This window comes from Acidovorax sp. Leaf191 (assembly GCF_001424425.1).
Classification (GTDB): Bacteria; Pseudomonadota; Gammaproteobacteria; order Burkholderiales; family Burkholderiaceae_C; genus Acidovorax.
Genome location: NZ_LMPT01000024.1, coordinates 1 through 114004, shown reverse-complemented (window position 1 = coordinate 114004; position 114004 = coordinate 1). Strand labels below are relative to the sequence as shown.

Here is a 114004-nt window from a genome sequence, read left to right as displayed (position 1 = left end):
ACCCCTTCGGCCACCACCGCCATGCCCAGGCTGTGGGCAATGCTCAGCACCGACACCGTGAGCGCGCGCGCCGTGGGGCTGGTGGTGAGGTCCCGCACGAAGGCCATGTCCAGCTTCAGCTCCGAAATCGGCAGGCGGTGCAGGTAGCTCAACGACGAGTAGCCGGTGCCGAAGTCGTCCAGCGACAGCCTGAACCCCCGGCTGTGCAGGGTGTCGATGTTGGTCCGCGTCATGGGGCGCGCGTCCATCATCACGCTTTCGGTGATCTCCAGCAGCACGTCGCCGGTGCGCAGGCCGTGGCGCGCGAGCGCCTCGCAGACCTGCTGCGCGAACTCGGGCTGGTGAAAGCTGCGCCCCGACAGGTTGACCGCGACGCAGGGCACGTCATGCCCCGCGGCACGCCAGGCGGCCAGCTGTGCGCAGGCCTGGTCGAGCAGCCACAGCGTCAGCTCGTGGATCAGCCCCGCCTCTTCGGCCACCGCGATGAACCGGCCGGGCGGCACCATGCCCCAGTCGGCATGGTGCCAGCGCGCCAGCGCTTCCACCCCATGCAGGGTGCCGGGTGAGCTGCTGAGCACCTGCGGCTGGTAGTGCAGCGTGATGCCGCTGCGCTCGGCCATCGCCTGGCGCAGCGCGCGCTCCACGGCCACGCGCTCCTGGGCGTGCCGGTTCATCTCGGCACTGAACAGCTGCAGGCTGTGCCGGTGGTCGCTCTTGGCCTGGTACATCGCCTGGTCGGCGTGGCGCAGCAAGGTGTCGATGCTTTCGCCGTCGCCGGGGAACATGGCGATGCCGATGCTGGCGTGGCAGACGTGCGCCTGGCCCTCGATGTCCATGGGCGCTGCCACGGCCTCCAGCAAGGTGCGGGCCGTCTGCACGGCGCGGTCGGTGTCGCATTCGGGCAGCAGCAGCACGAACTCGTCGGCCGCCAACCGGCCGATCAGGTCGTGCTCTCGCAGCGCACGGGACAGCCGCCGGGCGACCTCGCACAGCACGGCGTCTCCGGCAGCGTGCCCTTGGGTGTCGTTGACCTGCTTGAACCGGTCCAGGTCCACGAACAGCACGGCGCCGCCGTGCCGGGCAGCCTGCAGCTGGGCGAGCCGGTGCTCTGCGCTGTCGTGGAACAGTGCGCGGTTGGGCAGGCCGGTGAGGGCGTCGAAGAACGCCAGCTGGTGCAGGCGCTGGCGGGTGGCGTTGCGCTCGATGGCCAGTGCGCACAGGTGCAGGCACATGTCCACCAGCCGCTCGTGCAGGGCATCGGGCTGGCGGGGCTCGCGAAAGTAGAACGCGAGCGTGCCGGCGACCTTGCCCTGGTGGTCGCAGATGGGGCTGGACCAGCACGCCTTGAAGCCGCTGGCGAGGTAGAGCGCGCGGTCCTGGTCCGTCCACAGCGGGTCGGTCGCGATGTCGGTGGTGAGCACCGGCTCGCGCCGGTAGGCGGCGGTACCGCACGAGCCGGCACTGGGGCCGATGGGCAGGCCGTCGATGGCCCGGCTGATGGCGGCGGGCAGGCCCGGTGCGGCCAGCGGGCGCAGACGGCCCTGGTCATCCACCGCCAGCACCGAGGCCGTGACCTCGGGGGCGATGCGTTCCACCTCGTCGCACAGCAAGGCCATGAGCCCGGACAGGGGCAGCTCGTTGACCAGGCCTTCCAGCACGCGCTTTTGCAGCATCTCGTGCATCTTGGTGAGCGTGATGTCGGTGAGGATGGTGATGCTGCCGCCGGGCCCGCCCGAGGCCTCGTCGGAGGCATTGATCATCATCGACACCCAGCGCGGCTGGCCCGACTTGCTATACAGCAGCGTCTCCACATGGAACGAGCCGCTCGTGCCCAGGCTGCCGCGGATCTGCCCGAGCAGGTCGGGGTCGGAGCGCGGGCCGATGAGCACGTGGCTGAGGTTGCGCCCCAGCACCTCGTGGGCTTCAAAGCCGAACAGGCGGGCGAAGCCCTCGTTCACATACACCACCAGCCGCTCGCTGTTGCTCATCACGATGGCGTTGTCGCTGTCGTCGAGCGCCTTGCGCAAAGGCGCATCGGCCAGCCAGGCGGTGGGGGAGGGGCTTGGGATGCCGGGGCTCGGCGGGGCGGAGGTGGGCATGGAGGTCCCGGTGATCGTGCTGCGATGCTAGCAAGCGCGCAGGACAATGCCAAGGCCGCCTGCGTGGCGGCGCGTTGGCGCGGCGCGCCCAGGCCACACCCGGACTTTGGCGGCCTCTGCTCTGGGATAATCCTGCGCCATGAGCGGCAATACCTTCGGATCCCTATTCGCAGTCACCAACTTTGGTGAATCCCACGGCCCGGCCATTGGCTGCGTGATCGACGGCTGTCCGCCCGGCATGCTGCTGACCGAGGCCGACATCCAGGCCGACCTGGACCGGCGCCGCCCCGGCACCAGCCGCCACGTCACCCAGCGCAACGAGCCCGACGCGGTGGAGATCCTCTCGGGCGTGTACGAGGGCAAGACCACCGGCACGCCGATCGCGCTGTTGATCCGCAACACCGACCAGCGCAGCAAGGACTACAGCAACATCGCCGAGAGCTTTCGCCCCGGCCATGCCGACTACACCTACTGGCACAAGTACGGCATCCGCGACCCGCGCGGCGGCGGCCGGTCGTCGGCGCGCCTGACAGCGCCCACCGTGGCCGCCGGCGCCGTGGCCAAGAAGTGGCTGGCGCAGCGCTACGGCGTGCAGTTCCGGGCGTGCATGACGCAGCTGGGCGAGCTGGCCATTCCGTTCGAGAGCTGGGACCACGTGCGCAGCAACCCCTTCTTTGCCCCCGTGGCCGACGTGGCGCAGTACGAGGACTACATGGACGCGCTGCGCAAGGCGGGCGATTCGTGCGGGGCCCGCATCCGCGTGCAGGCCACCGGCGTGCCCGTGGGCCTGGGCGAGCCGCTGTACGACAAGCTCGACGCCGACATCGCCTACGCCATGATGGGCCTCAATGCCGTCAAGGGCGTGGAGATCGGCGCCGGCTTTGCCAGCGTGGCGCAGCGCGGCACCACCCACGGCGACTCGATGACGCCCGGCGGCTTTCGCACCAACAACTCCGGCGGCGTGCTGGGCGGCATCAGCACCGGGCAGGACCTGGAGGTGAGCATTGCCATCAAGCCCACCAGCTCCATCATCAGCCCGCGCGAGTCCATCGACGTGCACGGCCAGAGCACCGAGGTCATCACCAAGGGCCGCCACGACCCCTGCGTGGGCATCCGCGCAGCACCCATCGCCGAGGCCCTGCTGGCGCTGGTGGTGATGGACCACGCACTGCGCCACCGCGCACAGTGCGCCGACGTGGCGCCGCCCGTGCCGCCGATCCAGGCGTCGTTCCTGTAGCCGCGGCGCAGCGTCGCCGCACCTTGGCGTCGGGCGGACGATGGCGGCTGGGCGTGCAGGAATGCGCGCCTTTTTTTATTCGGTTGAGCAACAAAGGCACACCCATGCGCAGATTGAAGGCACAGGCATCCGTGGGGGCGGGATGGGCGCGCAGCGCTGCGGCGTGGGCGGCGGCAGGCGCTGCGGGCGCCTTGCTGGCGGGCTGCGGCACGGTGGCGCCCCCGCCGGGGCAGGCGGTGCCCGACCACATCGACATCACGCTCATCGGCTTTAACGACCTGCACGGCAACATGGAGCCGCCCCGCATGGCGCACACGGTGCAGACGGCGTCCGGGCCGGTGGCGGTGCCTGCGGGCGGCATGGCGTATTTCGCGAGCGCCATGGCCTCGCTGAAGTCCCGCAACCCGCACCACGCGGTGGTGTCGGCGGGCGACATGGTGGGCGCATCGCCCCTGGTGTCGTCGCTGTTCCTGGACGAGCCGACCATCGAGGCCGTCAACGCGATGCACATCGACTTCAACGCCGTGGGCAACCATGAGTTCGACCGCGGCTGGCGCGAGCTGCTCCGCTTGCAGCAAGGCGGCTGCGAGAAGTTCACCGCGCGCGAGCCCTGCCAGATCAGCCAGCCCTTTGCCGGCGCGCGCTTCGGCTTTCTGGCGGCCAATACCGTGCGGGTGGAAGACGGCCGCACGCTGCTGCCCGCCACCGGCATCAAGCGCTTCACGCAAGGCGGTGCCACGGTCACGCTGGGCGTGATCGGCCTGACCCTGCGCGCCACGCCCACCATGGTGAGCCCGTCGGGCGTGGCGGGCTTGCGTTTTGAAGATGAAGCGGACACGGCCAATGCGCTGATCCCGCAGCTCAGGGCCCAGGGCGCCGATGTGATCGCGGTGGTCATCCACGAAGGCGGCAACACCACCGCGGGCGTGCAGGCCACGAGCTGCGCAGGCCTGTCGGGCGACATCGTGCCCATCCTGGAACGCCTGGACCCTGCGGTGGACGTGGTGGTCTCGGGCCACACGCACCAGGCCTACGTGTGCGACTACGGCACGGTGAACCCGGCCAAGCCCTTTATGTTGACCAGCGCGGGCCAGTACGGCACGCTGCTCACCGACATCGCGCTGCGGGTGGACACGCGCACACGCCGCGTGGTGAGCAAATCAGCGCGCAACGTCATCGTGCAGGGCGAGGCCTTCACCGGCAGCCAGGGGCGCGTGGAGATGACGGCCGCGGTGCCCTCGTTCACGGCCGACCCGGTGGTGCAGAAGATCGTCGACACCTACCGCGCAGCCGCCGTGCCGCTGGCGCAGCGCCCGGTGGGGCAGGCGGCGGCGCCCATGCGGCGTGTGCCGACCCCATCGCTGGAGAGCACGCTGGGCAACCTGGTGGCCGATGCACAGTTGGCGGCCACGCAGGCCCCGGAGCAGGGCGGGGCGCAGCTGTCGTTCATGAACCCGGGCGGCCTGCGGGCCGACCTGGTGCCGGATGAACAGGGCCTCGTGCGCTACGGGCAGTTGTATGCGGTGCAGCCGTTCGGCAACCAGCTGGTGGTGAAAACCTTCACCGGCGCGCAGATCAAGGCGGTGCTGGAGCAGCAGTTTGCGAGCGGCACCAACACCGTCCAGCGGCCCCGCGTGCTGTCGGTGTCCGCAGGGTTCGCCTACCAGTTCGACCGGACCCAGCCGCCCGGCGCGCGCATCAGCCAGGTGGTGCTGCACGGCGTGCCGCTGCAGGACGACACCCCCGTGCGGGTGGTGATGAGCAGCTACCTGGACAGCGGCGGCGACAACTTCACCGTGCTGACCGAAGGCCGCGACCGCCTGGTGGGCGGGCTGGACCTGGATGCGCTGGAAGCCTACTTTCGCACGCGAAGCCCGGTGGCGGTGCCCGCCACGGACCGCATCCGGTCCGCTGCAGCCACCGCACCGACGGCACCTGCCGCACCACCGGCGCGCTGAGGCGGGCGTCGGTTACCCCTTGCCAGGGCGCAGTGCGGCGAGCCAGCGTAGCGGGTTGAAGCCCGTCACCAGGCCGGTGGCCACCAGCACCAGCGCGCCGCCCCAGAGCATGCCCGGGCCCAGCGCCTCGCCCAGGAACACATGGCCCCAGGCCACGCCGAACAGCGGGATCATGAACGCCGAGCTCATGGCCGCCACCGGCGAGACCTGCGACAGCACGCGCAGGTTGAGCCAGTAGGCCAGGCCCGAGGTGAAGACGCCCATCACCACCACCGCCGCGACGGCGCCGGTGGTAAAGCGTGCCTCGGGCAGGCTCCAGGCCGCGCCCGGCAGCAGCAACACCAGCGCGGCGGCGTGGATGCCCGCCGCGATCGCCAGGGGCGACATGCGCGTGGTGGCGCGCTTCATCCAGGTGGTGGAGATGCCATAGCAGGCCGATGCGACGATGCAGCCGAGTGCGGCGATCAGCAGCGTGGGCGTGGGCTCCACGGGGCCCAGCTGCACGATCAGCGCCACGCCCGCAAAGCCGCACAGGCACCCCAGCCATTTGCGCAGGCTCAGCGTGTCTTCCTTCATCCACGCAGCGGCCAGCACGCTGAACGGGACGGCCATGGTGTTGAGCAGCGAGCTGTAACCTGCAGGCAGGTACAGGGCCGCCCAGGAATACAGCAGAAAGGGCGCAGCCACCGTGAGCGTGCCCAGCCCCAGCAGCTCGCGCCAATGGCGCCACGGCCAGCGCTCGCCGGCCACGCGCATGATGCCGATCAGCGTGAGCGTGGCCAGGCCGATGCGCAGCGCCGCCATCACGTTGGGCCCGAGCACCGGGCTGGCAATGCGGATGAAGAGGAACGAGGCGCCCCACAGGGCAGACAGCAGCACGAGCTGCAGGAAGTGGCGTGATTTCACCGGGCGCATTGTCGGGCACCGCGCCGGGCGTTGCCTGCACGGCTGCAGCGGTCGATGGGAGCGAAAAATGCCTCTACCGCTCGACCAGTAAGCGCTGGCAGCTATTGAAAATATAGCAAACGAATTGCGGTGCGCAGAGTAGGGCGTGCACCGAGCACCGTGCAATGTGCAACAGGTGGCGCTCAGCGGATGACGGTCGGTTCACCCTTGGTGCGCGCCGCTGTCATGGGGTGCAAGGTCCGCAGGCGCAGCTTGTCAGCGCTGTGCCCATCACTTCCAGGGCGGGTCTGCCAGGGGTGCCAAGAGCGGCATGCGCAGGAGCGCATTGCCGAGCGGGTGCTATGAAAATAGTAGCTTCTGGCGCACACCAAGCAAGCGGTAGAGGCTATTTATACCCAAAAGTGGCAATGCCGAAACAGCCTGGGGCGGGCCAGTGGCAGCTCACTTGCGGACTTCGTCCACCATCGCGCGGAAGTCGTCGATGTCCTCGAAGCTGCGGTACACGCTGGCAAAGCGGATGTAGGCCACCTTGTCGAGCTTTTTCAGCTCGCGCATCACGAGTTCGCCGATGCGCGCGGACATGATTTCACGCTGGCCCAGGTTGAGCAGCTTTTCCTCGATGCGCTCGATGGCGCTGTCGATCTGCGTGGTGCTCACCGGGCGCTTGCGCAGCGCCAGGTTGAACGAGCCCTGCAGCTTGCCGCGCTCGTACTCGATGCGACGGCCGTCCTTTTTCACGATGGCCGGGAAGCTCACTTCCGGCCTCTCGTAGGTGGTAAAGCGCTTGTCGCAGGCGCCGCACTGGCGGCGGCGCCGGATGAAGTCCCCTTCTTCAGACACCCGCGTTTCGACGACTTGCGTTTCGAGGTGGCTGCAGAAGGGACACTTCATGGGAGCTGATCGGCCGGAGTCGGTGGATTAGCGGTAGACAGGGAAGCGGGCGGTCAGCGCGTTGACCTTCTCGCGCACGGCGGCGATGTTGGCTTCGTCGCGGGGGTTGTCCAGCACGTCGGCGATCAGGTTGGCCGTGGTGCGCGCTTCTTCTTCCTTGAAGCCGCGCGTGGTCATGGCCGGGGTGCCGATGCGCACGCCGCTCGTCACCATCGGCTTTTCAGGGTCGTTGGGGATCGCGTTCTTGTTGATGGTCATGTGGGCGGCGCCCAGCACGGCCTCGGCTTCCTTGCCGGTGATGCCCTTGGCGCGCAGGTCGACCAGCATCACGTGGCTTTGCGTGCCGCCGGAGACGATGCGCAGGCCGCGTGCGGTCAGCGTCTCGGCCACCACCTTGGCGTTCTTCACCACCTGTTCCTGGTAGGCCTTGAAGTCGGGCTGCAGCGCTTCCTTGAAGGCCACGGCCTTGGCCGCGATCACGTGCATCAGCGGGCCGCCTTGCAGGCCGGGGAAAATGGCGCTGTTGATGGCCTTCTCGTGCTCGGCCTTCATCAGGATGATGCCGCCGCGCGGGCCGCGCAGGCTCTTGTGCGTGGTGCTGGTCACCACGTCGGCGTGGGGCACGGGGTTGGGGTACACACCCGCGGCGATCAGGCCGGCGTAGTGGGCCATGTCCACCATGAAGATCGCGCCCACGTCCTTGGCCACCTTGGCAAAGCGTGCGAAGTCGATGTGCAGGCTGTAGGCCGATGCACCGGCGATGATGAGCTTGGGTTTGGTTTCGTGGGCCTTCTTTTCCATCGCTTCGTAGTCGATGGCTTCGTTGGCATCCAGGCCGTAGGACACCACGTTGAACCACTTGCCAGACATGTTCAGCGGCATGCCGTGCGTGAGGTGGCCGCCTTCGGCCAGGCTCATGCCCATGATGGTGTCGCCGGGCTTGAGGAAGGCCAGGAACACGGCCTCGTTGGCCGACGCGCCGCAATGGGGCTGCACGTTGGCGGCTTCGGCGCCGAAGATCTTCTTGACGCGGTCGATGGCCAGTTGCTCGGCCACGTCCACATGCTCGCAGCCACCGTAGTAGCGCTTGCCGGGGTAGCCTTCGGCGTACTTGTTGGTCAGCTGGGTGCCTTGCGCCCACATCACGGCGGGTGAGGCGTAGTTCTCGCTGGCGATCAGCTCGATGTGGTGCTCTTGGCGGGCGTTCTCGGCCTGGATGGCGGCAAAGAGTTCGGGGTCGGTTTGTTCGACAAGAATATTGCGGTCGTACATTTTTTGGCAGTCCTATGAACTTGTGTCCCTTGAAACAAGGGCTGCCCAGGCGAACGGCTGAACGCGGCGGGCATGACACCCGTGCGGCACGCTCCCCAGTGGTTCACAAGAGGCCAGCCCTTGTCGGTTTCCACGTCAGCGGCAGTCCTGTGCAGGAGCTGCGCCTATCGCCAGTTGCGTACCCCGCTAGTGTAGCTGAGCCGGCGCGCGCAGGATGTGTCCGATGCGGGTGGGGTTGCCTGGCACGGCATGGGCCGCCAGCAGGGGCGGCCGCACCAGGGGTCAGAGGTCGGAGAGCAGTGCCACCTTGTCGGCACTGGGGGCGGGAGCGGGCGTGGCAGGCGAGTTGGCTGCGGGCACCATCTGCACGGGGGCCTGGGTCGAGAGCATCGGCGGCGTGGTGGGCACCGCGCGGCCACCGGCGACCTGGCGCAGGCGAAAGTGCTCGGCCATCACCTTGGCGGCATAGCCGCCGTCATCGGCCAGGTTGGCGGCGCCTACGTAAAAACGCAGTCCGCCTTCCACCGAGCCGGCGCGGGCGATGCATTCCTGCAGCACCTTCACGCCCACCCGCAGATTGCTCACCGGGTCGAACGCGGCAAAGTGGCCGCCGAAGTTCTGGTACTTGTCGGTGTGGATGTTGGTCATCACCTGCATCAGGCCCTGGGCACCCACTGCGCTTTGCGCAAACGGATTGAAGCTCGACTCGATGGCCATGATGGCCAGGATCAGCGTGGGGTCGATCTTGGCGCGGTGGCCGATGTCGTAGGCCTCGGCCACCAGCACGGCCAGCGGTTCGGGCGCCACGCGGTACTTCTTGCTCAGCCAGAAGGCGACGGCGGCCTGCTCCTTGGGCAGGTCCTTGGGGTTGCTTGCGGTGGCGCGCTCGCTCGCCTCGGGCTCGATGGGCATGCCGACCACTTCGACCTGGCGCGCCTGCAGCCAGTTCATGAGCTGCTCTTCGCCCGCCTGGCGCAGGTCGGGCCGGGCCGTGAGGGTGATGACCACGAAGGCCACAGCCAGGCCGATGAGGGCGAAGCTGTTGTGGGTGATTTCAACGAAGCCTTCGGTCACGTCGGACACGAAGGTCCTTACGCCGGAGACTAACTTTCCTGACGCTGTCATAGCTCTTCCTTTCTGAAGCGCAGCAGGACAGGCGGGACAGTCAGTCAGTCAGTGACTGAGCCCTGCGCCTTTCCCGGCAGTCGCCTGGATTGGTACGCCATCGATTCGGGCAGCACGGTGGGGAACGTGCCCTGTGCCCTGGTTCGACTTAGCCGGGTTCGGCAGCGGGTTGGGGTTTTTACTAGCCCTGTTTTTGGGGCTGGCGGATTCTAGAAGTTCACTAAATGCATAGTCAATACTAAGAAAAAGCTTTGTTAGATTGATAAGTCATGAAAAAACTGTAAGAAATCACAGTTTTTGGCGCTTTTTGGCAGGACGGTGGTCGGTCGGGAGCAATGCCTTGTTACAAGCCGATGTCAAATTCAATCGGCCCCGATTGCATCATTGAGAATGGTGTTTGAGTTCGCGGTGCAACTTTGGTAAGGTGCAGTTGCCTGTAGTTTTCAGGCATCGCCAGACGAAGCGAAGTCTCCCGCCGAGGGCATTCAGTGCCACGGTGCAGCAGACCCAGCTTCCACGGCACCCCTTGGAGGCAATACCTTGCCTCCGCGCCTTGCGGACCTTCATCTCCGCATTGCGACCGATGGCAAAGACCGTTGTGTCAGCCGTCAAGCCCGGCAGGCAGGCCTTCAGGCACTGTCTGCCGGGCTTTCTTGTTGGTGCTGTGCCCTTTGCAATTGGGCATTGGCGTCTATATATAGATAATGGGGCTTGTCTCTCTGTGGCGCACAGGCTTCCCACAAGGCGCGCGGCGAGTCCGGCACGCCCAGGCCTTGTGCCAGATCACATCCCCGGGCTTGGCGCGGTGCCCGCAACGGCCCCAACCCAGAACCCGGTGAAAATAGCCCCTTTGTTGCCTTGGCTCGCCTTGCAGTGCGGCGGCCGTGGCAGGTCCTTTTGGCAGTGCGCCAGAAGACGCCTTTGTTATCCATTGGATCCATGTTTCCATTTTTTTCTCGCAGCAAAATGTCCGACGCACCTGACGTGAATCCGGCTCCGGCCAAAACCCATGAGCCCCATCCGCTGGATGCGCTGACCGGCGGCGCTTTTTCGGCCGCCACGTCTGGCGAGCGCGCTTCCCGCATCCGTGACTGGCTGGCCACGCAGCCCGCACCCGAGCAGCTGCAGGAGGTCTTCAAGGAGCTGAGCGGGCGCGACAAGGGTGCGGCACGTGCCGTGCGCGAGCGCCTGGACGAGATCCGCCGCGCCAAGGGCCAGGAGGTCATCGCGGCCGAGTGGGCCGAGAAGGCCCAGGCCCTGCTGTCCGCACCCAAGCTCAACATCGCCGATGCGCTGGCATGGCAGCGCGATGCCGCCAAGGCGGGCGCGCCGCTGTCGCGCGAGCCGCTGTCGCTGCTCAAGGTGCAGGTGGCCGACCGCGTGAAGGTGATCGAAGACCTGCAGCACCGCGTGCAGGTGCAGCGCGAGGCCGCCGTGCTGCTGGCCCAGCGCATCGAAGTGCTGTCCACCAAGCCCTGGCGCGACGCGCAGGCGGCGCTGGAACTGCTGCGTGCCGATGTGGCCCGCTGGCAGGAGCAGGCGCAGGAGCTGACCGGCGACGCGAGCTGGGCCAGCGTGGAGGCGCGCTTCCCGCCGCTGCTCGATGCATCGCGCACGCAGCTGCTGGTGGTGTGGGAGGCGTTCCAGCCGGCCCTGGCCCAGGCCGTTGCCGCATCGGATGACACCAACGCCCCGCTGCCGCCCGTGCCGGTGTGGGCTGATGAGCTGCGCGCTGCGCGTGGCCTGCCCACGGAGGCGGCTGCGGCCGCCGCTGCTGCAGCAGCCGCTGCCAAGCCCGCCCGTGCCGCCAAGCCCAAGGTCGCGCCCGAGGTCGTCGAGAAGGCCGCCGACACCGTGCGTACCGCGCTGGCCACCCTCGAGAAAGAAACCGCCGAAGGCCATGGCAAGGCCAGTGCCGGTGCTGCCGCCGCACTGCGTGCTGTGCTCAAGGTGCATGGCAAGCACATCGACAACGCGCTGGAACAACAGGTCCACACGGCCCTGGTGGCTGCGGGCGAGCTGGAAGGCTGGCAGCGATGGAGCGCCGACCAGGTCCGTGAAGACCTGGTGGCCAAGGCCGAAGCGCTGCTCAACCGCCCCGAGGGCCAGGCCCTGGGCGGCCGCAAGATGCAGGAAACCCTGCGCACCCTGCGCGAGCAGTGGAAGCAGGCCGACCAGGGTGGTGCGCCCAACCACGCGCTGTGGAAGAAGTTCGACGAAGCCTGCAACGCCGCGCACAAGGTGGTCGAGGCCTGGCTGGACAAGATCCGCTCGGAAGCCGCAGAGCACAAGGCCCAGCGCCTGGCATTGATCGAAGAGGTCAAGGCCTGGGCGGCGGAGCACGCCACCTCCGGCGACTGGAAGGCGATCAACCGCGCCCTCCATCAGTTCGGCGACCGCTGGCGCGAAGGCGGCCATGTGGGCGAGAAGCTGTTTGCCGAACTGCAGCCCCTGTGGAAGCAGGCGATCTCTGCCGCTGCAGCTCCGCTCGAGGCTGCGCAAAAGGACAGCCTGGCCCGCCGCCACGCCATGATCGACGAAGCCACGGCCCTGGGTGCTGCCCCCGCGCTGCGCATCGACGCCGTCAAGGCGCTGCAGCAACGCTGGCAGGCCGAGGCGCAGACCGTGCCGCTGGACCGCAAGCACGAACAAAAACTGTGGGATGCGTTCCGCAAGCCCATCGATGAAGCCTTCAACCGCAAGACGGCGGACCGTGAACGCTCGGTGACTGAGCTGAGCGCCCGTGACCGCGTGGTGCTGGAAGCCTCCAAGGCCCTGGAAGCCGCGAACGCGACAGGTGATGCGCAGCAGATCCGCTCTGCGTTGCAAGCCCTCGAAGCCGCCCTGCGCGGCCAGGCCCAGGCTGCCGAGGCGGCCACTGCGGCTGCGAAGGCCGAAGGCAATGCCGCTGCCGCGCCGGCGGAATCTGCAGAGCCGGCGGCGGCTGCTGCTGCTGAATCTGGATCGGATGGCGAAGCGTCGGCAGAAGGCGAAGCCGCAGAAGCTGCTGCGCCGGCCCCTGCCCCTGCAGCGCCGCCCAAGCCCGCACGCCCCGTGGTGGCGGTGCGCGGCGACGACCGCCCCGGCATGAAGAAGGACGCGCCCGCAGCCCCCGGCCGCGGCGCACGTCCTGGCGACCGCCGCGACGGCCGCCCGGGTGACCGCGATGCAGGCCGTGGCGCCCCGCGCGGCGATGGCCGCTTCGGCGGTGCAGAGCGTGGCGACCGTGGTGGCCGCTTTGGCGACCGCCCGGCGTACGAAGACCGTGGCCCCCGCCTGGGTGATACGGCCTTCCGCGCCCAGCGTGATGCCGTGGAGCATGCGCAGCAGGCCCTGAAGAAGCTGGCGGCACAAGCCCATGGCGAGGCGCTGACCCAGTTGATGACGGCTTGGGAAAAGCGTGACGCAGCCCTGGTGCCCAGCACCCAGGAGCTGGGCTCCGGCGTGACCGCATCCGTGCGCAGCGCCTGGACGCAGGCCGTATCGTCGGCACCCCAAGGCGATGCGGGCGAGGCGCTGCTGCGCCTGGAGATGGCGGCCGAAGCACCCACGCCCGCCGAGCACATCGCGGCGCGGCGCATGCTGCAGCTGCAATTGCTCACCCGCCGCAACGACCCAGCACCCGCACAAACCTGGGGGCAGGACGCCGCCCGCGTGCTGGCCAGCCCCAGCGACGCTGGCAGTGCGCGCCGCCTGCAGACGGTGCTCAAGACGCTGCTGCGCAAGTAACGCAGGGCCGGCGTTGCACCCGCTTCGGCCTTCGCCACGCACGGCATGAGCAGGGCCGGCGCTGCGGTGCTGCCGCAGGTTCGCATCCGGGCCTTCCAGGCGGCCACGGACGAGGCCGCCGCCGTCGCGCTATGGCGTGACTGCGGCCTGGTGCGGCCCTGGAACGACCCCCACAAAGACATTGCCCGCAAGCTGCAGGTGCAGCCGGAGCTGTTTCTGGTGGCCACGGTGGTCGCGCCGGGCGGCGAGGAGGGGCAACTGGTGGGCACCGCCATGGCCGGCTACGACGGCCACCGGGGCTCGGTGTACTACCTGGCGGTGGCACCTGCGCACCAGTGTGCCGCGCTCGGCCGGCGCCTGATGGACGAAGTGCAAGAGCGCCTGCTGGCGATGGGCTGCCCCAAGATCCACGTGCTGGTGCGCACCGGCAACGCTCAGGTGCTGGGCTTCTACGACCGGCTGGGCTATGAACGCCATGAGTCGCTCAGCCTGGGCAAGCGTCTGATCCCGGACGACTGAGACTCGATCGCCACGAGCGCGGTCAGGATGGAGATGGCGTTGCGCCAGGGGCATGGGGCACCGCCGCGCTGGGTTTGGTCCACGCAGTGCAAGGCCAGTGGGGTGCCGGGGCCTTGCGACGCCATGAACGCAGGCAGCCGGTGCTGTTGAACACAGCCGCCACCAACAAAAAAGCCGTTGCGGATGCAACGGCTTTTTATGTGTTTGGTGCCCAGGAGAGGACTCGAACCTCCACGATGTTACTCGCTAGTACCTGAAACTAGTGCGTCTACCAATTCCGCCACCTGGGCTTTCAGATCAGCCTCGAATTATAGGACAACAAATTCGGGTGTCGGATCAAATGTTGAAGATTTTTGAAAAATGTCTTCGGCAGGCTGCAGGGGGTGCGTTCTTGCAGTGCGATGCGCTGCGTGCAGTCCGCGCGTGCCGCACCGCGTGGTGTGGCACGGCAGCGGAGGGTGGGGCGGATCACAACCTCGGGCGTGGGACCGCAGTGTGCTGCACGCGGCAGTTGCACGGTCCGGAAGTGTCTGCCCAGGCATCGCTGACGACCGCCGCGGATGCGGCCTGCTGCTGCAGGATCGGAAAATAAAAAAGCCGCTGTGGCTACAGCGGCTTCGATATTTTGAAAACCATCACTGGTTCTCGTTAAACTTGGTGCCCAGGAGAGGACTCGAACCTCCACGATGTTACTCGCTAGTACCTGAAACTAGTGCGTCTACCAATTCCGCCACCTGGGCATTTCAGGAAAGACTAAGATTGTATATCAAAAAAACCACCCCCGGCGCGCAGTCCGCGCATTTGTCGGACGAAATTGAAGGCAGCGTGCAGGGGCACCGTGATGGACACGGTTTCGTCATCCGCGACGATGGCGAAGGCGACATCTATATCCCCCCCAACGAAATGCGCGCCGTCCTGCACAAGGACCGTGTGCGCGTGCGCATCGTGCGCCAGGACCGCCGCGGCCGTCCCGAAGGCCGTGTGGTCGAGATCATCGAACGCCCGCCGCAGCCCATCATTGGACGCCTGCTGCAGGAAAGCGGCGTGTGGCTGGTGGCACCGGAAGACAAGCGCTACGGCCAGGACGTATTGATCCCCAAGGGCGCCACCGGCGCCGCCAAGCCGGGCCAGGTGGTCGTGGTCGAATTGACCGAACCGCCCGCACTGTTCGGCCAGCCCGTGGGTCGCATCACTGAGGTACTCGGTGAAGTGGACGACCCCGGCATGGAGATCGAGATCGCGGTGCGCAAGTACGGCGTGCCGCACGAGTTCTCGGCCGAGTGCCTGGCCCAGGCCAAGGAGCTGCCCGACAAGGTGCGTGCGCAGGACAAGAAGCGCCGCGTGGACCTGACCGACGTGCCCCTGGTCACCATCGACGGCGAAGATGCGCGAGACTTCGACGACGCGGTGTATTGCGAGCCTGCCAAGGTCGGCCGCGGCAAGGGCTGGCGCCTGCTGGTGGCCATTGCCGACGTGAGCAACTACGTGGAGACCGGCAGCCCCATCGACATCGATGCGTACGACCGCGCCACCAGCGTGTACTTTCCGCGCCGCGTGATCCCCATGCTGCCCGAGAAGCTCTCTAACGGCTTGTGCTCGCTGAACCCCGATGTGGAGCGCCTGTGCATGGTCTGCGACATGCTGGTCACGGCCAAGGGCGAGGTGCATGCGTACCAGTTTTACCCGGCCGTGATGCACAGCCACGCACGCTTCACCTACACCGAGGTGGCGGCTATTTTGGCCAACACCCGCGGGCCCGAGGCGAGCAAGCGCAAGGACCGGGTCAAGGACCTGCTCAACCTGCACGACGTGTACCGCGCGCTGCTCATTGCACGCCAGGCGCGCGGCGCGGTGGACTTCGAAACCACCGAGACGCAGATCGTCTGCGACGAGAACGGCCGCATCGAAAAGATCGTGCCGCGTACCCGCAACGATGCGCACAAGCTCATCGAAGAGGCCATGCTGGCCGCGAACGTGTGCAGCGCCGACTTCATCGCGCAGGGCGGCCAGCCCGGCCTGTTCCGCGTGCACGAAGGCCCCACGCCCGAGAAGCAGGAGATCCTGCGCAACTACCTCAAGGCCATGGCCGTGGGCATGACCATCGGCGACGACCCCAAGCCGGGCGACTTCCAGGCGATTGCCACGGCGACCAAGGACCGGCCCGACGCGCAGCAGATCCACACCATGCTGCTGCGCTCCATGCAGCAGGCCATCTACACGCCCATCAACAGCGGCCACTTCGGCCTGGCGTTCGACGCGTACACCCACTTCACCAGCCCCATCCGGCGCTACCCGGACCTGCTGGTGCACCGCGTGATCAAGGCCATCCTGGCCAAGACGCAGTACAAGCTGCCATCGCTGCCCACGCCGGGCGAGGCGCATGCCAAGCTGGCCAAGCGCCTGGCGTCCCGCGTCGCGGCGCCCGGCATGAAGCCGCGCAAGGACGTCAAGCCGCCGAGCCGCGAAGTCCAGGCCTGGGAGGCCGCAGGCCTGCACTGCAGTGCCAACGAGCGCCGCGCCGACGAGGCCAGCCGCGATGTGGAAGCCTGGCTCAAGTGCAAGTACATGCGCGAGCACCTGGGCGAGGAGTTCAGCGGCGTGGTCAGTGCGGCCACCAGCTTCGGCATCTTCGTCACGCTGGACGCCATGTACGTCGAAGGCCTGGTGCACATCACCGAACTCGGTGGCGAGTACTACAAGTTCGACGAGGCGCGCCAGGAGCTGCGCGGCGAGCGCACCGGTATCCGCTACGCCATCGGCGCGCGGGTGCGGGTGCAGGTGAGCCGTGTGGACCTGGACGGCCGCAAGATCGACTTCCGCCTGGTGCGCGAAGGCGAAGAGCTGCTGGGCCGTGCGCTCAAGGACAAGGGTGTCGGCGGTGGTGGCGGAGGCCCCGGTGGCGGCAGCGCGCGCAAGTCGGGCGGCCGGTCGGGCGGGCGCAAGGGTGACAAGGGCGCGGCCCCGTCAGCCACCGAGCAGGCGGGCCTGTCGCGCGAGCGTGCTGCACGCTCGCCGATCCAGTCGTTGAAGGCGTCGGTCAAGAGCGCCGTGGCCGGCAAGCAAAACAAGTCCAAGGCGCGCAAGCCGCGCCGCAGCTGACCGAGGCCGGCGCTCGCCCGTGCCCGCGGCTGCGTGCCTGGGCGACGGGCATCTGCCGGTCTGCCTGAGCTTGATGCTCACTTATTGATAGCTGCTAGCGCTTGATGGACAAGCGGTAGCGGCTATTTTTATTTCATGAAGCCAGCAGCCGCCCGGGCAGATTGGGCAGGCTGGACAGAATGAGCAGCCTCGGCCAGCGACTCCAGAAAACGGGCGTATCGCTGCGCTGTGTCTGCCGGTGCTTCCATCATGGGCAGATGGCCGATGCCGGGCAGCGGTTCGGCGCGGGCCTGCGGTAACAGTGTCTGCAGCCGCTGCAGCCCTGACGGGTCGAACACGCGGTCGCTGCCGCCCCACAGCGCAAGGGTGGGGTGGCTCCGCAATTGGCCCAGGTGCTGCTCCAGCAGATAGCGGTCCTTCAGCTGCGCGTCCCACAGCCGGGTGTTCGATGCCGCGTTGCGCAAGGCATCCTGCTCGGAGGCCTGCAGGATGGGGTAGGGGAGGAAGGGGCGCTTTTCAAACACCAGCGCCATCATGGCGTCAAAGGCTGCCGCATCGTGCGCCACGAGGGGACGTTGCCCCGCGTCGATCAGCCGGTCCATCGTGCTGAGTTGTGGGGACCGGATGCCGTGCGGCGCACCGATGAAGGCCACGCTGGCCACGCGGTCCGGGTACTGCACGGCAAAAAGCGCAGCGATGGTGCCGCCCATGGAGTTGCCCGCCAGGTGAACGCGCTCCAGACCCACCGCATCGAGCCACGCGGCCAGGCGCCGCGTGTGCGCGGCATAGTCGTACGGCTGGTCGTCACGCCGGGTGCTCTCGCCAAAGCCGGGAATGTCGGGGGCAATCACGCGGTACTGGCCGGTCAGGGGTCGCGCAAAATCCACCCAATGGTCCTTCTCCGCAAAAATGCCGTGCAGCAAGACGATGGGCGGGCCGCCGTCGCGGGCGCCCTGCGGCGCGGGGGCTTTGGGCGTGCCGCTGTCCAGGTAGTGCACGGTGTGCATCGCGGCGGCGATGGTCTTTTCTTCCATGCCCGACAGGCTGCGGTTCAGGTGCAGCAACGGCTCCTTGAACAGCGACGGAGCGCCGTAGTAGAGCGCGGTGGCGCTCATCATCAGGGCCAGGGCCAGGGCCAGGGCTGCTGCTGCAGCTGCAGAAAAGAAAGCAATGCGTTTCAAGAGCGGGTCTCCGAGAAGTGGTGTGTTCATGCTGCGGTGCAGCGGGTTGCGTGGGTGGTGCCACGCGGTGTGCCGGTGCGTCCTCGCGTCATGGCGGCCGGGCGAGGCTACCGAGAACACGCTCATAAAACTTGCAGGTTTGGGCTATGCCAGCGACCAACACACTGACTCTGTGCACTGACAAGGCGCTCTATGTGGGCGAGATTCCGGCCACGGGCTGGCACTGCCATGCCGCTCCGGTTCTGCTGATCGGGCTGTCGGGCCGGTTTGCGTTGCACTGGGGCGCGGGGCGGGCGGAGACCTGCCGCAGCGCGCTCGTGGCGGCAGGCGTCGAGCATGTGTTCGACCCGTGCGGCGAGACGGTGGCGTTGGTGTACCTGGAGCCCGACTCCCGCGAGGCACGCAGCCTGCGCCGACCGTTCGAGCAACTGGGCGGGGTGGTGCTGGATGTGGCGGTGCCTGTGGCGGCGCGCAGCACCATGGATGCCTATCTGCGGCACTTCGACCTGCCCGCATTGCTGCCGTGCCTGGGCGGTGACCCGGGACGGCCGCTGGATGCGCGGGTGGCGCGCAGCTTGCAGGCTTTGCGTCACCCTCCGCAGGAGCGCCCGGAGCGTTCGGAGCGCATTGCACGCGCCGGGCTGGCAGCTGGCGTGCAGCTGTCCCCCTCGCGTTTCAACCACCTGTTTCGCGCCGAGATGGGGGTGAGCCTGCGCAGCTACCGGGTGTGGTCGCAGGTGCGGCTGGCCATGGCGGGCCTGGCCGTCAGCCCCCGCCTGACCGACGCGGCACTGCACGGCGAGTTTGCCGACTCGGCGCATTTCAGCCGCATGTTCCGCCAGACCTTCGGCATGACACCGTCGAGCGTGCTCAAGCCCTTGAGGCAAGTCACGCTGCTGGCGTGAGGGTCAGGTGAGGGTCAGGCAGGCGCTGCACCCAGCATTGCGTCCTGCGCCCCTGCTGCCGGGGTCGAGGACGAGGTGGAGGTCGAAGTCACCGCAGGACGGCGGCGGCCTGGGTGGCCTTGCGGCGCAGCTCAACCAAGGCAACGCGCGATGTGCGATGTGCCTTTGTCTTTCTGCCCGCAAAGCGCTGCGTCAACTGCCCAATCGCCGCGCCAGCGCGCTGGCGGTCAGTGCGTACCCGGCAGGCCAGTCGTCCGCGGCCTGGCCGTGCAGGTACACCGCTTCGCTGGCGGCGCGCAAAGTGCTGGCACCTGCCGCCAGGTGGGCCCCCACCATGCCAGCCAGCACATCACCGGTGCCTGCCGTGGCCAGCCGGGCGTTGCCGGTGGGGTTGATGGCCGGCACCCGGTCGGCCGCCGCCACCACGGTGCCTGAGCCCTTGAGCACCGCCACACAGTTGAACTGGGCTGCCAGCTGGTGCGCCGCGGCCAGGCGGTCGGCCTGCACCTCCGCGGTGGACAGGCCCAGCAGCCGTGCGGCTTCAAGCGGGTGGGGCGTCAGCACCGTCGGCTGGCCGCGCTGGCCGCGTGCGACCACCAGCGCATGCAGCGCGGCGTTGGGTGCGATGGCGTTGAGCGCATCGGCATCCAGCACCAGGCGCGCCGCACGTTCGATGACGTCGGACAGCACGCGCTCCACGGCCTGGCCGCCCCCGCAACCGCAGACGACGGTGAGCTGCTCCAGGTCCAGCGCCTCGAACCGGCGGAACATGAGTTCAGGCTGCTGCAGGTCCAGCTGCAGGTGCCCGTGGTCGAGCAGCGCGACCAGCACCCGGCCCGCCCCCGCGTGCAGGGCTGCCGACGCCGCCAGCAGCGCCGCGCCACCCATGCCCATGCCGCGGTCGGCCAGGCCCTCGCCACCCACCACGGCCACATCGCCGTAGCTGCCCTTGTGGCTGGCATGCGCACGCGGCGTGGCGTGGGCGGGGCCCGACAGCCAGGCAGAGGGGGTCGCCTGGCCGATGTCCATGTCCAGGGTGTCCAGCCACACCTGTCCCGCCGCATCGCGCCCGGCGGCGGTGAACAGCCCGGGCTTCAGGGTGAGCAGGCTCAGCGTGTGGCGCGCGGGTGCAGTGTGGCGGGCGGCAGGCAGGTGGTGCTCGGGCGCGGGAGTGAGTCCGCTGGCGAACTGGCCGGTGTCGGCATCCAGCCCGCTGGGCAGGTCGACGCACAGCACCGGCGCCGGGCTGGCGCGCAGTGCGTGCAGGCAGGCCAGCAGGCGTGGGTCCTGCACGCGGCTGGGTTCGGTGGGTTGCGACGACACGCCGATGCCCAGCAGCGCATCGATGCACAGGTCTGCAGCCGTCATCTGCCCGGGCGGGCCCTCGGCCCAGCGCACGCCCGCATCGCGCGCCCGGTGCCATGACGCCAGTGCGTCGGCCGGCGCGCGGTCGGGCTCGCCCAGCCAGGTCACCACCACCTGGCGGCCGCTGCGCTGCAGATGGGCGGCGGCTTCCAGGCCGTCTCCGCCGTTGTTGCCCGGGCCGCAGGCGATCCACACCGTGCGGGCATGTGGGGCAAGGGCCAGGGCCAGCCGGGCCACGGCACTGCCCGCGCGCTGCATCAGCGTGTGCGGGGGCAGGGCGGCTGCAGCCGCGTGCTCGATGCGCCGGGTGGCCGCGGTGTTGAACAGCGGGTGGGGCTGGTGGGGAGCGATGCGGTGCATGGGGTGTGGGGGGGGGGGCGCGCGCCAGGTGCGGTCCGGGACCGCTTACGGCGCGCTGCAATGCGGCAAGCTGTGATGGCGGTCATTGTGCCCCTCGCGCCTTGCGGGGGGCTCATCGCGTTGGTGGGGACCGAAAGATCCCAACCCCGGCAGCCTGCATGCCCGGCCGGCGGCCTGGCCCAGCCTGCCGGTGTGCCGGGGGCAAGTACCTGCCGCGCGTGCTGCGGGTGCCGGGGCGTGTCAGAACCTGCGGATGCCCAGGCCGTCGAGGTTGATCTCGGGCTCGCGTTGCGCCACCAGATCGGCCACGGCCCGCGCGCTGCCGCAGGCCAGGGCCCAGCCGCCGGCGCCGTGGCCGGTGTTGAGCCACAGGCCCGGCAGGCCGCTCGCGCCGACCACCGGCGCCCCGTCGGGCAGCATGGTGCGGGCGCCGCGCCAGATCTGCAGGCTGGAGGACAGCTGCGCGCCGCCCGGAAACCAGTCGTTGAGCGTGCGGTACAGGCGCTGCAGCGTGGGCGTGTGGTGCTCGGCACCGGCACCCGCCAGCTCGGCGCCGCCGGCGATGCGCACGCGCTGGCCCAGCCGGGTGATGCTGATCTGCTGGGCCATGTCCACCACGCTGGAGCGCGGAGCGTGGGTGTCTTCCCGCAGCGGCGCGCTCACCGAGTAGCCATACACGGCGGTCATCGGCAGGCCCAGGCCCAGCGCGGGCAGCAGGGCTGCAGAGGCCATGCCCGCGCACAGCACCACCGCGTCGAAGCGGCGCAGCTCGGCCTCGCCCTGCACGGCCACGCCGGTGGGGCTGCTGCTGACGCGGTCGATGCGGGTGCCGAACGCGAACTGCACGCCCGCGCCCTGCGTGCCCTGGCGCAGCAACTGGGCAAACAGGCGGCAGTTGCCCGCCCAGGCGTCCGGCAGGTGGATGGCGCCTGCCAGGGGGGCTTCGGGCGACAGGCCGGGCTCGATCTTGCGCGCTGCGTCGGCGTCGATCTCGTGCACGGCCACGCCCGCATCGCGCAGCACCTGCAGCGCAGGCTGCAGCGCCTGGCGTTCGGCCTCGCTGCGCAGCAGCACCAGCCGCCCGTCGCAGGCTTCGAAGTCGAGCTCGTGCTGGATGGCGATGGTCTTGAGCCGCGCCAGGCTGTACTGCGCCAGGCGTTCGAGGGCTGCGGCCGGGGCGCTGTGCTGGCGCGCGGCGCTGCGCCAGCGCCACAGCCATGCGAGGTTGGCGCGCCCCATGCCGCCGGCCAGCCGCAGCGTGGCGTGGGCGCCCGTGAGCCGCAGCGCGTGGCCAAAGCCGGGTACGGCCCAGGGGTTCAGCAGATGGGGGGCCAGCAGGCCGGCCGTGGCAAAGCTCGCCTCTTCGGCTGCGGCGCTGCGCTGTTCAAAGACGGTGACCTCGTGGCCGTCGCTGGCCAGTTCGTAGGCAGTGGTGACGCCGACAATGCCGGCGCCCACGATGGCAATCTTCATGAATATGCGTGTTGTGAGGCGTTGGCGCTTGATGGGAAAGCGCTGACAGCTATTGTTTTTGTAGTATTTGCTCGATCTGCTGGCCGACATTGAGCACCGCATCATCCCGCAGCGCCCCGTGCCAGACCATGATGCCGACCGGGAGTTCCCCGGCCACGTGGCAGGGCAGCGACAGCGCGCAGCCGTCCAGCAGGTTGATGGCGCTGGTATTGCGCAGCAGCAGATTGTTGACGCGAAAGAACTCGGTGTCGCGTTCGGCCCCGGGCGCCACGTCCGACTGCAAGGGCGCCACGATGGGCACCGTGGGCGACAGCAGGGCGTCGTACCCGTCGATGGCCGCGTGCATGCGCGCAATCCATTGCTGGCGCGCCTGGAGCAGGTCGATGTATTCCCAGGCCATCAGCGTGGCGCCTTTTTCGATGCGCTGGCGCACCCGGGGGTCGTAGCGCTCCGGCACCTGCTGGAGCAGATCGCGGTGCCAGGCATAGGCCTCCGGCGCAGCGAAACCGTAGGCGGGCTGCTCCTGCACGGCTGGAAGGTCGATGGTGTCGATGGTCGCCCCGGCGGCGCGCAGCGTGGAGAGGGTGCGCTCGAAGGCGCGCGCCACGGTGGCGTCCATGCCGTCCAGGAACAGCGTGCGGGGCATGGCCAGGCGGTACAGGGACAGCGGCGCCTGGCTGCGCGTCACGCGGCGGGCGGCCAGGATTTCGTGCGCCACGATGGCATCGCGCACCGTGCGGGTCAGTGCGCAGGCGGTGTCGAGCGTGGTGGACAGCGGCACGGCGCCCGACGTCGGCACGAGCCGCGCCGTGTTCTTGAACCCCACGATGCCGTTGAGCGCTGCCGGAATGCGGATGGAGCCGCCAGTGTCCGACCCCAGGCCGATGAACGCCGCGCCCGTGGCCACCGAGACCCCGGCGCCCGACGAGGAGCCGCCCGGCACGCGCGGCGCGCCGGGCAGGGCGCCGTGCAGCGCATCGAACGCCGCCGGTGTGCCGAAGTGCGGGTTCACACCCACGCCCGAAAAGGCGAACTCCACCATGTTCGTGCGCCCGATGAGGCTGGCCCCTGCAGCGCGCAGGCGCGCCACGGCAGGGCTGTCGGCAACCGCCAGCGGGGCGCCTGCCAGGGCCGTGGAGCCTGCTGCGGTGGGCTGGCCCGCCACATCGAACAGGTCCTTGACCGACACGGCCAGACCTGCCAAGGGTAATTGGGTGATGCCGGGCTGCACCGCCGTGGTGCGTGCCGAATCGAAGTCGGCGCGGACGAAGCTGTGCGCGTTGGCGGGCGCCTGGGCGGCAGCGATGCAGCGTTCCAGTTCGGCGGGCGAGGTGGTGGCGCCGGCGTGCAGGCTGCCCCGGGTGGCGATCAGGTCGGCAAACATGGGTGTGCTAGAATCTTTGGGTTTTGCTGGGAGCAGTAGCGCGTGCAAGGCGGCTGTGCAGTGTGGGGGTCATCGGCTTGAAGTCGATCGTCGTCAACGGGCACCGCAGTCGGCACGTGGGGCAGCTTTCGCAAGACCAATCGCAAACCAGCCCTGTCAAGGTGTTGCGCTGCGGGTGCGAAAGCACCGTAGCGCAAGTATTGGGGCTGGATTTTAGACCCAACCTTTGGAGTATTTTTATGTCCGTTACCATGCGCGAAATGCTGGAAGCCGGTGTCCATTTCGGTCACCAAACCCGCTTCTGGAACCCCAAGATGGCCCCCTACATCTTCGGCCATCGCAACAAGATTCACATCATCAACCTGGAAAAGTCGCTGCCACTGTTCCAGGAAGCCCAGAAGTTCGCCAAGCAACTGGCAGCCAATCGGGGCACGATCCTGATGGTCGGCACGAAGCGCCAAGCCCGTGAAATCCTGTCCACCGAAGCCCTGCGCGCTGGCGTGCCCTTCGTGGACCAGCGTTGGCTCGGCGGCATGCTGACCAACTTCAAGACGGTCAAGACCTCGATCAAGCGCCTCAAGGACATGAAGGCCCAGCAAGAAGCTGGCCTCGACAGCCTGAGCAAGAAGGAGCAACTGACGTTCTCCCGCGAAATCGCCAAGCTCGAAAAGGACATCGGCGGCATCCAGGACATGGCTGCTCTGCCCGACGCCATCTTCATCATCGACGTGGGCTTCCACAAGATCGCCGTGGCCGAAGCCAAGAAGCTGGGCATCCCGCTGATCGGTGTGGTCGACACGAACCACTCGCCTGAAGGCATCGACTACGTGATCCCCGGCAACGACGACTCGGCCAAGGCCGTGACGCTGTACGCCCGCGGTATCGCCGACGCGATCATCGAAGGCCGTGCCAATGCCGTGAACGAAGTGGTCAAGGCCGCTACCACTACCGAGAGCTCCGACGAGTTCGTGGAAGTGCAAGAAGCCGCCGCCTGATACCCGGCTGCGCGACTCGTCGCGAATGAAAGCGGGGCTCCTGGTTAGCCCCCTTTTTTTTAGGCTGAACCCAATCCGATCCGATCCGATCAATCGATTGAACTGAACACTGAAGGAACAAAGATGGCTGCAATTACCGCAAGCATGGTCGCCGAACTGCGCGCCAAGACCGACGCTCCCATGATGGAATGCAAGAAGGCCCTGACGGAAGCCGAAGGCGATCTGGCCAAGGCTGAAGAGCTGCTGCGCGTCAAGCTCGGCACCAAGGCCGGCAAGGCTGCTTCGCGCGTCACCGCCGAAGGCGTGGTCGCCAGCTTCATCAACGGCAACGTGGGCGCGCTGATCGAAGTCAACAGCGAAACCGACTTCGTGTCCAAGAACGACAGCTTCCTGGCCATGGCCAACGCCGCTGCCAAGCTGGTGGCCGAGCACAACCCCGCCAACATCGAAGCCCTGGGTGCACTGCCCTACGAGCAAGACAGCTTCGGCCCCACCCTGGAAGACGTGCGCAAGGGCCTGATCGGCAAGATCGGCGAGAACATGTCGTTCCGCCGCTTCAAGCACTTCAGCGGCTCCAACCTGGCGGCCTACCTGCACGGCTCGCGCATCGGCGTGGTCGTCGAATTCGACGGTGACGCTGCGGCCGCCAAGGACGTGGCCATGCACGTGGCTGCCATGAAGCCCGTGTCCCTGACCAGCGCCGACGTGCCTGCCGAACTGATCGCCAAGGAGCGCTCGGTCGCCGAAGGCAAGGCCGACGAAGCCAACAAGGAACTGGTGGCTGCCGGCAAGCCCGCGCAAAGCGCTGAAATCACCGCCAAGCGCATCGACGGCGCCGTGCAGAAGTACCTCAAGGAAGTCTCGCTGGCTGACCAGGTCTTCGTGAAGGCCGCCGATGGCAAGCAGACCGTGGCCCAGATGCTCAAGGCTGCCAACACCAACGTGAAGGGCTTCACGCTCTACGTCGTGGGTGAAGGCATCGAGAAGAAGGCCGACGACTTCGCTGCCGAAGTGGCCGCACAAGTCGCCGCCGCCAAGGCTGCTGCAGCCTGACAGGCCGCAAAAAAGCCCTGCCCCCGCACACACCGCCGTACGTATTGCCTTTGGAGAAATCACACATGTCCCACGCCGCACCAGCCCACAAGCGCATCTTGCTCAAGCTGTCTGGTGAGGCGCTGATGGGTGACGACGCCTTTGGCATCAACCGCGCGACCATCGTGCGCATGGTGGAAGAGATCGCCGAAGTGACCCGCCTGGGTGTCCAGGTGGCCGTGGTGATCGGTGGGGGCAACATTTTCCGCGGTGTGGCGGGCGGCTCGGTCGGCATGGACCGGGCCACGGCCGACTACATGGGCATGCTGGCCACCGTGATGAACGCGCTGGCCCTGGCCGACGCGATGGACAAGCAGGGCCTGGTGGCCCGCGTGATGTCCGCCATTGCCATCGAACAGGTGGTCGAGCCCTATGTGCGCCCCAAGGCGCTGCAGTACCTCGAAGAGGGCAAGGTCGTGGTCTTCGCGGCTGGCACGGGCAACCCCTTCTTCACCACCGACACGGCTGCGGCCCTGCGTGGTGCCGAGATCGGCGCCGAGCTGGTGCTCAAGGCCACCAAGGTGGACGGCGTTTATACTGCCGACCCCCAGAAAGACCCGACCGCCACACGCTACACCAAGCTCAGCTTCGACGAGGCTATGTCCCGCAACCTGGGCATCATGGATGCCACGGCATTCGCACTGTGCCGCGACCAGAAGCTGCCGGTGCGCGTGTTCTCCATCATCAAGCACGGCGCCTTGAAGCGCGTGGTGATGGGAGAAGACGAAGGTACGCTGGTTTACGCTTGATGATTTGCCGCCGCGCTGCGCATTGCCGGTGACTGGCTAGAGGAGAACAATATGACGATTGCCGATATCAAGAAAAATGCAGAAACCAAGATGGACCAGTCCATCGGGGCGTTCAAGAATAACCTGCAGAAGATCCGCACCGGCCGTGCCAATCCCGCATTGCTCGATTCGGTCCAGGTGGAGTACTACGGCTCGTTCGTGCCGCTGAGCCAGGTGGCCAACGTCTCCCTGATCGATGCGCGCACCATCAGCGTCCAGCCCTGGGAAAAGGGCATGGGCGCCAAGATCGAGAAGGCCATCCGCGAAAGCGACCTGGGCCTGAATCCAGCCTCCCTGGGCGACCTCATCCGCGTGCCGATGCCGCCCATGAGCGAAGAGCGCCGCAAAGAAATGACCAAGCTGGCCCGCAACGAAGGCGAGAGCGCCAAGATCGCCGTGCGCAACCTGCGCCGCGATGCCAACGAATCGGTCAAGAAGCTGGTCAAGGACAAGCTCGCGTCCGAAGACGACCAAAAGCGCGCCGAAACCGACGTGCAGAAGTTCACCGACCGGCACATCGCAGAGATCGATGCGCTGGTGGCGGCCAAGGAACAGGAAATCATGGCGGTCTGAGTTCCCGTTACCAGGGTTCTCTGAACGTTCTGCATGTCTGAATCTCCGGTGGTGCCTCACCACATCGCCATCGTCATGGATGGCAACGGCCGCTGGGCCAAGCGCCGCTTCCTGCCGCGCCTGGCAGGCCACAAGCAAGGGGTGGATTCGCTGCGCCGCTGTGCCCGTGCCTGCGCGCAGCGGGGCGTGGCGGTGCTGACCGTCTTTGCCTTTTCGTCCGAAAACTGGAACCGCCCCGTGGAAGAGGTCTCCGGCCTCATGGAGCTGCTGGCCCTGGCGCTGGCGCGCGAGGTGCCCGAGCTCAAGAAGGACGGCGTGCGCCTGTACTTCGTGGGCGACCGCGCAGGTCTTTCGCCCAAGGTGCAGGGCGGCCTGGCCCAGGCGGAGGCCGCCACGGCGGGCAACGACCGCCTGATTCTGAACGTCTGCTTCAACTATGGGGGCCGCTGGGACATCGCCCAGGCGGCGGCATCGCTGGCCGCACGCGGAGAGCCCATCACCGAAGCGAGCCTGCACGGCGCGATGGGCCTGGCCCACGTGCCCGACCCCGATCTCGTGATCCGCACCGGGGGCGAAATGCGGATCAGCAATTTTCTGCTGTGGCAGGCTGCATACTCCGAGTTCATTTTCAGTGACCGGCTGTGGCCGGATTTCGATGAGTCGGCGCTGGATGAGGCGATTGCAGCCTACAGTGGCCGCGAACGCCGTTTTGGTAAAACCTCCGAACAGATCCTGTCCGCGCATCCCCAGCCGATGCCCGGTTGAGAACCTGAACGGGTTCTGAAAGGTCCCATGCTCAAACAGCGTGTCATCACAGCCCTCGTCCTGCTGGCCATCTTGCTGCCGGCGCTTTTTTACTCGTCCACCGTGCCGTTCACCGTCGTGGTGCTGGTGCTCATGGCTGCCGGTGCCTGGGAGTGGGGGCGCCTGAGCGGTTTCGGACAGGCAGGCTCGGTGGCTGTGGGCGCCGCCTGCGTTGCGCTGTGCGCGGGGTCCTGGGCTCTGGGCTGGGTGGAGCGGCCGTTGACGGCGCTCTGGGTGGTGGGCGGGGGGCTGTGGGTGCTGTCCACCGCCTGGCTGCTCAAGGCCGGGGTTCCGGGCTGGCCGCGCATTCCTTCCGCCGTGCGGCTGGTGGCGGGCGTGCTGGCGCTGTGGCTGGCCTGGCTTGCGGTCGTTCAGGCGCGCAATGTGGGCATCAATTTCTTGCTGTCGGTGCTGCTGCTGGTGTGGGTGGCCGACATCTTCGCGTATTTCGCCGGCCGCGCTTTCGGGCTGCGCTTCACCAAGGGCAAGCTGGCCCCGTCGATCAGTCCCGGCAAGAGCTGGGAAGGCGTGTGGGGTGGGCTGGCGGGCGTGGTGGTCATGGCGTTCGTCTGGGTGGCCGCTGACGCGCACTGGCAGGCTGCCGTGCCCAGTTTCTACAGCCGCATGGCGCAGCAAGGCTGGTGGCTGCTGGTGATCGCGGCGCTGTTCATGGTGGCCATGAGCGTCTCGGGCGACCTGGTGGAGTCCCTCATCAAGCGCAGCGCTGGCGTCAAGGACAGCAGCAACCTGCTGCCCGGCCACGGCGGCGTGCTCGACCGGGTGGACGCGCTGCTGCCGACCCTGCCACTGGCCATGATGCTCACCAGCCTGACGACAGCAGCAGCAGCACGGTAGCTCGCAATGATGAAACAACGACTCACGGTATTGGGCTCCACGGGCTCCATCGGTACCAGCACGCTGGATGTGGTGGCACGCCACCCGGACCGCTTTGAAGTGTTCGCGCTGAGCGCGGCCACGCAGGTGGACCTGATCCTTGCGCAGTGCGCGCAGTTCACACCGCGCTTTGCGGTGATGGCCAGCGCACCGCACGCGCGCCAACTGGCCGAAAAGCTGGCCGCTAACGGCATTCCCACGCAAGTCCTGCAAGCGGCAGATGCTCTTGAAACGATAGCGTCTCACCCGGAGGTGGACGCCGTCATGGCAGCCATCGTGGGTGCGGCAGGCCTGTCGCCGTGCCTGGCGGCAGCCCGCGCCGGCAAGCGCCTGCTGCTGGCCAACAAGGAGGCGCTGGTGGTTGGCGGCGGGCTGTTCATGCAGACGGTCAAGCAGGGCGGGGCCACGCTGCTGCCGATCGACAGCGAGCATTCGGCCATTTTCCAGTGCCTGCCGGAAGACCCTGCCACCTGGCCCGACCGGGTGGACAGCATCCTGCTGACCGCTTCGGGCGGGCCGTTTCGCCAGCGCGACCCGGCCACGCTGTCGGAGATCACGCCGGCCCAGGCTTGCGCGCACCCCAATTTCTCGATGGGGCGCAAGATTTCGGTCGACTCCGCCACCATGATGAACAAGGCGCTCGAAGTGATCGAGGCGCGCTGGCTGTTCGACCTGCACCCGGACCAGATCAAGGTGGTGATCCATCCGCAGCAGATCATCCACTCGATGGTGCAGTTCAAGGATGCGTCGATCCTGGCGCAACTGGGCACGCCCGACATGCGGGTGCCCATCGCCTGCGGCCTGGCCTGGCCCGAGCGCATCGCCAGTGGCGCCAGCCGGCTCGATTTTTCCACGCTGTCCGCCCTGGCCTTCGAGGATGCCGATGCCATTCGCTTCCCCGGCCTGCACCTGTCCTGGCAGGCGCTCAAGGCAGCCGAGGGAACGACCGCGGTGCTCAATGCCGCCAACGAGGTGGCTGTCGGGGCGTTTTTGCAGGGCCGGCTGCGTTTTGACCGTATCCATGCGGTAAATCTTGCAACTTTGGATGCGGTGTCCCCCTCCAAGCCAGACTCGCTGGCTGCGCTGCTGGACCTGGACGCCCAGGCCCGGCATGCGGCAGAACATGCGGCAGTCCGCATGGCGGCCTGAGCGCCTCCACAGAGATCTACGGAAACCCCACCATGCTGCTCACCCTTGTTGCCTTCGTCGTTGCCCTGGGCATCCTGATTGCCGTGCACGAGTACGGGCACTACCGCGTGGCGGTGGCGTGCGGGGTCAAGGTGCTGCGGTTCTCGGTCGGCTTTGGCCACCCGCTGCTGCGCTGGCAGCCCAAGGGGTCGCCGACGGAATTCGTGCTGGGCGCATTTCCTCTGGGCGGCTACGTCAAGATGCTCGACGAGCGGGAGGCGCCCGTGGCGCCTGAAGAGCGGCATCTGGCTTTCAACACCCAGCCCCTGCGCTCGCGTGCCGCCATCGTGGCGGCAGGGCCCATGGCCAACTTGCTGCTGGCGATGCTGCTGTACGCCATCGTCAACTGGAACGGCGTGCAGGAGCCCAAGGCCGTGCTGGCCAGCCCGGTGGCGGGTTCGGTCGCGCAGGCCGCAGGGCTGCGCGGTGGCGAACTCGTCGCGCAGGCTGCGCTGGGCACCGACGACTTGGAGCCCGTGCGGTCGTTCGAAGACCTGCGCTGGCTCCTCACGCGCGGCGCGCTCGAGGGCGAGACGGTGCGCCTGGACGTGCAGCCCCAGTCGGGCGCGGCGCACCGCGAAGTGCGGCTCGACATGTCCAAGATCGACACCCGCGAGGCCGACGCACAGCTGTTTCGCAAGATCGGGATCCTGGGGCCGTGGACGCGGCCCGTGCTGGGCGATGTGATGGCCGACGGCGCCGCCGCCCGCTCCGGGCTGCGCCAGGGCGACGTGGTGCTGAAGGTGGGCGCCACCGACGTGGTGGACGGCCAGCAACTGCGCGAATTGATCCGGCAGTCCGTGAAGGGCACACAAGCCGTGGCCCAGCCCTGGCGCATCGACCGCGCGGGCCAGGTGCTGACGCTGGACGTGGTGCCCGAGGCCAAGACGGACGCTGGCACGACCGTCGGCCGTATCGGTGCGTATGTGGGTGCGGCGCCCGAGTTCGTGACCGTGGAGTACGGTGTGCTCGAAGGGGCCTGGGGCGGTGTGGTGAAGACGTGGGACGTCTCGATCCTGACGCTGCGCATGATGGGCCGCATGGTGATCGGCGAGGCGTCGCTCAAGAACCTCAGCGGGCCGCTCACGATTGCCGACTATGCCGGCCGCTCGGCCAGCCTGGGCCTCACGCAGTACCTGGTTTTCCTTGCGCTCATCAGCGTGAGCCTGGGGGTGCTGAACCTGCTGCCGCTGCCAGTTTTGGACGGTGGGCACCTGATGTATTATCTTTGGGAGGGTGTCACGGGCAAGGGAGTGTCGGACGCATGGATGGAACGCCTGCAGCGCGGAGGCGTTGCAGTGTTGCTTGTCATGATGTCCATAGCCTTGTTCAACGACGTCACCCGGCTTTTTGGCTAACCTTTGCCGCGCTTGCAACGCAACTGCGGCTCCAGCTTCATTCATGAAAAAACACATCAATCGCCTGGGCGTGCGTACCGCATCGGCCGTTGCAGCCATGATTTTCGCTGCCAATGCGGCATGGGCACTGGAGCCCTTCAAGGTGCAGGATATCCGCGTCGAGGGCCTGCAGCGCGTGGAGCCCGGTACGGTGTTCGCATCCATGCCGCTGCGCGTGGGCGACGACTACAACGACGAAAAGGGCGCGGCCGCCATCCGGGCGCTGTTCGGCCTGGGGCTTTTCAAGGATGTGCGCCTGGAGGCCACTGGCAACGTGCTGGTGGTGGTGGTGGAAGAGCGCCCCACGGTGGCGGATGTCGACTTCGCCGGCACGCGCGAATTCGACAAGGACACGCTCAAGAAAGCCATGCGCGAGGTGGGGCTGACCGAAGGGCGGCCCTATGACAAGGCGCTGACCGACCGCGCCGAGCAGGAGCTCAAGCGCCAGTACATCAACAAGAGCCTCTACGGCGCCGAAGTGGTGACCACGGTGACCCCCATCGAGCGCAACCGGGTGAACCTGACGTTCACGGTGGTCGAAGGCGAGCCCGCCAAGATCAAGGAAGTGCGCATCGTCGGCAACAAGGCGTTCAGCGAATCCACGCTCAAGGGCCTGTTCGACCAGGACACGGGCGGCTGGCTCAGCTGGTACACCAAGTCCGACCGCTATTCGCGCGCCAAGCTCAACGCCGACCTGGAAACCCTTCGCTCGTACTACCTGCAGCGCGGCTACCTCGAGTTCCGCGTCGATTCCACGCAGGTCGCGATCTCGCCCGACAAGCAGGACATCTCCATCATCGTCAACGTGACCGAAGGCGAGCGCTATGTCGTGTCCGGCGTGAAGCTGGAGGGCAACTACCTGGACCGCGATGACGAATTCAAGTCGCTCGTCACGATCCGCGCAGGCGAGCCCTACAACGCCGACCAGATCACCGAGACCACCAAGGCTTTCTCGGAGTATTTCGCGCGCTTCGGCTTCGCGTTTGCCCGCGTCGAGGCCGTGCCGGAGATCGACCGCGAGAACAACCGCGTCGCCTTCGTGCTGCAGGCCGAACCGTCGCGCCGCGCCTACGTGCGCCGCATCAACGTGAGCGGCAACAACCGCACGCGCGACGAAGTGATCCGCCGCGAGTTCCGCCAGTACGAAGCCTCGTGGTACGACGGCGAGAAGATCCGCCTGTCGCGCGACCGCGTGGACCGCCTGGGCTTCTTCACCGAAGTGAACGTCGAGACGCAGGAAGTGCCGGGCTCGCCCGACCAGGTGGACCTGGTGATCAACGTGGCCGAAAAGCCCACGGGCTCGCTGCAGATGGGCGTGGGCTTCTCGAGCGCGGAGAAGGTCTCGCTCTCGTTCGGCATCAAGCAGGAAAACATCTTCGGCTCGGGCAACTACTTGGGCATCGATGTGAACACCAGCAAGTACCGCCGCACGCTGGTGTTCAGCACCACCGACCCGTATTTCACCAAGGAAGGCATTTCGCGCACGGTGGACCTCTACTACCGCACGGACAAGCCTTACGAAGACCAGGGCGGCAACTACCAGCTCGTGACCACCGGCAGTTCGTTGCGCTTCGGCGTGCCGTTCAGCGAGACCGACACGGTGTTCTTCGGTGGCGGCCTTGAGCAGACCAAGATCAAGCCCGGCACGAACATCCCCGCCACCTACCTGGCCTATGCAGACAGGTTCGGCTACAGCAGCACCTCCATTCCGCTGACCGTCGGCTGGTCGCGCGATGACCGCGACAGTGCGCTGGCGCCCAATTCGGGTCGCTACCAGCGCCTCAATTCCGAATGGTCCGTGGCAGGCGACGCCCGCTACGTGCGCGCCAACTACCAGTACCAGCAGTACGTTCCGCTGAACAAGCGCTTCACGCTGGCGTTCAACGGCGAGGCGGGTATCGGCAAGGGGATGAACGGCCGGCCGTTCCCCGTGTTCAAAAACTTCTACTCGGGCGGCCTGGGCTCGGTGCGCGGTTTCGACCAGGGCACGCTGGGTCCGCGCGACGTGACGGGTGCGTCTCTCGGCGGTCCGAAGAAAGTCACCCTCAATGCGGAGCTGATCGCTCCGTTCCCTGGCGCGGGGAACGACCGGACCCTGCGCGTGTTTACCTTCGTCGACGTGGGTAACGTGTACGGAGAGAACGACAAGGTCACCTTCAGTGACATGCGTGCCTCCGTGGGTCTGGGCCTGAGCTGGATTTCCCCGCTCGGTCCGCTGCGTCTGGCGTTTGCGCAACCGGTGCGCAAGTTCGCTGGCGATAGAATCCAGAAACTGCAATTCCAGATTGGAACGTCTTTCTAATGAAATCCTTTTCTCGCCATATCTCCTTGGCCCTGCTGCTCGGCGCATTCGCCGCTGCAGCGCCTGTGCAAGCGCAAGAGTCCTTCCGTGCCGGTTTCGTCAACACCGACCGCATCTTCCGTGAGGCCAACACGGCCAAGGCGGCCCAGGCCAAGCTGGAGCAGGAATTCGCTCGCCGTGAAAAAGAGTTGGTGGACCTGGGCAACACCCTGAAGACCGCCAGCGAAAAGTTCGAACGTGAAGCGCCCACCATGGCCGAGAGCCAGCGCACCACGCGCCAGCGCCAGCTGGTGGACCAGGACCGTGACTTCCAGCGCAAGCGCCGTGAGTTCCAGGAAGACCTGAGCGCCCGCAAGAACGAAGAACTCTCCCAGGTTCTTGAGCGCGCCAACAAGGTGGTCAAGCAGGTCGCAGAAGCTGAAAAGTACGACGTGATCCTGCAAGAGGCTGTCTACATCAACCCCAAGCACGACATCACCGACAAGGTGATCAAGGCGCTGAATGCCGCTGCCACCACCAAGTAAGCCGCAGCGCAGGACGGGTGGCGCGTGAGCTTGCTTCTCGGGCACATTGTTGATGCGCTCGGTGGTTCGCTGGAGGGGGGGGCGGTGGCTGACACCACCATCTCCCGCATCGCGCCACTGGAGGTTGCGGGCCCGGGGGACCTCAGTTTTCTGAGCAACCCCCGCTACCAACAGCAACTGGCCGCCTCCCGGGCGGCCTGTGTCATTGTGGCGCCCGCCATGCGCGAGGTGGCGCTGGCGCGCGGCCCCTGCATCGTTGCGGACAACCCCTACGTCTATTTTGCAAGGGCCACGCAGCTCTGGCGGCAGCACACATCGCCTGCGGTGCAGGGCTCGGTGCATGCCAGCGCCGTGGTGGACCCGTCGGCCCACGTGCATCCCACGGCTGTTGTCGGCCCGCTGTGCGTCGTTGAGCGCGGCGCTCGCATTGGTGCAGGCACGGTGCTCAAATCACGCGTGACGGTCGGCGAAGACTGCCACATCGGCGAGCGCTGCATCGTCCATGCGGGCGTGGTGATCGGTGCCGACGGCTTCGGCTTCGCGCCGGAGAAGGGGCAGTGGGTCAAGATCGAGCAGCTCGGCGCCGTTCGCATCGGCGACGATGTCGAGATCGGGGCCAACACCTGCATCGACCGGGGTGCGCTGCAGGACACCGTGATCGAAGACGGCGTCAAGCTCGACAACCTGATCCAGGTGGGCCACAACGTGCGCATCGGCAAGCACTCGGCCATGGCCGGCTGCGTGGGTGTGGCCGGCAGTGCCACCATCGGCGCGCATTGCACGGTGGGCGGAGGCGCCATCGTGCTGGGGCATCTGGAGCTGGCCGACAACGTGCACATTTCGGCGGCCACGGTCGTCACGCGATCCATCACACGGCCAGGACAGTACACGGGCATGTTTCCCATCGACGACAATGCGCGCTGGGAAAAGAACGCTGCGACACTCAAACAATTGCACAGCTTGCGAGAGCGCATCAAAGCGCTGGAGCAGGCCCTGAAAGCAGCATGAACGGAAGAAGAACTCGATGATGGATATCCACGCAATTCTCAAGCAACTGCCGCACCGCTACCCCTTCTTGCTGGTGGACAAGGTGATCGAGCTTGAGAGCAACACCCGTATCAAGGCCATCAAGAACGTCACGTTCAACGAACCTTACTTCGGCGGGCATTTTCCAGGGCGTCCCGTGATGCCCGGCGTGCTGATCCTCGAAGCCCTGGCCCAGGCGGCCGGGCTGCTGGCCTTCGATGCCATGGGCAAGGTGCCGGACGAGAACAACATCTATTACTTCGTCGGCATCGACGGCGCGCGTTTCAAGCGCCCTGTGGAGCCGGGCGACCAGCTGATCCTGACCATCACCATCGACCGCGTGCGCGGCGGCATCTGGAAGTTCAAGGGCGTGGCGAGCGTGGGCGACGATGTGGCCTGCGAAGCCGAGCTCATGTGCACCATGCGCAGCGTGGGCTGAGCCGCAGCGACGACCTGGGCTGACCGGACCGTGAGCAATATCCATCCCACCGCCATCATTGCGGACGGTGCACGCATCGACCCCTCCGTCACGGTGGGACCGTATGCCGTGATCGGCCCGCAGGTCGTGATCGGCCCGGGCTGCACCGTGGGGGCCCACTGCGTGATCGAAGGCCGCACGACCATCGGCAAGGACAACCGCATTTTCCAGTTCGCCTCCCTGGGGGCCGATCCGCAGGACAAGAAGTACAAGGGCGAGGACACCGAGCTGGTCATCGGTGACCGCAACACGGTGCGCGAGTTCTGCACCTTCAACCGCGGCGTGCCGGGCGCGGGCGGCAAGACCAGCATCGGCGACGACAACTGGATCATGGCCTATACCCACATTGCGCACGACTGCCATGTGGGCAACCACACGACCATGGCCAACAACACCACGCTGGCCGGGCATGTGCTGATCGGCGACTGGGTGACGGTGGGCGGGCTGACCGGCATCCACCAGTTCGTGAAGATCGGGGCGCACGCCATGATCGGATTTTCCAGCGCCGTGTCGCAGGACGTACCGCCCTTCATGACGGTCGATGGCAATCCGCTGTCCGTGCGGGGGCTGAATGCCGAGGGCCTGCGCCGCCGCGGGTTCTCTGCGGAGCGTGTGGCAGTGATCAAGCAGATCCACCGGCTGATGTACCGCCAGGGCCTCACGCTCGAGGCGGCCCGCGCCGCCATCGCGGACCTGCCGGTGGCGCACCCCGAGGCCACGGCGGACGTGGCGCTGGTGATGGCTTTCCTGGCCAGCTCCAGCCGCGGCATCGCCCGCTGAGGTCCGGCGCATGCAGACATCTCCCCGCATCGCCATGGTGGCGGGCGAAACCTCGGGCGACTTGCTCGCCGGGCTGCTGCTCGACGGCATGCAGGCGCACTGGCCCACGCTGCACTCCTTTGGCATCGGTGGGCCCCAGATGGCACGCCGCGGCTTCGAGGCCCGGTGGCCCAGCGACAAGCTGGCCGTGCATGGCTACAGCATGGAGGTGCTGCGGCGCCTGCGCGAGTTGCTCGCCATCCGCAAGTCGTTGCGCAACGACCTCCTCCAGAGCCGGCCCGATGTGTTCATCGGCGTGGACGCGCCGGATTTCAACCTGGGGCTCGAAGCCGACCTGCGCGCTGCCGGCATCAAGACCGTGCATTTCGTCTGCCCCTCCATCTGGGCGTGGCGTGCGGACCGGGTCGAGAAGATCCGCCGCAGCGCCGACCACGTGCTGTGCATCTTTCCCTTCGAGCCCGCACTGCTGGCCCAGCATGGCATCGAGGCGACCTACGTCGGTCACCCGCTCGCTGGTGTGATCCCGATGGTGCCCGACCGCTCAGCCGCCAGGGCACATCTGGGTCTGCAGGATGCGGATGAGGTCCTGGCCATCCTGCCGGGCAGCCGGTCGTCTGAAATCCAGTACATCGCCAAGCCATTCCTCGAGGCTGCAGCGCTGATCCGTCAAGCGCGCCCAGCTATCAAATTGGTAGTGCCCGCGGTACCCGCCTTGCAAAGCCGCATTGCGCAGGTCGCACAGGAATGCGGCCTGCAGGACGCGGTGCAGATCGTGGCGGGCCAGTCGCACACCGTGCTGGCGGCCTGTGATGCCACCTTGATCGCCAGCGGCACGGCCACGCTGGAGGCTGCGCTCTTCAAGCGGCCCATGGTGATCGCCTACCACATGCAGCCTGTGAGCTGGTGGCTCATGCGCCGCAAGCAGTTGCAGCCCTGGGTGGGGCTGCCCAACATCCTGTGCGGCGACTTCGTGGTGCCCGAACTGATCCAGGACGCCGCCACGCCGCAAGCGCTGTGCGCCGCCACGCTGGATTGGCTGGACGCACGCAGGCACAATCCGTCCCGGATCAGCGCGCTGGAGCAGCGCTTCACCGCGCTGCATGAAAGCCTTCTCCGCAACACTCCCCGACTGGCAGCCGATGCGATCCAGAAAATCCTCGCTCCCACAGCCTGAGCAAGCCAGCCTGCCCTGGCATCCCCCCGGACTTCTTGCCGGGGTGGACGAGGCCGGCCGCGGGCCCCTGGCCGGCCCGGTGGTGGCTGCCGCCGTCATCCTGGACGACCTGCATCCCATCGCAGGCCTAGCGGACTCCAAGACCCTGACCGCAGCCCGGCGCGAGAAGCTCTACGACGAGATCCGCGCCAAGGCGCTGTGCTGCTCCATCGCCGAGGCGAGCGTCGAAGAGATCGACAGCCTGAACATCCTGCAGGCCACCCTGCTGGCGATGCGCCGCGCGGTGATCGGCCTGCGGCTCAAGCCCGTGCGGGTGCTGGTGGACGGCAACCGCTTGCCGCTGCTGGACGTGCCGGCCGAGGCCATCGTCAAGGGCGATGCGCTGGTGCAGGCCATCTCGGCCGCCTCCATCCTGGCCAAGGTGCACCGCGACCGCTGGTGCGCGCAGATCGACCAGGACTTCCCCCATTACGGCTTTGCCGGCCACAAGGGCTACGGCACGGCGATCCACATGGCCGCGCTGCGCGAGCACGGCGCCTGCATCCACCACCGGCGCTCGTTCGCACCGGTGGCCCAAAACCTGTTCCTGTGACCCGTTGCGGGTGACCGCCCAGGTGACCCCATTGCCGATGACATCACCTTCCGTCACCCCCATCCATTCGCGCGACAACGCTTTCGTCAAGGACCTGCGCCGCCTGGCGCAGGACAGCACGGCCTATCGCAAGCAGGGCAGGGTGTGGCTGGAGGGCGACCATCTGTGCCGCGCCGCGCTGGAGCGGCACCAGCGCCCGGCGGTGGCGGTGTTTGCAGAGTCTTTTTGGCCACTGGCGCAGGTGGAGTGGGCGCAAGCAGCTCCTAAAATCATAGTGCTCTCGGATGCCTTGTTCGCCGAGATCAGCGGGCTGGAGTCGCCGGCGCGCATGGGCTTCGTCATCGACTGGGCGGTGCCGGCGTCGCTGCAGCCGGGGGTTGCCACCGTGGTGCTCGACCGTGTGCAGGACGCGGGCAACGTGGGCTCCATCCTGCGCAGTGCCTCGGCGTTTGGATTCCGCCAGGTGGTGGCCGTCAAGGGCAGCGCGGCCCTCTGGTCACCCAAGGTGCTGCGGGCCGGCATGGGCGCGCATTTCGCGCTGGATCTCATCGAAGGTGTGGAGCACGCAGAGCTGCAGGCGCTGCAGGTGCCCCTGCTCGTCACCAGCTCCCATGCCGGAGACTGGCTGCACCGCGCCGCATTGCCCTGGCCCTGTGCCTGGGTCATGGGGCACGAAGGGCAGGGCGTGTCGCCGGTGCTGGAAGAGCGCTCGGCCCTGCGCATCCGCATTGCGCAGCCCGGCGGCGAGGAGTCGCTGAACGTGGCTGCCGCCGCCGCCATTTGCCTGCACGCGAGCGGCGCTGCGCGCTGAAGGGCTGGTCTCGGGCAGGGGATTCCTGCCGGGGGTGCGGGCAGGTTCGCGCCACCCGGAGGTGGCGCGGGAGGCTGATTACTGCTGGTTGCGCAGGAACTGGCGCACGAAGTCTTCCTGGTTGGGCGCGTCCTTCTCGGTCGTGAACACCACTTGCTGGCCTTCCACGCGGATTTTCAGCGCGGATGCGAACTTGCACTGCACCTGGCCCAGGCTGGCCGCCTTGGCCTTGGCCGCGGGGGTGTTGCGGCAGAGGGACTCCAGTTCCGAGGCGACCACGCCGCAGAAGCTGCCGATGCTCAGGGTCTGCAGCTTTTCGTCATCGATGGACGCCCAGTCGACCGTGGTCTTCACAGGTGTGCCGCACGCGGCGCTGGCATCCTGGTCGGCCTTGGTCAGATCGGCCTGCGCGCTGGCCAGGCGCTTGTTGCGGTCAAAGCGGGCCAGCTTTTCCTGCACGCCTTGCTTTTGCTGGCGCTCATAGCTCGCCTGCAGGTCTGCCAGCTTGAACGCCTTGGTCTTGTCTTCATGGAAGGCCAGCACCACGCCGTCGCGCTTGCCAGGCAGGTAGACCACATAGTTGTCGCCACCGACGTACGCGTCGGTCTGCTTGTGCAGCAGGCCGTAGTTGCGGCCGTCGATGCGGGTGGAGTACACGTCGCGCGCTGCGCCTTGCCGCTCCAGGTTGCTCAGAAAGACCACCTGGTCGATCGGGTCGTTGATGCCGCTCACGCGCACCAGCGCCTGCTTGCCGTCCACGCTGGGGGCCAGAACGACTTCGACTCCCTGCGGGCCCACAAAGACTTTCGGATACTTGGCCAGCTCCATGGCCTGGGCGGCCAAGGCGATGCCGAGACCTGCCGCTGCGACAGCAAGGGGACGAATGAAAGCAAACATGAAAACAGCCTCTCTGAAGGTTGAAAACGTTGATGGTTGAATGGGCGCCGGGCGGAGTCTAGGCGCGCAGTGATGCATTGAAATGCCTGGAACACTTCCTTACGTAACAAGGTTATGCAAGACATGCATTTGCCGGGCGAAGACGCCCGAAGGGTATAATCGGGAGCTTTTCTCGCAACAGCGTCGCCCGATCGCACCCAAAGCAAAAATCTTTTCTGAGAGCAGCCACCAGCACTGCGTACGTTTGCGTGTACGAGTGGCCTGCAGGCGCCGGGCGACCGTAACCATCCGGAGAACCCAGTGCTTTTGTCTCTCAAGGGAAACTTCCCGCCCGCCATCATGGCGCTCGCAGACGGCACGGTCTTTATCGGCAACTCGATTGGTGCTACAGGCACCACCGTCGGTGAGGTGGTGTTCAACACCGCCATCACCGGTTATCAGGAAATCCTCACCGACCCCAGCTATTGCCAGCAGATCGTGACGCTCACGTATCCGCACATCGGCAACTACGGCGTCAACAGCGAGGATATCGAGGCCGACAAGGTCTATGCCGCGGGCCTGATCATCAAGGACCTGCCCCTGCTGGCCAGCAATTTCCGCCAGACGGAAACCCTGTCCCAGTACCTCGTGCGCGAGAACACGGTCGCCATCGCCAACATCGACACCCGCAAGCTCACCCGCCTGCTGCGCAGCAAGGGTGCACAAAACGGCGCCATCGTCGGCCTGGCGCAAGGCCAGGCGGTGACGCAGGCGCTGATCGACGAGGCCCTGGCAGCTGCCAAGGCGGCTCCCAACATGGCCGGGCTTGACCTGGCCAAGGTGGTGTCGACCAAAGCCACCTACGAGTGGACCCAGACCGAGTGGGTGCTGGGCAAGGGCTACGGCAAGCTGGAGTCTCCCGAGTTCCACGTGGTGGCCTACGACTACGGTGTGAAGCTGAACATCCTGCGCATGCTGGCCCAGCGCGGCTGCAAGGTCACCGTGGTGCCCGCGCAGACGCCAGCGGCCGATGTGCTGGCCCTGAAGCCTGATGGCGTGTTCCTGTCCAACGGCCCTGGCGACCCGGAGCCCTGCGACTACGCCATCGCCGCCACCCGCACCATCGTCGACAGCGGCGTGCCGACCTTCGGCATCTGCCTGGGCCACCAGATCATGGCCCTGGCCGCGGGCGCCAAGACCTTCAAGATGACGAACAGCCACCACGGAGCCAACCACCCCGTGAAGGACCTGGACAACGGCCGCGTGAGCATCACCAGCCAGAACCACGGTTTCGCGGTGGACATGCAGTCGCTGCCGGCCCACCTGCGTGCCACGCACGTCAGTTTGTTCGACGGCACGCTGCAGGGCCTGGCGCACAAGGACAAGCCGGCGTTCTGCTTCCAGGGCCACCCCGAAGCATCGCCCGGCCCGCACGACATCGCCTACCTGTTCGACCGCTTCACCGACGCCATGCGCGCGGCCAAGGCGGCCTGAAATCAAGGAACAGCGCCATGAAATTTTTCAGCTTCCCCCTCGCAACCCTGGAAAAGGCGATCCACAAGCGCGTCCTGACGCTGCCGTCGCCCCACCGCGAATGGTTCACCGAGCGATGGGCGCAAAAGCCCTACAAGAAGGCCTTTGTCGAGAACAAGGCCATGCCCCTGATCACGCTCGTGGCCAAGGGCAAGACGCTGGACGACGCAGAGTTTGCAGAGCTGCTCCAGGACTGGGAAGTGACCTTTTATGACGCTGAAGAGGAAGTCCTGCGCCCGCTGATCCAGGGGGATGGCCTGCTGCAACTGATGCAGAAGAACCTTCCCCCCGCCCGGGCCGAGGCGCTGCTTGCCAAGCTGACCGCCCGCCGCCCGCAGGCGGACGCCGCACCCTCTGTAGAGACCCCTGGCTCCCAGGCAGCCGAACCCACGATCGACTGATCGACGCACCATGCCAAAACGCACAGACATCCAAAGCATTCTCATCATCGGCGCTGGCCCGATCATCATCGGCCAGGCCTGCGAATTCGACTACTCCGGCGTACAGGCCTGCAAGGCGCTGCGCGAAGAGGGCTACAAGGTCATTCTGATCAACAGCAACCCTGCGACGATCATGACCGACCCGGCCACGGCCGACGTCACCTACATCGAGCCCATCACCTGGCAGACGGTCGAGAAGATCATCGCCAAGGAACGCCCCGACGCCATCCTGCCCACCATGGGTGGCCAGACCGCGCTCAACTGCGCGCTGGACCTGTGGCACAACGGCGTGCTCGACAAGTACAAGGTCGAGCTCATCGGCGCCACGCCCGAGGCCATCGACAAGGCCGAAGACCGCCTGAAGTTCAAGGACGCCATGACCAAGATCGGTCTGGGCTCCGCGCGCTCGGGCATCGCCCACAGCATGGACGAAGCCTGGGCCGTGCAAAAGAGCGTGGGCTTTCCCACTGTGATCCGCCCCAGCTTCACGCTGGGCGGCACGGGCGGCGGCATTGCCTACAACCCCGAAGAATTCGAGACCATCTGCAAGCGCGGCCTGGAAGCCTCGCCCACCAACGAACTGCTGATCGAAGAATCGCTGCTCGGCTGGAAGGAGTACGAGATGGAAGTGGTGCGCGACAAGGCGGACAACTGCATCATCATCTGCTCCATCGAGAACCTCGACCCCATGGGCGTGCACACCGGCGACTCGATCACCGTGGCCCCCGCGCAGACGCTGACCGACAAGGAATACCAGATCCTGCGCAATGCGTCCCTGGCAGTGCTGCGCGAGATCGGCGTGGACACGGGCGGCTCCAACGTGCAGTTCTCGATCAACCCGCAGGACGGCCGCATGGTCGTGATCGAGATGAACCCGCGCGTCTCGCGCTCTTCGGCGCTGGCCTCCAAGGCCACGGGTTTCCCGATCGCCAAGGTCGCCGCCAAGCTGGCCGTGGGCTACACGCTCGATGAGTTGCGCAACGAGATCACGGGCGGCATCACGCCCGCATCGTTCGAGCCTTCCATCGACTACGTGGTCACCAAGATCCCGCGTTTCGCGTTCGAAAAATTCCCCACGGCCGACAGCCGCCTGACCACGCAGATGAAGTCCGTGGGCGAGGTCATGGCCATGGGCCGTACCTTCCAGGAATCCTTCCAGAAGGCACTGCGTGGCCTGGAAGTGGGCGTGGACGGCATGAACGAGAAGACCCAGGACCGCGAAGTGCTCGAAAAGGAACTCGGCGAGCCCGGCCCCGAGCGCATCTGGTACGTGGGCGATGCCTTCGCCATGGGCCTGTCGGTCGACGAAGTGTTCGACCTCACCAAGATCGACAAGTGGTTCCTGGTGCAGATCGAGCAGATCGTGAAGATCGAGCTCGACATCGACAAGCTGGTGGCCGAAAAAGGCGAGGGTGCCCTGGCGGCGCTCGACGCGGGCACGCTGTTCACGCTCAAGCAAAAGGGCTTCTCCGACCGCCGCCTGGCCAAGCTGCTCAAGACCACCGAAAAGGCCGTGCGCGAAGCGCGCCACGCGCAGAATGTGCGCCCGGTCTACAAGCGCGTGGACACCTGCGCGGCCGAGTTCGCCACCAACACGGCCTACCTGTACTCCACCTACGAAGCGGCCACGCACGGCGGCGTCGCGGAATGCGAGTCGGAGCCCACCAGCAACAAGAAGATCATGGTGCTGGGCGGCGGTCCCAACCGCATCGGCCAGGGCATCGAGTTCGATTACTGCTGCGTGCACGCGGCGCTGGCGATGCGCGAGGACGGCTACGAGACCATCATGGTCAACTGCAACCCCGAGACCGTCTCCACCGACTACGACACGTCCGACCGCCTGTACTTCGAGCCCGTGACGCTCGAGGACGTGCTGGAGATCGTGGACAAAGAAAAGCCGGTCGGCGTGATCGTGCAGTACGGCGGACAGACGCCCCTGAAGCTGGCCCTGGGCCTCGAAGCCGCTGGCGTGCCCATCATCGGCACCAGCCCCGACATGATCGATGCGGCCGAAGACCGCGAGCGCTTCCAGAAGCTGCTGGGCGAACTGGGCCTGCGCCAGCCGCCCAATGCGACTGCGCGCACCGAACCCGAGGCCCTGGAAAAGGCCGCCGCCCTGGGCTATCCCCTGGTGGTGCGCCCCAGCTACGTGCTGGGCGGCCGCGCGATGGAAATCGTGCACGAGCAGCGTGACCTGGAGCGCTACATGCGCGAAGCCGTCAAGGTGAGCAACGACTCGCCCGTGCTGCTGGACCGTTTCCTGTCCAACGCCATCGAGTGCGATGTGGACTGCGTGCGCGACTCCGCAGGCGTCACCTTCATCGGCGGCGTGATGGAGCACATCGAACAGGCGGGCGTGCACAGCGGCGACTCCGCCTGCTCGCTGCCGCCGTACTACCTGTCGCAGCCCACCATCGACGAGATCAAGCGCCAGACCGCCGCCATGGCCGCGGGCCTGAGCGTGGTGGGCCTGATGAACGTGCAGTTCGCCATCCAGGAAGTGGACGGCAAGGACGTGATCTACGTGCTGGAAGTGAACCCGCGCGCTTCGCGCACGGTGCCCTTCGTGAGCAAGGCCACCGGCATCCAGCTGGCCAAGGTGGCCGCGCGCTGCATGGCCGGCCAGACGCTGGCGTCGCAAGGCATCACCAAGGAAGTGACGCCCCCGTACTTCAGCGTGAAGGAGGCCGTGTTCCCCTTCGTGAAGTTCCCGGGCGTGGACACCATCCTCGGCCCCGAGATGAAGTCCACCGGTGAAGTGATGGGCGTGGGCAAGACCTTCGGCGAAGCCTTCGTGAAGAGCCAGCTGGGTGCAGGCACCAAGCTGCCCACCTCGGGCCAGGTGTTCCTGACCGTGAAGAACGCCGACAAGCCGCGCGCGGTGGACATCGCCCGCCAGCTCGTGGCCCTGGGCTTCGAGCTCGTGGCGACCAAGGGCACGGCCGCCGCGATCGAAGCGGCCGGCGTGCCGGTCAAGGTGGTCAACAAGGTCACCGAGGGCCGCCCGCACATCGTGGACATGATCAAGAACAACGAGATCGTGATGGTGATCAACACCGTGGAAGAGCGCCGCAATGCGATCGCCGATTCGCGTGCGATCCGCACGAGCTCGCTGCTCGCACGCGTCACGACCTTCACCACGATCTTCGGTGCCGAAGCTGCGGTGGAAGGCATGAAGTACATGGACAAGCTCGACGTGTATTCGGTGCAGGAACTGCACGCGCAACTGGCGGCCTGAAGGCCCCCAAAAGCGGCATAATTGGCCGCTGAACAACACCGCCGCGCGGCAACGTGCGGCGGTTTCCTTTTGTAGGGTCGCCAATCGCACAGCATTGCTTGCCTTGCGGGCTGACCGACCGGTGCCGTGCCCCCGTGGCAGGCGCCGGCCTTGTTGACCTATGGAGACGAAAAACATGGCCACCATTCCAATCACCAAGCGCGGCTCGGAGAAGCTCAAGGAGGAGCTGCACCGCCTCAAGACCGTGGAACGCCCCGCAGTGATCACCGCCATCGCCGAAGCCCGTGCACAGGGCGACCTGAGCGAAAACGCCGACTACGACGCTGCCAAGGACCGCCAGGGCTTCATTGAAGGCCGCATCCAGGAAATCGAAGGCAAGCTCTCGGTGGCGCAGGTGATCGACCCCAGCGCTGTGGACGGCGGCGGCAAGGTGGTGTTCGGCGCCACGGTCGAGCTGGAGGACGAAGAGTCCGGCGAAGCCGTCAAGTACCAGATCGTGGGCGAGGACGAAGCGGATCTGAAGCAGGGCCTGATCAATATTTCGAGCCCCATCGCCCGTGCACTGATCGGCAAGGAAGAGGGCGACACGGCCGAAGTGCAGGCGCCCGGTGGCATCCGCCGCTACGAAGTGGTGGGCGTGAGCTACCAGTGACCGGCCCGGGCATGCGCCAGCGTCTTCCCGCCCTCGTGGCGGCCCTGTGGTGGGGCAGCCTCACCACCATCGGATTTCTGGTGGTGCCGCTGCTTTTTGCGCACCTTCCGTCCCCATCCATCGCCGGCAACATGGCCGCCAGGCTGTTCGCCGCGCAGACCTGGGTGGCGGTCGCATGCTGCGTGGTGCTGCTGCTGATGTCGCGTCCCAAACACGCGGTACGGCAATACCCGTGGGCGCAGGCTGCTATGGTTTTCATACTGGGGGGCATGCTGCTGGCATTGTTGTCCCAGTTCGGCGTGGCGCCGCGCATCGTGGCCCGCCAGGATCTGCGCCTGTGGCACAGCGTGGGGTCCGTCATGTATGTGCTGCAGTGGGGCTGCGCCCTGGCGGTGCTCTGGAGCACCTTGCGCCCAGGGGCCACCGATGCGCCCGGGTCGCCAGCGGACGATGCGGCCGGCGCGCCTGTCGACGGGCACTGACGCTGCGTAGAACCGTTTGAAGGGGCGCTGCCCGGGGCGGGCGGCGGTGCTGTGTGGCGTGCGCGCCCAAGCTTCGGTGCCGCCGTCAGCCAGTCACCGCAACGCCTGGCATCGTGGGGGCGGTGCAGTGCCCTGCAACCCGCGCCTCGTCTGTCTTATTCCCGCCAGTGTTCCGCGACCCACGTGGCCGGGCGGATATAGCGAAACCGCCGGTTGCGCCGCCCTGCCAGTGCATCGGGCGGATTGCATTCCCCGTGAAAGATCACGATGCGGGCCCCCGGCGGCACAAAAGGAGGCCGCCAGTAGTTGGTGGGCCAGGGCGGGATGCCGTGGTACTTGAAGCTCGGGCACCACTCGGCGGGCCAGTACTGCAGCTTGCCCTGCTTGTGCAGGAAGTCCGACAGGTACGCCTGCTCGTTGCGAAACTCCTGCCGGATCTCGGCAAAGTGCGCGCGGAAATGCTCCAGCACGTCCGGGTGCGCACCCAGCTCGAACCGGTAGACCGATGAATTGCCGGTGATGCGCCACGGGCGCTTGTAGTCGTGAATGATCAGGAACTGGCCAGGCTGGGTGAAGAACCCCTCCAGGCTACCGGTGACGACCACGTCCACATCGAGGAACAAGGCGGTGCCCCGCAGCCCGTGCAGATCGGCGGCGAAGGTGGCCAGCTTGGTCCAGCCGCGCTCCGGAATGCCGGGCGGCAGGTCGAGCGCCGGAATGGGCAGGCACAGCACCTCGGCGCGAATGCCCTCGCTGTCGTCCGTCAGGCAGACGAAGCGGAAGTCCCCCGCCAGATGCCTTCGCACCATCGCATACAGCCGATTGACATACTCGGGGCCGTATTTCGTGCCCCACTTCATGCACAGGATGTGGCGCACGGGCGCCGGGCCGGCCGGGCCGGGTGGGGCGGCAGAAGCTGCAGGTTCTGCAGAGACTGCGGGCAGGCCCATCAGTCGGCCTGGCGCTTCTTGATGGACTTTTGCTTGGGCTTGGCGCGCTTGATCTGGCCGCCGGAGGTCAGGCGCTGGTTGCCCAGCACGCGCAATTGCTTGATTTCCGGGCGCTGGCCGCCGCGCTTGCTGAACTTGAGCACCTTCACGTCGCGCGGGCCGGGCATGCGGTCTTCGTCCACCGCCTTTTCCTTGGCGGGCACGGGGCGCCAAAGCACCAGCAGCTTGCCGATGTGCTGCACGGGGGCGGCGTTGAGGTCGGCAGCAAGCTCCTGGTACATCAGCTCGCGGGCTGCGCGGTCATCGCCGAACACACGGACCTTGATGAGGCCGTGGGCATTGAGCGCAGCGTCGATCTCTTTTTTGACGGCAGGGGTCAGGCCGTCGCCGCCGACCAGGACCACGGGGTCCAGATGGTGGGCATCAGCGCGGTGAAATCGGCGCTCGGCGGGGGTCAGTTGAATTTGGGGCATGGGCCGTATTATCCGCGGCCTGCCGTCCGGTGCCCGGTCATCTTGCGTGTCGGGAGACAATACGGCCGTATGAAAGTCAAAACGCAGAGCAAGAAGGTCAACAAAGCCTGGTTGAACGACCACGTGAACGACACGTACGTCAAGCTGGCCCACAAGGAGGGCTACCGCGCACGGGCGGCCTACAAGCTCAAGGAGATCGACGAGCAACTGGGGCTGGTCAAGCCGGGCCACACCGTGGTGGACCTGGGCTCGACCCCCGGCGCCTGGAGCCAGTACCTGCGCCGCCGCATGTCACCCGCCGGGGCGGCAGCGGGGCAGCTCAACGGGACGATCATCGCGCTGGACATCCTGCCCATGGAGCCCATCGAAGGCGTCACGTACCTGAACGGCGATTTCCGCGAGGCCGATGTCCTCGCACGGCTGGAAGAAGCCCTGGCAGGCAAGGTGGTGGATGTGGTGGTGTCCGACATGGCGCCCAATCTGTCGGGGATCGAGTCGGCCGACGCAGCGCGAATCGCCCATCTGGTGGAGCTGGCGGTGGATTTTGCTTGCAACCATTTGAAACCGGATGGCGCGCTGGTGGTCAAGCTCTTCCATGGCAGCGGCTACAGCGACCTGGTGACGCTTTTCAAGCAGACCTTCAAGGTGGTGAAACCCTTGAAGCCCAAGGCGTCGCGCGACAAGTCGTCGGAAACCTTCCTGGTCGGGATGGGGCTCAAGAAAACCGCCTGAATCGCCTTGTCCGGGGTCAAGAAGCGTGACGGATGGCCGCAAAGTCCGTGCTGTTTCCATGGCCGATAGGGGGAATAGCTATGGCCGGGTGGCTTGAAAGACCTAAAATGGGCCACACATGCAAGCCGTGACGTGACGGCAGTGTGTCCGTTTTCTGTTTCCTGCAACTGGAGCCCCGCTTGAACAATCAGTGGTTTTCAAAAATTGCCGTGTGGCTGGTCATCGCCATGGTGCTTTTCACGGTGTTCAAACAGTTTGACACCCGTGCAGGCGCCAGCGCAGGCCACGTCGGCTACTCGGAGTTCCTCGAGGAAGTCCGCAGCAACCGCATCAAGAGTGCAACCATCCAGGAAGGCCAGGGCGGCACCGAGATCGTGGCCGTCACCAACGACGACCGCAAGATCCGCACGACCGCCACCTACCTCGACCGCGGCCTCGTGGGCGACCTCATCAACAACAACGTCAAGTTCGACGTCAAGCCCCGCGAAGAAGGCTCCCTGCTCATGACCCTGCTGGTCAGCTGGGGCCCCATGCTGCTGCTGATCGGTGTGTGGGTGTACTTCATGCGCCAGATGCAGGGCGGCGGCAAGGGCGGTGCCTTCAGCTTCGGTAAAAGCAAGGCGCGCATGCTCGACGAGAACAACAACCAGGTCACGTTCGCGGACGTGGCTGGCTGCGACGAGGCCAAGGAAGAAGTCAAGGAAGTCGTGGACTTCCTCAAGGACCCGCAGAAGTTCCAGAAGCTCGGCGGGCGCATTCCGCGCGGCCTGTTGTTGGTCGGCCCTCCCGGTACCGGCAAGACCTTGCTGGCCAAGTCCATCGCGGGCGAAGCCAAGGTGCCGTTCTTCAGCATCTCGGGTTCGGACTTCGTGGAAATGTTCGTCGGCGTGGGCGCGGCCCGTGTGCGCGACATGTTCGACAACGCCAAGAAGAACGCTCCCTGCATCATCTTCATCGATGAAATCGACGCCGTGGGCCGCCAGCGTGGCGCGGGCCTGGGCGGCGGCAACGACGAGCGCGAGCAGACCCTGAACCAGATGCTGGTCGAGATGGACGGTTTCGAGACCAACCTGGGCGTGATCGTGGTGGCTGCCACCAACCGCCCGGACATCCTGGACGCCGCCCTGCTGCGCCCTGGCCGCTTCGACCGCCAGGTGTACGTGACGCTGCCCGACATCCGGGGCCGTGAGCAGATCCTGAACGTGCACATGCGCAAGATCCCGATCGGGCAGGACGTGGCGCCCGGCATCATCGCCCGTGGCACGCCCGGCATGAGCGGTGCCGACCTGGCCAACCTGTGCAATGAGGCGGCCCTGATGGCGGCCCGGCGCAATGCGCGCACGGTGGAAATGCAGGACTTCGAGAAGGCCAAGGACAAGATCCTCATGGGCCCCGAGCGCAAGAGCATGGTCATGCCCGAGGAAGAGCGCCGCAACACGGCCTACCACGAGTCCGGCCACGCCCTGATCGGCAAGCTGCTGCCCAAGTGCGACCCGGTGCACAAGGTCACCATCATTCCCCGTGGCCGTGCCCTGGGCGTGACGATGAGCCTGCCGGCACAGGACCGCTACAGCTACGACCGCGAGTACATGCTCAACCAGATCAGCATGCTGTTCGGTGGCCGCATCGCTGAAGAAGTGTTCATGAACCAGATGACCACCGGCGCCAGCAACGACTTCGAACGTGCAACGCACATTGCGCGCGACATGGTCACCCGCTACGGTATGACGGATGCCCTGGGCCCGATGGTCTATGCGGAAAACGAAGGCGAGGTGTTCCTGGGCCGTTCGGTCACCAAGACCACCACGATGAGCGAGCAGACCATGGAAAAGGTCGACATGGAAGTGCGCCGCATCATCGACGAGCAGTACAACCTGGCCCGCCGCCTGATCGAAGAGAACAGCGACAAGATGCACGCCATGGCCAAAGCCCTGCTCGAATGGGAAACCATCGATACCGAGCAGCTGGACGACATCATGGCTGGCAAGGAACCACGTCCTCCCAAGGACTGGACGCCACGCACGCCCCCCTCGTCGGGCGGCGACAACTCCAGCGGCGGCACACCGGCCGTTGCCACGGACACCGCTCCTTCGGCTGCCTGACGGCTGGGGTGCGTTCCCATCGCTGAATGAACGGGGCCTTGTGCCCCGTTTTTCTGTTTCAGCGCGCCGCATGATGCCCCGCGTTTGCCGGCCGCTCCGATCCATGCCATCCGGGCGGGCCGTCCCGCTGCAGCCCAATTCCACAGAGTCTTTTTCCTGCGATAGACCATGATCTGGCAGACCTCCCGTTTCGTCATCGACCTCAGCCGTCCGCAGATCATGGGGATCGTCAATGTCACGCCGGACTCGTTCTCAGACGGCGGACACCATGGGTCCACGCTGGCCGCATTGAGGCACTGCGAACAGTTGCTGCAGGACGGCGCGGACATCCTCGACATCGGGGGGGAGTCCACGCGCCCTGGCAGTCCGGCGGTCCCTCTGGACGAGGAGATCGCCCGTGTGGTGCCGCTGGTGCGTAATGCCGTCAGCCTCGGCGTGCCGATCTCGGTAGATACCTACAAGCCCAAGGTCATGCAGGCTGTCCTGGACCTGGGTGCTGACATCGTCAATGACATCTGGGCCCTGCGGCAGCCGGGCGCCGTCGCCGCCGTGGCCGCGCACCCGCGCTGTGGTGTGTGCCTGATGCACATGCACCGCGATCCGCAAACCATGCAGGCCGCGCCGATGGAGGGCGATGTGGTGGCGCAGGTGCTATCTTTTTTGCAGCTGTCGGCGCAGAATCTGCTGGCCGCAGGCGTGCACAAGGATCGCATCGTGGTCGACCCGGGCATCGGCTTTGGCAAGACCGTGGCGCAGAACTTCGCCCTGCTCGCGCACCAGCAACGGCTGCGCGATGCGGGCCATGCAGTGTTGGCCGGGTGGTCGCGCAAGTCGTCGCTGGGTGCGGTGACGGACCTCCCGGTGGACCAGCGCATGGTGCCCAGCGTGGCCGCTGCCGTGCTGGCGGTGGAACGCGGTGCGTCGGTCGTGCGCGTGCACGACGTGCGAGACACCGCCTCGGCATTGAAGGTGTGGAGTGCGTGCCATGCAGCAAGCCGGGGGCCGATGCAGTGAGATGGATGCAGCCGGCGCCCGAAGGCGCAGGCGCAGCGGATTCGAGGGCGCCGAGGGTGGCCCGCGACCGGTAGCCAATAAATAGCCAACAACCAACAACGAGATACACGAGGAGACGCTCCAACATGACGCGCCAATATTTTGGAACCGATGGCATCCGCGGCACGGTGGGCCAGCCCCCCATCACACCGGATTTTGTGCTGCGCCTGGCCCATGCCGTGGGCCGCGTGCTGCGCCGCACCGAAGAGCGCCCGACGGTGCTGATCGGCAAGGACACCCGCATCTCGGGCTACATGCTGGAGAGCGCGCTCGAGTCCGGCTTCAATTCCGCCGGGGTGGACGTCGTGCTGCTGGGCCCATTGCCCACGCCGGGCGTGGCCTACCTCACGCGGGCCCAGCGGGCCAGCCTGGGCGTGGTCATCAGTGCCAGCCACAACCCCTACCCTGACAACGGCATCAAGTTCTTCAGTGCCCAGGGCACCAAGCTGTCCGATGCCTGGGAGCTGGCCGTCGAGGCCGCCCTGGCCGAGCCCCCGGTGTGGGCCGATTCCGCCAACCTGGGCAAGGCGCGGCGCCTGGACGATGCGGCCGGCCGTTACATCGAATTCTGCAAGAGCACCTTTCCGCAGGACCTCACGCTCAAGGGCCTGAAGATCGTGGTCGATGCTGCACACGGCGCGGCCTACCAGGTGGCGCCCAAGGTGTTCCACGAGCTGGGGGCCGAGGTGCTGTCCATCGGCTGCTCGCCGGACGGCCTCAACATCAACCGCGACGTGGGCGCCACGCACCCCGATGCGCTGGTGCGGGCGGTGCGTGCCAACCGCGCGGATTACGGCATTGCCCTGGACGGCGACGCCGACCGCCTGCAGGTGGTGGACGCCACGGGCCGTTTGTACAACGGCGACGAACTGCTGTACCTGATGGCCGTCGACCGCATGGGCCGCGACGAGCATGTGCCTGGCGTGGTGGGCACGCTGATGACCAACATGGCGGTGGAAGTCGCCTTGCAGGCACGCGGCGTGAAGTTCGTGCGCGCCAAGGTCGGCGACCGGTACGTGCTGGAAGAGCTGGCCCGCCACCGCTGGGTGCTGGGCGGGGAGGGCTCCGGCCACCTGCTGGCCCTGGACCGCCACACCACGGGCGACGGCCTGGTGAGTGCGTTGCAGGTGCTGCAGGCCTGCGTGCGCAGTGGCCGTACGGTGTCCCAGTTGCTGGCCGAGATCACGCTGTACCCGCAGGTGCTGCTCAACGTTCGCCTGGCGCCGGGCCAGGACTGGAAAGCCAATCGCCTTTTGGAAGACACCACGCGCAGCGTGGAGCAGGAGCTGGGCTCGTCAGGCCGGGTGCTGATCCGCGCCAGCGGCACCGAGCCCTTGCTGCGTGTGATGGTGGAGGCGCGCGACGCCCAGCAGGCCAGCCTGTGCGCGCAAAGGCTCGCGGATGCGGCCCGAGCGGGCTGATCGCGCCAACAAGCACCTCGCTTCCGGCACGCCCAGCCCCAAACGCCGTTCAGCGCCGCCGCGCAGCCCTCCATCCCTAGTTCATCCATTTCGCTCGGCCTGGCGGCGAGCGGGCGGGGTGGGCGATCCGGTACGCTGTCACTTTTGCGGCTGAAGCTCCTCGGCCGCCGCTCAGGATTCCTCTCATGCCGTCTGCCGCTTTGACTTCCACCTCGACACCCCTGGCCATCCACGTCCGCCGCGTCGACTTTGCCAACGCCCGCGATGCGCGGGCGCTGGTCGATCTGCTCGATGGCTATGCACGCGACGCAGCGGGCGGCGGAGAGCCGCTCAGCGACGAAGTGAAGCAGGGGCTGCCCGAGGCCCTGCGGCAGCGTCCACAGGCCTTCAGCGTGATCGCCTGGGCTGCAGACGCTGTCGCGCCGCACGGCGAGGTTCCGGTGGGGCTGATCAATTGTCTCGAGGGGTTTTCCACCTTTGCCTGCAAGCCGCTGGTCAACGTGCACGACGTGGCCGTGGCGCCCGGGTGGCGCGGCCACCGCATCGCGCAGCGCATGCTGCAGGCGGTGGAGGTGATCGCCCGGGAGCGGGGCGCCTGCAAGCTGACCATGGAAGTGCTGTCGGGCAACCACAGTGCCTTGCGCGCGTACGAGCGCGAAGGCTTCGCGGCCTACACTCTGGACCCCGGCATGGGGCAGGCGCAATTCCTGCAGAAGGTGCTGCACGGCCCCGGGCCCGCCGCAGCGCCCGCACTCTGAACTTTCCCCGGAGACCTCCGCATGAAGACATCTTGGCACCGGATCGCTGTGATGGGATGGGCCGCGCTGGCGGCTGTGGCCGCGGTGCCTGCCGCGCACGCAGGCAAGACGCTCGACGGCATCAAGGCGCGGGGGCAGGTGGTGTGCGGCGTCAACACCGGCCTGGCCGGGTTTGCGATGGCGGACGCGAGCGGCAAGTGGTCGGGCCTGGACGTGGACGTGTGCCGCGCCCTGGCTGCGGCCGTGCTCGGCGATGGGCACAACGTCAAGTACGTGCCGGTGGACGTGCCCCAGCGCTTCACCGCGCTGCAGTCCGGCGAGGTGGATGTGCTCTCGCGCAACACCACGTTCTCGCTCACCCGCGACGCCTCGCTGGGCCTGCACCAGACCGTGGTGACCTACTACGACGGGCAGGGTTTCATCGTGCCCGCCAAGAGCAAGATCAAAAGCACCCGCCAGCTCAAGGGGCAGACCGTGTGCGTGCAGTCGGGCACCACCACCGAGAAGAACCTGCTCGACTACTCCCGCACGAACGGCCTGGACGTGAAGCCGGTGATGTTCGAGAAGATCGATGCCGCCACCAGTGCCTATCTGGCCGGCCGCTGCACGGCCTACACCACCGATGCGTCGGGCCTGGCCTCGCTGCGCAGCACCATCCGCGATGGCGCCGCCACCCATGCCATCCTGCCCGAGCTGATCTCCAAGGAGCCGCTGGGGCCCCTGGTGCGCCGGGGCGACGACGAGTGGTTCGCCGTGGTGAAGTGGGTGATCTACGGCCTGATCGAGGCCGAGGAATACGGCGTGACCCAGGCGAATGCGGAGCAGCTGAAAACCAGCAGCACCCATCCCGTGGTGCAGCGCATGCTGGGCACGTCGGAAGACACGGGCAAGCTGCTGGGCCTGGACCGCGACTGGCTGCTGCGGGCGGTGAAGACCACCGGCAACTACGGCGAGATCTTCGAGCGCAACGTCGGCCCCAAGTCCGCGCTGGGGCTGCCGCGCGGCCTGAACAACCAGTGGAACAAGCAGGGACTGATGTACGCCGTACCGATCCGCTGAGCGCGCGGTGGTGGGGTTGCGCACGCCTTGCGTGGGCGCCATGGCGCCATGGCGGCACGGTCGCATGGGCTGACATGCCCCGTGCCTCAGTGTAGCAACGTTTGCTATTGAAAATATAGCTGCCCGCGCTTGTCCATCAAGCGGTAGAGCCTGTTTTTATCTGAAGGCGATGGTTGGGCGGGCACGGGCCGGCGCGGCCCTCGCGTTCTGCCGGCCGTGCTGCAGCGCTGCCGTCGTGCCTGCTGGCGTGTCAGTGCGCCAGCCGGCGCATGAAGGCTTCCAGCTCGGGCGCTGCCAGCGGCATGCTGAAGTGGTAGCCCTGCGCTTCGTCGCAGCCCTGTTCCAGCAGGAAGGCGAGCTGCCCTTCGGTTTCCACGCCTTCCGCCGTGGTGCGCATGCCCAGCGCCTGCGCCATGCGGATGATGGCGCTCACGATGGCGCGGTCGTTGCCCGCGTCGCCCAGGTCCCGCACGAACGACTGGTCGATCTTGAGCTTGAAGATCTGAAAGCGCTTGAGCTGGCTCAGTGATGAATAGCCCGTGCCGAAGTCGTCCATCGACATGCGCACGCCGCGCGCATGCAGCTGGTCCATGGTGGCCACGGCGGCATGGGGGTCGTCCACGGCCACGCCTTCGGTCAGCTCGAGTTCCAGCGCATCGGGGGGCAGGTCGAACTCGGCGAGGGTGCGGCTGACCATCTCGGGCAGCTGCGGCTGCCGGAACTGGATGGCCGACAGGTTGACCGCCATCATCAGCCGGGGGAAGCCGTTCGCGCGCCACACCTTCAGCTGCGCGAGCGCGGTGCGCAGCACCCATTCGCCAATCTGCAGGATCTGGCCGCTGTCCTCGGCGATCGGGATGAACTCGGCGGGCGATATGCCGCCCAGTTGCGGGTGGTTCCACCGCAGCAGGGCCTCCACGCTGCGCACGGCGCCCGTGGTCAGGCTCATCTGGGGCTGGTAGTGCAGCTGGAGCTGGTTGCGCTCCAGGGCCCGGCGCAGGGCGTTCTCCAGCTGCAGCGCGCGCACGGACTGGGCCTGCATCTCCGGCGTGAAGAACTTGAAGGTGTTGCGCCCGTCGAGCTTGGCGCGGTACATGGCCACGTCGGCCGACTGGGTCAGCGTGTCGAAGTCCGCACCGTCCTGCGGAAACAGCGCAATGCCCATGGACGGCGCCATGGTCAATTCGTGGTGATCGATCTGATAGTGCTGGCGCGAGGCCTCCTGCAGCTTGCCTGCCACGCGGGCCGCGCCGTGGGCGTTGGCCCCGGGCAGCAGCAGCACGAACTCATCGCCACCCAGGCGCGACACCGTGTCCTTGTCCCGCACCACGGCGCGCAGCCGCTTGGCGATCTCCACCAGCAGCGAATCGCCCACACGGTGACCCAGCGAGTCGTTCACGTGCTTGAAGTGGTCCAGGTCCAGGAAGATCACGGCCAGGGGCGTGTTGCCTTCCTGCGCCACGCGGATGGCCTGCTGCGCGCGTTCGGACAGCAGCGTGCGGTTGGGCAGGCCCGTCAGGGCGTCGTAGTGGGCCAGCCAGTAGATGCGCTCCTGGTCGGCCTTGCGGTCGTTGATCTCGCGGTGCAGGTCGTCCACCGTCTCGCGCAGCTCGCGGGTGCGGTCCTGCACCTGCTGCTCCAGGTCCTCGTGTGCGCGCGCCAGGGCCGCCTGGGCCTGCTTGCGCTCGGTGATGTCCATGGTGATCCAGATGGTGCCCTGGGACGGGTCTGACGCGTCCAGCGACTTGCTGCGCACTTCGCAGATCACCGGGGTGCCGTCCTTGCGGCGCAGCTCGACCTCGCCCTCGTAGGTCAGGCCCGCTGCCATGGGGGGATAGCACCGGCGTCCCACTTCGTCCCAGGCCGCATCGCTGGCATACCAGCGGCGCGACGGGCTGCCGACCAGCTCGCCAGGCTGGTACCCCAGCATCTGCTCGAAATGGTGGTTGCAGCGCGTCAGCTGCCGCTCGCGCAGGAAGACGATGCCCACCATGGCGCTGTCGAACAGCAACTGCTTTTCCGTCACGGCCGCGTTCAGCGCGGCGGCGGCGCGCTTTTGCTCGTCGATGTCGTCCACGATCCAGATCGAGCCTTCGGCCGTGTCGTGCGGGTTGATCAGGCGCCCGGTCAGGCTGGCCCAGAACAGGCTGGCGTCACGCCGGCGCAAGGGGCGTTCGACGCGGAAGGAGAGCCCTTGCGCCAGCACGGGATAGGCGGTGCGCCCCAGCTCGCGGAAGGAGTCTCTGTCGGGGTAGAAGGCTTCGGTGTTCAGCCCGACCAAACGCTCGGGGGCGGCATAGCCGAAGATCTCGGCGTACCGCTGGTTGCAGCGCACCACGCTGCGCTGGCGCAGAAAGACAATGCCCACGCCTGCACTGTCGAGCAAGGTTTGCTGTTCGCGCAAGGCGCGCTGCAGAGGCGTTTGGGGGGCGGCTCCAGGACGCTGCAACTCTGGAGCGCCGTAGGGCGCGGACATGGAACCGGGAAAAATGGGAAGCCGGGCGGCAGAAAATTTGTACCAAAGTGTAGCAGTGCTGCCTTACAACCGTTCCTGCCAGGGTGTGGCGCGCTGCCTGAAGGCCGGCCTGTGCATTGCGATGCGGCGGCCAGAGCGGACCCGCCCCACTTTCGCCGCGCCCCCGGAGGCCGCCTAGGCAGGCAGGCGCAGCTGGTCCCGCAGATACGCCTCAAACGCGGCGGCGGGCAGGGGGCGGCTGAAGAGATAGCCCTGGCCCTCGTCGCACCCCTGGGCTCGCAGAAAGTCCAGTTGCCCGTCGGTCTCCACCCCCTCGGCCGTGGTCTGCATGCCCAGGGCCTGGGCCATGCGGATGATGGCGCTCACGATGGCGCGGTCGTTGGCGTCGTCTTCCAGGTCCCGCACGAACGACTGGTCGATCTTGAGCTTGTAGATCTGGAAACGCTTGAGGTAGCTCAGCGACGAATACCCGGTGCCGAAGTCGTCCATCGACAGGCGCACGCCACGGTCGTGCAGCTGGTCCATCATGGCCAGCGCGGCGGCGGGGTCGTCCACCGCGGCGCCTTCGGTCAGCTCCAGCTCCAGCCGCCGGGCGGGCAGCCCGGCCTGCTCCAGGCAGCGCGTGACCATCTCCGGCAACTGCGGGTGGCGGAACTGCACGGCCGACACATTGACCGACACCGCGCGCAGCGGCAGCTGCATGTCCAGCCAGCGCTTGATGTCGCTCACCGCGGTGCGGATCACCCATTCGCCGATCGCGACGATCATGCCGCTGCTTTCTGCCACCGGCACGAACTCGGCCGGCGACACCATGCCCAGCTCAGGGTGGCGCCAGCGCAGCAGGGCTTCCGCGCCCATCAGCTTGCGGCTGTCCAGCGACACCTGGGGCTGGTAGTGCAGCTCGAACTGGTTGCGCTCCAGGGCGCGGCGCAGGGCGTTCTCGATCTGCAGGGCCCGTGCGGTGCGGGCTTCCAGATCGGCGGTGAAAAAGCCGTATCTGTTGCGGCCGTTCTGCTTGGCGCGGTACATGGCCGCGTCTGCCCGCTGGTACAGCGTGTCGAACGACTCACCGTCCGCCGGATACATCGCAATGCCCACCGACAGCGTGGTCGTGAGTTCGTACGTGTCCAGCTGAAAAGGCTCGGCCACTGCCGTCAGCAGCCGGTTGGCCACCTCTGCCGCTGCCGCTGCGGAGGTGGCGGGCAGCAGCAGCAGGAATTCGTCGCCGCCCAGGCGCGACACCGTGTCGTGCGGCTGCAGCAGGGACTGCAGCCTCCGCGCCACGGCGACCAGCAGGATGTCGCCGATGCGGTGGCCCAGCGAGTCATTGACGTTCTTGAAGTGGTCCAGGTCCAGAAACAGCAGCGCCAGGGTGCCGCCACGGGAGCGCTCTTCGTCGATATGCCGCTGCGCGCGCTCGGCCAGCAGCGCGCGGTTGGGAAGCTCGGTGAGCGGATCGAAGTGCGCCAGGCGCTGGATGCGGTCCTGCGCATCGCGCTGCTGGGTGATGTCGCGAAACAGCGTGATCGAGTGCGTCACCACGCCTTTGCCGTCGCGCACGCTGCTCACCGACAGCCATTGCGGGTACGTGGATCCGTCCTTGCGGCGCCCGCGGACCTCGCCCTCCCAGCGCCCGTCCTGCGTGAGACGGGCGTACACCGTGTCGGTGTCGAAGTCGCGCACGGATTCCGCCGCCGTGAGCAGCCGCACAGACTGCCCGATGGCCTCGCTCTCGGAGTAGCCGGTGATGCGGGTGAACGCCTTGTTGATGCGCACCACCGTGTGCGTCGCATCGGCGATGACGATGGCCTCGCTGCTCTGGTCGAACACCTGCGCGGTGAGCTGCAATTGCTCCTGTGTGCGCTTGCGGTCGGTGATGTCGCGCGACAGCACGATGTACCGCGGTACATCGCCCGGGGCGGTGGCCTTGCGCGCGGCGGACAGCTCGAACCAGCTCGTGCCCAGCCCGGGCAGGTCGACCATGATCTGCCGTCCCGTGGACCAGCCTTGCTGCTGCGCCTCCTGCAGCACGTCCATCACCGCCAGGGCCGCAAGCGCCGGCAGCATGTCCGTCACGTTGCGCCCGATCAGATCGGCAGCGGGTGCCATCAGCAGCTCGGGCCGCTGGCTGTGCACGCTGCAATAGAGACCGTCCTGGTCGATCTCGAAGAGAGGATCGGGAATGGCGTCGATGGTGGCGCGCAGCTGCTGCTGCGTGGCCTGGATCTCGGCCGTGCGCTGCGCGACCTGCTGCTCCAGGCCTTTTTCGTGGGCCTTGAGCCTGAACAGCAGCCAGGCCAGGTACGCCATCATCAGTGCGAACCCCAGCCCCAGGGCGCACCGCACCGCCAGCACGCCGGGGTTGCCCCAGCCCTTGTCAGGGGCCAGGCTCAGCGTCCATTGCCCATTGGGCAGGTTGAGCGCGCGCCCGACGGCCTGGTCTGCCGCAGGGGGTGGCGTGGATTGCGCAATGGTCTGCTCTTCGGACGTGCCGGGCCGCACGCGCCACAGCCGGTAGTGGTAGCCCCGCTGGGTCAGCTGCGGCAGCCGCGCCACCTCCAGCACGTCCGGCAGGCGGATCGTGACGTAGGTGAAGCCCCAGAACGTGCGCTGGCCCTGGGCGTTGTCCAGGTACACCGGCTGGCGGCCCACCACGCCCAGCCCGCCCTGGACCAGCTCCAGCGGCCCGGCGAGCGTGAGTCGCCCGGATTCGCGGGCCAGCACCGCCTCCGGACCCTGGCGGGGGTCGTTGAGCTGGTCGAATCCGATGATGTTCTCGTTGCCCTGCCGGGGCACCACCTGCCTGACGACGCCTTGCGGAGCAAGGCCCATGGCCGCAATGCCCGGGTAGAAGGGCAGCATCTGGGTGCCGATGTCCTCGAACTGGGTCACGGTGCCCTGGCCCTGCCGCACCAGGGCCACCAGGGTGTTGTTGGCCGACAGCGCCAGCTCGATGGCCCGCTGCAGCGCCTGCACATGGTCGCCCGCGATATCGGCCACCTGCGTGTGCTGCTGGTCGCGTTCCTGCTGCTCCAGCGTCCAGATCAGCCCGGCCGCACACAACGCCGACAGAACAAAAACCACCAGGGGGCCCGTGAGGGACCTGCGGGATCGGGTGGGAGGAGATGTCTGCACAGCGTGGTTTCCTGAATCCATTATGCAGGCCCACAGGCCGGCTCCCGCGTCGTGGAAAACGCTTGCCTGTCATGCCGCTGACATGCCGTGGACATGGCGATGTCATGGACGAATCCCACACTGCGACCCAGGGACCCGGTTCCCTGGCCGCTGCGGGAATGTTCGCTGCGCCGGCCCTACATCAGGAGATGTTGCACCATGAATGAGCTGTCCGCCTTGACGCCGATCCTGCCCCACGACGCGCAGCCCCGCAGCGCCCTGCAAGCCCCCGGCGCGGTGCCCGGCGCAGCCAGGGCAGCGCCCGAGCGCGGTGCGATTCAGGTCACCTGGGCACGGCATGAAGACGAGGTGCGCCAGGCGCAGAAGCTGCGGTTCGATGTGTTCGCGGCGGAGATGGGCGCTCGATTGACGACCCCCATCCCCGGCCACGACGTGGACCTGTTCGACGATTATTGCGAGCACCTCCTGGTGCGCGACGCGCAGAGCCAGCAAGTCATTGGGACTTACCGCGTGCTCACGCCGGCGCAGGCCAGGCGCGTGGGCAGCACCTACAGCGATACCGAGTTCGACCTGACCCGCCTGCGCACCCTGCGCCCCCGCATGGTCGAGCTGGGCCGCAGCTGCGTGCACCCCGACCATCGCCACGGCGGCGTGATCATGGCCCTGTGGAGCGCGCTGGCCGACTTCATGGTGCGCAACCAGCTCGACACCATGATCGGCTGCGCCAGCATTCCCATGCTGCACAACGGCGTGATCAGCGGCGATGCCGCCGCCAGCATCTGGAACCAGGTGCGCCAAACGCACCTGGCCCCCATCGAATACCACGTGCTGCCCCGCCTGCCGCTGCCCATCGACCAACTGGACGGCTCGGTCTTCGTGGAGCCGCCGGCCCTGATCAAGGGCTACCTGCGCCTGGGTGCGCGGGTGCTGGGCGCCCCCGCGTGGGACCCGGACTTCAACACGGCAGACCTGCCCATGCTCATGCGGCTGGCAGACCTGCACCCGCGCTACCGCAAGCACTTTCTGGGGGCCTGATGCGCGCCGCGTTCGACGCGCTCGGCGACTGGACTGCACACGTGGGAGGTGGGCAGGACACTGCCGCCGACGCCGCCGACGACGCGCATCCACCAGGACACCGGCACCTGCGGGCGGTGTTCATCTCCGACCTGCACCTGGGCACCCCCGGCTGCCAGGCCGAGGCCCTGCTCGACTTCCTGAAGCACCACCCCAGCGACCATCTGTACCTGGTGGGCGACATCGTGGACGGCTGGCAACTGCGCCGCCGCTGGTTCTGGCCCCAGGCCCACAACGACGTGGTGCAAAAGCTGCTGCGCCGTGCGCGCAAGGGCTGCCGCGTGGTCTTCGTGCCCGGCAACCATGACGAGTTCGCCCGCGCCTTCGTCGGCCACTCGTTCGGCGGCATCGAGGTGGCCGAGGACACCGTGCACACCACGGCCGACGGCCGCACGCTGTGGGTGACGCACGGCGACTACTTCGACGGCGTGATCCAGTGCGCCAAGTGGCTCGCCTACGTGGGCGACAACCTCTATGAGTTCACCCTCAAGCTCAACCGATACCTGAACACCCTGCGCGCGCGCATGGGGATGCCGTACTGGTCGCTCTCGGCGTACCTCAAGGGCAAGGTCAAGAAGGCGCTGAACTACGTGACCGACTTCGAGGTGGCGGTGGCTGCCGAGGCCCGCCGCCGCGGCCATGGCGGTGTGGTGTGCGGCCACATCCACCGCGCCGAGATGCGCGAGATCGACGGCACGCTGTACTGCAACGATGGCGACTGGGTGGAGAGCCGCACTGCGCTGGTCGAACACATGGACGGCCGGCTCGAACTGGTGCAATGGCATGCGCCCGCGCCGCAACGCGCAGCATCCCCTATGGCAGCGGAGGCTACGGTATGAGAATCGCACTGGTCACCGACGCATGGCGTCCCCAGGTCAACGGTGTGGTCACCACCCTCCTGGAGCTGGTGCAGGAGCTCGAGGCGCTGGGGCACGAGGTGCGGGTGATCGAGCCCGGCCAGTTCCAGACGCGTCCATGCCCGGGCTACGCGGGCATCGACCTGGCGGTGCGTCCCGCAAAGCAGGTGGCCCGCATGCTCGACGAGATCCAGCCCGACGCCATTCACCTGGCCACCGAGGGTCCGCTGGGCTGGGCCGGGCGGCGCCATTGCCTGCGCAAGGGCCTGGCGTTCACCACGGCTTTCCATACCCGTTTTCCGGAGATATTGCAGGCAGCGCTGCGCGTGCCGCTGTCGTGGGGGTATGCCTTGTTCCGGCATTTCCACCGGCCGTCTTCAGGTGTCATGGTGCCCACGCAGGGCGTGCTGCAGATGCTGGCCCAGCGGGGCTTTCGCAATTTGCGCCTGTGGACGCACGGTGTCGACACGCAGGCGTTCTCCTTCCATGGCGCGGTGACGCACAGCCCGCTCACCGGCACGCTGGCCCACCCCGTGGCCCTGTATGTCGGGCGGGTGTCGTACGAGAAGAACATCGAGGCCTTCTTGCAGCTGGACATGCCGGGCACGAAGGTGGTCTGCGGCGTCGGTCCGCTGGAAGAGCGCCTCAAGGCACGTTATCCGCAGGTCCGCTGGCTGGGCATTCTGGAGCGGTCGGCGCTGGCACAGGTCTACGCGGCAGCCGATGTGTTCGTGTTCCCGAGCCGCTCGGAAACCTTTGGCCTGGTGATGCTGGAGGCCATGGCCTGCGGTACGCCGGTGGCGGCGTTTCCGGTCGACGGGCCCATGGAAGTGCTCGGGGCCCATGCGGGCGAGGCACCGCAGGGCGGGGTGCTGCATGACAGCCTGCTCATTGCCGCGCAGGAAGCGTTGGCCATTCCCCGGTGCGAGGCGCGGGCCCGCGCGCTGGATTTCACCTGGGCGCACGCGGCGCGCCTGTTCGAGCAGCACCTGGTGCCTGTGCGTTCCGGCGCTGTGACGGTGCCGGCGGCTGTCACAAAATCTGTCACATCATTGTCATCTGGGCGTTAAATACTGAGGCTATCCCGCACTTGCCGCGCTTGCGTACCCATGCTGCCTTTGCCTTTTGATGACGCTGCCGCCATGCGGTTCGATACCGCTGCCATGACCGAACACCCTCCTGCTGCCTTGTCACATGACCGTCATGACGGTGCCCCGGCTGCACTGGCGCAATCCGCGCAGTGGCCGGCTTTCCTGGACCGGGACCACAGCATCCTGGCCTTCAACGAGCGCGTGCTCGACTGGGCCGTGCGCAGCGATGTGCCGCTGCTGGAGCGGCTGCGCTACCTGTGCATCGTGTCGTCCAACCTCGACGAATTCTTTGAAGTGCGCGCCGCGCCGCACATCACCGCAGCGCAAAAAGGCGAGACGCAGGGCCGCTATTCCACCGCGTCGTTCGAGGCTGTGGCCGCCAAGGTGCATGGCCTGGTCGAGCGCCAGTACGCGCTCTACAACGAGGCGCTGGTTCCCGCATTTGCCGAGCACGGCATCCGCATCCTGGGGCATGGCGAGCGTTCGCCGGCGCAAAAGCGCTGGGTGCAGGAGTATTTTGCAAGCGAAGTGCGGCCGCTGCTGATCCCGGTGGGGCTCGACCCCGCGCACCCGTTTCCGCAGGTGGCCAACAAGTCGCTCAATTTCATCGTGCGGTTGAAAGGCCGCGACGCCTTTGGGCGCGAAAACGAAATCGCCATCGTCAAGGTGCCGCGGGCGCTCCCGCGGCTGGTGCGCATTCCGGAGCGCGTGGCCTCCGAGCGCAATCAGTTCGTCAGCCTCTCCAGCATCGTGCGGTCGCACCTGGAAGACCTCTTCCCCGGCCGCGAGGTCACGGAGTTCTCGCAGTTCCGGGTGACCCGGCACTCGGACCTGGCACTGGACGAGGAAGACGTGCGCAACCTGCGGACCGCCTTGCGCCAGGGGTTGCAGCATCGGCACTACGGCCAGGCCGTGCGGCTGGAAGTGTCGTCCGGCTGCTCCCAGTTCCTGTCGGACTTCCTGCTCGCGCAATTCGGCCTGCCTGCTGCTGCGCTGTACCGGGTTCAAGGCCCCGTGAACCTGGTGCGCCTGACCCAGTTGGTGGACCTGGTGAACGACCCGTTGTTGCTGTTTGCGCCGTGGAACTCGGCCTGGCCGCGCCAGTTGCAGCCCGGCATGCCGATCATGGACCAGATGCGGCGCCGCGATGTGCTCATTCATCAACCGTTCGAGAGCTTCGACGGCCTGCTGGCTTTCCTGCGGGAAGCGGTGAACGACCCCAACGTGCTGGTCATCAAGCAGACCATCTACCGCACGGGGTCCGACTCCGAACTCATGGATCTTCTGACCGAGGCGGTGCGCCGCGGCAAGGAGGTGATGGCGGTCGTGGAGCTGAAGGCGCGCTTCGACGAAGAAGCCAACATCAACTGGGCCGAGGCGCTGGAGTCCATCGGTGCGCAGGTGGTGTACGGGGTGGTGGGGCTCAAGACCCACGCCAAGATGCTGCTCGTCACGCGCAGGGAAGGGCGGCAGCTCAAGCGCTACGGACACCTGTCCACCGGCAACTACAACATGCGGACTGCCCGGCTCTACACCGACCTGAGCTACCTCACCGCCGACGAAGACATGACCGCCGACATGGACGGCGTCTTCAACCATCTGGCCAGCCAGAACAGGCCACCCCGGTTGCGCAAGCTCATGCTGGCCCCGTTCCATCTGCACCGGCGCATGCTGGAGAAGATCGAGCAGGTGGGCCTGGCCGCCAGCCGGGGCGAGGACGCGCGCATCGTCGCCAAGATGAACTCCCTCACCGACGAAGCGCTCATGCGGGCCCTCATCCTGGCTGGGCAGCGCGGTGCGCGCATCGACCTCATCGTGCGCGGCGCGTGCATGCTGCCGGCAGGGCTGCCGGGCGCGACGGAGAACATCCGGGTGCGCTCGGTCATCGGGCGGTTCCTGGAGCACACGCGGGTCTTCTACTTCCTGGCGGGCGAGCAGGAGGACCTGTACCTCTCCAGCGCCGACTGGATGAACCGCAACATGATGCGGCGTGTGGAACTGGCCTGGCCCGTGACCGACCCGTCGCTGCGCCAGCAGATCGTGGACGAGTGCCTGGTGGCGTATCTGCACGACAACCGGGATGCTTGGACGCTGAACGCCGAGGGCGGTTATGACCGTGCGGAGCACCCCACCGACGGTGTGGGCGCGCAAGACGCACTGATGGTTCGCTACGGGCCTGTGCCGCCCGCGGGGGCTGTCGAGCAAGGGGCTGCATGATGGACCTCATCCTGTGGCGGCATGCAGAGGCGGAAGAGCCGCAAGAGGGCCATGACGACCTAGCGCGGGCGCTGACGCCGCGGGGGGAAAAGCAGGCTGCGCGCATGGCCGCCTGGCTGGACCGGCAACTGCCGGAAGGCTTGCGCGTGCTGGCCAGCCCCGCACGGCGCACCGAGCAGACGGCCAGCGCGCTCGGCCGCAAGTTCAAGATGCGGGCCGAGCTGCTGCCCGGCGGGACCCCGCAGGAACTGCTGGAGCTGGCGCAATGGCCGCGTGCCAAGGGGGCTGTGCTGGTCATCGGGCACCAGCCCGTGCTGGGGCAAACCATTGCGCAGTTGATGGGACTGCAGGCGGCCGACTGCGCCGTGCGCAAGGGGGCTGTGTGGTGGCTGCGCCAGCGGCAACGCCTGGATGAGAGCCAGACCCTGCTGCTGGCGGTGCAGTCGCCCGACCTGCTGTAGCCGCCGCGGCGCGCCGGGTGGCGGGGTCCGCTGACGGGCCTTGCCTGCCCGGACCCGCCTGGCCTGCCTGGCTCTAGCAGGACCAACCGGTGCCCTGCAGAAGCATCGCAGGTGCCTTGGGTTACTTGCGGCTGGCTTTGGCCGTCTTCGAGGCCGTCTTTGCAGTCGCCTTCACAGCCGGCTTGGCGGCGGGCTTGGTGGTCGTGGAGCTTGCCGGCGCGGCCACCGGCTTTGCGGCAGGGGCCTCGGCCTTGGGGCGGCCCGTCTTGATGGACGGCACGGCTTGCAGGGCGGAGCGCAGGGCAGTGTCGGACAGGGCCGCCAGCACCTTGAGACCGGCACGCAGCAACTCGCTTTTCTTGACGGGCTGGGCCAGTGCCGCCGAGCGCTGCTTGAGCGTCTCGATGACGGCGTACTCGTCCTTGGGGATGGTGAAGCTGTCGCGCACCAGCTTGGGCTTCTTCGCCTTGCTGTCTTTCGCGCTCTCTGCGGGCGCTGCCTTGGCGGCTTTCGCAGGCTTGGCGGGCTTGGTCGCCTTGGTCGCCTTGGCAGCAGGCTGCTGGGCTGCGGCCGCCTTGGGTTTGGCGGCGGGCTTGGCGGCGGTTTGTGCGGGGGCCTTGGCCGCTGGCTTGGGAGCTGCTGCAGCGGTGGTTTTCACCGGCTTGGCGGCAGGGGTGGGGGCAGCGGGCACTGCGGGAGTGGCTGGAAGCGGAGCGCTGGAAGAAGTAGTCATGGCATCGATGAAATAAACGGTATAAACAGTTTATACCGTTTTATGTCAGCGCTCAACACGCCCGCTCCCGACTTCAGGCCAGGCTGACGGCCAGCTCCCAGGGGGTCTTCAGCCATGCCAGCGCTTCCTCGCGCAACAGGTGGGCCGATTGCGGGTACGCCGCGGCCCAGCCACCGCGTGTTGCCAGATGAAAGCGCGCACCGTCCTGGCGCAGCGCCAGGCCCGCGGTGTCGGGGTCGCGGCGCGCATGGCACAGGGCCACGGCCAAGCGCAGGCTCAGCAACTGCAATGCGAACATCGGGTCTTGCAGGTCCGCTTCGATCTTGCGGACCTTGCCGCGCTGCCCCTGCACCAGGATTCCCAGGCGGTGCAGTTCGGGCACGGCAAAACCGGCGGCATCGGTGTTGTCCAGGATGTAGGCACCGTGGCGGTGGTAGTCGCTGTGCGAGACGAGGCAGCCGATCTCGTGCAGGCGGGCTGCCCAGTCCAGCTTGCGTGCGGCGCGCTCGCTGCCGGCGGGGGCGGCCTGGTCGAACAAGGCGCATGCCGTGCGCGCCACCCGCTCGGCATGTTCGGCATCCACCCCAAAACGCTGCATCAGCCCGTTCACGGTGGTGGTGCGCAGGTCGGTGCCGGGCTGCTCGCGGTCCAGCAGGTCGTACAGCGCGCCCTGGCGCAGCGCGCCTTGCGCGACCTGCATCTGGTCGATCTCCAGCAGGTCGAACACGGCCCGCAGCACGCTGACGCCACCGCCGATCACGGCGCGGCGCTCTTCCTTCAGACCGTCCATGCGCAGGCGGTCGGCTGTCTGCGCGCGCAGCAGCCGCTCGTGCAGCCACGCCAGCCCCTCGCGGGTGATGGTGCCGGGCGTGCCTCCGGCAGCGGCCAGAATGTCGCCCACCGCACCCGCCGTGCCGGACGAGCCATAGGCCACCTCCCACGCATCCGGGCGGAACGTTCCCAAGGCCTCGTCGAGCACGGCCTTGGCCGCAATCTCCGCGGCAAGGAATGCCGTGGCCGTGAATTCGCCTTGCGGAAAGTAGCGCTGCGACCAGGCCACGCTGCCCACGCGAAACGATGCCACCGCATGGGGCGTGAATTGCTGCCCCAGGATGAGTTCGGTAGACCGCCCGCCGATATCGACCACCAGGCGGCGCTCGTCGGACTGGGGCAGCAGGCGCGCAACGCCTTGGTAGATGAGGCGCGCTTCTTCGGGGCCCGACACCACGTCGATCGGGTAGCCCAGCATCTCGCTGCCGCGCGACAGGAACTCCTCGCGGTTGCGCGCTTCGCGCAGGGTCTGCGTGGCCACCGCACGCACCTGGGCGCGGGGGAACCCGGCCAGGCGTTCGCCGAAACGCGCGAGACAAGCCCATCCACGCTCCATGGCCTCCGGTGTCAGGTTGCGGTCTTCGTCCAGGCCGTTGCCCTGGCGGACGGTTTCCTTGAGGTATTCGACGCGCTGAATGTGTCCGAACTCGTAGCGCCCGATTTCAAGGCGAAAACTGTTGGAGCCGAGGTCGACCGCGGCGAGGCGTGTGCCGTTGTGCATATTGTTCTGGTAGGAGCTTCGACCGGCATCCTACCGCGTGCCACGGCGCATGGAAGCTGCTGCCCGCGCACGGCAGGAGAAGAGGAGGGAATGGCCAGCGTCAAGCCAGTGTGTTGTGGTTGTGTGACGGGTTCGTGACATTGCCTTTTGGGTGTTTTACCTCTGTAGCGCACGGTCGAATGGGTGGCTTTTTGTCACTGAATTGTCATCTTGGCCCCCTAGAGTTCACGGTGTTCCTGTTAACCCTAGTCCAAAGGTAACCTCATGAAACGCACATTTCTCAAAACCGTTGCAGTCGCACTGGCCACCTTCGCGGTCGGTGGTGCCTTTGCAGCGGACATCACCGGCGCTGGCGCTACCTTTCCCTTCCCGATGTACGCCAAGTGGGCAGAAGCCTACAAGAAGGAAACCGGCACGGGCCTGAACTACCAGTCCATCGGCTCGTCCGGCGGCATCCGCCAGATCCGCGCCAAGACCGTCGTGTTCGGCGCCACCGACGCCCCGGTCCCCGGTGCTGACCTCGACAAGGACGGCATGGTGCAGTTCCCCGCCATCATCGGCGGCACGGTGCCCGTGATCAACCTGGACGGCTTCAAGCCCGGCGAACTGCGCGTTACGGGCCCCGTGCTGGCCGACGTGTTCCTGGGCAAGATCGCCAAGTGGAACGACGCCAAGCTGGCGGCCCTGAATCCCGGCAAGACCCTGCCTGACCAGAACATCACCGTCGTGCACCGCGCCGACGGCTCCGGCACCACCTTCAACTGGACGGACTACCTGTCGTCCGTGAGCAAGGAGTGGGCTGACTCCGTGGGCAAGGGCGCTGCCGTCAAGTGGCCCGCAGCGTCGTCCGTGGGCGGCAAGGGCAACGAAGGCGTCGCCGCCAACGTCTCCCGCGTGAAGGGCTCCATCGGCTACGTCGAATACGCCTACGTCAAGAAGAACAACATGAACTTCCTGCAGCTGCAAAACGCTGACGGCAAGTACGTGAGCCCCGACGACAAGACCTTCGCCGCCGCTGCCGCCAGCGCAGACTGGTTCAGCGTGCCCGGCATGGGCATCTCGATGGTCAACGCCAAGGGTGCCGACAGCTGGCCCGTCAGCACGGCCTCGTTCATCCTGATGTACAAGGACCCGGCCGACAAGGCGCAATCGGCCGAAGTGCTCAAGTTCTTCGAATGGGCCTTCAAGAACGGCAAGGGCATGGCCACCGAACTGGACTACGTGCCCCTGCCTGACAGCCTGACCGCCGAGATCCGCTCGAAGGTCTGGTCGCAAATCAAGAAGTAATTAACTCCAACAATAAAAGCAGTCTGCCCCAAAATAGTACCCATCGGCCGGCCGGTCTGGCCGATGGGTACTGGTTTGTGGGGCCTCCAGAAGCCAGATGGGAGTCAACATGAGCGTGGGAACCACCATGAGTTCGCAACCCGTGTCCGTCAATAAAGTGACGGGCGCCCCCACAGAGTCCATGGTCTCGATTGCCAAGCGGCAACGCCTGCAGGACATCTTTTTCCATCGCCTGACCCAGAGCCTGTCGCTGCTCGTGCTCGCTGCGCTGCTGGGCATCATCGTTTCTCTTTTCGTCTACGCATGGCCCACGTTCCACAAGTTCGGCGTCCAGTTCATCTGGCGCGTGGAATGGGACATCATCAATGAACAATTCGGTGCTGCGATCGCCATCGTCGGCACCCTGGCCAGCGCGGGCATTGCGCTGCTGATCGCCGTGCCGCTCGCTTTCGGCATCGCCCTGTTCCTGACCGAAACCTGCCCTGTGTGGCTGCGCCGTCCGCTGGGCACGGCGGTAGAGCTGCTGGCGGCCGTGCCGTCCATCATCTACGGCATGTTCGGCCTGTTCGTGTTCGCGCCGCTGTTCGCGGACTATTTCCAGATGCCGGTGCAAAAGCTCCTGGGCTCCATGCCGCTGGTGGGCTTCCTGTTCGGTGGCAGCACCAACGGCTTCGGCATCCTGGCGGCGGGCATCGTGCTCGCTTTCATGGTGCTGCCCTTCGTGGCGGCCGTGATGCGCGACGTCTTCGAGATCGTCCCTCCCATCCTGCGCGAGTCGGCCTATGGCCTGGGCTGCACGACATGGGAAGTGGTGCGCCGCGTGGTGCTGCCCTACACCCAAAAGGGCGTGATCGGCGGCGTGATGCTGGGCCTGGGTCGCGCTCTGGGCGAGACCATGGCCGTGACCTTCGTCATCGGCAACGCCAACCGCATGCCCACGTCGCTCTTCTCGCCCGGCACGTCCATCGCCTCCACGCTGGCCAACGAGTTCGGCGAGGCCGCGGACTTCCACCTCTCCACGCTGTTTGCCCTGGGTTTCCTGCTCTTCGTCATCACCTTCGTGGTGCTGTCGGCCGCCAAGATCATGCTGCTGCGCGCCGAGAAGGCCAAGGGCCTGTGATCTGGACCATGAACCCACTCAATTGAGACAAGCTCCATGGAATTCAACCAACAACTGTACAAAAAGCGCCAGCGCTCCAACGCCATCGGCCTGACCCTGTCCCTGGGCGCGATGGTGCTGGGCCTGTTCGTGCTGCTCTGGATCCTGAGCGTGCTGCTGTCCAACGGCTTCGCCGCGCTGGACTGGAACATGTTCACCCAGTCCACCCCAGCCCCCGGCTCGGAAGGCGGTGGCCTGGCCAACGCCATCGTGGGCAGCCTGATGATGGTGGGCTTCACCGTGCTGTTGTCCACGCCCATCGGCGTGCTGGCCGGCGTCTACCTGGCCGAGTACAGCGGCCAGAGCAAGACGGCAGAGCTCACCCGCTTCGTGACCGACATCATGCTGTCTGCGCCCTCCATCGTGCTGGGGCTGTTCGTCTACGCGATTGCCGTGGCCACCGTGGGCAACTTTTCCGGCTGGGCCGGCAGCCTGGCGCTGTCGCTGATCGCGGTGCCCGTGGTCGTGCGCACCACCGAGAACATGCTGCGCCTGGTGCCCGGCAGCCTGCGCGAAGCGGCCTTTGCGCTGGGCGCGCCGCGCTGGAAGGTGTCCGTCATGGTCACCCTGCGCGCAGCGCGCAGCGGTGTCATGACCGGCCTGCTGCTGGCCGTGGCCCGCATCAGCGGCGAGACGGCGCCCCTGCTGTTCACCGCACTGAACAACCAGTTCTTCAGCACCAACATGAATGCGCCCATGGCCAACCTGCCCGTGGTGATCTTCCAGTTTGCGCTGAGCCCCTACGAAAACTGGGTGCGCCTGGCCTGGGGCGGCGCACTGCTCATCACGCTCTCGGTGCTGATCCTCAACGTCGTGGCGCGGGTTTTCCTGCGCGAGAAGAGCCGCGCCTGACCTGTCTGCCCCCGTACGCAGACACCCCCCAGACAGTCCCCATTTTCAGGATTTGACAATGACCGCTACTGCTACCGCCACTGCCAGCAAGAACGCGCTGGAACTGCGCAACCTGAGTTTCTTCTACGGCAAATTCCAGGGGCTGCGCAACGTCAGCCTCAACATCGCAGAACACAAGGTCACCGCTTTCATCGGCCCCTCGGGCTGCGGCAAGTCGACCCTGCTGCGCACGCTCAACCGCATGTACAGCCTGTACCCCGGCCAGCGGGCCGAGGGCAAGATCAACTTCTACGGCCAGGACATCCTGGACCCCAAGCAGGACATCAACCTGCTGCGCGCCCGCATCGGCATGGTGTTCCAGAAGCCCACGCCGTTTCCCATGTCCATCTACGACAACATCGCCTTCGGCGTGAAGCTGTACGAGAGCCTGAGCAAGAGCGAGATGGACGACCGCGTGGAATGGGCGCTGTCCAAGGCCGCGCTGTGGACCGAGGTGAAGGACAAGCTGCACCAGAGCGGCCTGTCGCTGTCCGGCGGCCAGCAGCAGCGCCTGTGCATTGCGCGCAGCGTGGCGGTCAAGCCTTCGGTGCTGCTGCTCGACGAGCCCACCTCGGCGCTGGACCCGCTGTCCACCGCCAAGATCGAGGAGCTGATCGACGAGCTCAAGCACGACTACACCATTGCCATCGTGACGCACAACATGCAGCAGGCCGCACGCTGCAGCGACTACACCGCCTACATGTACCTCGGTGAAATGATCGAGTTCGGTGCCACCGAACAGATCTTCTTCAAGCCCGAGCGCAAGGAAACCGAAGACTACATCACCGGCCGTTTCGGCTAAGGAGACAACGAGATGCCCGATAAACATCTTTCCTCGCAGTTCGACAGCGAACTCAACAGCGTCTCCGCCCGCGTCATGGAGATGGGCGGCCTCGTGGAGTCGCAGATCCGCCAGGCGGTCTATGCCCTGTCCCAGTTCAGCCTGGAGGCCGTGGAAACCGTCGCCTCGATGGAGACCCGCATCAACGCGATGGAGGTCGAGATCGACCAGGAGCTGTCCTCCATCATCGCCCGCCGCCAGCCCACCGCGCGCGACCTGCGCCTGCTGCTGGCCTTCTCCAAGGCCACGGCCAACCTGGAGCGCATGGGCGACGAGGCCAACAAGATGGCGCGCATGGTGCGCTCCATCATCGAGAGCGGTGCCCCGCGCTCGCTGCCGTCGAGCGACCTGCGCACCGCCGCGGAGCTGGCCTCGGGCCTGCTGCGCAAGACGCTGGACGCATTTGCGCGCCTGGACGTGAAGGCCGCCGTGGCCATCCTCAAGGAGGACGACCTCATCGACAAGGAGTTCGACGGCTTCGTGCGCAAGCTCGTCACCTACATGATGGAAGACCCCCGCACCATCTCCCCCAGCCTGGACCTGCTGTTCCTGGCCAAGGCGATCGAGCGCATCGGTGACCATTCCAAGAACGTGGCCGAGCTGATCATCTATCTGGTCAAGGGCAAGGATGTGCGCCACACTGCCCTCGACGAGATCGAGTCGGCCGTTCTATAAGAAGAAAGGGCTTTGGCAACACCATGACAGAACTCACCCCCACGCTACGCCGCCACGCGGGCCGCTGCTTTCTGAGCGCAGCGCTTTCTCACCTGGGGGCGGCCCGGCGATGAGAAAACTCCCACGCGTCCTCATCGTCGAGGACGAACCCGCGATTGCCGAGCTGATTGCCGTCAATCTGCGCCACAACGGATTCCAGCCCTTCTGGGCGGAAGACGGCGAGTCCGCCCAGCGCGAGCTCGATGCCGTGCTGCCCGATGTCATCCTGCTGGACTGGATGCTGCCGGGCCAAAGCGGCCTGTCGCTGGCCCGCAAGTGGCGTGCCGACAGTCGCACCAAGCCGATCCCCATCCTCATGCTCACCGCCCGCGGCGACGAGCCGGACAAGGTGGCGGGGCTCGATGCCGGTGCCGACGACTACATCACCAAGCCGTTCTCCACGCAGGAGCTGCTGGCCCGCATCCGTGCCGTGCTGCGCCGCCGCGCGCCGGAGCAGGTCAGCGACAGCGTGACCATCGGCGAGCTGGTGCTCGATGCCGGCACATACCGCGTGACCTTCCAGGGCCAGCCGCTCAAGGTGGGCCCCACGGAGTTCAAGCTGCTGCACTTTTTGATGAAGCATGCCGAACGCGTGCACAGCCGCTCGCAGCTGCTCGACAAGGTGTGGGGCGACCACGTCTTCATCGAGGAGCGCACGGTGGACGTGCACGTCAAGCGCCTGCGCGAAGCCCTCGGGTCCGCGTCCGTCATGGTGGAGACCGTGCGCGGCGCAGGCTACCGCCTCACGGCGCAGCCGCAGGTGCAGTTGCAGGCCTGATATCCATTTGCCTTCAAAAATATAAAACCCGTTCACGCTGAGCTTGTCGAAGCGCCGCGCGAGGCTTCGACAAGCTCAGCCCGAACGGCATCAAATGATTGAACGCAAATCCGTATGAGCTTGTTTTTCTTGCTGTCTTGAACGGGGCGCACGCGTTGCGCCCCTGGTGTTTTTGAAAAGGCGTTGCGGACCGGATGCTGTGGCGAATTACGTATTTTCTGCTCTGGCAGATTGCGGGCGGTAGCCTGGGCTGGTGGCAGGGAGGGCCGTGGGGCGCCGCACTGGGTGCCGCGCTGGCCGGGTGGGCTTGGTTTGTGTGGGACCTGCTGCGCGGCGCGCGCGTGCTGCGCTGGCTGCGCACGGGCGATTTGACCGACGTGCCGTCCATGCGCGGCATCTGGGGCGAGGCGGCCGACCGGGCGCGGCGCCTGCTGCGCCGGCAGGAAGCGCAGATCCGCGACAGCCAGGACCGGCTGCAGGAGATTCTCGCGGCGCTGCAGGCCACGCCCAACGGCGTGGTGCTGCTCGATGCGCAGGGGCGCATCGAATGGTGCAACCAGATGGCGGCCAACCAGTTCGGCTTCGACGCGCAGCGCGATGTGATGCAGTCCATCGGCAACCTGGTGCGCGACCCCGAGTTCACCGCGTATTTTGCCGAGCAGGACTTTGCGCACGACGTGGTGCTGGAAGGGCGTTTCAGCACGCCGTCGCGGCCGGTGCGCATCTCGGTGCACCTGCACCCCTACGGTGATGGGCGCACCCTGCTGCTGTCGCGCGACGTCACGGCCCTGGAGCAGGCCGACGCCATGCGGCGCGACTTCGTGGCCAACGTGTCGCACGAGATCCGCACGCCGCTCACGGTGCTGACGGGCTTTGTGGAAACCCTGCAGACCCTGCCCTTGAACGCCGACGAGCGCTCCCGCTACCTGGGCATGATGGCGCAGCAGGCCCAGCGCATGCAGAGCGTGGTGCAGGACCTCTTGACCCTGTCGCGGCTGGAGGGCAGCCCGCCGCCCGGCATGGCCGAATGGACCCCGGTGCAGGCGCTGCTGCAGCGCTGCGAGGAAGAAGGGCGCGCGCTGTCTGCGCTGCTCACGCAAAACCTGCCGCGGCAGCATGTGATGGTCTTTCCGGGGGCTGAGAGCCTGCGCATGGAAGGCCAGATCGCCGGCGTGCCTGCCGAGCTGCAAAGTGCCCTGTCCAACCTGATCAACAATGCCGTGCGTTACACGCCGGCAGGTGGCTCCATCACGATCGCCTGGCAGCGCAAGGACGACGGCAGTGCCGTCTTCTCGGTGCAGGACACCGGTCCCGGTATCGCCCCCGAACACATCCCCCGCCTGACCGAACGCTTCTACCGCGTGGACCGCAGCCGCTCGCGCGAGACCGGTGGCACCGGCCTCGGGCTGGCCATCGTCAAGCACGTGCTGCAGCGGCACGGCGCCACGCTCGAGATCTCCAGCACGCTGGGCAAGGGCTCGGTGTTCGCGGTGACCTTCCCGGCCAACCGGTTGCGCGGCTTTACGCTGCCTGCGGTGGCCGCCTGACAGGCCAGACGGTCAGACGAACCACGCAGGGCAAGATGGGGCAAGGCAGGGCAATGCCTGCATCCGAAGGCGGCGCACCTCAGCCCTGCCGGTGAATGGCCCGCCACAGCATGGCCACGAACAGCAGCGCCGTGGCCAGCAGGGCCGCCGCGCTGGCGGCCCAGAACGGCATGGGGGAGGGCGCTACCGCCCACATGCCCGCGCCGTGGTAGGCCCACAGGTAGCCGCCGCCCAGGCCCGCGCCCCACAGCAACACGCAGTACACCACCAGCGGTGCCACCGTGATCCGGTAGCAGCGCAGCACGAACACGCACAGGGTCTGCATCGCATCCGCCAGGTGGTAGGCGGCCACCCAGACCAGCACGCCGCCCGCCATCGCCACCACCGCAGCATTGCTGGAGTAGATGCTGCCCAGGTGGTGTCTTGCTATGAATAATATAGCTGCCAGCGCAATGGCAGCGAGCGCTGCAAGCCTCAAGCCGAGCAGAACCACCTGCCGGGCACGCGCCGGATCGCCCGCCCCCAGCCAGTAGCTGGTGCGTGCGCTGGTGGCGATCGACAGCGACAGCGGCACCATGTAGAGCACCGCTGCCAGGTTGGACGCGATCTGGTGCGCGGCCGATGCGATGGTGCCCTGGCGCGCGATGAACAGCGCCATGAGCGTGAACGAGGTCACCTCCACCATGACTGCCAGCCCGGCCGGCACGCCCAGCCGCGCGAACCCGGCGATGGTGGGCCAGTGGGGGCGCTCCATGCGGCGCCAGATGGCGAGCGGGTCGTAGATGTCCCGCGTGCGCAGCAGCCAGATGGCCAGGCCCAGCATGCTGCAGTTGACGATGAGCGTGGCCCAGGCGCAGCCCACCACCCCTTGTGCGGGCAGCCCCATGCCGCCGAAGGTGAACCAGATCGACAGCGGCAGCTTGATGAACAGCGAGCCCACCTGCAGCCAGGTGACGAGCTGCGGGCGCCCCAGCGCCTGGTTCAGCGTGCTGTAGATGCGAAAGAGCAGGGCCGGTGGCAGCGCCAGCGCGAGCACGGCCAGGTAGCGCTCGACCTCGGTGCGCAGGGCGGGCGGCACTTCCGTCCAGCGCAGCAGGGGGCCGGGCGACAGCAGGATGGCCATGCCCACCACCGATGCCGCCGCGCACAGGTACATCGCTTGCCGCAGTGACCGGCCGATGGCCTCGGTCTGCCGCGCGCCGCGCTGTTCCGCCCACACCGGCAGCAGCGCCTGCAGCACGCCGATGAGCGCCACGTACACGCTGATGAAGATGGCCGAGCCGACCGACAGTGCGGCCAGCGAGGCCTCGCCATAGCGGCCCGCGACGATGGTGTCCGTCACGCCGAATGCCATGACGGCCAGTTGCCCGGTCAGAACGGTGGCGGCGTGCCGGGAGATGGTGGATAGCTCGGACATGTCAGGGTGTGTGTAGCGCTGTGCCCCGCCGGCCGTCCATGCAGCCAGCGACGGGTCAGCCCGTGGAAATTTTCAAATGCGCCCTGCAAGGCTTCACGTCGATACGCTGCGTGGCCAGGCCAGCGGCGCGGGGGGGTGAAAGCCTTTGGTGCTGGCATGCTGGCAGCCACGCTGCGCGCCCCGTGAGGGCCAGGGCGTGACGCCGAAGGGGCTGGCGCGTCAGCTCCCCCTGCGCCGCAGCACCAGGAGGTGATCGTTCTTGTCGGTGGGGCGGGGAACGACCGCCAGGCGCTCCCAGAGCGCCGCGTTGACCATGCGCTCGGACGCCGGCCAGGATTCCATGTCCGCCACCAACCAGTTGCATTCGTCCTGCAGGCCCGCGCGCTCCAGCCTGAGCTGGCCGTGGTACTGGAGTGCGGCAACCTGCGCGCGGCTCAGGCCCACCGTCTGCACACACCCGGGGTTCGTGCCCAGCACCGCCTGCACGGCGCGCACCTGGGGGCCGTAGCTGCGGGCATAGTCCAGCAGCGGCAACCACAGTGTCATCAGCAGGACCCAGCCCAGCGCCGCACCACCCGCGGGCAGCACCAGGCTCTTCCAGATCGGCGCGCGGTCGCGCGAGGCGCGCCACCACACCAGCACGCACCAGCCGGCGGTCGCCGCCAGAGCCACCACCAGCGCCAGCGCAGAAAACTGCGGCACAAAGCCCGGTGCCAGCTTGGCCACGTTGGCCGCCGGCTTGGCCGGAAAGCCTGTCTGCATCGCGATCCAGATCACCCAGATGGCCAGGGCCGACACGGTGAAGAACAGCAGCGTGAACCAGTCGATCAGCGCGCCCACGCTGCGCCGCAGGGTGGGCAGGGCGAATGCCGCCAGCGCGGCCAGCGCCGGCAGGCCCAGCAGCAGCGCCCGGTCGGCCGGCTGCGTGGTGATCGTGGCGGCAATGGAGACGGCAGAGAACCACAGGGGCAGCAGCAGATGCCGATGGCCTTGCCGGCTGAAGATCTGCTTGCGCCAGCGCCACAGCGTCCACAGGGCCAGGGGCCAGGCGGGCCAGCCAAACCACAGCAGCAGCCGCGCCAGGCTCTGCCATTCCTTGCCGCCAGAATTTGCGCCCACGATCCGCCAGCGCCACAGGTCGAGCTTCCAGGCGACCAGCGCAGCCACCACGGTGATGGCGGCCAGCGCCAGGGTCCAGGGCAGGCGACGGTCGGTGCTGCTGCCCGGGGCCAGCACCACCAGCACCACGCTGCCCACGCCCAGCAAGGTGGCCAGCGCCGGGGCGCCTGCGAGCGTCAGGCCCAGCATGCCCACCACCAGCGCGATGGCAGGGGCCACGGTGCGGTGGGGCATGGCCGCCACGGCAAAGAAGAGCAGGGCGGTGCAGCTGAGCTGCACCAGGTAGCTGGTCACCTCGTGCGACAGCTGGGCCAACCCCAGGCAGGCGATCAGGGCGAGCAGCGCGCCGTCGGCGATCGCGCGGGCATAGTCGGGCGGGTTGGCCTCGCCGCCAAACGCAAAGGCCACCGGCTGCGCGCCCGGGCTGCGTGCCAGGTAGTACACGCCGTACCAAGTGGCCATGAGGGTGATCACCAGCAACGCGGCAAAGGGCACGCGCACCGCCATCTCGGGCGACAGCAGCCACGCTGGCGTGATCTGGATGGCCCAGGCGCCCAGCCAGTAGGGCAGCAGACCCTCGGTCTCGGGGGGCATGCCGCCCAGCAGGGGAGCCAGCCACGGCGTGCGCTGCTGCGCCAGCTCCAGCATGTAGCCGAATGCGGTGACATCCGCACTCTTCCAGGGGTCGCGGCCCACGAAGCCCGGCACCACATAGGCGATGCACAGCAACAGCAGCGCCCACCGCGGCAGGGGGCGGACGGCGCTTTGGGTCACGATGGCGGGGGTGGGAGGAGTCACGCGTCAGAAAGGCAGCAAAAGCGGAGCCGTCGAGAATAAGCGCAAAAACGCACCAAAACGATACAGGATGCAGGGACCGCCAGCGTCGGGATCAAAAACTCCCGCGTTCTTGTCCCCGCCGGCCCGTGGCCAGCGCGGTGATGCCCACCACGGACCAGCCGCTGCAAAGCAAAAAGGCAGCACGGTTGCCCGGGCTGCCTTTTGTGGCGGTAACGCGCAGGAGGCGAATTACTTCGCTGCGGTCTTGCCGAAACGGTTGCGGAAGCGCTCGACGCGGCCACCCATGTTGTCCACCGACTTTTGCGTGCCGGTGTAGAAGGGGTGCGACTCAGAAGAGGTATCCAGCTTGAACAGCGGGTATTCCTTGCCTTCGAAGGTTTCGGTTTCCTTCGTGTTCACGCACGAACGGGTCACGAACTTGAAACCGTTGGACAGGTCCGAGAACAGGACTTCGCGGTAGTTGGGGTGAATGCCTTCTTTCATGATCAATCCTTGTCAAGTGCGGGAGCCGTGCTGAACCCGGTGCAACCTTTGCGCCGTGGAACATCCAGCGTACTTTCCGCAGAAAAAGCCCTCTATTATGGCACAGGCGGTTGGACGGCTTTTTGCGATGGCCCGTGACGGCTGAAACTGGCGCGGCCTGGGCCAGAACCGCCGCGCAAGGGACGCCCCGCCGCGCTGGCGGTGTCCCCCTTCCCGAATTGCGTAGCAATTCGAGAGAAGGGGGAAGGCGCGACAGCGCCTCAGGGGGTTGTCACCCGCCTCTTCTCATCATGTCGAAGAAGTCCACGTTGGTCTTCGTGGCCTTCATGTTCTTGATCATGAGCTCCATCGACTCGATCTCATCCATGTTGTACATGAACTGGCGCAGGATGCGGGTCTTTTGCAGGATCTCGGGGGCCAGCAGCAGCTCTTCGCGGCGCGTGCCGCTCTTGTTGAGTTCGATGGCGGGGAACACGCGCTTTTCGTACAGGCGGCGGTTCAGGTGGATTTCGCAGTTGCCGGTGCCCTTGAACTCTTCGAAGATCACTTCGTCCATGCGGCTGCCGGTGTCGACCAGTGCGGTGGCGATGATGGTGAGCGAGCCACCTTCCTCGACCTTGCGCGCGGCGCCGAAGAAGCGCTTGGGGCGCTGCAGCGCGGCGGCGTCCACACCGCCGGACAGCACCTTGCCGGACGAGGGCACGACGTTGTTGTAGGCGCGGGCCAGGCGGGTGATGGAGTCGAGCAGGATGACCACGTCCTTCTTGAGCTCGACCAGGCGCTTGGCGCGCTCGATCACCATCTCGGCCACGTGCACGTGGCGGGCGGCGGGCTCGTCGAAGGTGGAGGCGATGATCTCGCCCTTCACCGTGCGCTGCATTTCGGTCACTTCTTCAGGGCGCTCGTCCACCAGCAGCACCATCAGGTGCACGTCGGGGTTGTTGGCCGTGATGGCGTGGGCGATGTGCTGCATCATCACCGTCTTGCCGCTCTTGGGCGGGGCGACGATCAGTGCGCGCTGGCCGCGGCCGATGGGCGCAATGATGTCGATGATGCGGCCGGTGATGTTCTCTTCGCTCTTGACGTCGCGCTCCAGGCGCATCTGCTCCTTGGGGAACAGGGGCGTCAGGTTTTCGAACATCACCTTGTGCTTGTTCTGCTCCGGCGGGCCGTCGTTGACCTTGTCGAGCTTGGTCAGGGCAAAGTAGCGCTCGCCGTCCTTCGGTGTGCGCACTTCGCCTTCGATCATGTCGCCGGTGTGCAGGTTGAAGCGGCGCACCTGGCTGGGCGAGATGTAGATGTCGTCCGTGCTGGCCGTGAAGCTGGTGTCGGGGCTGCGCAGAAAGCCGAAGCCGTCGGGCAGGATTTCCAGAACGCCATCGGCAAACACCTGCTCGCCCGCTTTGGCGCGCTTCTTGATGATGGCAAACATCAGCTCCTGCTTGCGCATCCGGCCGGTATTTTCGATTTCGAGTTCTTCGGCCTGCTTCAGGACTTCAGACACGTGCAGTGCCTTGAGTTCGTTTAAGTGCATGGAGTGACTCCTTGGCGGAGCTGGTGTGAATCTTGGGGGAGAGGGCAGGTGCCGGGAAAGCTGCTGTTTGCAGGCCTGGCATGCCGGGGATCTTGTTCCGGCTGCCAATGCGTGCAGGCCGGTGATCGGAAAGAATTATGACAGGAAAAAAATCGGGATATTCAGGGGCTGGCGATTTGATCGATCGCCAGTGCAGCCCAAGGTGCGCAAGCCCAAAGAAAAATGCCCCGCCAGACTGCCAGATCTGCGAGGCATGGGGGATCAGGCCAGTTGCTGATCGATGAAGGCGGTCAGCTGGGCCTTGCTCATGGCGCCGACCTTGGTGGCGGCCAGCTGGCCGTCCTTGAAGAGCATCAGCGTGGGGATGCCGCGGATGCCGTACTTGGCGGGGATCTCGCGGTTCTCGTCCACGTTCATCTTGGAGATCTGCAGCTTGCCCTGGTAGGTGCCGGCCACTTCGTCCAGGATGGGGGCGATCATCTTGCAGGGGCCGCACCATTCGGCCCAGTAGTCCACCAGCACCGGGGTGCCGGCCTTCAGCACGTCGGCTTCGAAGCTTGCGTCGGAGAGATGTTTGATGAGTTCGCTGGCCATGGCGTATTCCTTGTGTCTGGGCGGGTTGCGACCGGGGTACGTATAAAGTCTGGGCATTGTGACAGAAACCAATCCCACGTACACCGGTATGGCCGGGCCCTGTGACGCTATGACAGTCATAGCGAAAACCGATCAGTGCACCCTCTTGTGGCGGCGTGTTCTGGCCCAGGTCGCCCTGCACATCGAGCAGTGCGCCGCCCACCCGGCGCGCACGGTGGTGCTGGTGCCGTACGCGCAACTGATGCCCTGGGCACAGCGGTATTGGGGCATGGCGCACCCGGATGGCTTTGCGCCCCGTTTCGAGACCACGCGCAACTGGGCGCGCCAACTGGCGGCTTTCGTGCCGCAAGGGGACGACCTGGCGGGGGACGTGGCGCGCGATACGCTCACTGCCCGCCTGTTGCTCGACAAGGCCGGTTTGTCGGCGCAGCGTGATGTGCTGGCCACGCCCCTGCAGGAGGCGGCGGCCCAGCTGGCACCGGCAGTGGCTGCCGTGCCGCCGTCGCAGCGCGAGGCCTGGGGCGAGCAGGCGCGCGCACTGCTCCCGCCCGCGGACGAAGGCTCGGCCCTGCGGTTCGAGGCCGTGGTGGCGCGCATTGCGCTCGAATGGGTACTGGCATCGCGCCACGCCACCGACGTGCTGTTCGAGCCCGGCGTCGCCAGGTCCATCGATGCGCTGGTGCTGCTGCCCGGCTTTCAGCCCGATGCGCTGGCCCAGGCGCTGCAGGCGCATTGGGGCGGCAAGGCGTCGTCCCTGGCACTGTGGACCGGATCGCCCGACAAGCCCGCGGCCGGCCACGGCCGCGTGGCCCTGCATGCGGCGCAGGACGCCGAAGACGAGGCGCAGCGCGCAGCCGCCTGTGTGCTGGGCCACCTGGCTGCAGGGCGCATTCCGGTAGCGCTGGCCGCCAACGACCGCGCGCTCACCCGCCGCATCGGCGCCCACCTGGCCAGCGCCGGTGTGGCGGTGCGTGATGAAAACGGCTGGACCCTGTCGACCACGCGGGCTGCCGCGCGCCTGATGGCCGCGCTCACCGCCTGCGCCTGGGACGCCACCACGGACGCCGTGCTGGACTGGCTCAAGCACGTGCCCCGTGCCGATGCCGCGCTGCTGGCCCGCCTGGAGCGCGCACTGCGCAAATCCGCCATGGCATCGTGGGGCCACGTGGCCCGGCACGATTGGGCGAGCGTGCCCGACGTGGCGCTGCTGGTGGCGCAGGTGCAGACCTGGCGTGACAGCCTGCGGGCGGCGCGTGCCTTGCCCCAGTGGCTGCAGGCCCTGCGCACGCTGCTGTCCGACACCGGGCAATGGACGGTGCTCGAAGAAGACGCCGCCGGCGCGCGCGTGCTTTCGGCCCTGCGCCTGCAGGCCGGGCAGGAGGCGGAGCTCGACGGCTGGGGCGACGGCGCGGGCCGGCGCATGACGCTGGCCGAGTTCACGCGCTGGGCCAACGAGGTGCTGGAGGCCGACCGCTACGTGCCCGCGCAGATGGGCGATGCGCCGGTGGTGGTGCTGCCCATGCCCCAGCTGCTGGCGCGCCCGTTTGCGGCGCTGGTGCTGCCCGGTTGCGATGAAAAGCGCCTGCAGGCCGCACCCGAGCCGGCCGGTGAATGGACGCAGGCGCAACGCGAAGCCTGGGGCCTGCCCACGCGGGCATCGGCAGAGATGGCCCAGCGCGCCGCCTGGCAACACGCGCTGCAGACCCCCGCTGTGGACGTGCTGTGGCGCACCGGCGACGAGGGTGGCGAGCCCCTGCTGGCCAGCCCGCTGGTGCTGGCGCTGCACCTGGACGGCGCGGCGCAGGGCGGCGCAGACAGCCGCACGCAGCGCACCGTGGACGCCGCCCCCACCGAGCGGCCCCAGCCGCAGGGCGACCGGCTGCCCGTGCAGCGCCTCTCTTCGACCGCGTATTCAGACCTGCGGCACTGCCCGTACCGATTTTTCGCGCTGCGCCAACTGGGCTTGCAGGAGGCCGATGAACTGGCCGCCGACGTGGACAAGCGCGACTTCGGAAACTGGCTGCATGCGGTGCTGCAGCACTTTCACGAAGCCCTGCTGGCCGACCCGGTGCAGAGCCCGCCCGAGCGGGTGGCGCGCATGGACGCGGCGGCCCAGGCGGTGACCCGCGAGCAGCGCCTGGGCGAGGGCGACTTCCTGCCCTTTGCGGCCGGCTGGCCGCAGGTGCGCGACGGCTACCTGCGCTGGCTGGCCCAGCACGAGCAGACCGGTGCCCGCTTTCGCCAGGCCGAGCTGCGCACCACGCAGCCGCTGGGCAGCCTGGAGCTCGTCGGCACGCTCGACCGCGTGGATGCCGTCGATGCCGTCGACACCGTCCCTGCGGTGGCTGCGCAGGGCGAGCCTGCCACGCTGGTCATCGACTACAAGACCGAGAACGACACCGTGACGCGAAAGCGCATCCAGTCTGGCGCCGAGGACACCCAGCTCGCGTTCTACGCCGCGCTGCTCAGCCACGACACGCTGCGCGCCGCGTATGTGAACGTGGGCGAGCGCGGCGAGACGCAGATGCACGAGCAGGAGGATGTGGTGCACCTGCGCGACCTGCTCGTCGAGGGCATACAGCACGACTTCGAGCGCATCGCCGCGGGGGACCCTTTGCCCGCGCTCGGTGAGGGCATGGTGTGCGAATACTGTGCGGCGCGCGGGCTGTGCCGCAAGGATTTCTGGAATGAGTAGAGTGCACCCCCCTGAGGCGCTGCGCGCCTTCCCCCCGCTCTCGCTTCGCTGCGCTACGCGGGCAGGGGGACGACACCCTCGCTGCGGGGCGGCCCTTGCTCGGTGTCTCCACGCCTTGGCCGCGCCAGTTTCAACGTCCGCTTGCTCATCGCCGTTCAAAAAAACCTCTTCAAAGGGGCTCGTTAAATGAACGCCGCATACGAACACAACGGCCGGCCCGTCTCGCGCGAGGCGTTTTACGCCATCGCCTGCGATCCGCAGCGCAGCGTGGCGGTGGAAGCCTGCGCGGGCGCGGGCAAGACCTGGATGCTGGTGTCCCGCATGCTGCGGGCGCTGCTCGACGGCTGCGCGCCGCACGAGATCCTGGCCATCACCTTCACCAAGAAGGCCGCGGGCGAGATGCGCCAGCGGCTGCAGGAGTGGCTGGAAGCCTTTGCCCATGTCCCGCTGCCCGACCTGACCCGCGAGCTGATCGCACGCGGAATCAGCCCGGAAGGCGCACTGGACAAGCGCGAGGCGCTACAAAATCTATACCGCCAGATGCTGGCCAGCGGGCGGCCGGTGCAGATCCGCACCTTCCACAGCTGGTTCGCGGCGCTGCTGGGCACGGCGCCGCTGGCGCTGCTGCAGTCGCAGGGGCTGCCTGCCCACTTCGAGCTGCTGGAGGACGACGCCGAAGCCGTGCGCGAGGTCTGGAGCCCCTTCTTGCAGGCCGTGGCCGACAGCCCCGGCCTGCGGGCCGACTACGAAGCCGTGGTGGCGCAGCACGGCCGCTCGCAAACGCACAAGGCCCTGGCGGCCGCGCTGTCCAAGCGCGTGGAGTTCGACTTGGCCGATGCGGTGGGCGTGGTGGATGCCTCGGTGCCGCCGTTCCAGGCCGCGTACCCAGACCTCGCAGGCTGCGCCGACCCGGCCGATGCGCTGCAGGGCGATGCCTGCCACCAGCGCTGGCTGGCCCGCGCCAAGGCGCTGGGGGCCGAAGCCAACAAGACCCCGCAAAAAGCGGCCGACGCCATCATCGACGCGCTGGCATGTGCTGACCTGAACCAGCGGCTCGACCAACTGCGCCGCGCGATGTTCGTGGCCAAGGAAGACCGGCTGTCCAAGAACCTGGAGAAGTTCCCGGCCGCCCAAGAGGCAGAGCCCGAGCTGCAGCGCCTGCTGGTCGCGCGGCGCCAGCACGCCGCCTGGCAGCACCAGCAGCGCATGGCGCGCCTGGCGCGGCGGCTGATCGCGGAGTTCGCCGCGGTGAAGAACCAGCACGGCTGGGTCGACATGAACGATGTGGAGCGCACCGCGCTGGTCATGCTGTCCGACCCCATCCTGTCGGGCTGGGTGCAGGAGCGGCTGGACGCACGCGTGCGCCACCTGCTGGTCGACGAATTCCAGGACACCAACCCGCTGCAGTGGCAGGCGCTGCACGCGTGGCTGTCGGGCTACGCGGGCTCGGGCGGCGGCGCCACGGCCCCGAGCGTGTTCATCGTGGGCGACCCCAAGCAGAGCATCTACCGCTTTCGCCGCGCCGAGCCGCAGGTGTTCATCGCGGCGCAGGCCTTTGTGCGCAACGGCCTGGCGGGCGACCTGCTCAGCTGCGACCACACCCGCCGCAACGCCACCGGCGTGATCGCCGCCGTCAACCACGTGATGGGCACGGCGCAGGCGCAGCACGAGACCACGGGCTTTCGCGACCACACCACCGAGTCGACCGACCCGGGCACCTTGCTGCGCCTGCCGGCCATCCTGCCCGCGGATGCCGACGATGGCCCCGGCACCGACCCCATGGCCTGGCGCGACAGCCTGACCGAGCCGCGCCACGAGGCCGAAGAAACCCAGCGCATGCGCGAATGCACCCAGGCCGCCGCCTGGGTGGCCGCCCAGATCGCGCAGGGAACACCGCCGAACGAAGTGCTAGTGCTGGCCCGCAAGCGCGACCGCCTGGCCGCCATGCAGGACGCCCTGCGTGCGCTGCACCTGCCGTGCGTGCAGCCCGAAAAAGCCGACCTGTTCGACGCGCCCGAGGTGCAGGACATCGTGGCGCTGCTGGACGCGCTGGTGTCCACCGGGCACGACCTGTCGCTCGCGCGGGCGCTGCGCTCGCCGCTGTTCAGCCTGCCTGACGACGCCCTGGTGGCGCTGGCCCTGCTGCGCCGCCAGCCGGAGCATGCTGCCACCAGTTGGTTCGATTTGCTACAAAAGACAGAGCTGCTGGCGCCCGACCATCAAGCGGTAGGGCCTGTTTTGATGCAATACAAAGCCTGGGTGGACAGCCTGCCGCCGCACGACGCGCTGCACGCCATCTACCAGCACGGCGACGTGCTGGCCCGCTTTGCCGCCGCAGCGCCTGCCACCCAGCGCCTGGCGGTGCAGGCCAACCTGCGCGCGCTGCTGTCGGCCGCGCTGCAGCACGATGGCGGGCGCTACCTCACGCCCTATGCGTTTGTGCGGGCCATGAAGCGCGGCGGCGTGCGCGCGCCGGGCCGTGCAGATGCCCAGGCGATCCGCCTGCTGACCGTGCACGGCGCCAAGGGACTGGAGGCGCGCTGCGTGCTGCTGCTGGACACCGACACGCGCTCGCAAAAGGCCGAGACCATGGGCGTGCTGGTGGACTGGCCGGGCGAGCAGACGGCGCCGACGGGCTTCGTCTTTCTGGCCAGCGAATCGAGCCCGCCGCCCAGTGCGGTGGACGTGCTCGCCACCGAGCAGCAGGCCCGCCAGCGTGAAGAGCTGAACATGCTCTACGTGGCCATGACACGCGCCAAGCACTGCCTGGCGATCTCGTCGGTGCAGCCCAGCGCGTCGGCGCCGGGCAGCTGGTGGAACCGCCTCACGCCCCTGATGGAGGATGTGGACATGGCCCCGGGCGGCGTGCCTCCGGGCGGTGCGCACGAAGGTCTGGAGGGCGCTGGAGAGCTTGCACCGGGCGCCGCATCGCCCGCGCGCTTCACGCTGGCCGAACTGCCGACCGTGCCCGAGCACCTGCGCATGCCCCCCGCCAGACCCGCAGTGGCTGCTGCAGATGCACCCACCAACAGTGCGGTGGACCTGGAGCACGGCGTGGCGACACCGTCCACCCCCGCATCGCGCCTGGGCGAGGCCATGCACCAGCTGCTGGAGCAGGCGGGCGTGGCCGGTGCACCGCTGGCCGACCTGCGTGCCCACGGCTGGCCCGCCGTGCGCGTGGCCCGCCTGGCGCAGGACTTCGACATCGCCCCCGCCGCAGCCCGGGTGGCCGCGCAGACCGCCCAGCGCATATTGGCGGGCGAGGGCGCCTGGGCGTGGGACTCTGATGCCGTCGACACCGCCATCAACGAGGCCCCGCTGCGCCACGGCGGCCAGAGCCTGCGCCTGGACCGCCTGGTGCATTGCACGCAACCGGCCGAGCGTGCCGGCTGGTGGGTGCTCGACTACAAAAGCGCCGCCGAGCCCGAGCGCCAGCCCGCATTGATGGCCCAGCTGCGCCGCTACCGCGACGCGGTGCAGCGTCAGACGCCGGGCGAGCCCGTGCGTGCAGCTTTCCTGACCGGCGACGGGCGAATGGTGATGGTGCAGGAGGGCCATGCCGAGGTTGCGAGGGTTGCCGCGCCTGCAGTGGAGGCACCACCAGCCGCCCGGCTGGCCCAGGCAGCAGCGCCAGCGTCAGCACCAGCACCAGCACCAGCAGCAGCAGCAGCAGCAGCAGCAGCAGCGCCAGCAGCAGCAGCGCCAGCACCAGCACCAGTGTTGGCGCCGTCAACCCCCGCTGGCCCCGCCCATCCCGCCTCCCCTGCGGGAAGCAGCGGGGGCATCAGGCATACTCCGGCCCCCGCTGCGCCGCCTGCAGCGCCCGCGCCCACATCCACGCCCGCTACGCCTGCGGGCACCGACCCCGATTCGCCGCAGCGTTCACTGTTCTGAACCTGTCACGCCGCTACCCGCTACCGCCACACGCTCCCCTTCACAAGGTTTCCTTCATGACAACAACCACGCCTTCTTCGCCCGACCCGGTGGCCGACCTGCACTGCGACGTCGCCGTGATCGGCGGCGGCCCCGCCGGGCTGATGGCCGCCGAGGTGCTGGCGCAGGGCGGCGTCGGCGTGCATCTGTTCGACGCCATGCCCTCCGTGGGCCGCAAGTTCCTGCTGGCGGGCAAGGGCGGGCTCAACCTCACGCATTCGGAGCCGCACGACGCCTTTGTTACGCGCTATGGGTCGCGCCAGCCCCAGGTCGCGCCGCTGCTGCAGGGCTTCGACGGCCCCGCGCTGCGCGCTTGGGCACAAAGCCTGGGGGTGGAGACTTTCGTCGGCACGTCGGGCCGCGTGTTCCCGGCCGACATGAGGGCCGCCCCGCTGCTGCGGGCCTGGCTGCAGCGCCTGCGGGCGCAGGGCGTGCAGTTCCACATGCGCCACCGCTGGCTGGGCTGGAAAGGCGATGGTGCGCTGCGTTTTGCTGCCCCATCGGCGGGCGGTGAGCCTGCTGAATCGACGGTGCGCGCGCGTGCCGTGGTGCTGGCCCTGGGCGGCGGCAGCTGGGCGCGCCTGGGGTCCGACGGTGCCTGGGTGCCCTTGCTCGCCGAGCGCGGCGTGGCCGTGGAGCCGCTGCGGCCGTCCAACTGCGGCTTCGACGTCATGCGCTCGGCCGCGCCCACCGGCGAGACCCGCCGCGAATTCCTGCAGGAGCTGCTGGGCCGCACGCCCGCCCCGGTGGTGGGGTGGACGCCGCACTTTGCCGAGCGCTTTGCGGGCCAGCCCTTCAAGACCGTGCAGCTGAACTTCACCGACAGCCAGGGCCGCACCTTCAGCCGCCGCGGCGAGTTCGTGGCCACCGCCACGGGCGTGGAGGGCAGCCTGGTCTATGCGGTGTCGCACCTGCTGCGCGACGAAGTGCAGGCCCAGGGGCACGCCACCTTCCACCTGGACCTGCTGCCCGACCACAGCCCAGAGCGCGTGCTGGTCGAAGTGCGCCACCCGCGCGGATCGCGGTCGCTGTCCAGCCACCTCAAGAGCCGCCTGGGGCTGGACGGCATCAAGGCGGGCATCTTGTACGAACACCTGGGCAAGGACGGCGTGAACGACGCCGTGGCCCTGGCCCACGCCATCAAGGCCCTGCCCATCACCGTGGTCGCCACGCGCCCGCTGGACGAAGCCATCAGCACCGCCGGCGGCGTGGCCTTCGAAGCGCTCGACCCCCACCTCATGGCCACGGCCGTGCCCGGCGTCTTCTGCGCTGGCGAAATGCTCGACTGGGAGGCCCCCACCGGCGGCTACCTGCTCACCGCCAGCATGGCCAGCGGCCGCGTGGCCGCCGAAGGCGCCCTGCGCTGGCTGGAGCAACGCGCATAGAAAAAGATTACTGCCGTCCGCACTGGCGCTCCACCAACGCCCGCGCCAATGTGGATCCGGCTCCGCCGGTCCACTGGAGGCGTCCCCCTCAGGGGGAAGACGCGCAGCGTCTCAGGGGGGAGTCAGAGCTTCAGGGGGGTCAGAATTTAGCTCTGTAGTACAGCATGGGCCCGCCCTTGCGTGCCCGCAGCACCAGGCGGGAGCCGCCCTGCAGCTGCACCCCGATGGCGCCGAATTCCGGCACCAGGCCGCGGGTGCGCGACGAAGCCCACTGCATCTCCACCCGCGTGCCGTACACCGGCTGCTGCTGTTGCCAGATCAGGCCCATGGCATCGGGCGACTGCGCCAGTTGCGGCGTCTGTGCCCAGGCCGACACATCCAGGTGACGGCCGCTGGCCAGGCGCGACCGCCACCGCACGCCCAGGTCCAGGCTGGAGGGCGCGGCAGGCGCGCCGTTGAGGCTGTTGCCGGCATTGGCGAGCGAATGGGCCGACGGCGCGGCCGATGTGAGGCCCAGCGAGAAGCCCACGCTGCGCGGCGCATCCGGCGTGAGCCAGCGCGTGACGTCGATGTGCTGCGTGGCGTTGGCAAAGCCGCTGGCGCTGCCTGGGCGCTGCGACGGGTTGTTGCTGCCGAAGGAGGTATCACCCAGATTGGGCAGGACCAGGGTATTGACCTCATACGCTGGCGCCGCGGTGGCCGAGCGTGTCTGCTCTTGCAGCGACGCCATGGCGTCATCGCCGAACCCTGAGGACTCCACGGCCAGCGCCGGCAGCGCCAGCGCGGCCGACAGGCATGGGGTGACCCAGGCGGCCACCTTGCGGGAGGCATGCCTTCGGGGCGCAGGGGCGGGCGCTTGGGCGGGCGTATGGGGACTGCCCGTCGTGGCATGCGCGGGCGCACGGGTGGGGCGGAACAGAAACAGCTTTGTCGCCAACGGGCGGCGAGTGGAAGACACCTGCGCTGTGTTGCGGTTTGGCATGGCGGCACCCATGAGAAGAAAGGCTGAAACGATGCAACAAAGTGTGCTGTCATCGCCTGTGCAGGTTCAGCATCGAATGCCTCAAGACGGCGTGGGAAATCACTGACACCGCTATGCGCAGCGCGCAGCCGGACGCCAGCGGCATACGCAAGCCATGGAGGGCGCCGTGGTGTGGATGGGGGGCGGCCAGCGCGGCATGTACTGCGCACTGGCGATCCTTGCGCATGGGCTGCAGCACGAGATGGCAGCACACGCAAAGATAAAAAAAGAAGTTGACGAGCCTTACCCCCGGCACTGACTCCACAGTTAGGGCTGCTTGGTTCCCCACCTGACCCGGTTGGCCGCTTCACCATGCGGGGAGGCCCGTCACCCACGATTGTACGCTGGATGCGGCGGCCTCTTTTCCGTCCACGGTGCATGGCCTTGGCTGCCGCAAGGCTTCGCTGCGCGGCCGGAGGCGGGCCACTGCACTCTAGGCCGGTGGGGGGCCGCCGCAATCCTGAACGGCCCGGTATCCGATCGCCCCCCGGACCGGCAAAGCCGCCGGCTCAACCCGTAGAATCGACCGAATGTCCTATCTCGTGCTCGCCCGCAAGTACCGTCCCCGCAATTTCACGGAAATGGTGGGGCAGGAGCACGTGGTGCAGGCGTTGACCAACGCCCTCACGCAGCAGCGGCTGCACCATGCGTACCTGTTCACCGGCACGCGGGGCGTGGGCAAGACCACCGTGTCGCGCATCCTGGCCAAGTCGCTCAACTGTCAGGGCACGGATGGCCATGGCGGCATCACCGCCACGCCCTGCGGCGTGTGCCAGGCGTGCACCGACATCGACAGCGGCCGCTTCGTGGATTACACCGAGCTCGACGCCGCCTCCAACCGCGGCGTGGACGAGGTGCAAAGCCTGCTGGAGCAGGCCGTGTACAAGCCGGTGGCGGGGCGCTTCAAGGTCTTCATGATCGACGAAGTGCACATGCTCACGAACACGGCGTTCAACGCCATGCTCAAGACGCTGGAGGAGCCGCCCGAATACCTCAAGTTCGTGCTGGCCACGACCGACCCGCAGAAGGTGCCGGTCACCGTGCTGTCGCGCTGCCTGCAGTTCAACCTGCGGCCCATGGCGCCCGAGACCGTGCTGGACCACCTGACCCGCGTGCTGGCGCAAGAGAACGTGCCCGCCGAGCCGCAGTCCCTGCGCATGCTGGCGCGTGCGGCGCGTGGTTCCATGCGCGATGCGCTGTCGCTCACCGACCAGGCCATCGCCTTCGGCAGCGGCCAGTTGCAGGAGGCCGGCGTGCGCCAGATGCTGGGCGCCGTGGACCGCTCGTACGTGTTCCGCCTCATCGACGCCCTGGCGCACGCCGACGGCCGGGCGGTGGTGGAGACCTCCGATACGCTGCGCCTCAATGGCCTGTCGGCCGCGTCTACCCTGGAAGAGATGAGCGCCGTGCTGCAGCGCATGGCGGTGTTCCAGGCCGTGCCGCAGATGGCCGCTGCCGTGGACGCCAACGACCCTGAAGCCGTGGAGACTGCCCGCCTGGCCAGCCTGATGCCCGCCGACGAAACCCAGCTGCTGTACAGCCTGTGCCTGCACGGGCGCGGCGAGCTGGGCCTGGCGCCGGACGAATACGCCGCGTTGACCATGGTGCTGCTGCGCCTCCTGGCCTTCAAGCCCAGCGGCGAATCGGCTGAAAAAAAAACTCTGACGCGGGCTGAACCCGCACCGGCGCAGGCCTCTGCGGGGCCGGCACCGCACGCCGCGGGCGCACCCGCTTCGGCGATGCAGGCCACACCGGCCGTGGTGCGGCCCGTGGCTGCTGCCGTGCTTGCTGCGGCACCAGAAACCGCCGCCGTCGCGCCCCAGCCATCGGCCGCGCAGCCTCCCGCTGCGGCCGCCGTGGTCGCCGCGCCTTCTCCTTGCGTTGTGCCGCCAGCGCCAGCGCCTGCGCCTGCTGCCGCGATGTCGGATGACGATGCGTCGTCCGAGCCGCCACCCTGGCCAGGCTCCGACGAAGAGGCGGGCGGCGCAGCAGTCGCGGTGGCGCCCGCAGCCTCCGGCACGGCCATGGCCTTGCCCGTGCGCGATGCCCAAAGTTTTGATCGCCAGGCCCGTCCGCCGCAAGCTGAATCAGCGCAAGGCGCTCCTGAATTCGTAGCAATTCCGGTGCGCGTGGCGCCCGAACCCGGTGCGCGCCTGCAGCCTGCGCCGCATTCGGCCCCGGTGCCCGTGTCCTCGCGCTACACACCCACCGAAGAGGGCGACGTGTGGCACACCACTGTGCAGCAGCTGGTGGCGGCAGAAGCCATCAGTGCCCTGGTGCGCGAACTGGCCCTGCAGTCCCAGCTGGTGGCGCGCGACGGTGCCCACTGGCTGCTGCGGGTGGAGCGCGAGTCGCTCAACCAGGCCACCGCCCGCGAGCGCCTGCGCGCCGCGCTGGAGAATGCCGGGCACGCCAGCCAGATCAGCGTGGAGGTGGGCGTGGTCATCGACAGCCCCGCCCGCCGCAATGCAGCTGCCGCGGCCGAGCGCCAGCGCCGCGCCGAGGACATCGTGGCGAACGACCCCTATGTGCAGTCGCTGGTGCGCGACTACGGCGCGAAAATCGTGCCGGGCAGCATCAAGCCGGTGTAGAGGATGAAGCTCCCCCTGAGTCGCCTTCGGCGCCTTCCCACTGTCTCGCTGCGCGGGAGGGGGACGCACTCGGTGGCCTGGCGGAGCCAGTTCCACGAGTGCACTGGCCTCTGGAGCGCCAGTTTCTGAGGCTGGCGGCGTTGCAAAGCACAATGTTGTTTGTGCAATTCAGATACCGAATTCAGGCCCCTTCAGGGGTATCGATCAACCAGAAAGAAAGCAAAGGAAACACACCATGTTCAACAAAGGACAACTCGCCGGCCTGATGAAGCAAGCCCAGGCGATGCAGGACAACCTGAAGAAGGCCCAGGACGAGCTGGCGTTCATCGAAGTCGAGGGCGAGTCCGGCGCCGGCCTGGTGAAGGTGCTGATGACCTGCAAGCACGACGTCAAGCGCATCACCATCGACTCCAGCCTGCTGGCCGAAGACAAGGACATGCTGGAAGACCTGGTGGCGGCAGCGTTCAACGCGGCCGTGCGCAAGGCGGAAGAGACTTCGCAGGAGAAGATGGGCAAGCTGACGCAGGGCATGCCAGGCCTCCCGCCCGGCATGAAGTTCCCGTTCTGAGGATGGCTGCCGAGCGGGCGATCTGCGTCGTTGGGCGGTGCTCGGAATCCTCACGTGCTTCAAGTAAGTTCCGGTTCCTGCGCTCCGTCCGCCTGGCAGCTCATCCCGCTAGCTACGCCGTGACGGCGGGGAGTGAATACCGGGTTTTTTAGCGAGACTTTTTTGTTGTTTGTTTGTTTGTGGTGGCGGGCTTGTGTGGGGTGAAGCCTCTTCTCCACACAACCGTTCGGGCTGAGCCTGTCGAAGCCGTCCTTGGCGCCACAAGCATCCCAAGTTATTCAGAATTTCATCCCAACCCATGTCCACCACCGATTCCCTCGACGTTTTGATCCAGGCGCTGCGCCGGTTGCCGGGGGTCGGGATCAAGTCTGCGCAGCGCATGGCTTTCCATCTGCTGCAGCATGACCGGGAGGGGGCGCAGGTGTTGTCGCAGGCGCTGAAGCATGCCGTGGGGTCGGTGCACCACTGTGCGCGCTGCCACACCTTCACCGAGGCGGAGGTCTGCAGTACCTGCCTGGACCCCTCGCGCGATGCGTCGCGGCTGTGTGTGGTGGAGACGCCCGCGGACCAGGCCGCGATGGAGCGCACGGGCGCGTTCAAGGGGCTGTACTTTGTGCTCATGGGCCGGCTCAGCCCGCTCGATGGCGTGGGACCGAAGGAGATCGGCCTGCACAAGCTGCTGCAGCGCGCCGCCGAAGAGGGCGTGCAGGAGGTGATCCTGGCCACCAATTTCAACGCCGAGGGCGAGGCCACGGCGCATGTGATCAGCGAGACCCTCAAGGGCCGCGGCGTGCACGTCACGCGGCTTGCGCGCGGGGTGCCCGTGGGCAGCGAGCTGGAGTATGTGGACCTGGGCACCATCGCGCATGCGCTGTCGGACCGCCGCTGAGCAGAGCCGCTGTGCCGGGCCCATGCCGTACCGGTAGAATACTCACAATTTAATAGCTGCTGGCGCTTGTGTACCAAGCGGTAGCAGCCAAAAAGGCATACAAGATGAATACCACCATGCATGTCGCACGGTTTACGGTGGCCTACTGGTGCGTGCTGATCGCGGCGTTGCTGCCGCTGGCCTGTTCATGGCTTGCCAAGAGCGGCAGCTGGGGCAAGCCGCGCAAAGACGGCGGCTTCGACAACCACGACCCGCGCGCCTGGATGGCGCGCCAGACCGACTGGCGGGCCCGTGCCAACGCGGCGCAGGCCAACAGCTTCGAGACACTGCCGTTCTTCATCGGCGCGGTGATCATCGCGCACCTGCTGGGTGCCGGGCAGACGCTGCTCGACATGCTGGCTTTCCTGTACGTGATGCTGCGCGTGTTCTACATCCTGATGTATGTCTCGGACATGCCCACCGTGCGCAGCGCCGTGTGGGCTGCAGCCCTCATCGTGAACATCGCGATTCTCTTTGTGGGGTATCGGTAGCCTGGATCGGTAGCCCCCGAGGCGCTGCGTGCAGTCCCCTCCCGCGCAGCGAGAGAGGGGAACACGCCGCAGGCGGCCCAGGGGTGGGCAGGTTCTTACGTAGAAACCCCGCTGGGAATCCCCCTAATGCGGGATGGCCCACTCTGCGGCACGATTGTTGCGGTGCAACAATCGTCCTTTTGCTGATTCCATGAACCGTCCTTTGCTCACCCGCCGCGCCTTTGGTGCACTGTCCGCTGTTTCGGCGGCCACGGTGTTCGCACCTGCGGCTGTGCGTGCGCAGGCAGAGGCCACGCCGCTGGGCCGCGTGACCATCGCCGTGGGCGGGCAGGGCGTGCTGTACCACCTGCCCTTGGCGCTGGCAGACCAGCTGGGCTACTTCCGGGCGGAAGGCCTGGACGTGGCTGTGCGGGACTTTTCCGCCGGTGCGCTGGCGGTGCAGGCGGTGCAGGACGGTGCAGCCGATGTCTGCGCTGGTGCGTTCGAGCACACGCTGCGCCAGCAGGCGCGGGGCCAGGCCTACCGCTCGCTCGTGGTGCAGGGGCGCGCACCGCAACTGGCCCTGGGCGTGTCGCAGCGGTCGATGCCGGCTTTCAAAGACCTGGGAGACCTGCAGGGGCGGCGCATCGGCGTGTCGTCCGTGGGCTCGTCCACGCACCTGGCCGCCAGCCTGCTGCTGGGCCGCGCGGGGCTCACGCCCAAGGACGTGTCTTTCGTGGCCGTGGGGTCCAGCACGGCGGCGCTCAATGCCCTGCGCTCCGGGCAGGTGCACGCCCTGTGCCATGCCGACCCGATCATGACCCTGCTGGAGCAAAAGGCCGACACCCGCATCGCGGGCGACCTGCGTTCGCTCAAGGCCGCGCAGGAGATGCTGGGCGGCAACATGCCCGCCAGCTGCCTGTATGCGCCGCAGGCCTTCCTCCAGAAGAATGCGCCCCAGGCGCAGGCCCTGGCCAACGGCATCGTGCACGCGCTCAAGTGGCTGCAGACGGCGGGCCCGGCCGACCTGGTGCGGGCGGTGCCGCAGGGCTACCTCATGGGAGACCGGGGGCTGTATCTGGCGGCCTTCAGCCGGGTGCGCGAAACCTATTCCACCAACGGCCTCATGGCGGACGACGGGGCGGCCACGGCCTTGCGCGTGCTGTCGCGCGTCCACCCCGAAATGGCGGATTTCAAGGTCGACCTGTCACGCACCTACACCAACGATTTCGTGCGCAAGGCGCGCCAGAAATTCAACGTGTAGACGGCGTGCCCAGGCGGGCCGCAAAACCATCTGGCGGGCCATGCCTACAGCCGCCTGGCACCGCGTCCTGCGACGGAAAAATCAGCGAACGGATGCACTACAGTCCTGGGCTCTCCGGTGCTGCAACCCATAGCGCCGCACCGGTGTCATCCCACCCTTCTTTCGCTCTTATTCCTCAAGGATTGCGCCATGACGTTCAGCCTCAGCATCGGTCCCCTGGTTTCCCTGATCGCCGGCATTTTGATTCTGGTGATGCCCCGCCTGCTCAGCACCATCGTGGCGCTGTACCTCATCATCATGGGCATCCTGGGGCTGCTGGGCATGCACAACCTGCGCTTCTGAGCGCGGTCCCATACGGGGGCGCAGCGCAGGACGGCGGCGGCGCTGCCGTGGCTTTCCGCAGCGCCGCCTTCAGCGCGTGAACCGCTTTGTGCGCCGGTGTCCCTGCGGCGATGCCGCTCAGCGGCGCTTGACCTTCGAGGGCGTGCCGCCCTTGCGCGAGGGTGCCGACACCGACCGCTTGCCGCCGCCACTGCTGTGCGCTGAAGCGCGGGTGCTGCCGCTGCTGCGTGCGCTGGCCTGCGCCTGCCGCACGGGCAGATACACCACCACCTGCTGCCCGAGCTTGAAGGCCGCATTTGCGCGCACGTCGTTCCAGTCGGCCACGCTGGACGCCGCCAGCTTGTAGCGGCGTGCGATGCTGGCCACCGTTTCGCCCTTGCCGGCGCGCACGGTGGTCTTGCGGGTGACCACTTCAGGGGCAAAGGCCAGCTGTCCGTTGTCGGCCAGGTGGGAGGACACGTCCTGGCGGATGGCGGCCGAGCGCGGCACCATCAGCGCCGAGCCTGCCTTGATCAGCATGCGGGGCGGGATGCTGTTCAGGCTGCGCAGGTCGTTTTCGCTCATGCCCGCACGCTGGGCGGCCTCGGCCACCGTCATGTTGGACGGTACGGACCAGACGGTCCAGCTGGCGTACTGGCCTTCGCGGCGCGCTTCGAGGTTGCGCTGGAAGACTTTGGCGTTGTCCCAGGGCAGCAGGATCTGCGGCGTGCCCGCGGCAAGGATCACCGGGCGGTGGAACGAGGGGTTGAGCGCGCGGAAGTCTTCTTCGCGGATACCGGCCAGCTGCGCCACGAGCGCCACGTCCATGTCGTGGGTGATGTCCACGGTCTGGAAGTACGGGTGGTTTTCGATGAGCGGCAGCTCGGTGCGGAAGGCTTCGGGGTGGGCCACGATGTTCTTCACGGCCTGCAGCTTGGGCACGTACATGCGGGTCTCGGCCGGCATGTTGAGGTCGGTGTAGCTGGTGCCCAGGCCTAGCTTCTGGTTGCGCGCAATGGCGCGGCCCACGCTGCCTTCGCCCCAGTTGTAGGCGGCCAGGGCCAGGTGCCAGTCGCCGAACATGCCGTACAGCTTTTGCAGGTAGTCGAGCGCGGCGCGGGTCGAGGCCAGCACGTCACGGCGGTCGTCACGGAATGCGTTCTGCTTGAGGTCGAAATAGTTGCCGGTGGCGGGCATGAACTGCCACATGCCGGCCGCCTTGGCGCTGGACACTGCCTGGGGGTTGAAGGCGCTTTCGATGTACGGCAGCAGGGCCAGTTCGGTCGGCATGCCGCGGCGCTCCAGCTCTTCGACAATGTGGAACAGGTACTTGCTCGAGCGCTCGGTCATGCGCTGCATGTAGTCGGGCCGGGTGGCGTACCACTGCTCGCGGTCCTGCACCAGTTCGTGCTGCAGGTCGGGCATCGCAAAGCCGCGGCGGATGCGGTCCCACAGGTCGGCGGGGGCCGACAGCGATGCGACCTCGCCGCTGGCGGCCTGGGCTGCGGTGATGGGGCGCAGCGGGCCGTTGGGGATGACGGGGGTGTGGGGGACGCGGGCCGACGGGGTGCTGGCGGTGGTGGTGGCCTTGGCGTCGGTGGTGGCGTTGGGGTCTTGCGTGGTGCCCGTGGTGGCGCAGCCGGTGAGCCATACGGCTGCTGCCAGGCAGGCAATGTGCAAAATTTTCATCGGAACTCGTTCTTCCATTGGCGCAGCGCGGCCAGTACCGCTACGGCGTCGTCTTGGGGGACCTGCGCATCGAAAGCCTGGGCCGCGTGGGCCACGCCAGGCTGCCGTGTGCGCAGGAAGGGGTTGATGTCTCGCTCCAGCGCCATGTTCGAGGGCAGCGTGGGCTGGTGGCCGGCACGCAGCGCTTCGCACTGGGTGGTGTAGTGGAGCAATGCTGCGTTGCCGGGTTCCACGGCGCGCGCAAATTTCAGGTTGGACAGTGTGTATTCGTGCGCGCAGCATACGCGGGTATCGCCGGGCAACGCCGCGAGCTGGTCGAGCGAGCCGAGCATCTGGGCCGGCGTGCCCTCGAACAGCCGTCCGCATCCGCCCGAAAACAAGGTGTCGCCGCAAAACAGCAGCGGCGCCCCATCGAACGCCGCGCAGTAGTAGGCGATGTGGCCCGCCGTGTGGCCGGGCACATCGATCACCGCAAAGTGCAGGCCCAGCGCATCCACGGTGTCGCCCTGCGCCAGCCGAACCAGCGGCTCGGGAATGCGCTCGCGGGCCGGGCCGTAGACCACGGCGCCGGTGGCCTCGCGCAGCGCATCGACCCCGCCGACATGATCGGCATGGTGGTGCGTGACTAGAATGGCCTGCAACTGCACGCCCAGGCGCTGCAGGGCCTGCAACACAGGCGCGCAATCCCCGGGGTCGACGACGATGGCCTGGTGCCCGTCGTGCAGCATCCAGATGTAGTTGTCGGTAAAGGCGGGCAGCGGCAGCAAGTTCATGAGCGATCAAATTATAGGTTTGCACCGGTGGTTCGACTCCCCGCCGGGCCGGTACCTGCTGGCGTGGGAGCAGGCGCGCTTCGATGACGCGGTGGCCGACATCTTCGGCTACCACAGCCTGCAGCTCGGCATGCCGCTGCTGGACGGCCTGCGCGCCAACCGCATGCCGCACCAGTGGCTGGCGCTGGGGCAGGAAGGTTTTGCGGCAGGCGCCATGTTGGGCCCATGGGCCGGCGCCGCTGATGCTGATGCGGTGTCTGCGGGAGGGTCTGTGCCGCCCGAGCGCCGCGCCATCGACCTGCTGACAGAGTCCGTGGCCCTGCCGTTTGCAGAAAACAGCCTCGACCTGCTGGTGCTGCCCCACACCCTGGAGCTGAGCATCGACCCCCACGCCACGCTGCGCGAGGTGGAGCGGGTGCTGATGCCCGAGGGGCGGGTGGTCATCAGCGGCCTGAACCCCGCCAGCCTGTGGGGCCTGCGCCAGCGGCGGGCGCGGCTGTACCAGCGCCTGGGCAAGGGCCACCTGTACCTGCCCGATGTGGGCGAGTTCATCGGATACCGCCGCCTGCGCGACTGGCTGCGGTTGCTCAGCTTCGAGGTCGAGTCGGCCCAGTTTGGCTGTTATCGTCCTGCAGTGCGCAGCACCCAGTGGCTGGACCGCTTCGGCTTCATGGACCCCTGGGGGGAGAAGTGGTGGCCCATCTTCGGGGCGGCTTACTTCGTGGTGGCCGTCAAGCGGGTGCACGGCATGCGGCTGCTGGAGCCCGCCTGGCGCACGCAGCGCCAGCGGTCCGCCGGCACCGTGCCCATTGCCAACCGGGCCCACACGGCAACGGCGCCGGCCGCACCCGCAGCGCAGCCCGTGGCCCGCAAGCGCCCGGCATCGTTCAAGCAACACGACAAAGACAGGAATACGGTTTGAATCAGGTAGTGATATACACAGATGGCGCCTGCAAGGGCAACCCCGGTCCCGGCGGATGGGGCGTGCTGCTGCGGGCGGGCGACACCGAAAAGGAGCTGTTCGGCGGCGAGCTGGGCACCACCAACAACCGCATGGAGCTGATGGCGGTGATCGAGGCGCTGACGGCGCTCAAGCGGCCCTGCGCGGTCACGCTGTTCCTGGACAGCGAATACGTGCGCAAGGGCATCACGGAGTGGATCCACGGCTGGAAGGCCAAGGGCTGGCGCACCGCATCCAAGCAGCCCGTCAAGAACGTGGAGCTGTGGCAGCGTCTGGATGCGCTGGTCAGCACCGGCGGCCACCGCATCGACTGGCGCTGGGTGAAGGGGCACTCGGGCGACCCCGGCAATGAACGCGCCGATGCCCTGGCCAACAAGGGCGTGGACCAGGCCCGCGGCAGGGGCTGACGCGCGCCTTTGGGCATTGAAGCTGGCACGCGGTGTGCATTCCAGCAACACAGCGCCTCGGGATCTGCGCCGCAGCGCCTGGGGTGAGTGGTCGCTTTGTGTAAAGCCTGCGTAAAACTGGGGAATTGACCTTCGGTCAAGGCGTCAGTCACTGCAGTGTCTGACACGGACTGATACATTCTTTGGTTGCATTCCGCTCTTCCACCGGTTTCATTGATCCATGGCGTCCAAGAAAAGAACCATCGTTTTCGCTGTCGTCGGCATCGCAGCTGCCCTGGGTGCTGCATGGTGGCTGCAAAAACCTGCCCAGGCTCCGCGCGCTGACGGAGCGCCCGCAGCGCCCGCCGCCGCCAGTGGCGCCCCGGCCGGCTCTGCACGTGGTGGAGCGCAGGGCGGCGGTGCGGGCCGCGTGGCCATGGTGGAAGCCGTGCCCGTGCGCCAGATGGCGCTGCGCGACGACGCCGAGGCCGTGGGGAGCCTCAGGTCGCGCCAGAGCGTGGTGCTGCGCCCCGAGGTCAGCGGCCGCATCACCCAGCTGAACTTTCGCGACGGCCAGCGTGTCAAGCGCGGCCAGGTGCTGGTGCAGTTCGACGACCAGCTGCCCCGCGCCCAGATCCAGCAGAGCCAGGCGGAGATGTCCATCGCCCAGGCCAACCACAAGCGCAACCAGGAGCTCGTGGCCCAGGGCTTCATCAGCCAGCGCTCGGTGGACGAGAGCGCGGCCAACCTCGAAGTGGCGCAGGCCAAGCTGTCGCTGGCGCAGGCCACCGCATCGCGCCTGAAGATCGTGGCGCCCTTTGACGGCATCGCCGGCATCCGCGGCGTGAACGTGGGCGACTACCTCAAGGACGGTGCCGACATCGTCAACGTGGAAGACCTCGACGCCGTGTACGTGGACTTCCGCCTGCCCGAGCGCCTGCAGAGCAAGGTGCGCACCGGCCAGACCGCGCAGGTCTCCTTCGATGCGCTGCCGGGCGTGCGCTACGGCGCCGTGGTGCAGGCCATCAACCCCCAGATCGACGCCGACGGCCGCTCCATCGCGGTGCGTGGCTGTATCGACAACCGCCGCCTGCAGCTGCGTCCCGGCATGTTCGCCCGCGTGACCGCCGTGTTTGCCGAGCGCGCCAATGCGAGCGTCATCCCCGAAGAGGCCGTGGTGCCTGAGGGCACCAACCCCTATGTGTTCAAGATCGTCGAAGGCAAGGAGCCCGGCAGCCGCGTGGCCCGCCGCACGCCGGTGAAGCTGGGCGCGCGTACGCCTGGTTTCGTCGAGGTGGTCGATGGCCTGAGCGCGGGCGACCTGGTCGTTTCGGCAGGACAGCAGCGCATCCAGAAGGACGGCGCGGCCGTTCGCGTGGTGGAGTTGGGCAAACCGGCCGGCGGCGCGGCGCCCGGGCCCGCACGGGCAGCATCGGGCGCTGGCGCTGCGGCCAGCGCGGCGGCGCCAGCCGATGTGCCGGCCCCAGGCGTGGCGGGGGCGCCCAGCGGCGCGCCCGTGGCTGCGGCCCCTGTACCCGCGGCCGCGCCGCCAGCGGCGGTGGCCGCTGCGTCGGCCCCTGCGTTGGTGGCACCGCTGCCAGGCACCAACCCCTGCCTGGCCGCAGGCGGGCCCGGTGGGCGCGCGGCGCCCTCCGGTGCGCGTGCACCGGCCTGAACCCCGCCCCTGACCACCGGATCGATTGATCGACTGACCGAAGCTCCCCACTGCCATGCAACTCGCTGAAATATCGATACGCCGGCCGGTCTTTGCCACCGTTCTGTCGCTGCTGGTGCTGCTGATCGGCGCGGTGAGCTTCACGCGCCTGTCGGTGCGCGAATACCCCAAGATCGACGAGCCCGTAGTCACGGTCAGCGTGCGCTACGCGGGCGCCTCGGCCGAGGTGATCGAGTCGCAGGTCACCAAGCCGCTCGAAGACTCCATCGCCGGCATCGACGCGGTGGACGTGATCACCTCCATCAGCCGCCCCGAGCAAAGCCAGATCAGCGTGCGCTTTCGGCTGGAGAAGGACGCCGACAACGCCGCCGCCGAAGTGCGCGACCGCACGGCCCGCGTGCGCAACCGCCTGCCCGACGCGGTGGACGAACCCGTCATCGCCAAGGTCGAGGCCGACGCCTCGCCCGTGATGTGGCTCGCCTTCAGCAGCGACACGCGCAGCCCGCTGGAGATCAACGACCTGGTCAATCGCATCGTCAAGCCGCGCCTGCAGACGGTGACCGGCGTGGCCGATGTGCCCATCTACGGCGAGCGCAAGTACGCCATGCGCGTGTGGCTCGACCCCGAACGCATGGCGGGGTACCGCTTGACCACGCAGGATGTGGAAGACGCCATCCGCAAGAACAACCTGGAGCTGCCCGCGGGCCGCATCGAGTCGCAGCAGCGCGAGTTCAGCGTCACCTCGCAGACCGACCTGGCCACGCCTGGGCAGTTTGCCGAGGTGGTGATCCGCACGGTCAACGGGTTTCCGGTGCGCATCCGCGACGTGGCACGGGTGGAAGAGGGCGCCGCCAGCGACCGCAGCCGCGTGCGCCTGAACGGGCGCGAGGCCATCTCGGTCGGCGTGATCCGCCAGGCCACGGCCAACCCGCTGGAGCTGGCCCAGGGTGTGCGCGCGATGATGCCCGTCCTCAAGACCGACCTGCCGCCGGACATCGTGATCGATGTGGCCAACGACAACTCGCTCTTCATCGACCGGTCCATCAAGAGCGTGTACTCCACCATCATCGAAGCCGTGGTGCTGGTGGCGCTGGTGATCTTCGTCTTCCTGCGCACGCTGCGCGCGTCCATCATCCCCATCATCACCATCCCGGTGAGCCTGGTGGGCAGCTTCGCTCTGATGTCGCTGGCGGGCTTTTCGATCAACACGCTCACGCTGCTGGCGCTGGTGCTGGCCATCGGCCTGGTGGTGGACGACGCCATCGTGATGCTGGAGAACATCTACCGGCACATCGAGGAAGGGCTCGACCCGTTCTCGGCCGCCATCAAGGGGGCGCGCGAGATCGGCTTTGCCATCGTGGCCATGACGCTCACGCTGGTGGCGGTGTATGCGCCGCTGGCCTTCACGCCGGGCCGCACGGGCCGGCTGTTCGTGGAGTTTGCGCTGGCGCTGGCGGGGGCGGTGGTGGTGTCGGGCTTCGTCGCGCTCACGCTGTCGCCCATGATGTGTTCGCTGCTGCTCAAGCACAACCCCAAGCCCAACTGGTTCGACCGCTCCATGGAGCGCTGGCTCACCGCGCTGTCCGACGCCTACGGCCGACTGCTGCGCTGGATCGTGACGGCCCGCTGGGGCGGCGGCGCGGGCCAGGAGGGCGCGGGGCGCGGCAGCCGCATTCGCGGCGCGATCTTCCAGGCGCGCTGGATCGTGATCGCCATCATGGCCTTGAGCGGCGTGGCCCTGGTGCTGGTGTACCCCACCATGCGCCAGGAGCTGTCGCCGCTGGAGGACCGCGGCACGGTGCTGGTCAACGTCACTGCGCCGGACGGCGCCACGCTCGACTACACCAACCGCTACGCGCTGGAGCTGGAAAAGCTCGGGCAGCAATACCCCGAGTTCGACCGCATCTTCGCCAACATCGGCAATCCTACGGTGGCCCAGGGCAGCGTCATCTACCGCACGGTGGACTGGGAAAACCGCAAGCGCACCACGCTGGAGCTGGCCCGCGAGCTGCAGCCCAAGGTGGGCACGCTGCCGGGCGTGAGCTCGTTCCTCATCACCCCGCCGTCGCTGGGTCAGGGTTTTCGCGCACGGCCGCTCACGTATGTGATCCAGACGTCCGACAGTTATGAAAACCTCAACCAGGTGGCCACCGCCTTCATGGCCGAGATCGCGCAGAACCCCGGCATCGTCGGCCCGGACATCGACCTGCGCCTGAACAAGCCCGAGCTGCGCATCGAAGTGAACCGCGAGCGCGCGGCCGACCTGGGCGTGAGCGTGGACGTGGTGGCCAAGGCCATTGAGACCATGCTGGGCGGTCGCACCGTGACGCGCTACAAGCGCGATGCCGAGCAGTACGACGTGATCGTGCAGACGGAGGCACGCGGCCGCACCACGCCGGAGAACATCGACACCATCTACGTGCGCGGCCGCAACGATGCGATGATCCCGCTGTCCAGCCTGGTCAAGGTGCGTGAGAGCGTGAGCCCCCGCGAGCTGAACCACTTCGGCCAGCGCCGCTCGGCCACCATCACCGCCAACCTGTCGCCCGAGTATTCGCTGGGCGAGGCGCTGAAGTTCATGGACGACACCGCCGCCAAGGTGCTGCGCGCGGGCTACACGACCGACCTGAACGGCACCTCGCGCGAGTTCAAGAGCTCGCAGGGCGCGCTCGGCGTGGTGTTCTTGCTGGCGCTGGTGTTCATCTTCCTGGTGCTGGCGGCGCAGTTCGAGAGCTTCATCGACCCGCTGGTGATCATGGTGTCGGTGCCGCTGTCGATGATCGGCGCGTTGCTGGCACTCAAGTGGAGCGGCGGCTCGCTCAACGTGTATTCACAGATCGGCCTGATCACGCTGGTGGGCCTGATCACCAAGCACGGGATCCTGATCGTCGAGTTCACCAACCAGCTGCGCGAGCAGGGCATGGACATGGTCGATGCGCTGGTCAAGGCCTCGGCCCAGCGCCTGCGCCCCATCCTGATGACCACCGGTGCCATGGTGCTGGGCGCCATCCCCCTGGCGCTGGCCACCGGCGCGGGGGCCGAGACACGCATGCAGATCGGCTGGGTCATCGTGGGCGGCATGTCGCTGGGCACGCTGCTCACCATCTTTGTCGTGCCCACCATGTACACGCTGTTCGCACGCCGCGCGGTGCCGGGCGCCAACACGGCGGTGGCGACCGAAGAGCCCGCCCATGCAGTGCACATGCACGACTACGTCGGCAAGTAGCCGCCTTGCCGTATGGATCTGACCTATCAGAATGAAAAAACAAAAGGCCCGTCGTGGCCTTTTGTTTTTGGCCGCGGCCTGGTCGAATAGGCAGTGCGGCGTGAGAACTGTGGGGGGGGGCAGGGTCGGTGGAGCATGGGTGCGGACTGAGCATTCCATCATGCCGCACCGTTCGGGCTGAACTTTCCGTACCGTTCGGGCTGAACTTGTCGAAGCCCAGCGAAGCGCTTCGACAGGCTCAGCGTGAACGGTTTTTCCTTGATTTTTCAACCCCCAGGTCGGATCATGCTGCCGGCGATGCAACCGCCTGCAGGGCATCCGCAATGTCCTGCTGGCCCTGCGGACGCACCAGCCGCTCCACTTCCTTGCCGTCCTTGAGGAACACCAGCGTGGGCCAGAGCTTCACGCTGAAGCTGCGGCCCAGGCGCTGGCCGGGGCCGTCCTCGACCTTCACGTGGGCGACGTCAGCGCGGTCTTTCAAGGCAGCCTCGATCAGCGGCTGGGCGCGCTGGCAGTGGCCGCACCAGGGCGTGCCGAACTCCAGCACGGCAGCGCCCGTCAGGCTGTCGATGTCTTCGCGGGCAGGGGGCTGGGCAAGGTGTGTGGCGGTGTAGGGCATGGCGGTTCAACCAGTGAAGTGAAAAGTTGGGACACAGGTTATGGCGAGGGAGCGCGCTCTGCACCAGCGATGTCCCCATGGCTGTGTCAGATCATGCCTTCAAAGACCATCACATCCACCGTGTCGCCCACCGCCACGTTGCCCTGGCCGTGGTGCAGCACGATCAGGCCGTTGGCCTGCACCATGGAGCTGAGCACACCCGAGCCCTGGTTGCCCGTGGTGCACACCTGCAGCGTACCGTCGGCGGCGGTGGTGACGGTGCCGCGCTGGTATTCGGTGCGGCCGGGCTTCTTGCGCAGGGGCTCGGTGCACACGGCGCGCAGCAGGGGCGGCGCGGCGCGGGTGCTGCCCATCATGCGCAGCAAGGCGGGGCGCACGAACGCGAGGAAGGTGACCATCACCGCCACCGGGTTGCCCGGCAGGCCAAACAGCACGGCGCCTGCGCTGGCATTGCCGTTGCTATTATTTTTATAGCTTTTGGCGCTTGCTGGATGTGCGGTGGAGGCTGTTTTTTCTTGAAATGGGGTACCCTGCGGCGTATTGCTGATGCTGCCCACCGCCATGGGGCGGCCCGGGCGCATGGCGATGCGCCAGAAGGCCACGTCGCCCAGCTTCTTCATCATGGTGCGGGTGTGGTCGGCTTCGCCCACGCTCACGCCGCCGCTGGTGATGATGGCGTCCGCCTGCCCGGCGGCCTGGCGGAAGGCAGCTTCGAGCAGCGCGGGCTCGTCGCGCACCACGCCCAGGTCGATCACCTCCACGCCCAGGCGGGTGAGCAGGCCGAACACGGTGTAGCGGTTGCTGTCGTACACCGCGCCTTCGCGGGGCGGCTCGCCCAGGCTCAGGATCTCGTCGCCGGTCGAGAAGTACGCCACGCGCAGGCGCCGGAACACCGTCACCGTGGGCAGGCCCAGGCTGGCCACCAGGCCCAGCGCTGCGGGCGTGAGCAGCTCGCCACGCGCCAGCGCCACGCCGCCTTGCATCAGGTCTTCGCCCTTGAAGCGGCGGTTGTCGCCGGTGCGCAGCACGTCGGCCGCAATGCTGATGCGCTGGCCACTATCCGCTGTGCTGCCGGCTGTGTCGGAAGACGCGGTCGTGAACTCCTGCGGCACCACGGTGTCCAGGCCCGCGGGCATGATCGCGCCGGTCATGATCTTCACGCATTCACCGGCTGCCACGTTGCCCGTCCACGCCTTGCCCGCCAACGCCGTGCCCACCACACGCAGCGCCAGGGGCTGGCCCGCTACCAGCTGCGCGCCTGCGAAGGCGTAGCCGTCCATGGCGGAGTTGTCGTGCGGCGGCACGCTGATGGGCGATACCACATCGCGGGCCAGTACGCGGCCCAGTGCGTTGAAAAGCGGCAGCTCCTCGGTGTCCTGCACGGGCTCGACCAGGCGCTCCAGGAACGCGTTCACATCGGAGGCTTTGAGCGCCTGCGGGTCGTAGCCCTGAAGTTCAGCAGCGATCTGGGCAATGGTCTTCATGGGCAGCAAACAAACAATCAATCAATCAGTCGCGTATGCCGCGCGGCAATCGTCACAGGATGTCGCGTCACCGGGAGCGGCAGGCGGGAAAGGGGTCGGAGGTCAGCAAAAGCAGCATGTGCAGCTTGTCGTACGCCACGTTGTCGACGATCACGGCGCGCGGCAGCAGGCCCCAGGCATGAAAGCCCGCCTGCTCGTACAGCCGCACCACATGGGTGTTCGACGCGGTCACCGTGAGCACCAGCTGCGTGAGGCCGGGGACCTGGCGCGCAGCCAACACGCAGGCTGCAATCAGCTGCCGCCCGATGCCCTGGCGCTGCGCACCGGGCGCCACCATCATGCCCACCACGCTGGCGCAGTGGCGCTGCTGGGTCCGCTGCTCGCGCTCGCAGCCCACGCAGCCGAGCAACCGGCCGGTGGCATCGAACGCACCGAGAAAAAACGTGCCCGATGCCACCGGCCCGAAGCGCCCGGCGTATTCCTTGGCCGCGCGGCCGATGGACGACGCGTAGTCCGAGGTGAAGGCGTCGGGTGCCGTGCGCAGCGCTTCATCGCGCACCGCCTTGTAGGGCACGGCGTCGGCCGCTGTGAGTGCGCGGATGCGTACCGCCGCAGGCTGGGCGGCAGTAGTCGCCACCGGAATCGACGTCGCTGCGGTGCCTGCGCTGTGGGGAGTGGGCATGGGGCAAAAAAGCGGGGGATGGTTGGGGTGCAAACCAGAGAAGGGGAGGGCCGTTCGTGCAGGCGCGGCAACTCAGCGCCCCGCCGTGCCCTCCAGCGCATGCAACGCGGCCAGGGTGTTGGCGTTGAAGAACGCTTGCGCGTCATCCCCAGGCTGATCGAACGGCACCAAGGCACAGCGGTGCTGGCCGGTCCACGCGTCGATCTTGCGGCCACCGGCCTGCGTGAAGGCCACCAGGCTTTCCAGCAGCTCCACGCGCAGCAGGCAGAACACCGGCTGCGGGCGGACGGTGATGCGGCCCTGGCCGTCGTCCTCGGGCGCGCAGGCCATGGCGATCTCGGCGTCCTGCTCGCTGGCGGCAGCGGCCAGGCGGGTTGCCAGGTCCAGCGGAAACAGGGGCGTGTCGCACGGCACGGTCAGCAGCCACGGTGTTTCGCAGCGCTCCAGCCCCGTCAGAAAGCCCGCCAGCGGCCCCGCATAGTCGGCCAGCACATCGGGCCACACCGGCGCACCGAACGCCTCGTACGCGGCCAGGTTGCGGTTGGCATTGACCATGGTGGACCCGGTCTGCATCTGCAGCCGCATCAGCGTGTGCAGCGCCAGCGGCAGGCCGCGAAAGTTCTGCAGGCCCTTGTCGACCCCGCCCATGCGGGAGCCCCGGCCGCCGGCCAGCACGAGGCCGGTGATGTCTTGGGTATCAATCATTCGTGATCTTCAAAGAAACTCAGACGGGTGCTTCGCGTGATCTTGGAACGCGGCCGGGCCAGTGCACCCGTGCAACCGACTCCGCCAGGCCACCGGGTGCGCCCCCCTGCCGCACGCAGCGAGAGCGCGGGCAGACGCCGAAGGTGGCTCAGAGGGCGCTTCACTTCATCCACCGATGTAACTCATCTCCACCCGGCGAGCACCGCCGCCCGTGTCCGCAGGCAGGCTGCTGCGCAGCTCCGAATAGCGGTCGGTGCGCTGCTGCCAGATGGGGGCGATGGCCGATGCGATGGCCTCGTCGCTGGCACCACCGCGCAGCAAGGTGCGCAGGTCGTAGCCCTGGGTGGCGAAGAGGCACAAGTAGAGCTTGCCTTCGGTGGACAGGCGCGCGCGGTTGCAGTCGTGGCAAAACGCCTGGGTCACACTGCTGATCACGCCGACCTCGCCCAGGCGCGGGTCGTGCTCGCCAGCGGCGTTGGCGTAACCCCAGCGCTCGGCGGTTTCGCCCAGGGACGTGTGGTCGAGCGGCACCAGCGGCAGCTCGGCGCGCAGGCGCTCGATCAGTTCGGCCGATGGCAGCACCTCGTCCATGCGCCAGCCGTTGGTGGCGCCCACGTCCATGTATTCAATGAAGCGCAGCGTGGTGCCCGTGCCCCGGAAGTGGCGCGCCATGGGCAGCACCTCGTGGTCGTTGGTGCCACGCTTGACGACCATGTTCACCTTGATTTGCGAGAGGCCCGCCGCGTGCGCCGCCTCGATGCCGGCCAGCACGTCCGCCACCGGAAAGTCCACATCGTTCATGCGGCGGAACACCGCATCGTCCAACCCATCGAGGCTCACGGTCACGCGGTTCAGGCCCGCGTCCTTCAGGGCCCGGGCCTTGCGCGCGAGCAGCGACCCGTTGGTGGTGAGCGTCAGGTCGGGCGGCAGGCCATCCACGGTGCGCAACTCGGCCAGTTGCGCCACCAGGGCTTCGAGGTTCTTGCGCAGCAGCGGCTCGCCGCCGGTCAGGCGGATCTTGCGCACGCCATGCGCCAGGAAGAGCCGCGCCAGCCGCGTGATCTCTTCAAAGCTGAGCAGGGCGCCGTGTGGCAGGTAGGGGTAGTCCTTGTCGAAAACTTCCTTGGGCATGCAGTAGTTGCAGCGGAAGTTGCAGCGGTCCGTCACGCTGATGCGCAGGTCCCGCAGCGGCCGGCCGAGCGTGTCGGTGAGCAGCCCGGTGGGCACAGAGGCGTGCAACGGCACCTTCGCCGCCAGAGCGGCGATGCGTTGGTCCACCAGGGGGATCACTCGTTCGGCCATGGGGTGATTTTGCCGCATGGGCTTCGCTTCGCGGGGCAAGCCCTTGGTGCCGGAGTTGATCGGGGTCAATTTTGGCGCAGGCACCGTCTTATGTACCAACGTGACCAGAACAAGATATCCAATTTTCCTGGCGCCACCGCGCTGTGTGCGGTCCAGTCACCGTGGTTCTGGCGTGCGGATGCGGTCTATCTAGAAGTTGCCAGCGTGGCTTCGGCTTCTTCTTTGCATGCTATTGCAAGTGGCTTGATGATTTTGGTTTGCCAAGCCAATTGATTTTCGTTGCGGTCTCAATACCAGGTATTTTTTGCCATTGAGTGTGTATGCTATTTTATATTTTATTTCTCAATCTCTAAAATGGCGTCGGAGATTGTTTTTTTGTTATTTTCCACAAAAGATAAGAAATAATTTTCTTGGGGGTGTGTTATGGTAATTTCGAAGCCATTAATTTTCTTTTTTATAACATCACCAATTTTCAAGCAGTCTTTACTGGTTAATGGGAAATGGAATTCCAAATTTTGCATTTTGAGTCCCAGTAGTGCATCTTCTAAACTAATTTTTTGGAAACTTTTTAGTTCCTTTAAATAAATTTGATTATCAATTTTTTTGAGATAACTTAATTCAATTGCTTCGCTATTGTTTGTTATCAGCGTAAATTTGGATTTTTGCATTGTAAATTTATCGGAGACTTCTTTCCAATGTGTGCAAGCTTCCGCACCCATTGAGATAGACTGCTCTGCTAAAATTAGTGCTATTGCTATTATTTTTATATTTTGATTTTTGGCTTTTGGTAAATTTGCGTGAGATTTGCATTTTTGCATTATTTATATATCTCTCGTTGGTTATCCACCATTTTGCTCTTGCGCGTATGTGGGAGTTGCTTCAGGGCATGTAGTTTGAGGGTAATTTAGCTGTGGTCCTGATGTTTGGGGCACCCCAGGGTAAGCGCCTGCTGGCGCTCCTGATGATCCCCATGCACCACCCAGGCCAGGAATGTTGCTTGGGGAGGAAATGCCGCACTTGCCTGCTATTGAAAAAGCAAAAGTATTGCTGTTTGGCCCCATTGTGGCTGAATAAATTGAGGGGTTTGAATAATCGCCGGCAGATTTGTTGACGCAATCATCTTTCCCAGATGTCCAATCTCCGCATTTGGTGTCATCTCCACCCGCCTGCTTGTCAAAATGATGATTTTTATAGATAAGAGCGCACCCACTATTCTTTGAATCTGGTGCGCCTGCTATGCCGCCACCAAACAATCCAGTTGTTTTTCTTTCTCCGGAGACATCATCAATCGTCTCAATGGAACAATGACTGGCGGGCACATTCGGTATTTTTCGACAACACATTCTAGATTTCAAGCCTAGTGGGTCTGTATAAATATTTATGTTGTTATTTGAATATGTAAATGAATTTAATCCGCCCCTTAAGCCAATAGGATCTTGCGTCACATACCGTCCCACCCTCGGATCGTAATACCGGAACCGGTTGTAATGCAGCCCGGTCTCCGCATCAAGCTGCTGCCCCTGAAAGCGGATGGGTTGATGGATGCGGTGGGGGTTGTACTCCTGCTCGACCTCGCCCCAGGTGCCGTATNTTGCGCGCGGCGCATGGGGACTAATACTGCCCCATCCCCGGGTCGTAGTACCTAAAGCGGTTGTAATGCAGCCCGGTCTCCGCATCAAGCTGCTGCCCCTGAAAGCGGATGGGTTGATGGATGCGGTGGGGGTTGTACTCCTGCTCGACCTCGCCCCAGGTGCCGTATCTTGCAGCCCAGCTCACCTGTCCTGCCGCCTGTCCGTTGGCGTTGACCAGCGCAATGGGTGTGCCCAGGTGGTCCGTCACGAAGTGCCGGATGGTCAGCGGGTGGGCATCCTCGGTGTGGGCTTGGGTGTCCTTGAGGAGCTGCAGGGATGCCTGCACTTGGCTTCGCATGTCCTGCGGCAGCAAGGCGGACAGCTGGTAGCCAGGCTGCAGCACTTCCTTCAGTGCCTGGTGCAGCATCTCTCTGTCGCGGCGCTGCAGTTCTGGTTCTTGCGCTGGCGAGTCGCCGCTACCCGCCAGGGCCAGCAAGGTTTTNCGGACAGCTGGTAGCCAGGCTGCAGCACTTCCTTCAGTGCCTGGTGCAGCATCTCTCTGTCGCGGCGCTGCAGTTCTGGTTCTTGCGCTGGCGAGTCGCCGCTGCCGGCCAGGGCCAGCAGTGTTTTGACCGGGTTGGTCTGCCCATCTTTGTGGCGCTCGATCTGCAACAAGGGCACAAAGCTGCCCGGCTCGTACACCGTGTGCTGGATCTGGCCGTGGGATTGGGTGTGCACCAGCCTGTCCCCATCCCAGCCGTAGTGGGTAGCTTGGCTTTCCTGCCCAATCGGGCGGTGTTCTTTGCTCACTCGCCGTCCGAACGCGTCGTAGCGATAAGTGGTTTTGCTTTGCACCTGTCCTTGCGGGTCGATCTGCGTGACTTGCCTCAACTGGTGCAGGCCGTCGTAGTGCAGGGCGGTGGTGCTGCCATCGCTGTGGCGCGCCTCCGTGCGGTTGCCCCAGTCGTCGTACCGGTAGTGGGTGGCGCCTTCATCGCCTGTGCCCTGGCTCCAGCCGATGCGGTTGTCCCGCCAGCGTTCTACCTGCTCTGTGGCCGGGCTGTCTGTGGTGGGTTGAGGCTGCAGCAGGTTGAAGCGTGGGTCGTGCAGGTGCTGCTGGACCTGGGCGGCCCAGTCAGGGTTGCCTGTGTTCTTGGTTATTGAGCGTTGACTGGTTGCCTGCTCGGGCAGGCGGTTGCCCGCCGGGTCCAGTCTCCAGCGCGCTTGCTGCTCGCCCTGGGCACTGGCGCTGCGCTGCCCGGTCAGSCGYTGGCGGGCGTCGTACTGGTACGCGTCTGCGTGGGTGGGCGTCTGGATGCCCACGAGCTGGCCCAGGCTGTCGTAGGTGTAGCGGCGTTGCCGCAGGCCACCGATGAGCGGCGCTGCGCTGGCGGGGAGAAAAAGTGGGATTGCTCATGGTGTGTANTCGTACTGGTACGCGTCTGCGTGGGTGGGCGTCTGGATGCCCACGAGCTGGCCCAGGCTGTCGTAGGTGTAGCGGCGTTGCCGCAGGCCACCGATGAGGGGCGCTGCGCTGGCGGGGTCGCTGCCGGGTCCGGGCAGGCCTTGCCAGCGCTGGTGCAGCAGGCGCCCCAGCGGATCGAGCTGGCGGCTCTGGGTGGGCGCTGTGCTGGCGCTCTCACCCGGCAGCAGGTGCAGGGTGCGGCCCACTTCGCGGTGCAGCTTGTCGCGCTCCAGCGCCACCAGGGGCGCCTGGTTGAGCAACACGCCGTGCACGTGGCCCGAGCCGTAGCTGAGCCAGTCGAGCTGGCCGATGCCCTGCAGTTCGCTCGATTCGCGTTGGCCCAGGGCCCCCAGGCGGTGGTGGATGCGGTGTTCGAATTCGATGGCCKGCTCACCGCCAGTGTTCTTGGTTTGTTTACCTGCTGCGGCAGGGCTGTAGTACAGCGTTTGCACCTCGCCAGTGGGGCGCCCCAGGGCATCGCGCTGCAAGTCCATACGGCTACTCTTRTGCAGCCGGTGGACTTGCAGGCTTTGCAGTAGGGGACTGCTCGCCAGAGTTTGGGCGTCGTGCTGTCGGGTCAGTGCGCCTTGAAGCTGCTGGGTGTTGATCTCCAGCCAGGCGGCGATCAGGGCGGCTGGCGCACTAACTGCCTCAGCACCTAATGCATTGCCGTGTTCTTGCTCTGCAGACCAGCCCATCTCCCAGCCCTGAGTGTCCAGGAGTTCGCCGCTGTCGCTGTAGCCGAGCTGGTGGATCTGCAGGTTGGTGCCCTTGTCGGGTGGGGCTGGCTGCGCTGTACCAACTTTACTGAGCTTGCCGGTCACGCGGTAGATCAGCCGCCC

General features: G+C 67.0%; 90 protein-coding genes, 2 tRNA genes, 1 other RNA gene, 1 pseudogene and 1 riboswitch (1 of these 95 cut by a window edge). Of the genes and pseudogenes, 59 read left to right on the top strand and 35 right to left on the bottom strand.

Annotated elements, in window-relative coordinates; all coding sequences use genetic code 11:
* Nucleotides 1-2099: the 5' portion of a sensor domain-containing protein gene (locus tag ASG27_RS25400; RefSeq protein WP_056413404.1), read on the bottom strand. 133 nt of this gene lie to the left of the window's left edge; the window shows 2099 of its 2232 coding nt (coding positions 1-2099); the start codon lies at nt 2097-2099; its stop codon lies off the left edge, out of view.
* A gap of 139 nt (nt 2100-2238) precedes the next feature.
* On the opposite strand from ASG27_RS25400, the gene aroC reads away from it, so the two are divergent.
* Complete coding sequence (gene aroC, locus ASG27_RS25395; protein ID WP_056413400.1) at nt 2239-3336, top strand: chorismate synthase; 1098 nt, start codon at nt 2239-2241, stop codon at nt 3334-3336.
* Between the two features lie 104 nt (nt 3337-3440).
* Nucleotides 3441-5294, top strand: coding sequence for a bifunctional metallophosphatase/5'-nucleotidase (locus ASG27_RS25390; RefSeq protein WP_056413397.1), 1854 nt, complete (start codon nt 3441-3443; stop codon nt 5292-5294).
* A 12-nt stretch (nt 5295-5306) separates the two neighbouring features.
* Here ASG27_RS25390 and ASG27_RS25385 read toward each other — a convergent pair whose 3' ends face one another.
* The 4 genes from ASG27_RS25385 to ASG27_RS25370 all read right to left on the bottom strand — a co-directional run bounded on the left by ASG27_RS25385 (nt 5307) and on the right by ASG27_RS25370 (nt 9488).
* Nucleotides 5307-6209: a DMT family transporter gene (locus tag ASG27_RS25385; protein WP_056413394.1), complete on the bottom strand. Its 903-nt coding sequence runs from the start codon at nt 6207-6209 to the stop codon at nt 5307-5309.
* Nucleotides 6210-6641: 432 nt separating this feature from the next.
* Nucleotides 6642-7091 (bottom strand): transcriptional regulator NrdR, encoded by a 450-nt coding sequence (nrdR, locus tag ASG27_RS25380; protein ID WP_056413391.1) that lies wholly within the window; start codon nt 7089-7091, stop codon nt 6642-6644.
* A gap of 27 nt (nt 7092-7118) precedes the next feature.
* A complete protein-coding gene (gene glyA, locus ASG27_RS25375; protein ID WP_056413387.1) occupies nt 7119-8363 on the bottom strand; it encodes a serine hydroxymethyltransferase in 1245 nt (414 codons plus the stop codon).
* Nucleotides 8364-8399: 36 nt separating this feature from the next.
* Nucleotides 8400-8551, bottom strand: a riboswitch (ZMP/ZTP riboswitch).
* Between the two features lie 94 nt (nt 8552-8645).
* On the bottom strand, nt 8646-9488 hold the full coding sequence (locus ASG27_RS25370; protein WP_056413384.1) for a lytic transglycosylase domain-containing protein: 843 nt from the start codon (nt 9486-9488) through the stop codon (nt 8646-8648).
* 939 nt (nt 9489-10427) lie between these two features.
* Here ASG27_RS25370 and ASG27_RS25365 point away from each other — a divergent pair.
* Entirely contained in the window at nt 10428-13217 is a 2790-nt protein-coding gene (locus tag ASG27_RS25365; RefSeq protein ID WP_056413381.1) for a DUF349 domain-containing protein, read from the top strand.
* A 45-nt stretch (nt 13218-13262) separates the two neighbouring features.
* Nucleotides 13263-13736: a GNAT family acetyltransferase gene (locus tag ASG27_RS25360; protein ID WP_082485778.1), complete on the top strand. Its 474-nt coding sequence runs from the start codon at nt 13263-13265 to the stop codon at nt 13734-13736.
* Between the two features lie 205 nt (nt 13737-13941).
* Here ASG27_RS25360 and ASG27_RS25355 read toward each other — a convergent pair.
* Both ASG27_RS25355 and ASG27_RS25350 read right to left on the bottom strand, forming a co-directional pair.
* A tRNA-Leu gene (locus tag ASG27_RS25355) sits at nt 13942-14026 on the bottom strand.
* A 365-nt stretch (nt 14027-14391) separates the two neighbouring features.
* A tRNA-Leu gene (locus tag ASG27_RS25350) sits at nt 14392-14476 on the bottom strand.
* 19 nt (nt 14477-14495) lie between these two features.
* Between ASG27_RS25350 and rnr the strand changes: the two genes are divergently transcribed.
* The gene (gene rnr, locus ASG27_RS25345; RefSeq protein ID WP_056413380.1) at nt 14496-16835 is read left to right on the top strand and encodes a ribonuclease R; all 2340 of its coding nucleotides are present in this window, start codon (nt 14496-14498) and stop codon (nt 16833-16835) included.
* 128 nt (nt 16836-16963) lie between these two features.
* Here rnr and ASG27_RS25340 read toward each other — a convergent pair whose 3' ends face one another.
* Complete coding sequence (locus ASG27_RS25340) at nt 16964-18016, bottom strand: alpha/beta fold hydrolase (RefSeq protein WP_056413377.1); 1053 nt, start codon at nt 18014-18016, stop codon at nt 16964-16966.
* A gap of 146 nt (nt 18017-18162) precedes the next feature.
* On the opposite strand from ASG27_RS25340, the gene ASG27_RS25335 reads away from it, so the two are divergent.
* Complete coding sequence (locus ASG27_RS25335; protein WP_056413374.1) at nt 18163-18921, top strand: helix-turn-helix domain-containing protein; 759 nt, start codon at nt 18163-18165, stop codon at nt 18919-18921.
* A gap of 192 nt (nt 18922-19113) precedes the next feature.
* On the opposite strand, the gene ASG27_RS25330 is transcribed toward ASG27_RS25335, so the two are convergent.
* The 3 genes from ASG27_RS25330 to ASG27_RS25320 all read right to left on the bottom strand — a co-directional run bounded on the left by ASG27_RS25330 (nt 19114) and on the right by ASG27_RS25320 (nt 23503).
* Nucleotides 19114-20646 (bottom strand): bifunctional ADP-dependent NAD(P)H-hydrate dehydratase/NAD(P)H-hydrate epimerase, encoded by a 1533-nt coding sequence (locus ASG27_RS25330; RefSeq protein WP_056413371.1) that lies wholly within the window; start codon nt 20644-20646, stop codon nt 19114-19116.
* A 240-nt stretch (nt 20647-20886) separates the two neighbouring features.
* A complete protein-coding gene (locus tag ASG27_RS25325) occupies nt 20887-22119 on the bottom strand; it encodes an FAD-dependent oxidoreductase (protein WP_056413369.1) in 1233 nt (410 codons plus the stop codon).
* Nucleotides 22120-22168: 49 nt separating this feature from the next.
* On the bottom strand, nt 22169-23503 hold the full coding sequence (locus tag ASG27_RS25320; protein WP_056413366.1) for an amidase: 1335 nt from the start codon (nt 23501-23503) through the stop codon (nt 22169-22171).
* A 239-nt stretch (nt 23504-23742) separates the two neighbouring features.
* On the opposite strand from ASG27_RS25320, the gene rpsB reads away from it, so the two are divergent.
* The 16 genes from rpsB (at nt 23743) to ASG27_RS25240 (ending at nt 38921) form a co-directional block, all read left to right on the top strand.
* On the top strand, nt 23743-24498 hold the full coding sequence (gene rpsB / locus ASG27_RS25315) for a 30S ribosomal protein S2 (RefSeq protein WP_056413362.1): 756 nt from the start codon (nt 23743-23745) through the stop codon (nt 24496-24498).
* Nucleotides 24499-24621: 123 nt separating this feature from the next.
* The gene (tsf, locus tag ASG27_RS25310; protein WP_056413359.1) at nt 24622-25551 is read left to right on the top strand and encodes a translation elongation factor Ts; all 930 of its coding nucleotides are present in this window, start codon (nt 24622-24624) and stop codon (nt 25549-25551) included.
* 65 nt (nt 25552-25616) lie between these two features.
* A complete protein-coding gene (gene pyrH, locus ASG27_RS25305) occupies nt 25617-26339 on the top strand; it encodes a UMP kinase (protein ID WP_056413356.1) in 723 nt (240 codons plus the stop codon).
* A gap of 51 nt (nt 26340-26390) precedes the next feature.
* Complete coding sequence (gene frr, locus ASG27_RS25300; protein WP_056413354.1) at nt 26391-26951, top strand: ribosome recycling factor; 561 nt, start codon at nt 26391-26393, stop codon at nt 26949-26951.
* Nucleotides 26952-26984: 33 nt separating this feature from the next.
* Nucleotides 26985-27716 carry a polyprenyl diphosphate synthase gene (gene uppS / locus ASG27_RS25295; RefSeq protein WP_056413351.1) on the top strand — a complete coding sequence of 244 codons (732 nt, stop codon included), beginning with the start codon at nt 26985-26987 and terminating at the stop codon, nt 27714-27716.
* 27 nt (nt 27717-27743) lie between these two features.
* Nucleotides 27744-28610 carry a phosphatidate cytidylyltransferase gene (locus tag ASG27_RS25290; protein ID WP_056413349.1) on the top strand — a complete coding sequence of 289 codons (867 nt, stop codon included), beginning with the start codon at nt 27744-27746 and terminating at the stop codon, nt 28608-28610.
* Between the two features lie 9 nt (nt 28611-28619).
* Nucleotides 28620-29798, top strand: a complete 1179-nt coding sequence (ispC, locus tag ASG27_RS25285) for a 1-deoxy-D-xylulose-5-phosphate reductoisomerase (protein ID WP_056413510.1) — start codon at nt 28620-28622, stop codon at nt 29796-29798.
* A 32-nt stretch (nt 29799-29830) separates the two neighbouring features.
* Complete coding sequence (rseP, locus tag ASG27_RS25280; protein ID WP_056413346.1) at nt 29831-31195, top strand: RIP metalloprotease RseP; 1365 nt, start codon at nt 29831-29833, stop codon at nt 31193-31195.
* A gap of 43 nt (nt 31196-31238) precedes the next feature.
* Entirely contained in the window at nt 31239-33536 is a 2298-nt protein-coding gene (bamA, locus tag ASG27_RS25275) for an outer membrane protein assembly factor BamA (RefSeq protein WP_056413342.1), read from the top strand.
* Nucleotides 33536-34060 carry an OmpH family outer membrane protein gene (locus ASG27_RS25270; protein ID WP_056413339.1) on the top strand — a complete coding sequence of 175 codons (525 nt, stop codon included), beginning with the start codon at nt 33536-33538 and terminating at the stop codon, nt 34058-34060. The genes bamA and ASG27_RS25270 overlap by 1 nt, the downstream gene beginning before the upstream one ends.
* A gap of 24 nt (nt 34061-34084) precedes the next feature.
* Complete coding sequence (gene lpxD, locus ASG27_RS25265; RefSeq protein ID WP_056413336.1) at nt 34085-35068, top strand: UDP-3-O-(3-hydroxymyristoyl)glucosamine N-acyltransferase; 984 nt, start codon at nt 34085-34087, stop codon at nt 35066-35068.
* Between the two features lie 16 nt (nt 35069-35084).
* On the top strand, nt 35085-35525 hold the full coding sequence (fabZ, locus tag ASG27_RS25260) for a 3-hydroxyacyl-ACP dehydratase FabZ (RefSeq protein ID WP_056413333.1): 441 nt from the start codon (nt 35085-35087) through the stop codon (nt 35523-35525).
* Between the two features lie 30 nt (nt 35526-35555).
* Nucleotides 35556-36344, top strand: a complete 789-nt coding sequence (gene lpxA / locus ASG27_RS25255) for an acyl-ACP--UDP-N-acetylglucosamine O-acyltransferase (RefSeq protein ID WP_056413330.1) — start codon at nt 35556-35558, stop codon at nt 36342-36344.
* A 10-nt stretch (nt 36345-36354) separates the two neighbouring features.
* The gene (gene lpxB / locus ASG27_RS25250) at nt 36355-37518 is read left to right on the top strand and encodes a lipid-A-disaccharide synthase (protein WP_056413327.1); all 1164 of its coding nucleotides are present in this window, start codon (nt 36355-36357) and stop codon (nt 37516-37518) included.
* Nucleotides 37484-38110, top strand: a complete 627-nt coding sequence (rnhB, locus tag ASG27_RS25245) for a ribonuclease HII (RefSeq protein ID WP_056413323.1) — start codon at nt 37484-37486, stop codon at nt 38108-38110. Before lpxB ends, rnhB begins: the two co-directional genes overlap by 35 nt.
* A 37-nt stretch (nt 38111-38147) precedes the next feature.
* Complete coding sequence (locus ASG27_RS25240; RefSeq protein ID WP_056413320.1) at nt 38148-38921, top strand: TrmH family RNA methyltransferase; 774 nt, start codon at nt 38148-38150, stop codon at nt 38919-38921.
* 78 nt (nt 38922-38999) lie between these two features.
* Here the strand turns inward: ASG27_RS25240 and ASG27_RS25235 are convergent, their stop codons facing one another.
* Complete coding sequence (locus ASG27_RS25235; protein ID WP_056413317.1) at nt 39000-39818, bottom strand: hypothetical protein; 819 nt, start codon at nt 39816-39818, stop codon at nt 39000-39002.
* 300 nt (nt 39819-40118) lie between these two features.
* On the opposite strand from ASG27_RS25235, the gene carA reads away from it, so the two are divergent.
* From carA to ASG27_RS25210, 5 genes are all read left to right on the top strand, one after another.
* Nucleotides 40119-41291, top strand: coding sequence for a glutamine-hydrolyzing carbamoyl-phosphate synthase small subunit (gene carA / locus ASG27_RS25230; protein ID WP_056413313.1), 1173 nt, complete (start codon nt 40119-40121; stop codon nt 41289-41291).
* Between the two features lie 17 nt (nt 41292-41308).
* Entirely contained in the window at nt 41309-41731 is a 423-nt protein-coding gene (locus ASG27_RS25225) for a hypothetical protein (RefSeq protein WP_056413308.1), read from the top strand.
* 10 nt (nt 41732-41741) lie between these two features.
* Nucleotides 41742-45008, top strand: coding sequence for a carbamoyl-phosphate synthase large subunit (gene carB, locus ASG27_RS25220; protein ID WP_056413305.1), 3267 nt, complete (start codon nt 41742-41744; stop codon nt 45006-45008).
* Nucleotides 45009-45183: 175 nt separating this feature from the next.
* On the top strand, nt 45184-45660 hold the full coding sequence (gene greA / locus ASG27_RS25215) for a transcription elongation factor GreA (protein WP_056413507.1): 477 nt from the start codon (nt 45184-45186) through the stop codon (nt 45658-45660).
* Nucleotides 45661-45671: 11 nt separating this feature from the next.
* Complete coding sequence (locus tag ASG27_RS25210; RefSeq protein WP_056413505.1) at nt 45672-46142, top strand: DUF4149 domain-containing protein; 471 nt, start codon at nt 45672-45674, stop codon at nt 46140-46142.
* Nucleotides 46143-46297: 155 nt separating this feature from the next.
* Here the strand turns inward: ASG27_RS25210 and ASG27_RS25205 are convergent, their stop codons facing one another.
* Both ASG27_RS25205 and ASG27_RS25200 read right to left on the bottom strand, forming a co-directional pair.
* Nucleotides 46298-47092 (bottom strand): hypothetical protein, encoded by a 795-nt coding sequence (locus ASG27_RS25205; RefSeq protein WP_056413302.1) that lies wholly within the window; start codon nt 47090-47092, stop codon nt 46298-46300.
* A complete protein-coding gene (locus ASG27_RS25200) occupies nt 47092-47565 on the bottom strand; it encodes a YhbY family RNA-binding protein (protein ID WP_056413300.1) in 474 nt (157 codons plus the stop codon). Before ASG27_RS25200 ends, ASG27_RS25205 begins: the two co-directional genes overlap by 1 nt.
* A 69-nt stretch (nt 47566-47634) precedes the next feature.
* On the opposite strand from ASG27_RS25200, the gene ASG27_RS25195 reads away from it, so the two are divergent.
* From ASG27_RS25195 to ASG27_RS25170, 6 genes are all read left to right on the top strand, one after another.
* Nucleotides 47635-48297, top strand: coding sequence for an RlmE family RNA methyltransferase (locus tag ASG27_RS25195; RefSeq protein WP_056413296.1), 663 nt, complete (start codon nt 47635-47637; stop codon nt 48295-48297).
* A 179-nt stretch (nt 48298-48476) separates the two neighbouring features.
* Nucleotides 48477-50399, top strand: a complete 1923-nt coding sequence (gene ftsH / locus ASG27_RS25190; RefSeq protein WP_056413293.1) for an ATP-dependent zinc metalloprotease FtsH — start codon at nt 48477-48479, stop codon at nt 50397-50399.
* Between the two features lie 168 nt (nt 50400-50567).
* Nucleotides 50568-51413 (top strand): dihydropteroate synthase, encoded by an 846-nt coding sequence (folP, locus tag ASG27_RS25185; RefSeq protein WP_056413290.1) that lies wholly within the window; start codon nt 50568-50570, stop codon nt 51411-51413.
* 125 nt (nt 51414-51538) lie between these two features.
* Nucleotides 51539-52873, top strand: coding sequence for a phosphoglucosamine mutase (gene glmM / locus ASG27_RS25180; protein WP_056413286.1), 1335 nt, complete (start codon nt 51539-51541; stop codon nt 52871-52873).
* 185 nt (nt 52874-53058) lie between these two features.
* Nucleotides 53059-53631 carry a GNAT family N-acetyltransferase gene (locus tag ASG27_RS25175; RefSeq protein WP_056413283.1) on the top strand — a complete coding sequence of 191 codons (573 nt, stop codon included), beginning with the start codon at nt 53059-53061 and terminating at the stop codon, nt 53629-53631.
* A 21-nt stretch (nt 53632-53652) separates the two neighbouring features.
* Nucleotides 53653-54690, top strand: coding sequence for an amino acid ABC transporter substrate-binding protein (locus ASG27_RS25170; RefSeq protein WP_056413280.1), 1038 nt, complete (start codon nt 53653-53655; stop codon nt 54688-54690).
* 250 nt (nt 54691-54940) lie between these two features.
* Here ASG27_RS25170 and ASG27_RS25165 read toward each other — a convergent pair whose 3' ends face one another.
* Nucleotides 54941-57166: a bifunctional diguanylate cyclase/phosphodiesterase gene (locus tag ASG27_RS25165; RefSeq protein WP_056413277.1), complete on the bottom strand. Its 2226-nt coding sequence runs from the start codon at nt 57164-57166 to the stop codon at nt 54941-54943.
* A 174-nt stretch (nt 57167-57340) separates the two neighbouring features.
* Nucleotides 57341-60322 carry a bifunctional diguanylate cyclase/phosphodiesterase gene (locus ASG27_RS25160; protein ID WP_056413273.1) on the bottom strand — a complete coding sequence of 994 codons (2982 nt, stop codon included), beginning with the start codon at nt 60320-60322 and terminating at the stop codon, nt 57341-57343.
* A gap of 177 nt (nt 60323-60499) precedes the next feature.
* Here ASG27_RS25160 and ASG27_RS25155 point away from each other — a divergent pair, with 177 nt between their 5' ends.
* The 5 genes from ASG27_RS25155 to ASG27_RS25135 all read left to right on the top strand — a co-directional run bounded on the left by ASG27_RS25155 (nt 60500) and on the right by ASG27_RS25135 (nt 66001).
* Nucleotides 60500-61336, top strand: a complete 837-nt coding sequence (locus ASG27_RS25155) for a GNAT family N-acetyltransferase (protein ID WP_056413270.1) — start codon at nt 60500-60502, stop codon at nt 61334-61336.
* Nucleotides 61336-62214: a UDP-2,3-diacylglucosamine diphosphatase gene (locus ASG27_RS25150; RefSeq protein WP_056413267.1), complete on the top strand. Its 879-nt coding sequence runs from the start codon at nt 61336-61338 to the stop codon at nt 62212-62214. The genes ASG27_RS25155 and ASG27_RS25150 overlap by 1 nt, the downstream gene beginning before the upstream one ends.
* Complete coding sequence (locus ASG27_RS25145; RefSeq protein ID WP_056413263.1) at nt 62211-63302, top strand: glycosyltransferase family 4 protein; 1092 nt, start codon at nt 62211-62213, stop codon at nt 63300-63302. Before ASG27_RS25150 ends, ASG27_RS25145 begins: the two co-directional genes overlap by 4 nt.
* 93 nt (nt 63303-63395) lie before the next feature.
* Nucleotides 63396-65540 (top strand): polyphosphate kinase 1, encoded by a 2145-nt coding sequence (gene ppk1, locus ASG27_RS25140; RefSeq protein WP_082485786.1) that lies wholly within the window; start codon nt 63396-63398, stop codon nt 65538-65540.
* Nucleotides 65537-66001: a SixA phosphatase family protein gene (locus ASG27_RS25135; protein ID WP_056413260.1), complete on the top strand. Its 465-nt coding sequence runs from the start codon at nt 65537-65539 to the stop codon at nt 65999-66001. Before ppk1 ends, ASG27_RS25135 begins: the two co-directional genes overlap by 4 nt.
* A 121-nt stretch (nt 66002-66122) precedes the next feature.
* Here ASG27_RS25135 and ASG27_RS25130 read toward each other — a convergent pair whose 3' ends face one another.
* Nucleotides 66123-66734 (bottom strand): hypothetical protein, encoded by a 612-nt coding sequence (locus ASG27_RS25130; RefSeq protein ID WP_056413258.1) that lies wholly within the window; start codon nt 66732-66734, stop codon nt 66123-66125.
* A 73-nt stretch (nt 66735-66807) separates the two neighbouring features.
* A complete protein-coding gene (locus tag ASG27_RS25125) occupies nt 66808-68286 on the bottom strand; it encodes a Ppx/GppA phosphatase family protein (protein WP_056413254.1) in 1479 nt (492 codons plus the stop codon).
* A gap of 264 nt (nt 68287-68550) precedes the next feature.
* Here ASG27_RS25125 and pstS point away from each other — a divergent pair, with 264 nt between their 5' ends.
* From pstS to phoR, 7 genes are all read left to right on the top strand, one after another.
* Nucleotides 68551-69573, top strand: a complete 1023-nt coding sequence (gene pstS, locus ASG27_RS25120) for a phosphate ABC transporter substrate-binding protein PstS (RefSeq protein WP_056413251.1) — start codon at nt 68551-68553, stop codon at nt 69571-69573.
* Nucleotides 69574-69670: 97 nt separating this feature from the next.
* Entirely contained in the window at nt 69671-70693 is a 1023-nt protein-coding gene (gene pstC / locus ASG27_RS25115; protein ID WP_056413248.1) for a phosphate ABC transporter permease subunit PstC, read from the top strand.
* Between the two features lie 36 nt (nt 70694-70729).
* Nucleotides 70730-71584 carry a phosphate ABC transporter permease PstA gene (pstA, locus tag ASG27_RS25110; RefSeq protein WP_056413245.1) on the top strand — a complete coding sequence of 285 codons (855 nt, stop codon included), beginning with the start codon at nt 70730-70732 and terminating at the stop codon, nt 71582-71584.
* Between the two features lie 58 nt (nt 71585-71642).
* The gene (gene pstB / locus ASG27_RS25105; protein ID WP_056413242.1) at nt 71643-72425 is read left to right on the top strand and encodes a phosphate ABC transporter ATP-binding protein PstB; all 783 of its coding nucleotides are present in this window, start codon (nt 71643-71645) and stop codon (nt 72423-72425) included.
* Nucleotides 72426-72437: 12 nt separating this feature from the next.
* Nucleotides 72438-73139 (top strand): phosphate signaling complex protein PhoU, encoded by a 702-nt coding sequence (gene phoU, locus ASG27_RS25100; RefSeq protein ID WP_056163712.1) that lies wholly within the window; start codon nt 72438-72440, stop codon nt 73137-73139.
* 109 nt (nt 73140-73248) lie between these two features.
* A complete protein-coding gene (phoB, locus tag ASG27_RS25095; RefSeq protein ID WP_056163714.1) occupies nt 73249-73956 on the top strand; it encodes a phosphate regulon transcriptional regulator PhoB in 708 nt (235 codons plus the stop codon).
* A 194-nt stretch (nt 73957-74150) separates the two neighbouring features.
* Entirely contained in the window at nt 74151-75503 is a 1353-nt protein-coding gene (gene phoR, locus ASG27_RS25090; RefSeq protein ID WP_056413239.1) for a phosphate regulon sensor histidine kinase PhoR, read from the top strand.
* A 79-nt stretch (nt 75504-75582) separates the two neighbouring features.
* On the opposite strand, the gene ASG27_RS25085 is transcribed toward phoR, so the two are convergent.
* The 5 genes from ASG27_RS25085 to trxA all read right to left on the bottom strand — a co-directional run bounded on the left by ASG27_RS25085 (nt 75583) and on the right by trxA (nt 81448).
* Nucleotides 75583-76920, bottom strand: coding sequence for an MATE family efflux transporter (locus ASG27_RS25085; RefSeq protein ID WP_056413234.1), 1338 nt, complete (start codon nt 76918-76920; stop codon nt 75583-75585).
* 219 nt (nt 76921-77139) lie between these two features.
* Entirely contained in the window at nt 77140-78837 is a 1698-nt protein-coding gene (locus tag ASG27_RS25080) for a hypothetical protein (protein WP_056413231.1), read from the bottom strand.
* A gap of 228 nt (nt 78838-79065) precedes the next feature.
* The gene (locus ASG27_RS25075) at nt 79066-79320 is read right to left on the bottom strand and encodes a type B 50S ribosomal protein L31 (protein WP_056163725.1); all 255 of its coding nucleotides are present in this window, start codon (nt 79318-79320) and stop codon (nt 79066-79068) included.
* 271 nt (nt 79321-79591) lie between these two features.
* Nucleotides 79592-80854: a transcription termination factor Rho gene (gene rho, locus ASG27_RS25070; protein WP_056067265.1), complete on the bottom strand. Its 1263-nt coding sequence runs from the start codon at nt 80852-80854 to the stop codon at nt 79592-79594.
* A gap of 261 nt (nt 80855-81115) precedes the next feature.
* On the bottom strand, nt 81116-81448 hold the full coding sequence (gene trxA / locus ASG27_RS25065; RefSeq protein WP_056413228.1) for a thioredoxin TrxA: 333 nt from the start codon (nt 81446-81448) through the stop codon (nt 81116-81118).
* Between the two features lie 109 nt (nt 81449-81557).
* Between trxA and ASG27_RS25060 the strand changes: the two genes are divergently transcribed.
* From ASG27_RS25060 to ASG27_RS25050, 3 genes are all read left to right on the top strand, one after another.
* Nucleotides 81558-84143: a PD-(D/E)XK nuclease family protein gene (locus ASG27_RS25060; protein WP_056413226.1), complete on the top strand. Its 2586-nt coding sequence runs from the start codon at nt 81558-81560 to the stop codon at nt 84141-84143.
* Between the two features lie 186 nt (nt 84144-84329).
* Nucleotides 84330-88037: a UvrD-helicase domain-containing protein gene (locus ASG27_RS25055; protein WP_235503945.1), complete on the top strand. Its 3708-nt coding sequence runs from the start codon at nt 84330-84332 to the stop codon at nt 88035-88037.
* A gap of 56 nt (nt 88038-88093) precedes the next feature.
* Nucleotides 88094-89461, top strand: coding sequence for a TIGR03862 family flavoprotein (locus tag ASG27_RS25050; RefSeq protein ID WP_056413223.1), 1368 nt, complete (start codon nt 88094-88096; stop codon nt 89459-89461).
* A 139-nt stretch (nt 89462-89600) separates the two neighbouring features.
* On the opposite strand, the gene ASG27_RS25045 is transcribed toward ASG27_RS25050, so the two are convergent.
* Together ASG27_RS25045 and ffs are read right to left on the bottom strand one after the other, a co-directional pair.
* Nucleotides 89601-90398 carry a hypothetical protein gene (locus ASG27_RS25045; RefSeq protein WP_235503944.1) on the bottom strand — a complete coding sequence of 266 codons (798 nt, stop codon included), beginning with the start codon at nt 90396-90398 and terminating at the stop codon, nt 89601-89603.
* A 316-nt stretch (nt 90399-90714) separates the two neighbouring features.
* Nucleotides 90715-90811: signal recognition particle sRNA small type (gene ffs, locus ASG27_RS26360), an RNA gene on the bottom strand.
* A gap of 201 nt (nt 90812-91012) precedes the next feature.
* On the opposite strand from ffs, the gene dnaX reads away from it, so the two are divergent.
* The 6 genes from dnaX to ASG27_RS26355 all read left to right on the top strand — a co-directional run bounded on the left by dnaX (nt 91013) and on the right by ASG27_RS26355 (nt 96645).
* The gene (gene dnaX, locus ASG27_RS25040; RefSeq protein WP_056413218.1) at nt 91013-93073 is read left to right on the top strand and encodes a DNA polymerase III subunit gamma/tau; all 2061 of its coding nucleotides are present in this window, start codon (nt 91013-91015) and stop codon (nt 93071-93073) included.
* Nucleotides 93074-93308: 235 nt separating this feature from the next.
* Complete coding sequence (locus tag ASG27_RS25035; protein ID WP_056413214.1) at nt 93309-93641, top strand: YbaB/EbfC family nucleoid-associated protein; 333 nt, start codon at nt 93309-93311, stop codon at nt 93639-93641.
* A gap of 298 nt (nt 93642-93939) precedes the next feature.
* On the top strand, nt 93940-94530 hold the full coding sequence (gene recR, locus ASG27_RS25030) for a recombination mediator RecR (RefSeq protein WP_056413211.1): 591 nt from the start codon (nt 93940-93942) through the stop codon (nt 94528-94530).
* 104 nt (nt 94531-94634) lie between these two features.
* Entirely contained in the window at nt 94635-95060 is a 426-nt protein-coding gene (locus ASG27_RS25025; protein ID WP_056413492.1) for an MAPEG family protein, read from the top strand.
* A gap of 190 nt (nt 95061-95250) precedes the next feature.
* Nucleotides 95251-96303 carry an ABC transporter substrate-binding protein gene (locus tag ASG27_RS25020; RefSeq protein ID WP_056413208.1) on the top strand — a complete coding sequence of 351 codons (1053 nt, stop codon included), beginning with the start codon at nt 95251-95253 and terminating at the stop codon, nt 96301-96303.
* Nucleotides 96304-96492: 189 nt separating this feature from the next.
* Nucleotides 96493-96645, top strand: a complete 153-nt coding sequence (locus ASG27_RS26355) for a DUF3096 domain-containing protein (RefSeq protein WP_082485775.1) — start codon at nt 96493-96495, stop codon at nt 96643-96645.
* Nucleotides 96646-96762: 117 nt separating this feature from the next.
* On the opposite strand, the gene ASG27_RS25015 is transcribed toward ASG27_RS26355, so the two are convergent.
* Entirely contained in the window at nt 96763-98313 is a 1551-nt protein-coding gene (locus tag ASG27_RS25015; RefSeq protein WP_056413205.1) for a transglycosylase SLT domain-containing protein, read from the bottom strand.
* Nucleotides 98310-99086, bottom strand: a complete 777-nt coding sequence (gene gloB, locus ASG27_RS25010) for a hydroxyacylglutathione hydrolase (RefSeq protein ID WP_056413202.1) — start codon at nt 99084-99086, stop codon at nt 98310-98312. The genes ASG27_RS25015 and gloB overlap by 4 nt, the downstream gene beginning before the upstream one ends.
* Here gloB and ASG27_RS25005 point away from each other — a divergent pair.
* The 4 genes from ASG27_RS25005 to ASG27_RS24990 all read left to right on the top strand — a co-directional run bounded on the left by ASG27_RS25005 (nt 99085) and on the right by ASG27_RS24990 (nt 105334).
* A complete protein-coding gene (locus ASG27_RS25005; protein ID WP_082485784.1) occupies nt 99085-100008 on the top strand; it encodes a class I SAM-dependent methyltransferase in 924 nt (307 codons plus the stop codon). The two genes, gloB and ASG27_RS25005, sit on opposite strands and share 2 nt — an antisense overlap.
* Nucleotides 100005-100454, top strand: coding sequence for a ribonuclease HI (gene rnhA, locus ASG27_RS25000; RefSeq protein ID WP_056413196.1), 450 nt, complete (start codon nt 100005-100007; stop codon nt 100452-100454). Before ASG27_RS25005 ends, rnhA begins: the two co-directional genes overlap by 4 nt.
* 220 nt (nt 100455-100674) lie before the next feature.
* Nucleotides 100675-102108 (top strand): efflux RND transporter periplasmic adaptor subunit, encoded by a 1434-nt coding sequence (locus tag ASG27_RS24995; RefSeq protein WP_056413193.1) that lies wholly within the window; start codon nt 100675-100677, stop codon nt 102106-102108.
* 55 nt (nt 102109-102163) lie between these two features.
* Entirely contained in the window at nt 102164-105334 is a 3171-nt protein-coding gene (locus tag ASG27_RS24990; protein ID WP_056413189.1) for an efflux RND transporter permease subunit, read from the top strand.
* Between the two features lie 283 nt (nt 105335-105617).
* Here ASG27_RS24990 and ASG27_RS24985 read toward each other — a convergent pair whose 3' ends face one another.
* From ASG27_RS24985 to moaA, 5 genes are all read right to left on the bottom strand, one after another.
* Complete coding sequence (locus tag ASG27_RS24985; RefSeq protein WP_056413187.1) at nt 105618-105953, bottom strand: thioredoxin family protein; 336 nt, start codon at nt 105951-105953, stop codon at nt 105618-105620.
* Nucleotides 105954-106039: 86 nt separating this feature from the next.
* A complete protein-coding gene (gene moeA, locus ASG27_RS24980) occupies nt 106040-107437 on the bottom strand; it encodes a molybdopterin molybdotransferase MoeA (protein WP_056413184.1) in 1398 nt (465 codons plus the stop codon).
* A 67-nt stretch (nt 107438-107504) separates the two neighbouring features.
* Nucleotides 107505-108119, bottom strand: coding sequence for a GNAT family N-acetyltransferase (locus ASG27_RS24975; RefSeq protein ID WP_082485774.1), 615 nt, complete (start codon nt 108117-108119; stop codon nt 107505-107507).
* A 72-nt stretch (nt 108120-108191) separates the two neighbouring features.
* On the bottom strand, nt 108192-108824 hold the full coding sequence (gene mobA / locus ASG27_RS24970; protein WP_056413181.1) for a molybdenum cofactor guanylyltransferase MobA: 633 nt from the start codon (nt 108822-108824) through the stop codon (nt 108192-108194).
* Nucleotides 108825-108989: 165 nt separating this feature from the next.
* On the bottom strand, nt 108990-110126 hold the full coding sequence (gene moaA, locus ASG27_RS24965) for a GTP 3',8-cyclase MoaA (RefSeq protein ID WP_056413486.1): 1137 nt from the start codon (nt 110124-110126) through the stop codon (nt 108990-108992).
* Between the two features lie 90 nt (nt 110127-110216).
* Here moaA and ASG27_RS27090 point away from each other — a divergent pair, with 90 nt between their 5' ends.
* Nucleotides 110217-110399, top strand: coding sequence for a hypothetical protein (locus tag ASG27_RS27090; RefSeq protein ID WP_156370452.1), 183 nt, complete (start codon nt 110217-110219; stop codon nt 110397-110399).
* Nucleotides 110400-110461: 62 nt separating this feature from the next.
* Here ASG27_RS27090 and ASG27_RS27085 read toward each other — a convergent pair whose 3' ends face one another.
* The 3 genes and pseudogenes from ASG27_RS27085 to ASG27_RS27745 form a co-directional block, all read right to left on the bottom strand.
* Entirely contained in the window at nt 110462-110944 is a 483-nt protein-coding gene (locus ASG27_RS27085; RefSeq protein ID WP_156370451.1) for a hypothetical protein, read from the bottom strand.
* A gap of 21 nt (nt 110945-110965) precedes the next feature.
* Nucleotides 110966-111716: pseudogene (locus ASG27_RS27945) on the bottom strand (RHS repeat-associated core domain-containing protein); the annotation flags it as partial.
* 21 nt (nt 111717-111737) lie between these two features.
* Nucleotides 111738-112055: an RHS repeat-associated core domain-containing protein gene (locus ASG27_RS27745; RefSeq protein ID WP_327019747.1), complete on the bottom strand. Its 318-nt coding sequence runs from the start codon at nt 112053-112055 to the stop codon at nt 111738-111740.
* Between the last annotated feature and the right edge of the window lie 1949 nt (nt 112056-114004).

What these genes read in the sequence shown, in the direction of transcription:
- aroC (WP_056413400.1), top strand. Translation starts at nt 2,239, where the DNA reads ATGAGCGGCAATACCTTCGGATCCCTATTCGCAGTCACCAACTTTGGT.
- ASG27_RS25390 (WP_056413397.1), top strand. Translation starts at nt 3,441, where the DNA reads ATGCGCAGATTGAAGGCACAGGCATCCGTGGGGGCGGGATGGGCGCGC.
- ASG27_RS25385 (WP_056413394.1), bottom strand. Translation starts at nt 6,209, where the DNA reads ATGCGCCCGGTGAAATCACGCCACTTCCTGCAGCTCGTGCTGCTGTCT.
- nrdR (WP_056413391.1), bottom strand. Translation starts at nt 7,091, where the DNA reads ATGAAGTGTCCCTTCTGCAGCCACCTCGAAACGCAAGTCGTCGAAACG.
- glyA (WP_056413387.1), bottom strand. Translation starts at nt 8,363, where the DNA reads ATGTACGACCGCAATATTCTTGTCGAACAAACCGACCCCGAACTCTTT.
- ASG27_RS25370 (WP_056413384.1), bottom strand. Translation starts at nt 9,488, where the DNA reads ATGACAGCGTCAGGAAAGTTAGTCTCCGGCGTAAGGACCTTCGTGTCC.
- ASG27_RS25365 (WP_056413381.1), top strand. Translation starts at nt 10,428, where the DNA reads ATGTTTCCATTTTTTTCTCGCAGCAAAATGTCCGACGCACCTGACGTG.
- ASG27_RS25360 (WP_082485778.1), top strand. Translation starts at nt 13,263, where the DNA reads ATGAGCAGGGCCGGCGCTGCGGTGCTGCCGCAGGTTCGCATCCGGGCC.
- ASG27_RS25335 (WP_056413374.1), top strand. Translation starts at nt 18,163, where the DNA reads ATGCCAGCGACCAACACACTGACTCTGTGCACTGACAAGGCGCTCTAT.
- ASG27_RS25330 (WP_056413371.1), bottom strand. Translation starts at nt 20,646, where the DNA reads ATGCACCGCATCGCTCCCCACCAGCCCCACCCGCTGTTCAACACCGCG.
- ASG27_RS25325 (WP_056413369.1), bottom strand. Translation starts at nt 22,119, where the DNA reads ATGAAGATTGCCATCGTGGGCGCCGGCATTGTCGGCGTCACCACTGCC.
- ASG27_RS25320 (WP_056413366.1), bottom strand. Translation starts at nt 23,503, where the DNA reads ATGTTTGCCGACCTGATCGCCACCCGGGGCAGCCTGCACGCCGGCGCC.
- rpsB (WP_056413362.1), top strand. Translation starts at nt 23,743, where the DNA reads ATGTCCGTTACCATGCGCGAAATGCTGGAAGCCGGTGTCCATTTCGGT.
- tsf (WP_056413359.1), top strand. Translation starts at nt 24,622, where the DNA reads ATGGCTGCAATTACCGCAAGCATGGTCGCCGAACTGCGCGCCAAGACC.
- pyrH (WP_056413356.1), top strand. Translation starts at nt 25,617, where the DNA reads ATGTCCCACGCCGCACCAGCCCACAAGCGCATCTTGCTCAAGCTGTCT.
- frr (WP_056413354.1), top strand. Translation starts at nt 26,391, where the DNA reads ATGACGATTGCCGATATCAAGAAAAATGCAGAAACCAAGATGGACCAG.
- uppS (WP_056413351.1), top strand. Translation starts at nt 26,985, where the DNA reads ATGTCTGAATCTCCGGTGGTGCCTCACCACATCGCCATCGTCATGGAT.
- ASG27_RS25290 (WP_056413349.1), top strand. Translation starts at nt 27,744, where the DNA reads ATGCTCAAACAGCGTGTCATCACAGCCCTCGTCCTGCTGGCCATCTTG.
- ispC (WP_056413510.1), top strand. Translation starts at nt 28,620, where the DNA reads ATGAAACAACGACTCACGGTATTGGGCTCCACGGGCTCCATCGGTACC.
- rseP (WP_056413346.1), top strand. Translation starts at nt 29,831, where the DNA reads ATGCTGCTCACCCTTGTTGCCTTCGTCGTTGCCCTGGGCATCCTGATT.
- bamA (WP_056413342.1), top strand. Translation starts at nt 31,239, where the DNA reads ATGAAAAAACACATCAATCGCCTGGGCGTGCGTACCGCATCGGCCGTT.
- ASG27_RS25270 (WP_056413339.1), top strand. Translation starts at nt 33,536, where the DNA reads ATGAAATCCTTTTCTCGCCATATCTCCTTGGCCCTGCTGCTCGGCGCA.
- fabZ (WP_056413333.1), top strand. Translation starts at nt 35,085, where the DNA reads ATGATGGATATCCACGCAATTCTCAAGCAACTGCCGCACCGCTACCCC.
- lpxB (WP_056413327.1), top strand. Translation starts at nt 36,355, where the DNA reads ATGCAGACATCTCCCCGCATCGCCATGGTGGCGGGCGAAACCTCGGGC.
- rnhB (WP_056413323.1), top strand. Translation starts at nt 37,484, where the DNA reads ATGCGATCCAGAAAATCCTCGCTCCCACAGCCTGAGCAAGCCAGCCTG.
- ASG27_RS25240 (WP_056413320.1), top strand. Translation starts at nt 38,148, where the DNA reads ATGACATCACCTTCCGTCACCCCCATCCATTCGCGCGACAACGCTTTC.
- ASG27_RS25235 (WP_056413317.1), bottom strand. Translation starts at nt 39,818, where the DNA reads ATGTTTGCTTTCATTCGTCCCCTTGCTGTCGCAGCGGCAGGTCTCGGC.
- ASG27_RS25225 (WP_056413308.1), top strand. Translation starts at nt 41,309, where the DNA reads ATGAAATTTTTCAGCTTCCCCCTCGCAACCCTGGAAAAGGCGATCCAC.
- carB (WP_056413305.1), top strand. Translation starts at nt 41,742, where the DNA reads ATGCCAAAACGCACAGACATCCAAAGCATTCTCATCATCGGCGCTGGC.
- greA (WP_056413507.1), top strand. Translation starts at nt 45,184, where the DNA reads ATGGCCACCATTCCAATCACCAAGCGCGGCTCGGAGAAGCTCAAGGAG.
- ASG27_RS25210 (WP_056413505.1), top strand. Translation starts at nt 45,672, where the DNA reads ATGCGCCAGCGTCTTCCCGCCCTCGTGGCGGCCCTGTGGTGGGGCAGC.
- ASG27_RS25205 (WP_056413302.1), bottom strand. Translation starts at nt 47,092, where the DNA reads ATGGGCCTGCCCGCAGTCTCTGCAGAACCTGCAGCTTCTGCCGCCCCA.
- ASG27_RS25200 (WP_056413300.1), bottom strand. Translation starts at nt 47,565, where the DNA reads ATGCCCCAAATTCAACTGACCCCCGCCGAGCGCCGATTTCACCGCGCT.
- ASG27_RS25195 (WP_056413296.1), top strand. Translation starts at nt 47,635, where the DNA reads ATGAAAGTCAAAACGCAGAGCAAGAAGGTCAACAAAGCCTGGTTGAAC.
- folP (WP_056413290.1), top strand. Translation starts at nt 50,568, where the DNA reads ATGATCTGGCAGACCTCCCGTTTCGTCATCGACCTCAGCCGTCCGCAG.
- glmM (WP_056413286.1), top strand. Translation starts at nt 51,539, where the DNA reads ATGACGCGCCAATATTTTGGAACCGATGGCATCCGCGGCACGGTGGGC.
- ASG27_RS25175 (WP_056413283.1), top strand. Translation starts at nt 53,059, where the DNA reads ATGCCGTCTGCCGCTTTGACTTCCACCTCGACACCCCTGGCCATCCAC.
- ASG27_RS25170 (WP_056413280.1), top strand. Translation starts at nt 53,653, where the DNA reads ATGAAGACATCTTGGCACCGGATCGCTGTGATGGGATGGGCCGCGCTG.
- ASG27_RS25165 (WP_056413277.1), bottom strand. Translation starts at nt 57,166, where the DNA reads ATGTCCGCGCCCTACGGCGCTCCAGAGTTGCAGCGTCCTGGAGCCGCC.
- ASG27_RS25160 (WP_056413273.1), bottom strand. Translation starts at nt 60,322, where the DNA reads ATGGATTCAGGAAACCACGCTGTGCAGACATCTCCTCCCACCCGATCC.
- ASG27_RS25155 (WP_056413270.1), top strand. Translation starts at nt 60,500, where the DNA reads ATGAATGAGCTGTCCGCCTTGACGCCGATCCTGCCCCACGACGCGCAG.
- ASG27_RS25150 (WP_056413267.1), top strand. Translation starts at nt 61,336, where the DNA reads ATGCGCGCCGCGTTCGACGCGCTCGGCGACTGGACTGCACACGTGGGA.
- ASG27_RS25145 (WP_056413263.1), top strand. Translation starts at nt 62,211, where the DNA reads ATGAGAATCGCACTGGTCACCGACGCATGGCGTCCCCAGGTCAACGGT.
- ppk1 (WP_082485786.1), top strand. Translation starts at nt 63,396, where the DNA reads ATGACCGAACACCCTCCTGCTGCCTTGTCACATGACCGTCATGACGGT.
- ASG27_RS25135 (WP_056413260.1), top strand. Translation starts at nt 65,537, where the DNA reads ATGATGGACCTCATCCTGTGGCGGCATGCAGAGGCGGAAGAGCCGCAA.
- ASG27_RS25130 (WP_056413258.1), bottom strand. Translation starts at nt 66,734, where the DNA reads ATGACTACTTCTTCCAGCGCTCCGCTTCCAGCCACTCCCGCAGTGCCC.
- ASG27_RS25125 (WP_056413254.1), bottom strand. Translation starts at nt 68,286, where the DNA reads ATGCACAACGGCACACGCCTCGCCGCGGTCGACCTCGGCTCCAACAGT.
- pstS (WP_056413251.1), top strand. Translation starts at nt 68,551, where the DNA reads ATGAAACGCACATTTCTCAAAACCGTTGCAGTCGCACTGGCCACCTTC.
- pstC (WP_056413248.1), top strand. Translation starts at nt 69,671, where the DNA reads ATGGGAGTCAACATGAGCGTGGGAACCACCATGAGTTCGCAACCCGTG.
- pstA (WP_056413245.1), top strand. Translation starts at nt 70,730, where the DNA reads ATGGAATTCAACCAACAACTGTACAAAAAGCGCCAGCGCTCCAACGCC.
- pstB (WP_056413242.1), top strand. Translation starts at nt 71,643, where the DNA reads ATGACCGCTACTGCTACCGCCACTGCCAGCAAGAACGCGCTGGAACTG.
- phoU (WP_056163712.1), top strand. Translation starts at nt 72,438, where the DNA reads ATGCCCGATAAACATCTTTCCTCGCAGTTCGACAGCGAACTCAACAGC.
- phoB (WP_056163714.1), top strand. Translation starts at nt 73,249, where the DNA reads ATGAGAAAACTCCCACGCGTCCTCATCGTCGAGGACGAACCCGCGATT.
- phoR (WP_056413239.1), top strand. Translation starts at nt 74,151, where the DNA reads ATGCTGTGGCGAATTACGTATTTTCTGCTCTGGCAGATTGCGGGCGGT.
- ASG27_RS25085 (WP_056413234.1), bottom strand. Translation starts at nt 76,920, where the DNA reads ATGTCCGAGCTATCCACCATCTCCCGGCACGCCGCCACCGTTCTGACC.
- ASG27_RS25075 (WP_056163725.1), bottom strand. Translation starts at nt 79,320, where the DNA reads ATGAAAGAAGGCATTCACCCCAACTACCGCGAAGTCCTGTTCTCGGAC.
- rho (WP_056067265.1), bottom strand. Translation starts at nt 80,854, where the DNA reads ATGCACTTAAACGAACTCAAGGCACTGCACGTGTCTGAAGTCCTGAAG.
- trxA (WP_056413228.1), bottom strand. Translation starts at nt 81,448, where the DNA reads ATGGCCAGCGAACTCATCAAACATCTCTCCGACGCAAGCTTCGAAGCC.
- ASG27_RS25060 (WP_056413226.1), top strand. Translation starts at nt 81,558, where the DNA reads ATGACAGTCATAGCGAAAACCGATCAGTGCACCCTCTTGTGGCGGCGT.
- ASG27_RS25055 (WP_235503945.1), top strand. Translation starts at nt 84,330, where the DNA reads ATGAACGCCGCATACGAACACAACGGCCGGCCCGTCTCGCGCGAGGCG.
- ASG27_RS25050 (WP_056413223.1), top strand. Translation starts at nt 88,094, where the DNA reads ATGACAACAACCACGCCTTCTTCGCCCGACCCGGTGGCCGACCTGCAC.
- dnaX (WP_056413218.1), top strand. Translation starts at nt 91,013, where the DNA reads ATGTCCTATCTCGTGCTCGCCCGCAAGTACCGTCCCCGCAATTTCACG.
- ASG27_RS25035 (WP_056413214.1), top strand. Translation starts at nt 93,309, where the DNA reads ATGTTCAACAAAGGACAACTCGCCGGCCTGATGAAGCAAGCCCAGGCG.
- recR (WP_056413211.1), top strand. Translation starts at nt 93,940, where the DNA reads ATGTCCACCACCGATTCCCTCGACGTTTTGATCCAGGCGCTGCGCCGG.
- ASG27_RS25025 (WP_056413492.1), top strand. Translation starts at nt 94,635, where the DNA reads ATGAATACCACCATGCATGTCGCACGGTTTACGGTGGCCTACTGGTGC.
- ASG27_RS25020 (WP_056413208.1), top strand. Translation starts at nt 95,251, where the DNA reads ATGAACCGTCCTTTGCTCACCCGCCGCGCCTTTGGTGCACTGTCCGCT.
- ASG27_RS26355 (WP_082485775.1), top strand. Translation starts at nt 96,493, where the DNA reads ATGACGTTCAGCCTCAGCATCGGTCCCCTGGTTTCCCTGATCGCCGGC.
- ASG27_RS25015 (WP_056413205.1), bottom strand. Translation starts at nt 98,313, where the DNA reads ATGAAAATTTTGCACATTGCCTGCCTGGCAGCAGCCGTATGGCTCACC.
- ASG27_RS25005 (WP_082485784.1), top strand. Translation starts at nt 99,085, where the DNA reads ATGAGCGATCAAATTATAGGTTTGCACCGGTGGTTCGACTCCCCGCCG.
- gloB (WP_056413202.1), bottom strand. Translation starts at nt 99,086, where the DNA reads ATGAACTTGCTGCCGCTGCCCGCCTTTACCGACAACTACATCTGGATG.
- ASG27_RS24995 (WP_056413193.1), top strand. Translation starts at nt 100,675, where the DNA reads ATGGCGTCCAAGAAAAGAACCATCGTTTTCGCTGTCGTCGGCATCGCA.
- ASG27_RS24990 (WP_056413189.1), top strand. Translation starts at nt 102,164, where the DNA reads ATGCAACTCGCTGAAATATCGATACGCCGGCCGGTCTTTGCCACCGTT.
- ASG27_RS24985 (WP_056413187.1), bottom strand. Translation starts at nt 105,953, where the DNA reads ATGCCCTACACCGCCACACACCTTGCCCAGCCCCCTGCCCGCGAAGAC.
- moeA (WP_056413184.1), bottom strand. Translation starts at nt 107,437, where the DNA reads ATGAAGACCATTGCCCAGATCGCTGCTGAACTTCAGGGCTACGACCCG.
- ASG27_RS24975 (WP_082485774.1), bottom strand. Translation starts at nt 108,119, where the DNA reads ATGCCCACTCCCCACAGCGCAGGCACCGCAGCGACGTCGATTCCGGTG.
- mobA (WP_056413181.1), bottom strand. Translation starts at nt 108,824, where the DNA reads ATGATTGATACCCAAGACATCACCGGCCTCGTGCTGGCCGGCGGCCGG.
- moaA (WP_056413486.1), bottom strand. Translation starts at nt 110,126, where the DNA reads ATGGCCGAACGAGTGATCCCCCTGGTGGACCAACGCATCGCCGCTCTG.
- ASG27_RS27090 (WP_156370452.1), top strand. Translation starts at nt 110,217, where the DNA reads ATGTACCAACGTGACCAGAACAAGATATCCAATTTTCCTGGCGCCACC.
- ASG27_RS27085 (WP_156370451.1), bottom strand. Translation starts at nt 110,944, where the DNA reads ATGCAAAAATGCAAATCTCACGCAAATTTACCAAAAGCCAAAAATCAA.
- ASG27_RS27745 (WP_327019747.1), bottom strand. Translation starts at nt 112,055, where the DNA reads ATGCGAAGCCAAGTGCAGGCATCCCTGCAGCTCCTCAAGGACACCCAA.